100 protein-coding genes, 5 tRNA genes and 5 pseudogenes (1 of these 110 running past the window's edge) are annotated in these 114,221 nt (G+C 71.0%); 62 read left to right on the top strand and 48 right to left on the bottom strand.

Annotated elements, in window-relative coordinates:
• Positions 1-171 precede the first annotated feature (171 nt).
• The 4 genes from ACFV9O_RS00005 to ACFV9O_RS00020 all read left to right on the top strand — a co-directional run bounded on the left by ACFV9O_RS00005 (position 172) and on the right by ACFV9O_RS00020 (position 4,365).
• A complete protein-coding gene (locus ACFV9O_RS00005; protein ID WP_385410491.1) occupies positions 172-789 on the top strand; it encodes a hypothetical protein in 618 nt (205 codons plus the stop codon).
• A gap of 291 nt (positions 790-1,080) precedes the next feature.
• Positions 1,081-1,293: a DUF4287 domain-containing protein gene (locus tag ACFV9O_RS00010; RefSeq protein ID WP_385410493.1), complete on the top strand. Its 213-nt coding sequence runs from the start codon at positions 1,081-1,083 to the stop codon at positions 1,291-1,293.
• 118 nt (positions 1,294-1,411) lie between these two features.
• Entirely contained in the window at positions 1,412-3,439 is a 2,028-nt protein-coding gene (locus ACFV9O_RS00015; protein ID WP_385410495.1) for a fibronectin type III domain-containing protein, read from the top strand.
• A 227-nt stretch (positions 3,440-3,666) separates the two neighbouring features.
• On the top strand, positions 3,667-4,365 hold the full coding sequence (locus ACFV9O_RS00020) for a L,D-transpeptidase (RefSeq protein ID WP_385410497.1): 699 nt from the start codon (positions 3,667-3,669) through the stop codon (positions 4,363-4,365).
• Between the two features lie 22 nt (positions 4,366-4,387).
• Here ACFV9O_RS00020 and ACFV9O_RS00025 read toward each other — a convergent pair whose 3' ends face one another.
• The 4 genes and pseudogenes from ACFV9O_RS00025 to ACFV9O_RS00040 form a co-directional block, all read right to left on the bottom strand.
• Positions 4,388-5,359 (bottom strand): NAD(P)-dependent alcohol dehydrogenase, encoded by a 972-nt coding sequence (locus ACFV9O_RS00025; RefSeq protein WP_385410499.1) that lies wholly within the window; start codon positions 5,357-5,359, stop codon positions 4,388-4,390.
• Positions 5,356-5,661: a helix-turn-helix transcriptional regulator gene (locus tag ACFV9O_RS00030; protein WP_385410501.1), complete on the bottom strand. Its 306-nt coding sequence runs from the start codon at positions 5,659-5,661 to the stop codon at positions 5,356-5,358. The genes ACFV9O_RS00025 and ACFV9O_RS00030 overlap by 4 nt, the downstream gene beginning before the upstream one ends.
• Positions 5,655-6,083, bottom strand: a complete 429-nt coding sequence (locus ACFV9O_RS00035; RefSeq protein ID WP_385411081.1) for a hypothetical protein — start codon at positions 6,081-6,083, stop codon at positions 5,655-5,657. Before ACFV9O_RS00035 ends, ACFV9O_RS00030 begins: the two co-directional genes overlap by 7 nt.
• A 105-nt stretch (positions 6,084-6,188) precedes the next feature.
• Positions 6,189-6,524: pseudogene (locus ACFV9O_RS00040) on the bottom strand (ABC transporter); the annotation flags it as partial.
• 573 nt (positions 6,525-7,097) lie between these two features.
• On the opposite strand from ACFV9O_RS00040, the gene ACFV9O_RS00045 reads away from it, so the two are divergent.
• Positions 7,098-7,829 (top strand): CAP domain-containing protein, encoded by a 732-nt coding sequence (locus tag ACFV9O_RS00045; protein WP_385410502.1) that lies wholly within the window; start codon positions 7,098-7,100, stop codon positions 7,827-7,829.
• 118 nt (positions 7,830-7,947) lie between these two features.
• Here ACFV9O_RS00045 and ACFV9O_RS00050 read toward each other — a convergent pair whose 3' ends face one another.
• The gene (locus tag ACFV9O_RS00050; RefSeq protein ID WP_385411083.1) at positions 7,948-9,906 is read right to left on the bottom strand and encodes a nitrate- and nitrite sensing domain-containing protein; all 1,959 of its coding nucleotides are present in this window, start codon (positions 9,904-9,906) and stop codon (positions 7,948-7,950) included.
• Between the two features lie 737 nt (positions 9,907-10,643).
• Here ACFV9O_RS00050 and ACFV9O_RS00055 point away from each other — a divergent pair.
• A complete protein-coding gene (locus ACFV9O_RS00055; RefSeq protein WP_385410504.1) occupies positions 10,644-11,519 on the top strand; it encodes a nitroreductase/quinone reductase family protein in 876 nt (291 codons plus the stop codon).
• Between the two features lie 3 nt (positions 11,520-11,522).
• Here ACFV9O_RS00055 and ACFV9O_RS00060 read toward each other — a convergent pair whose 3' ends face one another.
• Positions 11,523-11,906 carry an ArsR/SmtB family transcription factor gene (locus tag ACFV9O_RS00060; protein WP_385410506.1) on the bottom strand — a complete coding sequence of 128 codons (384 nt, stop codon included), beginning with the start codon at positions 11,904-11,906 and terminating at the stop codon, positions 11,523-11,525.
• A 120-nt stretch (positions 11,907-12,026) separates the two neighbouring features.
• On the opposite strand from ACFV9O_RS00060, the gene ACFV9O_RS00065 reads away from it, so the two are divergent.
• The 10 genes and pseudogenes from ACFV9O_RS00065 to ACFV9O_RS00110 all read left to right on the top strand — a co-directional run bounded on the left by ACFV9O_RS00065 (position 12,027) and on the right by ACFV9O_RS00110 (position 21,905).
• Positions 12,027-13,004, top strand: coding sequence for a zinc-binding alcohol dehydrogenase family protein (locus ACFV9O_RS00065; protein WP_385411084.1), 978 nt, complete (start codon positions 12,027-12,029; stop codon positions 13,002-13,004).
• A complete protein-coding gene (locus ACFV9O_RS00070) occupies positions 13,001-13,948 on the top strand; it encodes a 2-dehydropantoate 2-reductase (RefSeq protein WP_385410507.1) in 948 nt (315 codons plus the stop codon). Before ACFV9O_RS00065 ends, ACFV9O_RS00070 begins: the two co-directional genes overlap by 4 nt.
• A 135-nt stretch (positions 13,949-14,083) precedes the next feature.
• Positions 14,084-14,503, top strand: coding sequence for a YciI family protein (locus ACFV9O_RS00075; RefSeq protein WP_385410508.1), 420 nt, complete (start codon positions 14,084-14,086; stop codon positions 14,501-14,503).
• Positions 14,500-15,735 (top strand): RNA polymerase sigma factor, encoded by a 1,236-nt coding sequence (locus ACFV9O_RS00080; protein ID WP_385410509.1) that lies wholly within the window; start codon positions 14,500-14,502, stop codon positions 15,733-15,735. Before ACFV9O_RS00075 ends, ACFV9O_RS00080 begins: the two co-directional genes overlap by 4 nt.
• 121 nt (positions 15,736-15,856) lie before the next feature.
• Positions 15,857-17,110, top strand: coding sequence for a YncE family protein (locus ACFV9O_RS00085; protein ID WP_385410510.1), 1,254 nt, complete (start codon positions 15,857-15,859; stop codon positions 17,108-17,110).
• Positions 17,067-17,771 (top strand): annotated as a pseudogene (locus tag ACFV9O_RS00090) (SDR family NAD(P)-dependent oxidoreductase); the annotation flags it as partial. The gene ACFV9O_RS00085 and the pseudogene ACFV9O_RS00090, both read left to right, overlap by 44 nt.
• A gap of 231 nt (positions 17,772-18,002) precedes the next feature.
• Entirely contained in the window at positions 18,003-18,584 is a 582-nt protein-coding gene (locus tag ACFV9O_RS00095; protein ID WP_385411086.1) for an HhH-GPD-type base excision DNA repair protein, read from the top strand.
• Between the two features lie 136 nt (positions 18,585-18,720).
• Positions 18,721-20,280: a M28 family metallopeptidase gene (locus ACFV9O_RS00100; RefSeq protein WP_385410512.1), complete on the top strand. Its 1,560-nt coding sequence runs from the start codon at positions 18,721-18,723 to the stop codon at positions 20,278-20,280.
• Positions 20,281-20,791: 511 nt separating this feature from the next.
• Complete coding sequence (locus tag ACFV9O_RS00105) at positions 20,792-21,088, top strand: type II toxin-antitoxin system VapB family antitoxin (protein ID WP_003999914.1); 297 nt, start codon at positions 20,792-20,794, stop codon at positions 21,086-21,088.
• Between the two features lie 196 nt (positions 21,089-21,284).
• A complete protein-coding gene (locus tag ACFV9O_RS00110) occupies positions 21,285-21,905 on the top strand; it encodes a LytR C-terminal domain-containing protein (RefSeq protein ID WP_385410514.1) in 621 nt (206 codons plus the stop codon).
• Positions 21,906-22,042: 137 nt separating this feature from the next.
• Here ACFV9O_RS00110 and upp read toward each other — a convergent pair whose 3' ends face one another.
• On the bottom strand, positions 22,043-22,678 hold the full coding sequence (gene upp, locus ACFV9O_RS00115) for a uracil phosphoribosyltransferase (RefSeq protein WP_385410516.1): 636 nt from the start codon (positions 22,676-22,678) through the stop codon (positions 22,043-22,045).
• A gap of 99 nt (positions 22,679-22,777) precedes the next feature.
• Between upp and ACFV9O_RS00120 the strand changes: the two genes are divergently transcribed.
• The 4 genes from ACFV9O_RS00120 (at position 22,778) to ACFV9O_RS00135 (ending at position 24,315) form a co-directional block, all read left to right on the top strand.
• Positions 22,778-23,005 (top strand): hypothetical protein, encoded by a 228-nt coding sequence (locus ACFV9O_RS00120; RefSeq protein WP_385411088.1) that lies wholly within the window; start codon positions 22,778-22,780, stop codon positions 23,003-23,005.
• A 158-nt stretch (positions 23,006-23,163) separates the two neighbouring features.
• Entirely contained in the window at positions 23,164-23,706 is a 543-nt protein-coding gene (locus tag ACFV9O_RS00125; RefSeq protein WP_385410518.1) for a hypothetical protein, read from the top strand.
• A 47-nt stretch (positions 23,707-23,753) separates the two neighbouring features.
• A complete protein-coding gene (gene tadA, locus ACFV9O_RS00130; RefSeq protein WP_385410520.1) occupies positions 23,754-24,182 on the top strand; it encodes a tRNA adenosine(34) deaminase TadA in 429 nt (142 codons plus the stop codon).
• A gap of 48 nt (positions 24,183-24,230) precedes the next feature.
• Positions 24,231-24,315, top strand: a tRNA-Ser gene (locus ACFV9O_RS00135).
• A gap of 55 nt (positions 24,316-24,370) precedes the next feature.
• On the opposite strand, the gene ACFV9O_RS00140 is transcribed toward ACFV9O_RS00135, so the two are convergent.
• Positions 24,371-24,973: a dihydrofolate reductase family protein gene (locus ACFV9O_RS00140; protein WP_385410521.1), complete on the bottom strand. Its 603-nt coding sequence runs from the start codon at positions 24,971-24,973 to the stop codon at positions 24,371-24,373.
• A gap of 493 nt (positions 24,974-25,466) precedes the next feature.
• On the opposite strand from ACFV9O_RS00140, the gene ACFV9O_RS00145 reads away from it, so the two are divergent.
• From ACFV9O_RS00145 to ACFV9O_RS00165, 5 genes are all read left to right on the top strand, one after another.
• Positions 25,467-25,631 carry a hypothetical protein gene (locus ACFV9O_RS00145; RefSeq protein WP_385410523.1) on the top strand — a complete coding sequence of 55 codons (165 nt, stop codon included), beginning with the start codon at positions 25,467-25,469 and terminating at the stop codon, positions 25,629-25,631.
• A 22-nt stretch (positions 25,632-25,653) separates the two neighbouring features.
• The gene (locus tag ACFV9O_RS00150; protein WP_385410524.1) at positions 25,654-25,947 is read left to right on the top strand and encodes a Dabb family protein; all 294 of its coding nucleotides are present in this window, start codon (positions 25,654-25,656) and stop codon (positions 25,945-25,947) included.
• Positions 25,948-26,147: 200 nt separating this feature from the next.
• Complete coding sequence (locus ACFV9O_RS00155) at positions 26,148-26,981, top strand: RNA polymerase sigma factor SigF (protein WP_385410526.1); 834 nt, start codon at positions 26,148-26,150, stop codon at positions 26,979-26,981.
• A 234-nt stretch (positions 26,982-27,215) separates the two neighbouring features.
• The gene (locus ACFV9O_RS00160) at positions 27,216-28,112 is read left to right on the top strand and encodes an RNA polymerase sigma factor SigF (RefSeq protein ID WP_385410527.1); all 897 of its coding nucleotides are present in this window, start codon (positions 27,216-27,218) and stop codon (positions 28,110-28,112) included.
• 152 nt (positions 28,113-28,264) lie between these two features.
• Positions 28,265-29,029, top strand: a complete 765-nt coding sequence (locus tag ACFV9O_RS00165) for a hypothetical protein (RefSeq protein WP_385410529.1) — start codon at positions 28,265-28,267, stop codon at positions 29,027-29,029.
• Positions 29,030-29,087: 58 nt separating this feature from the next.
• Here ACFV9O_RS00165 and ACFV9O_RS00170 read toward each other — a convergent pair whose 3' ends face one another.
• Positions 29,088-29,306, bottom strand: a complete 219-nt coding sequence (locus tag ACFV9O_RS00170) for a hypothetical protein (protein WP_385410531.1) — start codon at positions 29,304-29,306, stop codon at positions 29,088-29,090.
• 202 nt (positions 29,307-29,508) lie between these two features.
• Between ACFV9O_RS00170 and ACFV9O_RS00175 the strand changes: the two genes are divergently transcribed.
• From ACFV9O_RS00175 to ACFV9O_RS00190, 4 genes and pseudogenes are all read left to right on the top strand, one after another.
• The gene (locus tag ACFV9O_RS00175; RefSeq protein WP_385410533.1) at positions 29,509-29,958 is read left to right on the top strand and encodes a MarR family winged helix-turn-helix transcriptional regulator; all 450 of its coding nucleotides are present in this window, start codon (positions 29,509-29,511) and stop codon (positions 29,956-29,958) included.
• Positions 29,959-29,973: 15 nt separating this feature from the next.
• Positions 29,974-32,391: pseudogene (locus ACFV9O_RS00180) on the top strand (MFS transporter); the annotation flags it as partial.
• Positions 32,392-32,407: 16 nt separating this feature from the next.
• The gene (locus ACFV9O_RS00185; RefSeq protein WP_385410535.1) at positions 32,408-33,220 is read left to right on the top strand and encodes a YceI family protein; all 813 of its coding nucleotides are present in this window, start codon (positions 32,408-32,410) and stop codon (positions 33,218-33,220) included.
• 9 nt (positions 33,221-33,229) lie between these two features.
• Positions 33,230-33,700 (top strand): PPOX class F420-dependent oxidoreductase, encoded by a 471-nt coding sequence (locus ACFV9O_RS00190; RefSeq protein ID WP_385410537.1) that lies wholly within the window; start codon positions 33,230-33,232, stop codon positions 33,698-33,700.
• Positions 33,701-33,746: 46 nt separating this feature from the next.
• Here ACFV9O_RS00190 and ACFV9O_RS00195 read toward each other — a convergent pair whose 3' ends face one another.
• The 10 genes and pseudogenes from ACFV9O_RS00195 to ACFV9O_RS00240 all read right to left on the bottom strand — a co-directional run bounded on the left by ACFV9O_RS00195 (position 33,747) and on the right by ACFV9O_RS00240 (position 43,584).
• Positions 33,747-34,514 (bottom strand): TetR/AcrR family transcriptional regulator, encoded by a 768-nt coding sequence (locus ACFV9O_RS00195; RefSeq protein ID WP_385410538.1) that lies wholly within the window; start codon positions 34,512-34,514, stop codon positions 33,747-33,749.
• 46 nt (positions 34,515-34,560) lie between these two features.
• Positions 34,561-34,855 (bottom strand): annotated as a pseudogene (locus ACFV9O_RS00200) (MFS transporter); the annotation flags it as partial.
• Between the two features lie 70 nt (positions 34,856-34,925).
• Positions 34,926-37,316, bottom strand: coding sequence for an ArnT family glycosyltransferase (locus ACFV9O_RS00205; protein ID WP_385410541.1), 2,391 nt, complete (start codon positions 37,314-37,316; stop codon positions 34,926-34,928).
• Positions 37,313-38,764 carry a glycosyltransferase gene (locus tag ACFV9O_RS00210; protein WP_385410542.1) on the bottom strand — a complete coding sequence of 484 codons (1,452 nt, stop codon included), beginning with the start codon at positions 38,762-38,764 and terminating at the stop codon, positions 37,313-37,315. The genes ACFV9O_RS00205 and ACFV9O_RS00210 overlap by 4 nt, the downstream gene beginning before the upstream one ends.
• A 25-nt stretch (positions 38,765-38,789) precedes the next feature.
• A complete protein-coding gene (locus tag ACFV9O_RS00215) occupies positions 38,790-40,313 on the bottom strand; it encodes a sensor histidine kinase (RefSeq protein ID WP_385410544.1) in 1,524 nt (507 codons plus the stop codon).
• Between the two features lie 3 nt (positions 40,314-40,316).
• On the bottom strand, positions 40,317-41,060 hold the full coding sequence (locus ACFV9O_RS00220) for a response regulator transcription factor (protein WP_385410546.1): 744 nt from the start codon (positions 41,058-41,060) through the stop codon (positions 40,317-40,319).
• A gap of 93 nt (positions 41,061-41,153) precedes the next feature.
• Entirely contained in the window at positions 41,154-42,062 is a 909-nt protein-coding gene (locus tag ACFV9O_RS00225) for an amidohydrolase family protein (protein ID WP_385410547.1), read from the bottom strand.
• A complete protein-coding gene (locus ACFV9O_RS00230) occupies positions 42,019-42,354 on the bottom strand; it encodes an antibiotic biosynthesis monooxygenase family protein (protein WP_385410549.1) in 336 nt (111 codons plus the stop codon). Before ACFV9O_RS00230 ends, ACFV9O_RS00225 begins: the two co-directional genes overlap by 44 nt.
• An 87-nt stretch (positions 42,355-42,441) precedes the next feature.
• Complete coding sequence (locus ACFV9O_RS00235; protein ID WP_385410551.1) at positions 42,442-43,311, bottom strand: DUF2797 domain-containing protein; 870 nt, start codon at positions 43,309-43,311, stop codon at positions 42,442-42,444.
• A 12-nt stretch (positions 43,312-43,323) separates the two neighbouring features.
• Positions 43,324-43,584, bottom strand: a complete 261-nt coding sequence (locus tag ACFV9O_RS00240) for a GntR family transcriptional regulator (RefSeq protein ID WP_385410552.1) — start codon at positions 43,582-43,584, stop codon at positions 43,324-43,326.
• A 159-nt stretch (positions 43,585-43,743) separates the two neighbouring features.
• On the opposite strand from ACFV9O_RS00240, the gene ACFV9O_RS00245 reads away from it, so the two are divergent.
• From ACFV9O_RS00245 to ACFV9O_RS00260, 4 genes are all read left to right on the top strand, one after another.
• Positions 43,744-43,971, top strand: a complete 228-nt coding sequence (locus ACFV9O_RS00245; protein ID WP_385410554.1) for a hypothetical protein — start codon at positions 43,744-43,746, stop codon at positions 43,969-43,971.
• A complete protein-coding gene (locus ACFV9O_RS00250) occupies positions 43,968-44,264 on the top strand; it encodes a hypothetical protein (RefSeq protein WP_385410556.1) in 297 nt (98 codons plus the stop codon). Before ACFV9O_RS00245 ends, ACFV9O_RS00250 begins: the two co-directional genes overlap by 4 nt.
• 163 nt (positions 44,265-44,427) lie before the next feature.
• Positions 44,428-44,811 (top strand): PadR family transcriptional regulator, encoded by a 384-nt coding sequence (locus ACFV9O_RS00255; RefSeq protein ID WP_385410557.1) that lies wholly within the window; start codon positions 44,428-44,430, stop codon positions 44,809-44,811.
• Complete coding sequence (locus ACFV9O_RS00260) at positions 44,808-46,181, top strand: permease prefix domain 1-containing protein (protein WP_385410559.1); 1,374 nt, start codon at positions 44,808-44,810, stop codon at positions 46,179-46,181. Before ACFV9O_RS00255 ends, ACFV9O_RS00260 begins: the two co-directional genes overlap by 4 nt.
• Positions 46,182-46,542: 361 nt before the next feature.
• Here the strand turns inward: ACFV9O_RS00260 and ACFV9O_RS00265 are convergent, their stop codons facing one another.
• The 3 genes from ACFV9O_RS00265 to ACFV9O_RS00275 form a co-directional block, all read right to left on the bottom strand.
• Entirely contained in the window at positions 46,543-47,484 is a 942-nt protein-coding gene (locus ACFV9O_RS00265; protein ID WP_385410561.1) for a DPP IV N-terminal domain-containing protein, read from the bottom strand.
• Positions 47,485-49,058: 1,574 nt separating this feature from the next.
• Positions 49,059-49,131, bottom strand: a tRNA-Arg gene (locus tag ACFV9O_RS00270).
• A 252-nt stretch (positions 49,132-49,383) separates the two neighbouring features.
• A tRNA-Ser gene (locus ACFV9O_RS00275) sits at positions 49,384-49,474 on the bottom strand.
• Positions 49,475-49,745: 271 nt separating this feature from the next.
• On the opposite strand from ACFV9O_RS00275, the gene ACFV9O_RS00280 reads away from it, so the two are divergent.
• Both ACFV9O_RS00280 and ACFV9O_RS00285 read left to right on the top strand, forming a co-directional pair.
• A complete protein-coding gene (locus ACFV9O_RS00280; protein ID WP_385410563.1) occupies positions 49,746-50,210 on the top strand; it encodes an SSI family serine proteinase inhibitor in 465 nt (154 codons plus the stop codon).
• 331 nt (positions 50,211-50,541) lie between these two features.
• Entirely contained in the window at positions 50,542-54,618 is a 4,077-nt protein-coding gene (locus ACFV9O_RS00285; protein WP_385410565.1) for a PAS domain-containing protein, read from the top strand.
• Positions 54,619-54,749: 131 nt separating this feature from the next.
• Here the strand turns inward: ACFV9O_RS00285 and ACFV9O_RS00290 are convergent, their stop codons facing one another.
• The 8 genes from ACFV9O_RS00290 to ACFV9O_RS00325 all read right to left on the bottom strand — a co-directional run bounded on the left by ACFV9O_RS00290 (position 54,750) and on the right by ACFV9O_RS00325 (position 62,857).
• Positions 54,750-56,402 (bottom strand): long-chain fatty acid--CoA ligase, encoded by a 1,653-nt coding sequence (locus tag ACFV9O_RS00290; protein ID WP_385410567.1) that lies wholly within the window; start codon positions 56,400-56,402, stop codon positions 54,750-54,752.
• A gap of 246 nt (positions 56,403-56,648) precedes the next feature.
• Positions 56,649-57,203 carry a SigE family RNA polymerase sigma factor gene (locus ACFV9O_RS00295; protein ID WP_385410569.1) on the bottom strand — a complete coding sequence of 185 codons (555 nt, stop codon included), beginning with the start codon at positions 57,201-57,203 and terminating at the stop codon, positions 56,649-56,651.
• Positions 57,204-57,404: 201 nt separating this feature from the next.
• A complete protein-coding gene (locus ACFV9O_RS00300) occupies positions 57,405-58,571 on the bottom strand; it encodes a lipid-transfer protein (protein WP_385410570.1) in 1,167 nt (388 codons plus the stop codon).
• The gene (locus ACFV9O_RS00305; RefSeq protein ID WP_385410572.1) at positions 58,568-58,978 is read right to left on the bottom strand and encodes a MaoC family dehydratase; all 411 of its coding nucleotides are present in this window, start codon (positions 58,976-58,978) and stop codon (positions 58,568-58,570) included. Before ACFV9O_RS00305 ends, ACFV9O_RS00300 begins: the two co-directional genes overlap by 4 nt.
• Positions 58,975-60,039: an acyl-CoA dehydrogenase family protein gene (locus ACFV9O_RS00310; RefSeq protein WP_385410574.1), complete on the bottom strand. Its 1,065-nt coding sequence runs from the start codon at positions 60,037-60,039 to the stop codon at positions 58,975-58,977. The genes ACFV9O_RS00305 and ACFV9O_RS00310 overlap by 4 nt, the downstream gene beginning before the upstream one ends.
• Before the next feature lies 1 nt (position 60,040).
• Positions 60,041-61,054 (bottom strand): bifunctional MaoC family dehydratase N-terminal/OB-fold nucleic acid binding domain-containing protein, encoded by a 1,014-nt coding sequence (locus ACFV9O_RS00315; RefSeq protein WP_385411090.1) that lies wholly within the window; start codon positions 61,052-61,054, stop codon positions 60,041-60,043.
• 104 nt (positions 61,055-61,158) lie between these two features.
• Positions 61,159-62,334, bottom strand: a complete 1,176-nt coding sequence (locus ACFV9O_RS00320) for an acyl-CoA dehydrogenase family protein (RefSeq protein WP_385410576.1) — start codon at positions 62,332-62,334, stop codon at positions 61,159-61,161.
• A gap of 211 nt (positions 62,335-62,545) precedes the next feature.
• Entirely contained in the window at positions 62,546-62,857 is a 312-nt protein-coding gene (locus ACFV9O_RS00325) for a hypothetical protein (RefSeq protein ID WP_385410578.1), read from the bottom strand.
• A gap of 355 nt (positions 62,858-63,212) precedes the next feature.
• Between ACFV9O_RS00325 and ACFV9O_RS00330 the strand changes: the two genes are divergently transcribed.
• Positions 63,213-64,109 (top strand): bifunctional DNA primase/polymerase, encoded by an 897-nt coding sequence (locus ACFV9O_RS00330; protein WP_385410580.1) that lies wholly within the window; start codon positions 63,213-63,215, stop codon positions 64,107-64,109.
• A gap of 329 nt (positions 64,110-64,438) precedes the next feature.
• Positions 64,439-65,737: an LAETG motif-containing sortase-dependent surface protein gene (locus ACFV9O_RS00335; RefSeq protein ID WP_385410582.1), complete on the top strand. Its 1,299-nt coding sequence runs from the start codon at positions 64,439-64,441 to the stop codon at positions 65,735-65,737.
• Positions 65,738-65,957: 220 nt separating this feature from the next.
• Here ACFV9O_RS00335 and ACFV9O_RS00340 read toward each other — a convergent pair whose 3' ends face one another.
• The 4 genes from ACFV9O_RS00340 to ACFV9O_RS00355 form a co-directional block, all read right to left on the bottom strand.
• The gene (locus tag ACFV9O_RS00340; protein ID WP_385410583.1) at positions 65,958-67,055 is read right to left on the bottom strand and encodes a CU044_5270 family protein; all 1,098 of its coding nucleotides are present in this window, start codon (positions 67,053-67,055) and stop codon (positions 65,958-65,960) included.
• The gene (locus ACFV9O_RS00345) at positions 67,052-67,750 is read right to left on the bottom strand and encodes an RNA polymerase sigma factor (RefSeq protein ID WP_385411091.1); all 699 of its coding nucleotides are present in this window, start codon (positions 67,748-67,750) and stop codon (positions 67,052-67,054) included. The genes ACFV9O_RS00340 and ACFV9O_RS00345 overlap by 4 nt, the downstream gene beginning before the upstream one ends.
• Before the next feature lie 232 nt (positions 67,751-67,982).
• A tRNA-Ser gene (locus ACFV9O_RS00350) sits at positions 67,983-68,069 on the bottom strand.
• 60 nt (positions 68,070-68,129) lie between these two features.
• A complete protein-coding gene (locus ACFV9O_RS00355; RefSeq protein ID WP_385410585.1) occupies positions 68,130-69,605 on the bottom strand; it encodes a S1C family serine protease in 1,476 nt (491 codons plus the stop codon).
• A gap of 179 nt (positions 69,606-69,784) precedes the next feature.
• On the opposite strand from ACFV9O_RS00355, the gene ACFV9O_RS00360 reads away from it, so the two are divergent.
• The 3 genes from ACFV9O_RS00360 to ACFV9O_RS00370 all read left to right on the top strand — a co-directional run bounded on the left by ACFV9O_RS00360 (position 69,785) and on the right by ACFV9O_RS00370 (position 72,520).
• Positions 69,785-70,576 (top strand): glycerophosphodiester phosphodiesterase, encoded by a 792-nt coding sequence (locus ACFV9O_RS00360; RefSeq protein ID WP_385410587.1) that lies wholly within the window; start codon positions 69,785-69,787, stop codon positions 70,574-70,576.
• 92 nt (positions 70,577-70,668) lie between these two features.
• Positions 70,669-71,301, top strand: coding sequence for an ATP-binding protein (locus ACFV9O_RS00365; protein WP_385410588.1), 633 nt, complete (start codon positions 70,669-70,671; stop codon positions 71,299-71,301).
• A 250-nt stretch (positions 71,302-71,551) separates the two neighbouring features.
• Positions 71,552-72,520: a DUF5926 family protein gene (locus ACFV9O_RS00370; protein WP_385410590.1), complete on the top strand. Its 969-nt coding sequence runs from the start codon at positions 71,552-71,554 to the stop codon at positions 72,518-72,520.
• Between the two features lie 466 nt (positions 72,521-72,986).
• Here ACFV9O_RS00370 and ACFV9O_RS00375 read toward each other — a convergent pair whose 3' ends face one another.
• Both ACFV9O_RS00375 and ACFV9O_RS00380 read right to left on the bottom strand, forming a co-directional pair.
• Positions 72,987-73,538 (bottom strand): hypothetical protein, encoded by a 552-nt coding sequence (locus ACFV9O_RS00375; RefSeq protein ID WP_385410592.1) that lies wholly within the window; start codon positions 73,536-73,538, stop codon positions 72,987-72,989.
• A gap of 247 nt (positions 73,539-73,785) precedes the next feature.
• On the bottom strand, positions 73,786-74,493 hold the full coding sequence (locus tag ACFV9O_RS00380; RefSeq protein WP_385410593.1) for a bifunctional DNA primase/polymerase: 708 nt from the start codon (positions 74,491-74,493) through the stop codon (positions 73,786-73,788).
• A gap of 617 nt (positions 74,494-75,110) precedes the next feature.
• Here ACFV9O_RS00380 and ACFV9O_RS00385 point away from each other — a divergent pair.
• Positions 75,111-76,631: a PP2C family protein-serine/threonine phosphatase gene (locus ACFV9O_RS00385; protein ID WP_385410595.1), complete on the top strand. Its 1,521-nt coding sequence runs from the start codon at positions 75,111-75,113 to the stop codon at positions 76,629-76,631.
• Positions 76,632-76,767: 136 nt separating this feature from the next.
• Positions 76,768-78,237 (top strand): aminopeptidase P family protein, encoded by a 1,470-nt coding sequence (locus ACFV9O_RS00390; protein ID WP_385410598.1) that lies wholly within the window; start codon positions 76,768-76,770, stop codon positions 78,235-78,237.
• 55 nt (positions 78,238-78,292) lie between these two features.
• On the opposite strand, the gene ACFV9O_RS00395 is transcribed toward ACFV9O_RS00390, so the two are convergent.
• Complete coding sequence (locus ACFV9O_RS00395) at positions 78,293-78,760, bottom strand: ATP-binding protein (protein WP_385410600.1); 468 nt, start codon at positions 78,758-78,760, stop codon at positions 78,293-78,295.
• A gap of 247 nt (positions 78,761-79,007) precedes the next feature.
• On the opposite strand from ACFV9O_RS00395, the gene ACFV9O_RS00400 reads away from it, so the two are divergent.
• The 9 genes from ACFV9O_RS00400 to ACFV9O_RS00440 all read left to right on the top strand — a co-directional run bounded on the left by ACFV9O_RS00400 (position 79,008) and on the right by ACFV9O_RS00440 (position 88,849).
• Positions 79,008-79,832 (top strand): hypothetical protein, encoded by an 825-nt coding sequence (locus tag ACFV9O_RS00400; RefSeq protein WP_385410602.1) that lies wholly within the window; start codon positions 79,008-79,010, stop codon positions 79,830-79,832.
• A gap of 94 nt (positions 79,833-79,926) precedes the next feature.
• Positions 79,927-80,676, top strand: a complete 750-nt coding sequence (locus ACFV9O_RS00405) for a YcnI family protein (protein ID WP_385410603.1) — start codon at positions 79,927-79,929, stop codon at positions 80,674-80,676.
• 79 nt (positions 80,677-80,755) lie between these two features.
• A complete protein-coding gene (locus tag ACFV9O_RS00410) occupies positions 80,756-81,418 on the top strand; it encodes an SCO family protein (protein ID WP_385410604.1) in 663 nt (220 codons plus the stop codon).
• Positions 81,415-81,864: a copper chaperone PCu(A)C gene (locus ACFV9O_RS00415; protein ID WP_385410606.1), complete on the top strand. Its 450-nt coding sequence runs from the start codon at positions 81,415-81,417 to the stop codon at positions 81,862-81,864. Before ACFV9O_RS00410 ends, ACFV9O_RS00415 begins: the two co-directional genes overlap by 4 nt.
• 26 nt (positions 81,865-81,890) lie before the next feature.
• On the top strand, positions 81,891-83,831 hold the full coding sequence (locus ACFV9O_RS00420) for a copper resistance CopC/CopD family protein (RefSeq protein WP_385410608.1): 1,941 nt from the start codon (positions 81,891-81,893) through the stop codon (positions 83,829-83,831).
• An 8-nt stretch (positions 83,832-83,839) separates the two neighbouring features.
• Positions 83,840-85,138 carry an iron uptake transporter deferrochelatase/peroxidase subunit gene (gene efeB, locus ACFV9O_RS00425; protein ID WP_385410610.1) on the top strand — a complete coding sequence of 433 codons (1,299 nt, stop codon included), beginning with the start codon at positions 83,840-83,842 and terminating at the stop codon, positions 85,136-85,138.
• Between the two features lie 115 nt (positions 85,139-85,253).
• Positions 85,254-86,189: a prephenate dehydratase gene (gene pheA, locus ACFV9O_RS00430; protein ID WP_385410612.1), complete on the top strand. Its 936-nt coding sequence runs from the start codon at positions 85,254-85,256 to the stop codon at positions 86,187-86,189.
• A gap of 573 nt (positions 86,190-86,762) precedes the next feature.
• Positions 86,763-88,040, top strand: coding sequence for a serine--tRNA ligase (gene serS / locus ACFV9O_RS00435; RefSeq protein ID WP_385410614.1), 1,278 nt, complete (start codon positions 86,763-86,765; stop codon positions 88,038-88,040).
• On the top strand, positions 88,037-88,849 hold the full coding sequence (locus ACFV9O_RS00440; protein ID WP_385410616.1) for an HAD family hydrolase: 813 nt from the start codon (positions 88,037-88,039) through the stop codon (positions 88,847-88,849). The genes serS and ACFV9O_RS00440 overlap by 4 nt, the downstream gene beginning before the upstream one ends.
• A gap of 122 nt (positions 88,850-88,971) precedes the next feature.
• Here ACFV9O_RS00440 and ACFV9O_RS00445 read toward each other — a convergent pair.
• The 5 genes from ACFV9O_RS00445 to ACFV9O_RS00465 all read right to left on the bottom strand — a co-directional run bounded on the left by ACFV9O_RS00445 (position 88,972) and on the right by ACFV9O_RS00465 (position 93,050).
• Positions 88,972-89,056, bottom strand: a tRNA-Ser gene (locus ACFV9O_RS00445).
• A gap of 425 nt (positions 89,057-89,481) precedes the next feature.
• Complete coding sequence (locus tag ACFV9O_RS00450; protein ID WP_385410617.1) at positions 89,482-90,201, bottom strand: ABC transporter permease subunit; 720 nt, start codon at positions 90,199-90,201, stop codon at positions 89,482-89,484.
• Between the two features lie 14 nt (positions 90,202-90,215).
• Positions 90,216-91,127: an ABC transporter ATP-binding protein gene (locus tag ACFV9O_RS00455; RefSeq protein WP_385410619.1), complete on the bottom strand. Its 912-nt coding sequence runs from the start codon at positions 91,125-91,127 to the stop codon at positions 90,216-90,218.
• A gap of 49 nt (positions 91,128-91,176) precedes the next feature.
• Complete coding sequence (locus ACFV9O_RS00460) at positions 91,177-92,088, bottom strand: ABC transporter permease (protein ID WP_385410620.1); 912 nt, start codon at positions 92,086-92,088, stop codon at positions 91,177-91,179.
• A complete protein-coding gene (locus ACFV9O_RS00465) occupies positions 92,085-93,050 on the bottom strand; it encodes an ABC transporter ATP-binding protein (RefSeq protein ID WP_385411092.1) in 966 nt (321 codons plus the stop codon). Before ACFV9O_RS00465 ends, ACFV9O_RS00460 begins: the two co-directional genes overlap by 4 nt.
• Before the next feature lie 275 nt (positions 93,051-93,325).
• Here ACFV9O_RS00465 and ACFV9O_RS00470 point away from each other — a divergent pair, with 275 nt between their 5' ends.
• The 7 genes and pseudogenes from ACFV9O_RS00470 to ACFV9O_RS00500 all read left to right on the top strand — a co-directional run bounded on the left by ACFV9O_RS00470 (position 93,326) and on the right by ACFV9O_RS00500 (position 99,889).
• Entirely contained in the window at positions 93,326-94,180 is an 855-nt protein-coding gene (locus ACFV9O_RS00470) for a M24 family metallopeptidase (protein WP_385410621.1), read from the top strand.
• An 11-nt stretch (positions 94,181-94,191) separates the two neighbouring features.
• On the top strand, positions 94,192-95,952 hold the full coding sequence (locus tag ACFV9O_RS00475; RefSeq protein WP_385411093.1) for an SDR family oxidoreductase: 1,761 nt from the start codon (positions 94,192-94,194) through the stop codon (positions 95,950-95,952).
• An 83-nt stretch (positions 95,953-96,035) separates the two neighbouring features.
• Positions 96,036-96,188: pseudogene (locus ACFV9O_RS00480) on the top strand (metal-dependent hydrolase); the annotation flags it as partial.
• A 9-nt stretch (positions 96,189-96,197) separates the two neighbouring features.
• Positions 96,198-97,136 (top strand): MerR family transcriptional regulator, encoded by a 939-nt coding sequence (locus ACFV9O_RS00485; RefSeq protein ID WP_385410623.1) that lies wholly within the window; start codon positions 96,198-96,200, stop codon positions 97,134-97,136.
• Between the two features lie 176 nt (positions 97,137-97,312).
• Positions 97,313-97,882, top strand: a complete 570-nt coding sequence (locus ACFV9O_RS00490; protein ID WP_385411095.1) for an RNA 2'-phosphotransferase — start codon at positions 97,313-97,315, stop codon at positions 97,880-97,882.
• Positions 97,883-97,983: 101 nt separating this feature from the next.
• Entirely contained in the window at positions 97,984-98,931 is a 948-nt protein-coding gene (locus ACFV9O_RS00495) for an LLM class flavin-dependent oxidoreductase (protein WP_385410625.1), read from the top strand.
• A 103-nt stretch (positions 98,932-99,034) separates the two neighbouring features.
• Complete coding sequence (locus ACFV9O_RS00500) at positions 99,035-99,889, top strand: Cof-type HAD-IIB family hydrolase (protein WP_385410626.1); 855 nt, start codon at positions 99,035-99,037, stop codon at positions 99,887-99,889.
• 85 nt (positions 99,890-99,974) lie between these two features.
• Here the strand turns inward: ACFV9O_RS00500 and ACFV9O_RS00505 are convergent, their stop codons facing one another.
• From ACFV9O_RS00505 to ACFV9O_RS00525, 5 genes are all read right to left on the bottom strand, one after another.
• Positions 99,975-101,018 carry a M23 family metallopeptidase gene (locus tag ACFV9O_RS00505; protein ID WP_385410627.1) on the bottom strand — a complete coding sequence of 348 codons (1,044 nt, stop codon included), beginning with the start codon at positions 101,016-101,018 and terminating at the stop codon, positions 99,975-99,977.
• Between the two features lie 94 nt (positions 101,019-101,112).
• Positions 101,113-103,002 (bottom strand): GAF domain-containing protein, encoded by a 1,890-nt coding sequence (locus ACFV9O_RS00510; protein WP_385410629.1) that lies wholly within the window; start codon positions 103,000-103,002, stop codon positions 101,113-101,115.
• 20 nt (positions 103,003-103,022) lie between these two features.
• On the bottom strand, positions 103,023-106,610 hold the full coding sequence (gene cydD / locus ACFV9O_RS00515) for a thiol reductant ABC exporter subunit CydD (protein WP_385410631.1): 3,588 nt from the start codon (positions 106,608-106,610) through the stop codon (positions 103,023-103,025).
• Between the two features lie 105 nt (positions 106,611-106,715).
• Positions 106,716-107,717 (bottom strand): cytochrome d ubiquinol oxidase subunit II, encoded by a 1,002-nt coding sequence (cydB, locus tag ACFV9O_RS00520; protein WP_385410632.1) that lies wholly within the window; start codon positions 107,715-107,717, stop codon positions 106,716-106,718.
• A 23-nt stretch (positions 107,718-107,740) separates the two neighbouring features.
• Complete coding sequence (locus ACFV9O_RS00525) at positions 107,741-109,246, bottom strand: cytochrome ubiquinol oxidase subunit I (RefSeq protein WP_385410634.1); 1,506 nt, start codon at positions 109,244-109,246, stop codon at positions 107,741-107,743.
• A 235-nt stretch (positions 109,247-109,481) separates the two neighbouring features.
• Here ACFV9O_RS00525 and ACFV9O_RS00530 point away from each other — a divergent pair, with 235 nt between their 5' ends.
• Positions 109,482-109,862, top strand: coding sequence for a cyclophilin-like fold protein (locus tag ACFV9O_RS00530; protein ID WP_385410635.1), 381 nt, complete (start codon positions 109,482-109,484; stop codon positions 109,860-109,862).
• A gap of 77 nt (positions 109,863-109,939) precedes the next feature.
• Here the strand turns inward: ACFV9O_RS00530 and hisC are convergent, their stop codons facing one another.
• Positions 109,940-111,025 carry a histidinol-phosphate transaminase gene (hisC, locus tag ACFV9O_RS00535; protein ID WP_385410636.1) on the bottom strand — a complete coding sequence of 362 codons (1,086 nt, stop codon included), beginning with the start codon at positions 111,023-111,025 and terminating at the stop codon, positions 109,940-109,942.
• Positions 111,026-111,398: 373 nt separating this feature from the next.
• Between hisC and ACFV9O_RS00540 the strand changes: the two genes are divergently transcribed.
• The 3 genes from ACFV9O_RS00540 to ACFV9O_RS00550 form a co-directional block, all read left to right on the top strand.
• Positions 111,399-112,511, top strand: a complete 1,113-nt coding sequence (locus ACFV9O_RS00540; RefSeq protein WP_385410638.1) for a LacI family DNA-binding transcriptional regulator — start codon at positions 111,399-111,401, stop codon at positions 112,509-112,511.
• 158 nt (positions 112,512-112,669) lie between these two features.
• Positions 112,670-113,776 (top strand): metallophosphoesterase, encoded by a 1,107-nt coding sequence (locus tag ACFV9O_RS00545; RefSeq protein WP_385411097.1) that lies wholly within the window; start codon positions 112,670-112,672, stop codon positions 113,774-113,776.
• Between the two features lie 147 nt (positions 113,777-113,923).
• Positions 113,924-114,221: the start of a hypothetical protein gene (locus tag ACFV9O_RS00550; RefSeq protein WP_385410640.1), read on the top strand. Its footprint extends 533 nt past the window's final position; 298 of the gene's 831 nt are visible here — the first part of the coding sequence; its start codon is at positions 113,924-113,926; its stop codon lies beyond the right edge, outside the window.

Genomic DNA, 114,221 nt, shown 5'->3' on the forward strand with positions numbered 1-114,221 from the left:
GAAACAGGGCAAGAACCTGCTCGACGTGGTTACCCAGCTCTTCGACGGCCGAGGAGCCTGGATCCCCATTCCAGCCTGACCACCAAACCAGTCACCCCCGGCCTTCGTCACTCCGGCGCCGCACCGGTCGGCAGTGGCGCGTCCGAAGACGCGCAGGCGGAGGCATCGGGCATGGGATCGGCCGGCGGCCTCGAAGGCGCCGCCTCCACCGGACAGGGCCGGGCGGCTCGGCGCCGGCAGCTGGCGCGTTGGAAGAAGAACCGGCGTCGGGCCCTGGCCGCAACGGCCGTTGCCCTCGTCGGTGGCGGCCTGACCGTTGCCGCGCTGCCGAACGGCAGGCCTTCCACCAGCCACACCCACGCGGCTCCGCCGCCGGAGCCGGTGACCGCCGCCACGCCCGGGACTGCGACCACCGGCTCGCCGTCGGAGCAACCGGACACCCCGGTCACGCGGCATCCCGGCAGTCGCCCGCCCGCGACGACCGGCCGCCGGCAGAACACCACCGCCGCCATACCCCCCGCCGCGACGACGGGCCGGCCGCCGGAAACCGCCGCTGCGGTCCGGCCCTCCGCGTCGCTGAGCGCCGGGCCGCGCACCGCACCCGCGTCGGCCGAGGGGACACACGTCGGCGACGCCGAGGCCCCGGCCACGGCCCCGGAGACGACCGCGCCGGCCGCTGCCGAACACCCCGGCGCAGGTTCATCGATCGTGAACATCCTGCCGACAGCGCCGGTGGAGGCGCCGACGTCACCGACGCAGGTGTGCCTGATCGGTGTGTGCATCGGCTGATTCGCCATCCGTGGGGCAGGCAGGCGCCCTCAGCTGCCGCGATCGCGACGACCTTGCCACCGGGGACGAGCGTGGTGTGGTCCGACGTCGGTTCGGAGCCGCCCAGCGTCTCGGACGCAGCGCACCTGGCCGTGCGCCTCTCGGCCGGATGTGACCCAGGACACTTCACCGAACCGATCACTCTGCTCTTCTCCGTCGGTCCTCCAAGCAACAACGCCGTGGCACCCCGGCGCCACGGCGAACGAAGCGACACTCCGGGATCACTCGGCACCGACGTATGGGACTGCGGACATGACGGAAACCGTGAAGGGCCCGGCCGGCTACTTCCCTTCGATCGAGAAGAAGTACGGCCGCCCGGTCGCGGAGTGGAAGGACCTCATCCGCTCCTCGCCGCTGACCAGGCACATGGAACTCGTCTCCTGGCTCAAAACCGAGCACGGACTCGGCCACGGCCACGCCAACGCCCTTGTCGCGCACACCCTCGCGGAGGGCAAGGGCAAGTGAGCGTCGCTCGCGGCGCCGGGCGGTAAAGGCACACCGGAACGCCCGCGCCGGCCGCCGAGAAGTGGTTTTCGCGGCCCACCGGGCATATGCCATGCTGCCCTCCTCTGGGGAGGGGATCATGAACACATTGACGAGGAGTCGCCGCACACGGCGCCACCGTGCCACCGGCAGAGCCATCGGGACGGCCCTCGCGGGGGCCGTCGCGTGCCTCGCGCTGCCCGCATCCGGTGCGGAGGCCGCGACCACCTGCGCCGCCGGCGTCTGGAAGGCGTCGTACTACGCGAACACCACATTCGCCGGCACTCCGAAACTGACCGCGTGCGACTCCGCGATCAGCGAGAGCTACGGCACCGGGGACCCCGCGGGCGTCACGCTGCCGCGCGACAACTTCGGGGTCCGCTGGACGACGACCCGCGACTTCGGTTCCGGCGGGCCCTTCACCTTCAGCGTGGCCGTCCAGGACGCCGTCCGCGTCTACCTCGACGGCACCCGCAAGATCGATCTGTGGTCCAACGTCTCGTCGACCCGCAGCAAGACGGTCTACGTCACCGTTCCCAAGGGCACCCACACCATCCGCGTCGACTTCGCCGCCTTCACCGGCAGCGCGAACGTCAAGTTCAGCTACGCGCCCAGGACCTCGGCCACCGTCGACAAGACCGCCCCGCTCGCTCCGACCGGCGCGAAGGTCGCGTACGACAAGGCCACCAGCAAGGCCACGTTCACCTGGTCGAGGAACAAGGAGATGGATCTCGCCGGGTACAAGGTGTACCTGCGCAGGCCGGGCACCAGCACCCAGGTGGTGCGGACGACCGCCACTTCCTACACGACGACGCTGCCCGCCACGGGTGCGGTCCACCGCTTCGGCGTCGACGCCGTGGACATCGCGGGGAACACCTCGTCCTCCGGCATCGATCTGCCCGTCACGACCGTCGACCGGACGGCTCCGCAGGCGCCCACGGGCCTGACGGCGGCCGACAGCCAGTGGGACGTGACCCTGGGCTGGAAGGCGAGCGAGGCGGGCTCCGCCTTCAAGGTGTACCGGGCCGACTCGGCCACCGGGCCGTACTCCCTCGCCGGTACGACGAAGGCGACGACGCTGGCCCTCACCGACGTCCCCTACAGCACGGCGCGCTACTACAAGGTGACCGCCACCGACGCGGCGGGCAACACATCGGCGGCGTCCACCGTGCTGTCCTACACCCGGCCCACGGCCGTTCCCGGGCTCTACCACGCCGAGAACAACGAGGCGGACACCGGTATCCGCCTGCTCTGGGAGGCGCGTCTGAACGCCGGGACGACGGGATTCCGCGTCTACCGTTCCGAGCCCGGCTCGGCCGACCCCTCCTGGCACGCCGTCACGTGCGAGGACTTCGGGGAGGGCGGCTCCACCCCGTACGTGCAGGTCCACTACTGCACCGACCGCACGGCGGTCGCCAGGACCGCGTACCAGTACGCGGTGACGTCGGTCGACGCCCAGGGCCGGGAGTCGGAGCGGTCCGCTCCTTATGCGATCACGCGCGTGGACCGGACGCCCCCGCCCGCCGTCACCGGGGTGACGGCCAAGGCCACGCCCTACGGCGTGGTGCTGGACTGGGATCCCAGCACGGCCCCCGACATCGCGAAGTTCGTCATCCGCAGGGAGCCGGTGGAGAAGCTTCCCTGCTGGTGCAATCTGGCCGAGGTCGACGCCGGCACCACGCACTACGTGGACAGGGAGCTGCCGGACGGCGAGACCCTGACCTACTCCGTGGATGCCGTGGACACCTCGGGGAACTCCCTCTACACGCTGTACCTGAACCCGGAGGCCATGACGTTCGCCGAGGTGACGGAGCTGGACCTGACCCCCTCCGTCGACACCCCGGCGGGCGCTCCGCTCGACCTCACCGCCACGGCCGCTGATTCGGGCCAGGCGGTGGAGCTGGGCTGGGACGCGGTCGGGGAGGCGACCGGATACCGCGTCCACCGCTGGAACGGCGACGCCGGGACGTACGAGCCGCTGACGGCGGAGCCGGTCACCGGTCTCTCCTACACGGACACCACGGCCGCCACCGGTACGACCCACTTCTACTGGGTGACCGCCGTCCTCGCCGACGGGACCGAGTCGGCGCCGGGCGACGCCTGGGCGATCCTGCAGCCCGGAAGCTGACGACGCCACCGGCCACCGGGCCGGGCGAAGAGGCCGGACCGTTTCGACGGTCCGGCCTTCGTCGTCACCGTGGACGGCCGGTGGACGACCCCCGCCGCGGCAGGTGACCGCGGCCGTTACGGAACTGTCCCCTTCCCGCGTGCAACTACTGCGTCCCCTCCGCCGTCTACCAGGCGGAACTCGCACCACACTCGCCGCAGGCGCACGGACATGAGGAGTCGACAGCAGTGGGGGACACACGCAGACGAGGGGTCGTCGCACTCGGGATCGCCGCGCTGATGGCGCCGCTCACTCTCGTCATGGGGAGCACGACCGCGCAGGCGGCGACCTCGTGCACGACGCAGACGGGGCCGTACCAGAAGCAGGTCGAGCGGTTCCTCGGGCTCCCGGTGGACGGGAAGCAGTCGGCCACGGACTGCAAGGCGATCCAGGCATTCCAGACGAAGCACTCGATCACCCCGAACGCCGGGCTGGCGGGGCCGATCACCTGGGGCGTCATGGATCTGATGACCAAGCAGAAGGCCGTCGGGTCGAACCCGAACAAGTCCGGCAAGTGCCCGACGAACAAGGGCCGTATCGCCTGCGTCGACCTCACCCTCCAGCTGAGCTGGATCCAGGACGGCACGAAGCTGGTGTACGGACCGGTCCCGGTGCGGACCGGACGTGACGGGCACGAGACCCGCACCGGGCTGAAGAAGATCTACTGGCGGCACATCGACCACGTGTCCAGCCTGTACAACGTGCCGATGCCGTACAGCCAGTTCTTCGACGGCGGCCAGGCCTTCCACTCGGTGGGCATCAGTGTGTGGGCACCGCCCGGGTCGCACGGGTGCGTGAACATGACCAAGGGCGCCGCCTCCACGTACTGGAACCTGCTGCGCAACGGCGACGACGTCTTCGTCTACGGCCGCAAGCCGGGCACCTGAGACACCGGACGCGTCGCCCGCCTCACACCGTGATGACCACCTTGCCGCGTGCGTTGCCCCCCTGGAGATACCGGATCGCCTCGGGGGCCTCGCTCAGCGGGTACGTCGCGTCGACGACCGGCGCGACCTTGCCGGCCTCGATGAGTTCCCGCAGGGTCTGAAGGTCCTCGTGGCGCTCCACCGAGACCAGCCCGCGCAGCTTGTGGCGCACGAACGGTGACAGCATCACCGCCCGCAGGACGCGATCCGTGCCGCCGAACCACCGTCCGCCGCCCTCGCCTCCGACGATGACCAGGGTTCCCCTCGGGGCGAGGGCACGCCGGAGCCGGGACAGCGGGCGGTTGCCTGCGGTGTCGACGACGAGGTCGTAGTGGCGCGTCCCGTCGGTGACGTCCTCCCGGGTGTAGTCGATGACGTCGTCCGCGCCGATCGAGCGGACCAGGTCCGTCTTCGTCGTACTGCAGACGCCGGTGACCTCCGCTCCGAACGCCTTGGCCAGCTGCACCGCGAAGGTGCCCACCCCGCCCGCGGCGCCGATGATCAGGACCTTCTGCCCCGGCTGCACCCGTCCCACGTCGCGCAGGGCCTGGAGCGCGGTGAGCGCGGACATCGGAACGGCCGCCGCCTGTTCGAGGGTGAGGTTCGCGGGCTTCGGTACGAACCTGTCCTCCGGGGCGCTCGCGTACTCGGCGAAGGAGCCCTCGCAGATGCCGAACACCTCGTCGCCGGGCCGGAACCGGGTGACCCCGGCGCCGACGGCCTCGACACGTCCGGCGACCTCCCTGCCCCGGACGCGGACCTTGGGAGCGCGCAACCCGTAGCCCATGAGGCGGAGGAGATACGGCAGGCCGGTCATGAGGTGCCAGACGCCCGCGTCGACGGCGGCTGCGTGCACCCGTACGAGCACGTCGCCCTCGCCGGCCGACGGCTTGTCGATGTCCCTGAGCTCCAGCACGTCGGACGAGCCGTAAGTGTCGTGCACGATGGCCTTCATGGTGCCTCTCCTTCGCTGCGTCCGCTTCCTTCGGCTTCTTCGGCCCCTTGGGCCTCTTCGGTCCCCTCGGCCCCTTGGCGTCCTTCGCCGTCCGGGTACTGGAACACCTCCTCGAGCGGGACTCTGAACACGTGGGCGATCTGGAAGGCCATCTCGAGCGAGGGCGAGTAGCGGCCCTTCTCGATGGCGATGACGGTCTGGCGGGTCACGCCGATCCGGTCCGCCAGCTCCGCCTGGGTCATCTCTCCGTGCGTGAAGCGGAGCGACCGGATCGTGTTCGTGACGCGGGTCGGCTTCACCACGGCTGGAAGCCCCACCTGTAGGCGGAGATCTTCGCCACCGAACCGAGGACAGCCGACAGGACGAAGGCCAGATAGATCGCGTTGGCGATCCAGAAGTGGTCCAGCTCGGCCATCGACATGGCGAGGGCCGCCACTCCCCCGATGACGACGAACGACTGGCCCGTGTACTCGCCGAACCGGGTGATCTCCCTGTCGCGCTGGTCCTTCCTGTGGGTGTCCTTGGGCGAGGCGATCGCGACCACGACCTCGACCGCGATCGCCGCCGCGACCGCGGCGCCGACGGTCCACAGCAGCGTCGGTACGTACGACACCTCGGCGAGCGGGGTGTGCTCAGCCCGGCCGAGAACGATGGCGAGGTAGGCCGTGTACGCCACGACCGCGACCACCCCCATGATCCATGCGCGTTTCTCTTCGAAGGTCACGTCAACTCTCCCCCTGTAAAACAAACTTGACACCGAGAAGGTAAAGCTATGCGCACATGAAGTCAAGAATTCTGTACATTGCCGAGCCATGACCGAGGTCCTGCTCCTGGCTGCCCGGGCGGCTGCTTCGAACGCGACCCCGTCGCCGAACCGCAGACGGACGTGACCGCCGGGGACGAGACGCTTGAGCTCGTCCCGGGGTGCCCTGGGCGACGAGCCCGCCCTGGCTGAGGACCGCGATCCGGTCTGCGAGCCGGTCGGCCTCCTCGGGGTACTGCATGGCGAGGAAGACCGTGACGCCGCCATCCACCAGGTCGCGGAGATCTCCTACATGTTGCGGCGGCTGCACAGGTCGAGCCCGGTGGCGGGCTCGTCGAGGAAGATCACGCTCGGGGCGCCGACCAGGATCATCGCGATGTCGAGCCGGCGGCGCATACCGCCTGGGGTTCGGCGGCCGGAACGCGCCCGGCGCCGCTCAGCCGGCCGCTGTCTGCGGTGATCACCGTGCTTCAGGGACCACGAGGCCCTGAAACCGGGCCACCGGCTCGCGCTCCGCACCGGCCGGAGCGGGCCGGCGGGCGGCACCTTCTTCGCGTACCGAAACCGATGGTTCCGTGACATCCGTCACTTCGATTTCCGGAACTAAGACGACCGAATAGTAGCGATCACCCCAGCCGACATAGTGAGATTTGTCCGTCTTGACGTAGACATATCTCGCACGGGATCCGAGGGTGTTCGATGCCCCCTGCAACGCCGCTCGTTCCTTTTGCAAACAGGGACTTCTGACGGAGCGACAGATGGTTCCGGAGTTCCGCAAGCCGGTCCAGCACGCCTGTGCGCTCTTTTCAAGGGCCGTAGGTCACTACGAAGCCGGATAGTACGAGCGCTCGTTGCCCTGCGCTCCGCGTGCTTCTAACAATGGCGGCCCGCAAGGCGTCCCCGCAGCTCAGGTGCAGTGTCTGGACAGAGCTGGCCGCACCGGGGACGCTCCGCGATCACCAAGTGAGGTCATGCATGAGGAAGCACCGCAGGAAGACGCACTACCGGAAGATAGCCATCGCGGCCGTCGCCCTGGGCGCGGTGGGTGTGCCCTCCGTCGCCATGGCCTGTGTGGATTCGCAGGAGAACCAGGACGGGAAGTCCTGGGGACAGTGGCAGAACGCGGCCGCCGATCAGCGGTGGTCGCACGACGGCGGGGACTGGAAGCAGAAGCACGGCGGCTGGGACTGGAGGCAGAAGCAGAGCGGGGCGGAGCAGTCCGCGCCGGCCTCGAAGACCCCCACCGCGCCCCCGAGCACCTCGAAGCCCACCGCTCCGAGCACCGCCAAGCCGGCCCCGGCCGCCTCCACCACCCCCGCCGCGCCCGCGTCCGGCGCCGTGGCCCGCGTCGTGCAGCTCGTCAACAGCGAGCGCAGCAAGGCCGGATGCTCGCCGGTGACCGTCAACGCGACGCTGACGAAGGCCGCTCAGGCCCACAGCGCGGACATGGCGGCCCACAAGAACATGTCCCACACGGGGTCCGACGGATCGAACCCGGGCGACCGGATCACGCGTGCCGGTTACAACTGGAGCACCTACGGCGAGAACGTCGCGTACGGCTACTCCACCCCCGAGAGCGTCATGCAGGCCTGGATGACCAGCCCCGGCCACAAGCGCAACATCCTCAACTGTGAGTTCAAGGAGATCGGCGTCGGCCTCGCGCAGCCGAACGACTACTGGACGCAGGACTTCGGCACGGCCCGATAACGGTCCCGTCAACGGACCCGTTCTGCACCTGCCGAAAGCCCCGACCGGGATCCCGGTCGGGGCTTTCGTCATTCTCCCGGTCGGCCGGCCCCGGACGGCCGGGCCCGGTCGCCCCGGTTCAGCCTGCCGCCGCCGACTGCGTCTCCGGTACATCCACGAGAGTGGCCGGCAAGGCCACGTACGCCGTGACTCCGGCGGTGCTCCCGCCCGGCCCTCCCGTGGGGCGCAGATCGACCTGGGCGCCGAGCTGGGCCGCGAGAGTGCCGACGACGTAGTGGCCGAGGTAGCGGGTCGGGGCGACCAGGAAGGACTCCAGGCCCGCGAGCCGGGCGTTGGAGCGGGCCAGTTCCTCGGCGGTCATGCCGGAACCGCGATCGACGACTGCGAGGCAGTACTCACCGCCGTCGCGCCAGCCATAGATCTCGACCGGGCGCGAGGGAGGCGAGAAGACCAGCGCGTTCTCTATGAGCTCGGCGAGCAGATGGGAGAGCTCGGCGACGACCCGGCCGCGGATCCGACCCGCCTGTACGTCGACCACGACGACGCGCTGGTATTCCTCGACCTCGGCGATCGCCGACTGCACCACCTCGGCCGCCGTCACCAGTCCCGCCCAGGTGCGCGGGGGCAGCTCCTCCCCCGCGAGCACGAGCAGCGACTCGGCATTGCGACGCATCCGGGTGGCCAGGTGATCGAGTTGGAAGAGCTCGCCGAGTGCGTCCGGATCGACCTCCTGACTCTCCAGCGCGGTGATCAGGCCGAGTTGGCGCGACAGCAGTGCCTGATTGCGGCGGCCGAGGCTGGCGAGCGATTCGGAGCTGTTGCGGCGCAGCACAGCCTGCTCGGTCGCGAGGGCGATGGCCGTGTGCTCGACGTTGTGCAGGGCGGTGGCGAGCCGGACGAGCTCCAGGGCGCTGCCGGGCACCTGGCGGGGCGGCACAGAGACGAGTTCTTCGCCCGCCTCGGCCTCCTGGATACGGGCGACAGCTGCGGGCAGCCCAGTGCGGGCGACCGCGTCGGCCTCTTCGGCGATCTCGACCAGGGGCCGGGTGATCGAGCGGGCGGACAGCACGACGAGTGCGGCGGCGACCGTGAGGATCAGGACCCCAAGTCCGATGAAGCCGCCCAGCTCGCTGGTGGCCTCGTCGCCAATCCGGTCCGCGCGCGTTCGGACGTCGGCACCGATCTCCCGCTGGACGCCGTGGAGCCGGTCGACGAGTGAGGTCATCGATGACCACCAGCGGCCGGGGTCCACCGTGAGGCGGCTGCCGTCGGCTCCGCCTTCGGCCTGCTTCTCGTAGCCGAGTGCGCGTCGGGCGTCGCCGGTGGCGAAGGCGGCGTCGAGCGCGGACTGCTGGTCGGGGGTGGCGAGTTCGGCGAAGTGACGCAGGAAGGCCAGCCGATCCGCCCGTACCTCGGTGAAGTCGAGGAACTCGGTCCCCTTGAAGCGTCCCGCCGCGAAGACCCCGTTGAGGAAGCCACGCTCGAGTGCCACCGCCTCCGTGGCCCTGGCGAGAGTCTGCAGGGCCCCCATCGCCTCGGCGAGAGCGCCGTCGCCGCCGGCCGGTTCCACCGCCACGGCGCCGATCAGTCCGTCGATCGCCTTGGTGTACGCGGCCAGCGTCGCGGCGCGCTCGGCAGTGCCGCTGTCGACCTGGCTGCGCACGGAAACCAGCTCCGAGACCGGGTCGAGCGCGCTTAGTAAGGTCTCGGCGGTGTCCCCGCCCGCGCCATCCGACTCGAGCAGGGAGCCGAACGCGGTGCGGACGGTGTCGGTGCGTGTGCGCTGGGCGTCGACGTCCTCGCGGTACTTCCTGGCACCGCCCAGCAGCCCATTGGTGAGGCCGCGCTCGCGCTGCAGCTCTCGCACCAGGCCCTGGGCCCCGAGCGCGAGCTCGACCCGATCGGCGCTCTCACGTGCCACGGACCAGTCGGCTGCCCGGTCGGCGACACCGAGGCCGGTCACGACCAGCAGGAGACAGGTGGGTACGGCGAGCACGACGGCCATACGGCCGCGGATCGTACTCCAGCCGGGCAGGGTGAACAGTCGCGGCAGAACGCGCCGCCGGGTGCGCTTCATCACGTCCGACGACGATAGGAACCCGCATGCCCGGCGCGGTTTCCCGGCGGTTAGAGGCTGGTTGCTCCCGATTCACAGGAACCCGTTCCGCGCCGAGCACCGCACGCCACTTTCCCGTAACGCAGCGCTGGGCATGTCGCCGGCTGCCGGTGCGGCCGAGTCATGTCACACGTGCAAGGCGGGTTCCCCCACAGATTGTGCCGGGAACCCGGGCACTGCCGGAAGCCTGGCCGACCGCGCGCGCGGCGATCTCGCCCCACTGTGCCGCGAGGTGACGCCACCGGTCTGCGGCGGAACGGGCCTCCCCGGGCAGCGTCGCCCACCATCCAGCCGCGGCCCGTGCCGCCTGGGCCACGGCACCTACGCCATGCAGCAGTAGGGCCGGACCCGGTACGTCTCCGGACCCGGCCTGATGGAGCAGTGGCGGACCGCCGAGAATCGCCGTCACCTCCTGGGCACCGCCCGGACTGGACGGGCCGTCGGCGATGACGAGTTGGCTCATCGTCGCTGCGACTTGGTCGTTGAACACACCTCCGGTTCCGGGCTCGAATACGCCGTTGCCCGGGGGCGATTGTCGCTCTACGGTTGACGCCGTGACTGCCGGGTCGGCCTTGGGCCAAGAGCGAGTGGGGTACCCGGCCCTGGCGTGAGCGCGGGGCGGGCGAGAGGCCCGCCTTCTTCTTTCTTCTCCGTTGCCGTTCGGCGTTTTCGTTCGACCCCCGAGAAGAAAGCAGCGCATGCCCCACGACTTCAATCAGCAGATCATCGACGAGTTCCGTGCCAACGGCGGACGTGTCGGCGGCCCCTTCGAGGGCGGCCGGCTGCTCCTGATCACCACCACCGGGGCGCGATCCGGCGCCCGCCACACCACGCCCGTGGGCTATCTGCCCGACGGCGGCGAGCGCGTCCTGGTCATCGCATCGGCCGGTGGCGCGCCGAGGCATCCCGACTGGTTCCACAACCTGGTCGCCCACCCACGCGTCACCGTCGAGGCCGGAGTCTTCACGTACGAGGCCGAGGCCGTCGTCCTGGAAGGCGCCGAGCGCGATCGCGCCTTCGCCCGAGCGGTCGAGGCCGATCCCGGGTGGGCCGACTACCAGGCGAGGACGGAGCGGACGATCCCCGTGGTCGCCCTCCAGGAGATCCCCGGTCCGCCGAACATCGCCGCGGCGTCGTTCGGGGCGGCCGTCAAGGCCGTGCACGACGGGTTCCGGCGCGAGCTGGCGCTGATCCGCGAGGAAATCGCCGCGTGGCAGTCGGCGTCGCAGTCGGACTCCGAGCGGGGATCCGGCGTCGGCATCGGGGCCCAGCTCCGCGTGAACTGCCTGACCGTCTGCGCCGGAGTGCACAACCACCACACCGGCGAGGACGCCGGGATGTTCCCGCTCCTCGCGCAGCGCCGTCCGGAGCTCGCCCCGGTCCTGGACCGGCTGCGGGACGAGCACGTGCGGATCGCCGAGCTCGTCGAGGACCTGCGGAAGGTCGTGACGGCCGAAGGGACCGACGCGGCACAGGTCCGCGCCGAGGTGGAGCGGCTCACGGACGAGCTGGAGAGCCACCTCCGCTATGAGGAGGAGCAGCTGATCCCGGTGCTCGACCCGCAGGCGCCCTGAGTTTCAGCCGCCGTCGGGAGCGCCGGGTCCGGCCTCCCGGCGGCGGTCCTCGTCCGGGCGCAGGACCAGGGCCAGCAGCCCGGGGAAGCGCGCGTCGAACTCCTCGCGGCGCAGGCGGTTGACGCGCTTGGGTCCCACATCGCGCTGTTCGACCAGGCCGGCCGCGCGCAGGACCGAGAAGTGGTGGCTGAGGGCGGCCTTGCCGACCGGTACGTCGAAGCTGCCGCAGGCGCGCGTCCAGTCGGCGGAGCCCGCGAGCTCGCGCACGAGCTGGATGCGCACGGGGTCGGCGAGCGCGGAGAGGGCGACCAGGACGGGGACCTCGTCGGGGTGCGTGTGCACAGGAGCGGCGCGGTGCCCGCCGCTCGCCGCCGTCCCGTCGGTCATGGCCTGTCCTCCCCGTTCCCTTGCCGAGTGTTCGATGAGGATCATACACTCCGAGTGTTCGACTCCCATTGAACACCTGGCCAACTTGGACTTGGACACCTTGGAAGGGTGTGTGCTCCTGTGCGTGCGGTCGAGATCCATGAGTACGGCGGTCCCGAGGTGCTGAAGGTCGTACGGACCGCCGCACCCGATCCGGGACCCGGTCAGGTCACCGTCGACGTGGCCTACGCGGGCGTGAACTTCGCGGACCTCAAGGCGCGGGCCGAGGGCTACCGGGTGGCCGCCCTGCCCTACGTACCCGGCCTGGAGGTCTCGGGCCGGATCCGCGCCGTCGGCGCCGGCGTGACGGACCTGCGCCCGGGGCAGGAGGTCGCCGCGCTCACCGCCGCGGGCGGGTACGCCGAGGTCGTGGCCGTATCGGCCGCCACCGTGTTCGCGCTGCCCGAAGGGGTGGACCCGCGCACCGGCGCGACGCTCCCCACCGTGCTGCCGACCGCGCACGCCCTGCTGCACGAGGTGGGAAGGCTGCGCGCCGGCGAGACCGTGCTGGTCCACGGCGCGGCGGGCGGCGTCGGCACGGTGGCCGGACAGCTGGCGCGGGCGGCGGGCGCGAAGGCCGTGTACGGCGTGGTGTCGTCGGCCGCGAAGGCCGGGCACGCCCTGGAGCACGGCTACGACGAGGTGTTCGTCGGCGACTCGTTCCCGGAGGAGGTCCGCCGCGCCACCGGTGGCCGCGGCGTCGATCTGCTGCTCGACCCGGTGGGCGGTGACACCCTCCGCCGCGGTCTCGACGCACTCGCCGTCTTCGGGCGCATCGTGTCGTACGGCAACGCGAGCGGGGCCGAGCCCTGGCAGGTGGGCCCCGCCGAGCTCTACGGATCCGGCCGTGCGGTCGCGGGCTTCTCCATCCTCTCGCTCGCGCAGACGGCCCCCGAGGCGCTGCGTGCGCTGGCCGAACGCGCCTTCCGTACCGCCACGGACGGAGTCGTGGCGCTGCCGGTCACCGCGGAGTTCCCGCTGGAGGACGCGGCCGGGGCGCACGCGCTGATGGGCGGGCGGACCTCGACGGGCAAGCTGCTGCTGAAGGTGGCCCCATGAGCGCGACGAATCCCCTGAAGATCACCGTGATCGGTACCGGCGGTGTCGGCGGCTACTTCGGCGGCCGTCTCGCGCTCGCCGGCCACGACGTCGCCTTCGTCGCCCGCGGCCCCCACCTCGAAGCTCTCCGGCGCGACGGGCTCACCGTGGAGAGCGTGGCGGGCGACTTCACCGTGTCACCGGCCCGGGCGACGGACGACACCGCGGAGATCGGCGAGGTGGACTACGTACTTCTGTGCGTGAAGACGTGGCAACTGCCGTCCGCCGTCGACGCACTGCCTCCGCTCCTGGGCACCGGCACCGCCGTCGTGACGCTCCAGAACGGGGTCGAGGCGCCCGCCGAGGTCGCCGAGGCCATCGGCCGGGACGCGGTCCTGCCGGGCACGGCGAAGATCATCGCCCAGCTCGACGGTCCCGGACGGGTACGCCATGCCGGCGGACCGGGTTTGCTGTCCTTCGCGGAGTGGGACAACCGGCCGACGGACCGGGTCGCGCGGCTTCGGGCCGCACTCGACGCGACGGACGGGGTGACGGCCGTGGTGTCCGATGACATCTGGGCCGAGCTCTGGGCCAAGTTCCTGTTCGTGGTGCCGCCCGGCGGGCTCGGCGCCGTGACGGACGTGCCGTTCGGGGTCCTGCGCACCCGGCCGGGGACGCGGCAGCTGCTCGTGGCGGCGATGACCGAGATCCGGCAGGTGGCGCTGGCGACGGACGTCAAACTGCCGGACGATGCCGTGGCGACGGCGATGGCGTTCCTCGACCAGCAGCCCGCCACCGGCACGACGTCGCTGCACCGCGACCTCGTGGCCGGCCTCCCCTCCGAGCTGGAGGCCCTGACCGGCGCGGTGGTGCGCATCGGTGGGCGGACGGGGACGCCTACGCCGGTCAACAGCGTCCTGTACGAGGTGCTGCGCCTGCGGGAGGAGGCGTCGCAGGGCACCTGACGCGAGCATCGCGAAGGCCGCATCGCGAAGGCCGCAAAAAATCTCGCGTGCCATGTCGAGAAACCGTCGTCCGCTCCGACGTCCCCTGTGAGAGTTGCCCACAAGGGGCGGCACCCCACCCGAGGGAGCGGAACCATGAAGTATCTGGTGATGGTCCAGGGCTCGCAGGCCGACTACGACGCGATGAGCGGCAAGGCCTCCGAGCACAGCCCGGCCTGGAGCGAGAAGGACCTGCAGGCGATGTTCTCCTTCATGGAGGCCGTCAACAACGATCTCGCCGAGACCGGTGAGCTCGTGGACGGGCAGGGCCTGGTCGAGCCCGCGCAGACCCGCTTCGTGAGCGCGGGCGAGGACGGCCGGCCGGTCATCTCGGACGGCCCGTACGGCGAGACGAAGGAGCTGCTCTGCGGGTACTGGGTGCTGGACTGCGAGAGCCTCGACCGGGTCACCGAGATCGCGGCCCGTATCGCCCAGTGCCCGATGCCCGAGGGCGCGCCCGACTACCCGGTGGTCATCCGTCCGATCCAGGACGCCGGGGGCGACCTCTGCCGGTGAAGCGCCCGATCGAGGTCGAGGTCGAGGACCTGCTGCGTCTGCACGCGCCGCAGGTCCTCGGCGCGCTCGTACGCCGGTACGGCCACTTCGGCCCGGCCGAGGACGCCGTACAGGAGGCGCTGCTCGCCGCCGCGCAGCAGTGGCCCGACGCAGGCGTGCCGGACAATCCGCGCGGCTGGCTGATCAAGGTGGCCTCCCGCCGCCTCACCGACCAGCTGCGCAGCGACGAGGCGCGGCGCCGCCGCGAGGAGACGGCCGCACAGCTCGCGCCCCGGGACGCGTTCGTCGCCCCGCCGCCCGGTGAGGGCAGGGCGCCGTCCGAGGACGACACCCTCTCGCTGCTGTTCCTCTGCTGCCATCCCGAACTGACGCCCCCCGCGCAGATCGCGCTCACGCTGCGGGCCGTCGGCGGTCTGACGACCGCGGAGATCGCCCGCGCGCTGCTGCTGCCCGAGGCGACGACGGCCCAGCGGATCAGCCGGGCCAAGGCGAGGATCAAGGACGTGCCCTTCCGCCCGCCGGGCCCCGAGGACCGCGACCGGCGGCTGGCGGCGGTGCTCCAGGTCCTCTACCTGATCTTCAACGAGGGCTACACGGCCACCTCCGGCGCCGCCCTGCACCGCGCCGACCTGGCCCACGAGGCGATCCGGCTGACCCGTGCCGTGCGCAGGCTGCTTCCCCAGGAGGGCGCGGTCACCGGGCTGCTCGCCCTCATGCTCCTCACCGAGGCGCGGAGCGCGGCCCGCACCGGCCCGCACGGCGAGCTGATCCCCCTCGACGAGCAGGACCGCACGCTGTGGAACCGCGACGCGATCGCCGAGGGCACGGCCCTGGTGGAGGAGGCCCTCTCCGAAGGGCCCGCGGGCGCCTACCAGTTGCAGGCGGCGATCGCCGCGCTCCACGACGAGGCGGCGCGGGCCGAGGACACCGACTGGCCGCAGATCCTCGCCCTGTACGACGTGCTCGTTAGCCGGGCACCCTCGCCGATGGCCGAGCTGGGGCGGGCGGTGGCCGTGGCCATGGTGGAGGGGCCGGAGGCGGGGCTGACCGAAGTGGCGAAGCTGGAGGACCGGTTGGCGGGGCACCACCGGCTCGATGCCGTACGGGCCCATCTGCTGGAGCGGGCCGGGGACCGGGAGGGGGCGCGGGCGGCGTACCAGCGGGCGGCCCAGCGCACGCTCAGCATCCCGGAGAGCCGCTATCTCCGGCTGCGGGCGGCCCGGCTGAGCTGAGTCCGGACCGAGTCCGGTGCGGACTCTGGTCTTTCATCTGACCCGCCAGTACCTTACCGCGGAGTAAGTTCCTGTCTCCCTCCTGCCCCACGCCCCTGCCCCACACCCTCAGGAGCGCACCGTGAAGACAGCACTGACCCCTGCCCTCACCGCCCTCGCCGCAGCACTCGCCCTCACCGCGACGTCCGCGCCCCCGGCGGCCGCGGCCACGTCCCCCGACGGCCTCCGCGAGGTGCTGTTCGTCGGCAACAACTGGGAAGGCACCGCCGACGTACTCGAGTCGTCCGGAGCCCTCGCGAAGGTCGGCCGGATCAATGTCGTCCCCGACAAGGACGAACGGCTGCTGGAGATCCACCTCAACCCCGTGAAGCTCGCCTACTTCCTCGGGATACGGATGACGGTGGGCGAGGGCCACGACCAGTTCGTGGACGACATGTACTCGACGCCCGACGGGGCGGCCGTCGTCGTCTCCCGGCCCAGCTTCGCCGACGTCGTCTCGATCGACGTCGCGACCAACAAGGTCAACTGGCGCTTCCCCGTGTCCGGCTTCCGCTCCGACCACATGGCCGTGTCCCCGGACGGCAAGCGCGTCGCCGTGTCCGCGTCCACGTCCAACACCGTCCATGTCCTCGACATCGCCACCGGCCGCGAGACCGGCTCGTTCACGACCGGCGACAAGCCGCACGAGAACGTCTTCACGGCCGACGGCAGGTACATCTGGAACATGGCCATCGGCGAGGTCAACACCGCACTCGACGATCCGTTCTTCGACTGGACCAAGGGCGACCGGAAGATCACGGTCGTGGATGCGCAGACCTACGAGACGGTGAAGGTCATCGACATGCGGCAGCGGCTGGACGCGTTCGGCCGCAAGGACCTGTCCGACGCGGTCCGGCCGGTGGCGTTCACTCCCGACGAGTCGAAGCTCTACTTCCAGGTCTCCTTCTTCAACGGCTTCCTCGAGTACGACGTCGCCACCGACAGGATCACCCGCCAGAAGACCCTCCCGAAGAACCCGGCCACCAGTGAGGACCGTACGACCTGGGTCAACGACTCGCGCCACCACGGCATGTCGATCAGCCCGAAGGGCGACAAGCTCTGCATCGCCGGGACGATGGACGACTACGCGACGGTCGTCGACCGGGCGAGCCTCCAGGAGGGGCCGCTCGTCGCGGCGTCGAAGCCGTACTGGGCGACCGTGAGCGGGGACGGGAAGTCCTGCGTCATCTCCGAGAGCGGCGCCGACGCGGTCACGGCGATCGACTTCGCGACCGGCCGGAAGGTGGCGAGCGTGCCGGTGGGCGACCATCCGCAGCGGGTACGGCTCGGCCATGTGGCGGCGGACTGGACGGGTCCTTCCACCACGGGGGAATAGCCATGGCGTGAACACGGACCCTTACCGCCTGGACGGGAAGGCGGTACTCCTCACCGGCGCCACCCGGGGCATGGGGCACGCACTCGCCCTCGCCCTCGCCGCGGCCGGCGCGACCACACTGCTGCACGGGCGGGACGCCGCACGGCTCGCCGCCGCCGCCGACGAGGTGAGGGGCGCCGCTCCCGGCAGCGCTGTCCGTACCTATCGGGCCGATCTCGCGGACCTGGACCAGGTCCGCGAGCCGGCCCGGCGGGTGCGGGAAGCCGAGCCGGGGCTCGATGTGCTCGTCAACAACGCGGGACTCGGCGGCGGCCCCCACACCTCACGGCGCGAGGTGAGCCGCCAGGGCCACGAACTGCGGCTGGCCGTGAACCTCCTCGCGCCGTACGTCCTGACCCGCGAGCTCGTCACCCTGCCGGCCGCGTCCGCGCCGGCCCGTGTCGTCAACGTCGCGTCGCAGGGGCAGGCGCCCGTCGACTTCGACGACGTCATGCTGGAGCACGGCTACGAGGGCATCCACGCCTACTGCCGCAGCAAGCTCGCGCTGATCATGTCCACGATGAGCCTCGCGGAGGAGCTCGCGGGAAGCGGGATCACCGTCAACGCCCTCCACCCGGCCGCCCTGATGGACACCCGGATGGTGCACGACATCGGCCGTGCCCCGCAGGCCACGCTCGACGACGGCGTACGGCCGACGATGCGGCTGATCGGGGACCCTGCGCTGGAGCGGGTGACGGGCAGATACTTCGACCGATTCACCGAGGCCCGGGCCGACGAGCAGGCGTACGACGCGACGGCGCGGGCCTCACGCACGCCTGACGGGCACCCGGCAGGCGCTGACGAGACCCGGACGGGACGTGCGTGGCGACGGCGCCGGAGTCATCATCGGGACATGAGCCCCTCGATTCATCTCGCCCAGCAGCCCGAAGCCGACGAACTCCTCGGCCGCAGCCCGCTCGCCGCCCTGATCGGCATGCTGCTCGACCAGCAGGTCCCCATGGAGTGGGCCTTCTCCGGCCCGTACACGATCGCCCAGCGCCTCGGCAGCGACGACCTGGACGCGCACGAGATCGCCGCCCGCGACCCGGAGGCCTTCGCCGCGCTGCTCTCCGAGAAGCCGGCGGTGCACCGCTATCCGGGATCCATGGCGAAGCGGATCCAGCAGCTGTGCCAGTACCTCGTGGACGAGTACGACGGTGACGCGACGGCCCTGTGGCGGGACGCGAAGACGGGCAAGGAGCTGCTCGCCCGGCTGAACGCGCTGCCCGGGTTCGGCAAGCAGAAGTCGCAGATCTTCCTGGCCCTGCTGGGCAAGCAGTTCGGCGTCACGCCGGAGGGCTGGCGCGAGGCGGCGGGGGCCTACGGCGAGGAGGGCTCCTACCGTTCGGCGGCGGACATCACGGGCCCCGAGTCGCTGGCCAAGGTCCGCTCGCACAAGCAGGAGATGAAGCGGGCGGCAAAGACGGCCAAATGACCTACGTCTACGCCCTAAGACGTACAACATGCTGTCAATGCGGCTAAATATCACGTGAGTTGCGGCACACCTGTTCACAGAACCCTCAGAGATCGCTAACTTCCCCTCAACCTCGTTCGCACCGGGAAGGACCTCTGTGAACGCAACCCATCGCAGAGCCGCGGCCACCCTGGCCGCAGCCGCACTCGCGACCCCGCTCCTGCTGGCATCAGCCTCTCCCGCAACCGCCCACGACCCTGCCGAGGCAGCGGCGCAGGAAGCGGCCAAGCTCTCCAAGCGGCTGGTACGCGAGTCGTCCGCCGAGGACGCCTACAAGCACCTGAAGAAGTTCCAGCAGATAGCCGACAGCGCGGGAGGCAACCGCGCCGCCGGCACGCTGGGCCACGACGCGTCCGCCGCGTACGTGTACCAGCTGCTGAAGAAGGCCGGGTACAACGTCTCGTACCAGGACTTCGAGTTCATCTACACCGAGACCAAGGCCGAGAAGCTGTCCGTGGTCTCGCCCGCACCGCGCGATGTCGCGATATCGGCGATGACGTACACCAAGTCGACGCCCGTGGGCGGCGTGAAGGCGGATCTGGTCGCCGCGCCCGTCGACGCCGACGGCACCAACGGCTGCGAGCCCGGTGACTTCGCCGCCGGCGCCTTCACCGGCAAGATCGCCCTGATCAAGCGCGGCGGCTGCACCTTCGCCCTCAAGCAGCAGAACGCGGCGGCCGCGGGCGCGATCGGCGCGGTGGTCTACAACAACACCGAGGGCGTGCTCTCCGGCACGCTCGGCGCCCCGGAGGCCGGGAAGATCCCGACCGGTGGCATCACGCTCGCCGAGGGCGAGAAGCTCGCCGCGGACCTCGCGCAGGGGCCGGTGAGCATCAACTTCGAGATCCGCCAGCTCCAGGAGAAGCGCACCACCCGCAACGTCATCGCGGAGACCAAGCACGGCAACGCCGCCAACACGGTGATGCTGGGTTCCCACCTCGACTCCGTGGTGGCGGGCCCCGGCATCAACGACAACGGCTCCGGCTCCGCCGGTCTGCTCGAAGTCGCCCTGGAGCTCGCCGAGTCCCACAAGCGGCCCGCCAACAAGGTGCGCTTCGCCTGGTGGGGCGCGGAGGAGAACGGTCTGCTCGGCTCGAAACACTACGTCGCGAACCTCAGCGAGCTGGGCAAGAAGGAGATCAAGCTCTACCTCAACTTCGACATGATCGCGTCGCCGAACTACGGCCTGTTCGTGTACGACGGCGACAACTCGGACGGCGTCGGCTCGCCGGCGGGCCCGGCGGGCTCCGCGCAGCTCGAGCGCGACATCAACGAGTTCATGGACAAGCTGGGCAAGCCGCACGAGGGCACGGACTTCACCGGCCGCTCCGACTACGGCCCGTTCATCGAGGTGGGCATCCCGTCCGGCGGCACCTTCACCGGCGCGGAGGGCATCAAGACCGCTGCGCAGGCCGCGAAGTTCGGCGGCACGGCCGGGGTCGCGTACGACGCGTGCTACCACGCCAAGTGCGACGACATCAAGAACATCGACATGACGGCGTTCGACGTCAACATCGACGTCATCGCCAACGCGGTCGGCACCTACACCCAGGACCTGAGCTCGCTCCGCAAGCCGGTCGTCACCGTCCCCACGGACGGCGACGCGGGCAGCGGGGGCGGCCTCCACGACGGCCACGACCACGAGGTCACGGAGTAACGGGGCTCCGCCCCGGACCCGGTACCGCCTCCGGACGGGCCGTGAAGCGCACCGGTACCGCCCGGTGGGGCGGGTGTCCGTCCTCGATCGCCGGACGGGCTCACGACGAGCCCGTCCGGCACCACGCCCCCGACCCGTCCCCCTATGCCCTGCGGGCGTGGGGACCTTCACCTCGAACGCCGGTAGGACCTCTTCCGAGGCCCCACCGGCGTTTCCCGTACCCCGGGCACCGGCGCACCCCTCGCGCCCACCGGGGACAGCTCGGCGGTACCGGGCCCACAGCAGGGGGCCCGGTCACCCGCCGGCCCCGAGATGGCGTAACCGGCCGCGATAGCTCCGGCCTCGGCGGGAAGCGCCCCGTCCGGGCGGGGGCGGCGGGCGTCGGGGCGGCCGGGAACGGCTCGGGCTCGCTCATGACAGGGCCCCTATTCCGGGTTTGCGCGGTTTTGGCCAGCATCGCACCGGCGCCGCCTGGCTGCGCCGACGGCCGCTTGCCCGGTAGGCTTTCCGTGTGATCTTCAAGCGCATCGGCAACGGGCGGCCGTATCCCGACCACGGCCGGGAAAGCACCCGGCAGTGGGCGGATGTCGCGCCGCGCCCGGTCCGCCTCGATCAGCTCGTGACCACCAAGGGTCAGCTGGATCTCGAGACCCTGCTCGCCGAGGACTCCACGTTCTACGGCGACCTCTTCGCCCACGTCGTGAAGTGGCAGGGCGATCTGTACCTCGAGGACGGACTGCACCGCGCCGTGCGCGCGGCGCTCCAGCAGCGCCAGGTGCTGCACGCCCGCGTGCTGGAGCTGGACTGACCGCCGGTCGCCCCGCCGAGCCGACCTGACGCCCACCGACCTGACGCAGGCCGATCCGACCTGACGGCCGGCCGATCTCCCCGGGTCTGCCTCCGCAGCGTTTTCCGACCCGCACGGGCGGAGTTTCCGACCCAGACGGGCGCAGGGCGATGATCGTTTAGTAGGCAGAGCCGCGCGACCGCACTACGCTGCGCCCATGAGCATGCTCACTCCCCCAGGCATGGGCGGAAAGTACCGCATTACGGGCAACGCCTATCCGCGTATGCGCCGCCCCCGACGCCGCCGCAGGATCGTGCTCGCAGTCGTCGCCGCAGTGGCCGCCCTCGGCCTCGGCGGCTGGGGAACGCTGCAGCTCATCGACGTGTTCACGGGCGGCGGGAAGAAGATTACGGCGAAGGCCGGCCAGGCGGCCTGCAAGCCCCGGGCCGCGGCCTCCACCGCGCCCCTCCCGCCGAAACCGGCCCAGATCACGGTGAACGTCTACAACGCGACCCCGCGCGGCGGACTCGCCAAGGCCACCGCCGACGAACTGCGCAAACGCGGGTTCACCATCGGCAAGGTGGGCAATGCCCCGGTGGAGTACGACAAGAAGGTCCCCGGCACCGCCATACTGCTGGGCGCGGCCGCCGCGAACGAAGGACCGTTTCGGGTGCTCGCCACCCAACTGGCCGGGACCCAGCTCAGGACGGACGCCCGCAGGACCGCGGACGTCGATCTGATCCTGGGCACCGCCTTCAAGTCGCTCACCGCCAAACCGGCGTCGGACAAGGCGCTGGCAACCCTGGCCACCCCGCCGAAGCCGGCCACGACGTGCTGACACCCGGACCGTCCCGGCAGCGCTGAGCGGCTGCTCGCCGAGCAGCCGCCCCTTCGCGCGGCCCAGCCGCTCCGCCCAGCCCTGCCGCCCACGCCCCTCGCGGGAGGAGGGTGGCAGGGCGGCCGGCTGCGCCGGAACTACTCGGCCGCGCCGTACATCCGGTCGCCCGCGTCGCCCAGGCCCGGGACGATGTAGCCCTGCTCGTTTAGCCGCTCGTCGACCGAGGCCGTGACGACCGTCACCGGCGTGCCCGCCAGCTCGCGCTCCATGACCTCGACGCCCTCCGGCGCCGCCAGCAGCACGACCGCGGTCACATCGTCCGCACCGCGCTTGATCAGCTCCTGGATCGCCGCCACCAGCGTGCCTCCGGTGGCCAGCATCGGGTCCAGGACGTACACCTGGCGGCCGGAGAGGTCCTCGGGCATGCGGGTCGCGTACGTCGACGCCTCGAGGGTCTCCTCGTTGCGGATCATCCCGAGGAAGCCCACCTCGGCGGTCGGCAGCAGCCGCACCATGCCGTCGAGCATGCCGAGTCCGGCCCGCAGGATCGGCACCACCAGCGGGCGGGGGCGGGAGAGCTTGACGCCCGTGGTCCGCGACACCGGGGTCTTGATGTCGATCTGCTCGGTGCGGACGTCCCGGGTGGCCTCGTACGCGAGCAGGGTCACCAGCTCGTCGGCGAGCCGCCGGAAGGTCGGGGAGTCGGTGCGCTCGTCGCGCAGGGTGGTGAGCTTGTGCGCCACCAGGGGGTGGTCGACGACGTGGATCCGCATGGGCTCCACAGTAGCCGGGAGCGGCCACCCCCTGGCATCAACGGCCACTTCGGAGGGAAGGTGGGACGTACCCCTTCCAGCACCGAGGTGGTGTGGCCGATGCCGGACCGGGAACAGCAGGACCCGCGGGATCCGCCGGACCCGCGGGCACGGACGGAACAGGAGCGGGAACGCGAGCAGGAGACAGACGCCGACCGACGCCGGCGGCGCGCCCAGTTCCTGCGCGAGCTGAACGAGGCGAAGGCGCTGCGTGAGCGCGTCCAGCCACGGCGGGCACGCGCGGCCAGGATGCGCCAGGCCATGCGGATGCGCACCTTCCGCTGGTGAGTCCCGAGCGCGCGCCTGTGCGGGCTCTTGATTGAACGCGTGCACGACGCAACGCCGGAAGACCTCTCGCGAAGCCGTTGTTTCTGTCACGATTCCGAAAGGGCGGGGCACCAAGCGCACCGCCGGTCGTCACAACTCTGATCAGTGGGAGAGTCACGGTGTACTTCGCCGCACTGCTCGCGCGCACCGAAGACGGGTGGGAAGCGAGCGACACAGAGCTCGACGATGTGGAGACCCTGTCGGATCTGACCGACTTGGCCCGCGAGGCCTCGGTGGACGAGGACACGGTGCTCGTCTTCATCGAGCAGGAGGACGCGTGGTTCGGCGTCGTCCGCGTGGAGGGCGAGGAGGACCCTCGTATCTATGTCTCGGACGCGGCCGCGGCCGCCCGTTCCTCGTACGGGGAAATCCTCACCAGGGAACTACTGGGCGGGGACCAGGACGACGACGACGCCGACCTGGACTCGCTCGACCTCGACGGCACGGAGGACGGCGAGCCCGCCGTCGCGGACGACGAGGAGGAGGAAGAGGAGGAGACGTCGGTCTCGGCGGAGTTCGTCCCGGCCGGGCCGGCCGGCGACCGCGAGATTCTCGCGGATCTGGGCATGTCCGAGAAGGAGCTGCTGGCCCTGGACTCGGACGCGCTCGGCGAGATCGCCGACTCGCTGGGCGCCGCCGAGGTGCTGGAGACCGTCCGCTAGTGACCGAAGCGGCCGTGGACCCCGTACGTGCTCCGTGGGAGGCGCCCATGCGTCTCGCCCTCAAGGAGGCGGCGCGGGCGGCGCAGGCCGGTGACGTGCCGGTCGGCGCCGTCGTCCTGGACCCGGACGGGGCGGTCCTCGCCACGGGCCACAACGAACGCGAGCTGACCGGCGATCCGACCGCGCACGCCGAGGTGCTCGCGCTCCGGAGGGCCGCGGCCGCGCGCGGGGAGTGGCGGCTCACGGGCTGCACGCTCGTCGTGACGCTGGAACCGTGCACGATGTGCGCGGGCGCGCTGGTGCTGGCCCGGGTGGACCGGGTGGTCTACGGCGCGCGGGACGAGAAGGCGGGCGCGGCCGGCTCGCTCTGGGATCTCGTACGGGACCGGCGGCTCAACCACCGCCCGGAAGTGATCCTCGGCGTGCTGGAGGCGGAGTGCTCGGAGCAGCTGTCGGCGTTCTTCCGGGACCGCTGATCGATATCGATTTCAGAGCACGGCCCACCTTGGGCTAAGCTCTCTCCCGGTAGCGTGTCCGAGCGGCCGAAGGAGCTCGCCTCGAAAGCGAGTGTGGCGCAAGTCACCGAGGGTTCAAATCCCTCCGCTACCGCTCTTGCACGAAGGGGCGGACCCGGATCGGGTCCGCCCCTTCGTGCTGTTCCGGCTCAGTTCCCGTCGCCCCTCGGCGACCGGTAGGTGCACACCAGCACGCCCGTGCCGCTGGTGACCGTGGAGACCAGTTCGAGCGCGCGCAGCGCACCGTCGCCCGGGAAGATCGTTTTCCCGCCGCCGAGGATCACCGGCATGATCATGAGCTGGAGCTCGTCGACCAGGCCCTCGTGCAGGAGGGTGCGCACGAGCGTGGGGCTCCCCATGACCAACAGGTCGCCGCCGTCGGTCTCGTACAGCTCCCGGATGCGGGCGACGGCCTTGTCGCCGGGGATGCGCGTGGTGTTGTCCCACGTCAGTTCGGAGTCGCCCAGCGTCTCGGACACGACGTACTTCGGGATGGCGTTCATCCGGTCGGCGAACGGGTCGCCGGCCCGCTCGGGCCACGCCCCGGCCATCGTCTGCCAGGTGCGGCGCCCGAACAGCAGCGCATCGGCCTTGCCCAGCGCATCGTCGAAGACCCCACCCACCATCTCCGGGTCGAAGAACGGGTGCGTCCAGCCGCCGTGGGCGAAGCCGCCTTCGGTGTCCTCGTCGGGTCCGCCCGGCGCCTGCACGACACCGTCCAGGCTCATGAACTCAGTGATGACGATGCGCATGGGACTCGCTCCTCTTCCTCGCTCGGGGCTTACGGCATGGGAGACCGTCGAACCGCTCCGGACTCATCGTTGCCCCTGGAACCCCGTCCGTCCCGGGAAAGGCGGGAACGGGCACGGAAGGGCCCCGGTGCTCGGCACCGGGGCCCTTCCGCGTTGCAGTTGCCGTTCGCCCGCCTCTGCCCGCCTCCGGAGGAGAGAGGAGGAAAGAGGAGGACGGGGGAGCGGCATCGGGGGGACAAGCCGCTCCCCCGACGGGAACCGATCCGCCGGACCCGGGCCGTACTCGGGGGAAGCTCACGGCCCGGGACCCCGCAGTGGGGGCCGGTTCCTCACCCTTCGGATTCCTGCCGGATCCTCCGGGTTCACCTCCCATCCTGCGCCCGTGGGCACCCTTGCCGGGCCGGGCAAAGGGCCCGGATCTCCGGGTCCTTGGTCCATAAAGACTCAGTTAGACTCACGCGACTTGGCAGGGGCCGCAGGGGAGGCAGGACCGATGGTGCAAACGAAGAAGATCGCTCTCTTCATAGTCGTCGTCTTCGTCCTGTACACGATCATCAACTCCCCGGAACGCGCGGCCGACCTGGTCCAGGTAGGCTTCGAAGGGATTTCGAGCGCCGCTCAAGGCGTCGGAGAGTTCATGACGGAGCTCGTCAACTAGCTCGACACGAGGAGCGTCCCCCTTGATCCGCCATCTGGTCCTGCTCAAGCTCAACGAGGGCGTCAGGCGCGACGAGCCCCGCGTCGTCGCCGGCGCGAAGGCCTTCCAGGAGCTCGGCGGGGTCATCCCCGAGCTGGAGTTCTGGGAGTGCGGCTGGAACATCACCGACCGGCCGATCGCCTACGACTTCGCGATCAATTCGGCGGTCGCGGACGCGGACGCCCTGAAGCGCTACATCGAGCACCCGGCCCACCAGGCGGCCGCCGGACAGTGGCGCGAGTTCGCCACGTGGGTGATCGCCGACTACGAGTTCTGAGGCGCCCTCCGACCCCGGCTGCCCGTGCCCCCCACCGCAACGGTGGGGGGCATTTGTTATGTATGCCCCAACTTGCCCTCAACACGGAGTTATACGGTGCTTGCACACAGTGGACATGTCTTGTGATGCTATGACCGCTTTTGATGGATGAGTTGACCGAGATCGATCCGCTGTTCGAACCGTGAAGGGGTGGCGTGACCGTGCCGGCCAGTACAGCGCCTCAAGTGCCGCCCCAGAACGAGAGCGAGGTCCCGACCGCCCGGCCCCAGAGCCGGGGCGCGGACACCAGGGCGCTCACCCAGGTGCTGTTCGCCCAGCTCAAGGACCTGGAGCAGGGCAGCCCCGAGCACACGCGCGTGCGCGCGGCGCTGATCGAGGCCAATCTGCCGCTCGTGCGGTACGCCGCCGCCCGCTTCCGCAGCCGCAACGAGCCGATGGAGGACGTGGTCCAGGTCGGCACGATCGGCCTGATCAACGCGATCGACCGGTTCGACCCGGACCGCGGGGTCCAGTTCCCCACCTTCGCGATGCCGACCGTCGTCGGCGAGATCAAGCGGTACTTCCGCGACAACGTACGGACCGTGCACGTGCCGCGCCGGCTGCACGAGCTGTGGGTGCAGGTCAACGGCGCGACCGAGGACCTGACCACGGCGCACGGCCGCTCCCCGACGACCGCGGAGATCGCCGAGCGGCTGAAGATCTCCGAGGACGAGGTCCTCGCCTGCATCGAGGCCGGGCGCTCGTACCACGCGACCTCACTGGAGGCCGCACAGGAGGGAGACGGGCTGCCCGGACTGCTGGACCGGCTCGGTTACGAGGACCCGGCGCTGGCCGGTGTCGAGCACCGCGATCTCGTCCGCCATCTGCTCGTACAACTGCCCGAACGGGAGCAACGGATCCTGCTGCTCCGGTACTACAGCAATCTGACGCAGTCGCAGATCAGCGCGGAGCTGGGAGTGTCCCAGATGCATGTGTCAAGGCTCCTCGCCCGGAGCTTCGCACGATTGAGATCCGCAAACAGGATCGAGGCGTAACCGAAACGGGTAGACCCCTTTCGGCTCAATTCGCGGAGCGCAAAAGCCGCAGACCCCCTTTTTCCTGCGCTGATCTGACGCTCCGTTGTCGACATGTCACTACAGCGTGTTGCCGACATGTGACATTCTGCGGGAACCGCGTTTGCCGCGGCCCCGCCTCCGGTATTCAGGTGGAGGCTGCGTTCCTCCGATGGTCGCGGCCCACGCGACCGTCCGCGACCTCCAGGGGGTGGCATGTCCGCAGAACAGGGCAGCTCTAAGGTGCTCACGCGTGAGTTGAGCGCTCCCTCGCCCGACGTGCTTCCGGCGCCGGTGCCGCTTCCGGCCCCGGCTGCTCCGGAAGCCCCGGAAGCGTCGGCGGCCCCGGAAGCCATCGACACCCGCACACTCTCCCGCTCCCTCTTCCTGCGGCTGGCCGCTCTGGACCAGGACAGCCCGGAGCGTACGTACGTACGCGACACCCTCATCGAGCTCAATCTGCCGCTCGTGCGGTACGCGGCGGCCCGCTTCCGCAGCCGCAACGAGCCGATGGAGGACATCGTCCAGGTCGGCACGATCGGCCTGATCAAGGCGATCGACCGGTTCGACTGCGAACGGGGCGTGGAATTCCCCACGTTCGCGATGCCCACCGTCGTGGGCGAGATCAAGCGTTTCTTCCGCGACACGAGCTGGTCGGTGCGGGTGCCGCGCCGGCTCCAGGAGCTGCGGCTCGCCCTGACGAAGGCGAGCGACGAGCTGGCCCAGAAGCTCGACCGGTCCCCGACCGTCCCCGAACTCGCCGCGGTCCTCGGCGTGTCCGAGGAGGACGTGGTCGACGGTCTCGCCGTCGGCAACGCGTACACGGCCTCGTCCCTCGACTCCCCGTCCCCCGAGGACGACGGCGGCGAGGGCTCCCTGGCGGACCGCCTGGGCTACGAGGACAGCGCGCTGGAGGGCGTCGAGTACCGCGAGTCGCTCAAGCCGCTGCTGGCCAAACTCCCGCCGCGCGAGCGCCAGATCATCATGCTGCGCTTCTTCGCGAACATGACGCAGTCGCAGATCGGCGAGGAGGTCGGCATCTCCCAGATGCACGTCTCACGTCTGCTGACGCGCACGCTGGCCCAGCTCCGCGAGGGCCTCATCGCCGACTGATCCCGGACCGGTCCCGGAGTGATCCCGGACCGGTCCCGTATGTCCGTCCCCGAGCGCGGGAGGAGCTGGAACCCGGCCCCTCCGGCGCTCGCGGAGTGACGCATCCCCGCCGACGGGTTCCTCATTGACGACGCGTCAGACAAACTGGCGCAATGCGACGGCGACAGGTCGGATACGGGCTTGCGGGGGTCGCACTCTGCCTCGGTGGGGTGCTCGCCGCTTGCGGAGGTGGCGGGGACGGCGACGGCTATGTGGCCGTCGGAGCCGCGGGCGCCGGGCCCGAGGAGGGGCCGGCGGATGCGGTGGCGCCGTCGGGCAAGGTCGAACTGTTCCCCCTGGACGGTACGACGCCGCCCGCGGGGGCGCCCTCTGCCGGCGGCCCGTCGGGCGGTGGCACGAGCGGAGACACGGGAACGGGGGCGGGTGCCGGCACGGGCACGGGCACCGGCGCGGGCACGGCCCCAGGCGCGGGCTCTTCCGCGGCACCGGGGCACACCGAGCCGCCCTCCCGCCCGTCCACGGGCCCGGGCGGCACACCGGCACCGACCGCCCCCGGAACGGACTCGCCCGGTACCCCGTCACCCGGCACCACACCGCCCGCGACGCCGCCCGGGCCCGCCGTGCTGAGCATCGTGGACCTCGTGCGGGACACCACGGACACACGGTGGTGCGAGAAGGTGACGCTGGAGTTCCGGAACACCGGGGGCTCACCGGTGCCGTCGGGCAGCGTCACGTTCGAGACGCACATCATCGGCGCGCTGGGCATCGACTGGGCGACCGTCGAGTCGGCCCAGCCGCTGCCCGCGCCGATCTCCGCGGGCGCGACGAAGACGCGGACGTACACCGTGTGCGTCGACTCCTGGCGCGTGCCGCTCGGCATGCACATCGAGACGCAGGACGCGCGCGCCGAGTACTGAGGTGCGGTACCAGGGGTGTCTTGCCCAGTACTGAAGGGGCGGTACTGAAGGAGCGGTACTAGCCGAGCGCGAGCCAGGCGACCGCGCCGAGGATCGCGATCACGGCGACGACGCCGACGATCAGCCCGACCCGCGGACCGGCCGACGGCGGGGTCGACGCCGCGCGGCCGCCGTGCTGCGGCGCGCCCTCGTCGACGAAGGCGCGGAACATCTGGGTGTTGCCCGCGGGGTCGTAGTTGCCCTCGGGACCCTGGGAGGCTTGGGGGTTGTGTGCCATGGGGCAGGACCCTAGCGAACCCGGGTGACCCGCCCAACCCCCGGCCCGTCGCCATCGCGACTTACCCCCAACTTGTCCGCAGCATGACCTCGCACATGCAAATCCTTTTGCGTTCCTTTACTCCCCCAAGGCCCGTTTTCGTTTGCCTTCAGCAACCAACCTTTCTATGGTTGCCCTAAGCAACAAGATTTGGGGGGTGCCCATGGCCGACCGGAGTCAGTACCAGGAGCTGGCCCGGCAGATCAGCGCGATGGGCGCCGTCAAACGGGTCACCACACGTCTGCTGCCCACCGAATGCCCTGGCGGATCCGCCGCTGTGCTGTCGCTCCTCGGCCGGTACGGAGAGATGCGGATGAGCCGGCTGGCCGAGCTGCTCGCCGTCGACATGTCCGTCACCAGCCGGCACGTGGCCCATGTCGCGGACCGCGGCTGGATCGAGCGCGCGCCCGATCCGGACGACCGGCGCTCCCGCATCCTGCGGCTCACCCCCGCAGGCGAGGAGATGGTCGACGAGCTCGGGCGGCGCGTCACGGACATGTTTGCCCATCACCTCAGCGACTGGTCCGACGAGGACGTCGGACAGCTGAACGCGTTGCTGGCCCGCCTCCGCACCTCCGTCGGAGACTGCCGGGCCGCCCACACCTCCACGTAACAGACAAGGAAGTCCATGGCTACGACCACACCGACCGGTGTGCGGGGCGGCCACGCCAAGACCCGTGACGACGGTGGCGCCCCGATGACCCACCGACAGATCATGGAGGCGCTGTCCGGGCTGCTGCTCGGCATGTTCGTCGCCCTTCTGTCGTCGACGATCGTTTCCAACGCCCTGCCGGAGATCATCACCGACCTCGGCGGCGGCCAGTCCGCCTACACCTGGGTGGTCACGGCGGCCCTGCTGTCGATGACCGCGACCACCCCGCTCTGGGGCAAGCTCGCCGACCTCTTCTCCAAGAAGCTGCTCGTCCAGATAGCCCTGGTCATCTATGTGGCGGGCTCGGTCGTCGCCGGCCTCTCCCAGAGCACCGGCATGCTCATCGCCTGCCGCGTCGTCCAGGGCATCGGCGTCGGCGGTCTCACCGCCCTCGCGCAGGTCATCATGGCCGCGATGATCTCGCCGCGGGAGCGCGGCCGGTACAGCGGCTACCTCGGGGCGACCTTCGCCGTCGCGACGGTCGGCGGCCCACTGCTCGGCGGCGTCATCACCGACACCGAATGGCTGGGCTGGCGCTGGTGCTTCTACGTCGGCGTACCGTTCGCGCTCATCGCGCTCCTCGTGCTCCAGAAGACCCTGAAGCTCCCGGTCGTGAAGCGGCAGGTGAAGGTCGACTGGGCCGGCGCGTTCTTCATCAGCGCCGCCGTCTCGTTGCTGCTGCTGTGGGTGACCTTCGCGGGCGACAAGTACGACTGGGTGTCGTGGCAGACGTACGCCATGACCGGCGGCGCGGTCGCCCTCGGCGTGATCTTCCTGATCGTCGAGTCCCGGGCGAGCGAGCCGATCATCCCGCTGCGGCTCTTCCGCAACCGCACCATCACGCTCGCCTCACTGGCCTCGCTCTTCGTCGGTGTCGCGATGTTCGCCGGCACGGTCTTCTTCAGCCAGTACTTCCAGCTGGCGCGCGGCGAGTCGCCGACGATGTCGGGCGTCATGACCATCCCGATGATCGCGGGCCTCTTCGTCTCCTCGACGGTCAGCGGCCTGGTCATCACCAAGACCGGCAGGTGGAAGGCGTGGCTGGTCAGCGGCGGTGTGCTGGTGACGGGTGGCCTCGGGCTGCTGGGCATGATCCGGTACGACACCGAGTACTGGCGCATCGCGGTCTTCATGGCCGTCATGGGTCTCGGCCTCGGCATGATGATGCAGAACCTGGTACTGGCCACCCAGAATCAGGTCGCCCCGCAGGACCTCGGCGCGGCCTCGTCGGTCGTGACCTTCTTCCGGTCCCTGGGCGGTGCGATCGGCGTCTCGGCGCTCGGTGCCGTCCTCGCCAACCGCGTCACCCGTTACGTCGAGGACGGTTTCGCCGAACTCGGTCCGCGGGGTGCGGCGCTGGGCCACGGCGGCACGGGCGGCGGAGGCATCCCCGACCTGGACACGCTGCCGGCGCCGGTCCGCACGGTCATCGAGAGCGCGTACGGCCACGGTGTGGCGGACGTCTTCCTGTGGGCGGCGCCGTTCGCACTGCTCGCCTTCCTGGTGACGCTGTTCATCAAGGAGGTCGCGCTCAAGAGCAGTTCCACGGCCGTGCCCGAGGCGACGTCCGGCGAGCCCTCGGCCGTCGAGACCGCCACGGTCGCCGCGACCGCCGAGACCGCCGTTCTTGTCGGCACCCCGGTGCGCGGCGTCGTACGCGGCGCGGAAGGCGCCCCCGTCGGGCGGGCCGCGGTCACCCTGATCTCGCTGGGTGGCCGCCAGTTGGGCCGGTCCGTGGCCCAGGAGGACGGCTCGTACGCGCTGGACGCGCCGGGCGCCGGTTCGTACGTCCTGATCGCCTCCGCCGACGGCTTCCAGCCGCAGGCGTGCACCGTGGTCGTCGGGGACGGGCCCCTGGCGTACGACATCGCGCTCGCCGGTACGAGCGGGCTGGCGGGTGTCGTGATCGCCGCCGACGACCGTGCCCCGGTGGAGGGCGCCATGGTCATCGTCACCGATGTCCGCGGCGACGTCCTGGCCACCGGCAAGTCCACGGCGGACGGCGGCTTCGCCTTCGCCGAGCTGGTCCCGGGCGCGGTGACCGTCGCCGTGAACGCGGCGGGCTTCCGGCCGCTGGCCCTCTCCGTGGAGATCGGCGGCCAGGGCGTGACCCGGATCGAGGCGGCCCTGCGGGCCGGCGCGGTGGTCCAGGGCACGGTACGGGCCGGCTCCGCACGCAGGCCGCTGGCCGACGCGCGGGTGACGCTCGTCGACGCCGCCGGGAACGTCGTCGCCACCGCCACGACCGGCGAGGACGGGGCGTACGCCTTCGCCGACCTGGACACGGGCGCGTACACGGTCATCGCGACCGGCTACCCGCCGGTGGCGGAAGCGCTCACCGTGGCCGGGCACGGAATCGACGGCCACGACATCGAACTCGCCCACCCCGGCGACACACGCAAGGAGAGACATGGGGCTTCGCGCACAGGTAAGGACCCGGGACGGCTGGGCGGTCCAGCACGCGGTCGTGACCCTGACCGACACCGTGGGCGCTCAGGTGCTGCGGGCGGACGCGGACCCGGACGGGGCCGTACGCACGGACGCGGCGCTGCCGCCCGGCCCGTACACGGCGATCGTGACGGCCGTCGGCTACGCCCCGTACGCCTCCACCGCACTCGTCACCGCGAGCGGCCGGGCCGACATCGGCACCGTCGTGCTCGCCCGCGCGGGCGGTGCCGAACTCCCGCCGCCCGGCGTCTGGTCGCTGGACCCGGCGCACTCGTCCGTCGGCGCGGTCGCCCGGCATCTGGGCATTTCCAGCGTGCACGGCCGGTTCACGGACTTCGCCGGCCGGATCGAGATCGCGGAGGACGTGTCCCGGTCGCGCGTCGAGGCCGTGATCGACGCCGGCTCGATCGACACGGGCAACGGCCTGCGGGACAAGCACCTCACGTCTCCGGACTTCCTGGACGCCGAGCGCTTCCCGCGGATCACGTACCGCAGCCACGCCCTGACGGCGGCCGGCCCGGACCGCTGGACGGTACACGGCCGGCTCTCCCTGCACGGCGTCGAGCGCGAGATGGATCTGTCCCTCTCGTACCTCGGCACGGGCCCCGACCCGTGGGGCGGGGTACGGGCGGCCTTCCAGGCCACCGCGGAACTGCACCGAGAGGACTTCGCGATGACGTACAACCAGGTGGTGGAGGCGGGGATCGCGGCCATCGGCACGACACTCAAGGTGGAGCTCGCCATCCAGGCCGTCCAGGGCGAGACCCTGCCCTAGGGTGCGGACATGGCACCCAACATCGCGAGCAACACCCCGGTGGACCTGGAGCAGTTGCTGGACTTCGTCCGCCCCCGCCACCGCGCCGTCCTCCTCACCCGCCGCGCCGACGGCTCCCCGCAGGGCTCCCCGCTCACCTGCGGCGTCGACGACTCGGGCCGGATCGTCGTCTCGACCTACCCCGAGCGGGCGAAGACGCGCAACGCGAAGCGCGACGAGCGGGTCAGCGTCATCGTGCTGAGCGACGACTGGAACGGGCCGTGGGTGCAGATCGACGGCACGGCGGAGGTCATCGACGCGCCCGAGTCGGTGGAGCCGCTCGTGGAGTACTACCGCAACATCGCGGGAGAGCATCCGGACTGGGCGGAGTACCGCGAGGCGATGGTCAAGCAGGGCAAGTCGATCATCCGCATCACCCCGGTGCGGTGGGGCCCGGTGGCGACGGGCGGCTTTCCAGCGAGGCCGGCCCCGGAGGCGTGACCGGGCCCCGGATGCCTGACCTCTCCCCGCCGCAGGCGCGTCGCCCCTACGCCCGGGCCACCATCGTTTCGATGCCGGCGATCACCAGCTCCAGCGCGTACTCGAAGTCACGGTCGAGCATCTCCTCGACCGTGTCCCCGCCCCGCGCCTCCATGACCTTCTCCGCGTCCTGGAGCATCTCCGCGAGTTCCGGCATGCTCCGGGTCGCGCCCATGGCCTCCGCGTAGAACTCGTCCAGCGTCATCCCCGCGTCGGCGCAGCGCTTCTTGAAGTGGCCCTCGACCGTGCCGAGGCCGTAGACGAACTGGAAGACCGCGGCCATGCCGGCCGCCTGCCAGTTCAGCGGCAGTCCCGTGTTGCCGATGAGCCCCTGCACGGTGCGCGAGAAGGCCAGCGAATGCGGGCCGATGTTCAGGTACGTACCGATGAGCGAGGACACCCAGGGGTGCGTGACCAGCAACTTCCGGTACGCGACGGCGACTTCGCGGAGCTGGTCGCGCCAGTCCGCGCCCTCCTGCGCCGGGTCGGGCAGCCGCATCTCGCTGTGGACGGAGTCGAGGGCCAGTTCCAGCAGGTCGTCCTTGGTGTCGACGTACCAGTAGACCGACATCGCCGTGACGCCCATCTCCGCGGCGAGCCGGCGCATCGAGAACTTCGCCAGCCCCTCCGCGTCGAGCAGCCGTACCGTCATCGCGGTGATCTTGTCCCGGTCGAGTCCTGAAGGCTGGTCGGCCTTACGGTCCCGGGGGGCCTTGCCCTCCAGCCATACGCTCGTCACCGCCCGGCGCTTCGTGCGGTCGGCTGCCGACACCATGGCGTACCCTCCTCGCTCCCGCCGGGCGGTCCGCCCAGTTCAGATGCTATTCCGCCGCTCCGTCGGAGTCTGCCCGCCCGGCCCGGCGCAGCAGCACCGCGGCCGGCACCCCGCCCGCCGGCACCGTCACCGCGCCGACGAGCCGGCTCGTCTGCGGGCTGGAGGCGAAGGCAGTCGGCGATGCGCGCCCGCTCCTGCGGGTTCTCGGCCGCAGCGAGCGCCGCCGGGAGCGAGGCCGCCGAGACGGCGACGAGGGAGGCGAAGCGGGAGTTCAGTACGGCTCCGAGGACGGCGACGCCGAGGCCGTTGCCGAACTCGGCCGGCGTGCCGTTGACGCCCGCCGACTCTTTGTACGGTGTACGGGGCTCGGCCTCGTACACCGTACAAGGGTTTCTCATACGCTGTATAACGCTATTTCCGGGCGGTCAGGTCGTAGAGGGTGGTGCCGCCCACCGTGACCTGCGTGAAGTTCTCCTCGACCCAGGTGGAGATCTCGCTGTTTCCGCCGGGGCCGCCGCCCTGGCCGCCGCTCGCGACGAAGTAGTGGATCCTCCCGGCGGCCACGTACTGCTTGAACCGGGCCAGGGTCGGGGACGGGTCGCTGCCGTTGAAGCCGCCGATCGCCATGACCGGCTTCTCGGTGGCGAGCTGGTAACTGGCGGCGTTCTGGGAGCCGATGGCGGCGGCGACCCAGGTGTAGTCCGCGGCGTTCTGCTCCAGCTTGGCAGCGACGGCGGAGCTGACGTTCGCGCCGTTGAGGAGGCCGCCCATGCCGCCGCCTGCGCCCGGTCCGCCTGCGCCTTCACCCTGGGCCTGGCCGGGCATCTGGCCTTGAGCCGGGAGCTGCCCCTGGCCCGTCTGTCCCTGACCCGTCTGCCCCTGGCCCGCGCCCGGCAGTTGGCCCTGGCCGCCCGTCGGGGGCGTGCCCTGGCCGCCCGCGCCCTGACCGCCCTGCCCACCGGCCATCCCCGGCGGCATCATCCGCGCGCCGTCACCCCCACGCCCACCCGGAGCGCCTCCGCCGGGACCGCCGCCGCCGGGGCCACCCCGCATGCTCGCCGGGCCCGCCGTCACGATCGAGCCCTGATGCCCGGTGTCCACCGTGGAGAGGGTGTACGCGACCGGCCCGGCAAGCGCCGCCGCCAGCCCGAGACCCGCCGCCCCGAGGGCGAACCGCCGCCCGAGCCGCCCCGCGAACAGCAGTCCGGCCGCCGCCACGAGGCCGCCGGCCGCCACCGCCGTGCCCAGCCAGGACACGAAGTCCTCGGTACGGCCGAGCAGGACGTACGCCCAGACCGCCGACACCGCCACGGTCGCCGCCAGCGCCGCGCGGGCGGCGAGCTGCGCCCGCTCCTCCCACAGCACCGTCGCCCCCATGCCGACGAGGGCGGCGATGTACGGGGCGAGCGCGACCGTGTAGTACTCGTGGAAGATCCCCGCCATGAAGCTGAACACCGCGAGGGTGCTCAGCAGCGAGCCGCCCCACACCAGGAACGCCGCCCGGGCCGTGTCCGCCCTCTTGCCGCGCCAGGTGACGACGATGCCCGCGACCAGCAGGATCAGCGCGGCGGGCAGCAGCCAGGAGATCTGGCCGCCGATGCTGTCGTTGAACATCCGTCCGATGCCGGTCTCGCCCCAGCCGCCGCCCTGCCGGCCGCCGCCGTCGCCGCCGCCTCCGACGCTCCCCGTCTCGTTGCCGTTGATCCGGCCGAGGCCGTTGTAGCCGAAGGTGAGCTCCAGGAAGCTGTTGGTCTGCGAGCCGCCGATGTACGGGCGCGAGGACGCCGGCCACAGTTCGACAACGGCCACCCACCAGCCCGCCGACACGATCAGCGCAACCCCCGCGAGGGCGAGTTGGCCGAGCCGTCGGCGTACGGTCGTCGGCGCGCACACCGCGTACACCAGCGCCAGCGGCGGCAGGATCAGGAACGCCTGCAGGGTCTTCGTCAGAAACGCGAACCCGACGGCGACGCCCGCCCACACCAGCCACTTCGTCCGGGCGCCTTCGAGCGCGCGGAGCACGCAGTAGACCGTCACGGTCATCAGCAGCGCGAGCAGCGCGTCCGGGTTGTTGAACCGGAACATCAGCGCGGCGACCGGCGTGAGCGCCAGCACCACCCCGGCGATCAGCCCGGCGGCCGCACTGAACCGCCCGCGCACGGCCGCGTACACGACGCCGACCGTCGCCACGCCCATCAGCACCTCGGGCACGAGGATCTGCCAGGACCCGAGCCCGAACAGCCGCACGGACAAGGCCATCGGCCAGAGAGCGGCGGGCGGCTTGTCGACCGTGATGGAGTTCCCCGCGTCGGACGACCCGAAGAAGAACGCCTTCCAGCTCTCGCTGCCCGCCTGAACGGCCGCCGAGTAGAAGGAGTTGGCGTACCCGGACGCGCTGAGGTTGTACAGGTACAGCACCCCGGTGAGCAGCAGCAGCGCGAGCAGGGCGGGTCGCACCCATGCGGGGTCCTCGGCCCTTCCCCGCCACAGCCGGCCGATCCGCCCGCGGGGCGGAGCGGCGTGCGCGGCGGCGGACGACGGCGGGATCGCGCCGGGCACCGGATCCACGGCCTCGCCCGCGGCCGGCGCGGCGGGTGCCGGGCCCCTGGGCACATCCTGCGCGAGTCGCGCCGTGGTGCCGCCCACGGCCGCCGCAGGCGCCGGGCCCGGGGCCGTCCCGTGCGCACTCGGTGCGGCGCTGCCCGCGGGCCACCCGGCCGTGGAGCCGGCCGTCGGCCATGGCGGCGGAGCCGTCGCGGCGACGGGCAGCCCGTCGTGGTTGTCGTGAGGCGTCGTGGTCATCGTCGCGTCCTCGTCGTCGTGGCCGTCATGTTCGCTGCGGCCGTCGTGTTCGTCGGGTTCGTGTCGTCGCCGGAAGGCGCACCGCGCAGTTGCACGGTCGCGTCGCCGCTCCAAGGGCCGGAGACGCCTGAGCGGCCGGACGAGCCATGTCCGTCCGCGCAGGGGACGGCGGGTCCGCCCGCCGTGAGGGCGTCACCGCGCCGGTCCGGGAAGACCCAGGCGCGGAAGAGGAGGAAGCGCAGGACCGTCGCCGAGAGGTTGGCGACGATCAGGACCGCCAGCTCCGTCCCGTGCGAAGGGCTGCCGCCGACCGTGTCCAGGGCGGCCAGCGAGCCGCTGGTCAGCGCGAGGCCGATGGCGAACACGACGAGCCCCTGGGCCTGGTGGCGTACGGCACGCTCCGGGCCCCGTACCCCGAAGGTGAGCCGCCGGTTCGCCGCCGTGTTGGAGACGGCGGACACGAGCAGCGCCGCGGCGTTCGCCGCCTGCGGCCCCACCCCGGCCCGGAAGACGGAGTACAGCAGCAGATAGAAGAGCGTGGACAGCGCCCCGACCACGCAGAAGCCGACCAACTGCCGTGCCAGCCCGCCCGGTACGCCGCTGAGCTGCCGGTCCCTCGGGTCGTCGCCGAACGGCCGCGCGAGCCGGTCCAGCGGCAGCGCCCCCACCGCCAGCGCCCGCCCGACCCGCCACACGCCCTTGAGATCGTCGACCGCCGTGCTCACGATGTGCACCGTGGAATCGGGGTCGTCGACCCAGTCCACCGGCACCTCGTGGATCCGCAGCCCCGCCCGCTCCGCGAGCACGAGCAGCTCGGTGTCGAAGAACCAGCCGGTGTCCTCGACCATCGGCAGCAGCCGCTCGGCCACATCACGCCGTATCGCCTTGAACCCGCACTGCGCGTCCGAGAAGCGCGCCGCCAGCGAGCCGCGCAGGATCAGGTTGTAGGCCCGCGAGACGAACTCCCGCTTCGGGCCGCGCACCACGCGCGACGACCTGGCCAGCCGCGAGCCGATCGCCAGGTCCGAGTGCCCGGAGATCAGCGGTGCGACCAGCGGCAGCAGGGCGTTGAGGTCGGTGGACAGATCCACGTCCATGTACGCGAGCACGGGTGCGTCGGACGCGCCCCAGACGGTCCGCAGGGCTCGCCCGCGGCCCTTCTGCTCCAGCCGGTACGCCCGCACCTCCGGGAACACCGCCGCCAGCGCAGCCGCCACCTGCGGCGTCCGGTCGGTGCTCGCGTTGTCGGCGACGGTGATCCGGAAGCCGTACGGGAAGGTCCGCGCCAGATGGCCGTGGAGCCGCCGTACGCACGGCTCCAGGTCCTTCTCCTCGTTGTAGACGGGAATCACCACGTCGAGTACGGGCGTGCCCGCCGCTCCGACGGGCAGATGCTCCCGTGCCGGCAAGGTGCCGGGTGCGGTGTCGGTGTCGGTGTCGGTTCGCATGCCCCGACTCTCGCCAGGGCCGCTGTCACGGCCTTGTGGTGAGCCTGTGCGCCCTCTGTGAGTCGCGTGCCTCGAGAGGCAGGCGTACGGAGAAGACCGTGCGCCCCGGCACGCTCTCCACGCCCACCGACCCACCGTGCGCGGCGACGACGGCATGCACGATCGCCAGGCCGAGGCCCGTGGAGCCGGCCGCGCGCGAGCGCGACGCGTCACCGCGGGCGAAGCGTTCGAAGACGTGCGGCAGCAGCCCGGGCGGGATGCCGGGCCCGTCGTCCTGGACCTCGACGGCGACCGAGGACCCCCGGCCCAGCGGGCGGACCCGTGCGGTCACCGTCGTCCCGGGCGGGGTGTGCGTGCGCGCGTTGGCCAGCAGATTGACCAGCACCTGGTGGAGGCGGGCCCCGTCCCCCCGTACCGTCACCGGCTCGTCCGGCAGCTCCAGGCGCCAGACATGGTCCTGCCCGGCCGCGCGGGCGTCGCTCACCGCGTCCACCACCAGCATCGAGAGATCGGTGCTCCCGTACGAGAGCGGGCGTCCCGCATCGAGCCGCGCCAGCAGCAGCAGGTCCTCCACGAGGCCGGTCATCCTGGTCGCCTCCGCCTCGATGCGCCCGAGGGCGTGGCGGGTGTCGGGTCCGGTCTCCTCGCGGCCGCGCCCGCGGCGCGTCAGCTCGGCGTACCCGCGGATCGAGGCGAGCGGCGTCCGCAGTTCATGGCTGGCGTCGGCGACGAACTGCCGTACCCGCGTCTCGCTCTCCTGTCGCGCGTGCAGCGCGGAGTGGACGTGGTCGAGCATCCGGTTGAGCGCCGCACCGACCTGCCCGACCTCGGTGCGCGGATCCGCCTCCGCGTCCGGGACCCGCTCGTGCAGCGCCACCTCGCCGCTGTGCAGCGGGAGTTCGGAGACCCGGGTCGCGGTCGCGGCGACCCGGCGCAGCGGCCGCAGCGCGACCCCGACGAGCGTCCCGCCCGCCAGTCCGGCGGCGACGAGACCGGCGCCGGTCACACAGACCTCGACGACGACGAGGGTGCCGATGGTGCTGTGCACCTCGGCGAGCGGTACGCCGACCAGGAAGGTGCCCTTCCCGCCGTCCGCGTACGCGACGCGGTAGGCGCCGAGTCCCGGCAGCTCCACCGTGTGCGGGTCCTCGTCGCGCGGGACGCCCGCCAGCGCCTCCTTCTCCGCCCGCGACAGCGCGTGGTCCGTGACCTCGGGGCCCAGACCGTCCGTGTCCTGCTGCGTGGAGACGGCACCGTCGCCGAGCGTGCCGTCGGCCGCGACCTCCACGCCGACCGTGCCGAGGGGCGCCCCGCCCCCGGTGACGAACCGCAACTGCTCCTCGGGCGGCGGCGGGCCTGCGGCGAGGGCGGCGTCCGGCGGGGGCCCTGCCGCCCGCCGGGCCAGGGCGGTCAGCTGCTCGTCCTTCTGCCCGTACAGATAGCTGCGCAGGGCGAGCGTCGTCACCGTACCGATGACCGCCGCGACGACCGCGATCAGTGCGACCGCGGACACCACCAGCCGGGTCCGCAGCGACCACCTTCTGCCCATGCGCTAGTCACCCGGCTTGATCAGATACCCCGCACCGCGCCTGGTGTGGATCATCGGAGAGCGGCCGGCGTCGATCTTCCGGCGCAGATAGGAGATGTAGAGCTCGACGACGTTGGCCTGGCCGCCGAAGTCGTACGACCACACGCGGTCGAGGATCTGCGCCTTGCTGAGCACGCGCCGCGGATTGCGCATCAGATAGCGCAGCAGCTCGAACTCGGTCGCGGTGAGATGGATCGACTCGCCGCCCCTGGTCACCTCGTGGCTGTCCTCGTCGAGCGTCAGGTCCCCGACGGCGAGCACGGACTCGCTGCGTACGGCGGCGGCCGCCCCCGAGCGCCTGATCAGCCCGCGCAGCCGCGCCACGACCTCCTCCAGGCTGAACGGCTTGGTGACGTAGTCGTCGCCGCCGGCCGTCAGCCCCGCGATCCGGTCCTCGACGGCGTCCTTCGCGGTGAGGAACAGCACGGGCACGTCGGGGAGTTCGCGCCGCAGCCTGCTGAGGACCGCCAGCCCGTCCATATCGGGCAGCATCATGTCCAGGATGACGGCGTCGGGCCTGAAGGCGCGCGCCGAGCGCACGGCGCCCGCGCCGTCGCCGGCGCTGCGCACCTCCCACCCCTCGTAGCGCAGCGCCATGGAGAGCAGCTCGGCGAGGGACGCCTCGTCGTCCACGACGAGCACGCGGACGGGGCCGCCGTCCGGCCTGCGCAGTTCGGTACGGCCTTGCGGAGAGGTGGTCGTCGTCATGGTGTCCCACCCTGGGACGGCGCGGTGAGAGCGACCTTTCCCCCACCTGTGAATTTCCTGAGAACCGCCTCAGGGCCCCATGGGGAAGACGCCTCAGGGCCTCACGGAGAAGAGCCGGGCTCCGTTCTCGTAGCAGACCGCTCGCAGCCAGTCGTCCCCCAGCTCCAACCGCTCCAGCGCCTCCAGCTGATGCAGGTACGGATACGGGATGTTGGGGAAGTCCGTCCCGAGCAGCACCCGGTCCCCGAGCTCCGCAAGGCGTCCCCGCTCGCTCGCCGGAAACGGGCTGAACCGCTCGCTGAAGTCCGTGAACGCCATGGTGGTGTCCAGCCGCACCTCGCCGTACCGCTCGGCGAGCTTCAGGAAGTCCGTGCACTCGGGCATCCCCATGTGCGCCACGATCAGCGGCAGCCTCGGATGCCGCACGAGGAGCCGGCCGATCGGCTCGGGCCCGGTGTACTTCCCGGGCGCCGGGCCCGACCCGCAGTGCATCACCACCGGGATCCCCGCCTCGGCCAGCAGCCCCCACACCGGGTCGAGCAGCGCGTCGTTCGCGTCGTACGCCCCCACCTGGAGGTGCGACTTGAAGACGCGCGCGCCGGCCTCGACGGCCCGGCGTACGTACCGCTCGACCCCCTCCTCCGGGTAGAGCGTCGCCGTGTGCAGACAGTCGGGGGTGCGGGAGGCGAAGTCGGCGGACCAGGCGTTGAGCCACTCGGCCATGCCCGCTTTGTGCGGATAGAGCATCGACGTGAAGGCTCGCACCCCGAACTCCCGGAGCAGGGCGACCCGCCGCGCCTCCTCCTCCCGGTACGTGATGGGCCACTCCATACCGGTCAGCGGCCCCACGGCGTCGAAGTACGCCCAGACCTTGTCGAGCACCCTCTCGGGCATGAAGTGCGTGTGGACGTCGACGAGTCCGGGCAGCCCGAGCCGCTCCCAGAACGCCCTGACGTCGTCAGCCTCGGTCAAAGCCGTAGCTCCGCTCGACCCGGCCGACATGGACGCTGTACCGCTCGTACCAGTCGGCGCGTCCGCGCCGCTGTGCGTCCTGGTGCTCCAGGTTGCGCCGCCAGGCGGCGATGGCCTCCTCGTCGCGGAAATAGCCGACGGTGATGCCGATCCCGCCGGGCGTACGCGCCGACTCGTACCCGAGAAAGCCGGGCACCTGCTCGACCAGCTCCTGCATACGGGCGGCGGTCTCGCCGTAGCCGCTCGGATCCTCCCGCATCAAGGAGGTGAACACGACGGTGAAATAGGGCGGTTCCAGCCCCGCCACGAGGTGATCGCTCATGATGAACACCCTCCGACGTGCGGTGATGCGGTGTCCAGGCTCCCGGTCGAAAGGGGTCCAAGTCTTGACCATCGGCGGGCGGAGCGGTCAGAAGAGCCCGTCCTGCACGCCACGCGGAAGGTCCTCGACAGGTACGGTCACGGCGGCCTGCGGATCGGCTCCGACGAGCTCCCAGCCGGACAGCAGGCGCGTGTCCACGACGATCACCCGCCCGTCATGGGCGTGCAGATGCAGATCGGGCCCGGCGGCGGCGATCAGCCGGCCCGCGACGGTGCCGCCGTCGACCAGCTCCCGCACCACGCCCGAGACCGCCGGGAGCCCTTCGAGCCCGAACACACCGGCGTGGTCGACCGCCTCGAACCCGACCCGCTCCAGCGCCTCGGGCCAGCCCTCCAGCGCGACGGCCCGCGCGTACAGCTCGGTGATCTCCCCGGCCCGCTCGGCCGCCCCGGCCGGCAGCACGGCACGCACCGCCCGCTTCTGCGCGTACGCAATCCGGTCCGGCACCCCGAGCGCGGCCCGCAGCAGCTCCTCCGTGCGCCGCGCCGACATCAGCGGCCCGCGTCCCAGCCAGGTGAACACCACGGCACCCTGCTCCAGCAGCCGCGCCGGGCCCCGCTCCTCGGCGGTGATCCCCACCTTCACCATCCCGGGCCCGAACCAGGCCAGATACACCCGGTACGGCCGCGGGTCGTCGGCGACGGTGTCGGCGGCCACCGAGTGCGCCCGGTCCAGCCGCGCGCACTCGGGACAAAGCCCGCCGGTGCTCCGCCCGGGTAGGACGGCACCGACCGGGCACACGTTGCCCCGCGCCCCGGCACACCGTCGCTGCCCGACGGCACGGAAGGCGATCTCCTGACCGTACACAAGCGGACTGACCCGCGAGGAGGACCCGGACGCCCACCGCAGCCCAGGCGGTGTGGTCGCCCAGGTCAGGCCCTTGCACTGCCAAGGCATGGGCGGGTTGCCTTACGCGTCCGCGTCGCCGGCGGGCTTCCCGGGCTGCTCAGCGACGAAGGAGCCGAGGCCTGGCTCCGTATAGGTCAGGCCCTCCTCCCGGAGCGCTCGGAGCACCTTGTGCGCTGTCGCGTTGGCGATTCCGAACTCCTCGGTGAGCTGCACGACAGAGGGGACACGCGTACGCGGCGGGTAACTGCCGTCCGCGATGCGGCCGCGGACGACTTCGGCCACCTGGCGCCAGCGCGGAATGTCGGGAACAAATTCGATCACCGCTCCAGCATGCGCATGCTTAGAACTCCACGCGATTCATAGAATGCCTAGCATGCCTGTATTGCCATGGGTATCGTGAGGCGCAGTGAACCCCGGCGACGGAGTGCAGCCGTCCCGGGGCACGGCCATCAGCCAATCCATCTACAAGGAGCTGACGACATGACCGACCTTATCCGTCGCCTCTTCGTCTTACTGGGCCTCCCACTTAAGCCGTACGACGCACCGCACCCCGCCACCCGAGGGCAGGCCACCCCGCCCACCCTCCCCGCGCACTGCAGCCCGTACGGGATCGTCCCCGCGGCACTGCTGGACGCGGAGGCGGGCGTGCTGGTCCGCCCGTATCTCGGGGCGGGTTCATGCTGGGCGCACGGCGTGGAGGCGGCATGACGCAGCCGCGTCCGGAACACGCGTCGACGCACGAGGCACGCCTGCTGCCCTGGTCCGGCCCCGAGGGCAAGCCCTGCTTCCTGATCACGGACGACCACGGCGGCCCCGTGTCCCGCCTCGCCGACGCCACGGAATCCATCCACCTCGGCATGGGCGCGGACCTTCTGACCCACGCCCGCCGTCTGCTCCCCGAGACACCCACGGGCGAACTGCGCTACCTGGCCGAGCGGTTGGCCGATGCGCTGGACGCCGTACTCCGGGTGGCGGAGAGCCGCGGCCGACGGCTGCGCTGACGAGGATGCGGACGAGGGCCCGCCCCGGCGCGGCGGGCGCCTCTCCGTCCTCAAGACGGGACCGCAGGCCGGGACCGTCCTGGAGGCGCCGGATTCCTTGTGGCCCGCATTACCTAAAGCTACTATGCATTGCAGTCCTAGGTATGGGACGCAGGGAGGTCTCGTGAAGGTCACCAAGGATCTCGTTGCCGCTTCGGCGACACCGATGGTGCTGGGCATCCTGGCCGACGGGGAGAGCTACGGCTACGCCATCCTCCGAAGGATCAACGAACTGTCCGGCGGAGAGCTGGACTGGACCGAGGGGCTGCTCTACCCGTTGCTGCACCGGCTGGAGCGCCTCGGACATGTGGAGTCGAGCTGGCAGTCGGTCACCGGGGAGCGGCGGCGCAAGTACTACCGCATCACCGACAGCGGCCTGGCCGAGCTTGCCGAGCAACGCCGCCAGTGGGACACGGTCGTGGACGCGCTCAAGAAGGTCTGGCTCGGCCCCGGCGATCTGAAGACATTGACAGCGCTGAGAGCGATCCCGCTGGAGGGCCGGGCATGACAGCAGCAGACGGTCAGGACGAGTTGGAGGCCCAGTTCGCTCAGTGGCGTCACTATGTGCAGCGCCGCCCGGAGCTACGGCAGTCCGACGCCGAAGAGCTCGAAGACCATCTCCGGGGTTCCGTCGATGAGCTCATCGGCGTCGGACTGCGCGCCGACGAGGCGTTCCTGGTCGCGGTCAAACGCATGGGCGGCCTGGACGACTTGTCCCGCGAGTTCGCCCGGGAGCACTCGGAACGGCTGTGGAAGCAGCTGGTACTGACCAGCGAGATCGACAGTCCGGCGGCGGACACCCGGTCGCGGCGTGACCTGCTCGCGGTGGTCATCTGTGCGGCGGGCGCGGCGGCATCCATCAAGGTTCCGGCGCTGTTCGGAATGGACCTCGAAGAAGATGCCGCGCTCTATGCGCGCAACCTCAGCCTGTTCGCACTGCCCTGGCTGGCGGCCTTCCTGGCCTGGCGCCGTCAGGCCGGACAGGCGCTGATCGGGGTGATGCTGGCGCTGTTCGCGCTCGGCGCCGTGGCGGCCAACGTCTATCCGCTCACGGATGAATCCCAGTCGCTGGTCCTCACCGGCATCCATCTCCCCATCGCCCTGTGGTTCGCGGTCGGTCTGGCCTATGTGGCCGACGACGTGCGGTCGTCACGCCGGCGCATGGACTTCATCCGCTTCACCGGCGAATGGTTCGTCTACCTCTCCCTCATCGCCTCCGGTGGCGGTGTGCTGATCTCGTTCGTCTTCGGGATCTTCGAGGCCATCGGGATCGTTCCGGAGGAGTTCATCGTGCGCTGGCTCCTACCCTGCGGTGGCATGGCCGCGGTGGTGGTGGCCGGGTGGCTCGTCGAGGCCAAGCAGAGTGTCGTCGAGAACATGGCCCCGGTGCTCGCGCGGCTGTTCACCCCACTGTTCACCGCGGTGCTGCTGGCCTTCCTCGTCGCCTTCGGCTGGACCAGCGCCGGCATCGACGTCGAGCGGGAAGCGCTGATCCTCTTCGACGTGCTGCTGGTCGTGGTGCTGGGGCTGCTGCTCTACTCGCTCTCGGCCCGCGATCCGCTGGCCCCGCCCGGTCTGTTCGACAAACTGCAGCTCGCCCTCGTGGTCAGCGCGCTCATCGTCGACGTGCTGGTCCTGCTGGAAATCACCGGGCGCATCACCGAGTACGGCACCACGCCGAACAAGGCGGCGGCGCTCGGCGAGAACATCATCCTGCTGGTCAACCTCGCCTGGTCGGCGTGGCTGCTGCTGGGTTTCGTCCGCCGGCGCACACCGTTCGCGACGCTCGAGCGCTGGCAGACCGGCTATCTCCCGGTCTACGCCGTGTGGGCGTGGATCGTGGTCCTGGCTTTTCCCCCGTTGTTCAGCTACCTCTGACCGACCGGTCTCTCGGGGCCGCCGGAGCGCCGGCCGGGCGTCCGGGTGGGCGGCCGCACCGACCCTCCGATCACACCCACCGCAGATGAACGGCCCCTGACCAGGCAACTCGGTCAGGGGCCGTTCCCATGAGCGTTGCCCGTCAGCGACCACTGTTCCCCACTGTTTCCCGACCGAACGGGCACGGGGAGGCCAGGCCACGGCTGCTTCTGATCCGTAGCTCTGCGTGGATCGATCGCCGGCGGTCATACCGGTCGCGCTATGGGCCTAGGAGGACGCCACCGGACGTGATCGGCCTTGGGCCGCCGACCACGGGACGGCCGGCCGCGGGCACCACCCGGGCCCGCGGCGGGTGTTCCGGCTACCTGTTCAGCCAGTCGGTGGGGGTCACAGCCTGGCCCGTGAGGACCTGGAGATTCTTTCCGTCGGCGGCGTCGACGACGTAGGTGCTGTGGGTGTAGTCGAAGTCGTCCATGGCGGAGAAGGCGATCCGGGTGCCGTCGGGCGAGAAGACGGGGCCCTGGATGCTGCTGAGGGGGGTCGTCCAGTTGCTCTGCAGCTCGGTGACGGCTCCGGTCGCCACGTGGACGGCGCTCAGGCCGTTCTCGGTGAGATAGACGATGCGCTGCCCGTCGGGGGACCAGTCGACGGGCGTGGACAGCGCGTGGCGAGCGGTGCTGATCTGGTGCACCTGCCGGGTGGTGATGTCCATGACCCAGACGTCTTTGCCGTACTCCCAGCCGTCGGCCGTCTCGTACGTGGTGGCCCTCACGAAGGCGATGCTCTGGCCGTCGGGCGAGAAGGTGCCTGCGCCGCCGTTTGTCGTGAGCACCTCCTGTCCGGTGCCGTCGCTCTTGATCCACTCCATACCGCGCGGGCTGTCGTAGACGATCCGCTTGCCGTCTGGGGACCAGTCGGGGTGCCCGACGTACGGGGCCTCATTGGTTTCGGGCGCGATACCCCGGACCAGAACGTGCTGGTCACTGCCGTCGCCGTCGGCGATCACCAGGTTCCGGGCGTACATACAGCCTTCGGTCTGGGGAATGCAGGTGTCGTCGCGCTGGATGTACGCCACGGTGGAGCCCTTCGGAGAGAGGACGCCGTCCTGGGCGTTCTGCGCGAAGGTCCGGATGACGTCGCCGCTCACTGGGTCGAGCGAGACCAGAGCGGGGGAGCCGGAGGAATAGCCAGTGGCGGTGATCCGGCCGGCCGCCGTCCCCTGCTCCGCCGCGGCGGTCCCTGCTGTCGCCAGACCAGCAGTGACGACGATCCCTACGGCCAGCACGGCGCGTTTGATGAGCACTTGAGCCCTCCTAGGGCAACCGGCGTTTCCGGCCCCCGGTACAAGAGCGCAACCGGATCAAGAAACATCACGGGGGGGGGCGTCAGGCACGTCGGCTCCTGGACCACCGTGTCAGCTTGGGAAACTGCGGTGATCAAGGGCCGGTGCTGCGGCTGAGCCGGGCGAGCGGCCGGTTCGTGGCTTCGGAGCGTGCCGCCGGCGGTACCGCAATTCCAGGCTGTTCCCCGCTCGTTCTGGCACGGAAGTGGTGCACGGACCTCTTCGTCCCGAAGCAACTCGGGTGGGCCCTCGACCTTGGGCCGGTCCGCCGCTCACCTGCTGCGATGGTCCGCAGACGTGCGCGCTTGTTCGCCGCTGTCTGTCGGCGTCGTCACGCAGTTAGGCACTCACCAATGGGTGTCACCGGCGGAGCATCTGCGGATACGGGCAAGGCTCCAATGCATCGCCGGGCCGATCCGACCAAGTCCACCAGACGTGCCGATCGGCGCACCCCAGCAACGTGCGGCAGACCGGGCCGGTGGCGCGGCGAGGGAACCTGCTCCGGGTTGCCGACGTCTACTTGGCGCGAAGGTTGTCGACTTGCCTGGGCAGGTGCTCAGAGGGGGACACGCATGAGCTGGACCGGGCGATTCGCGGGCGGGCATGGGCGGCACCGGCTGAGCCACCCACGGCCACCGCATCGAAGTGCAGAAGACCCCGAGGAGTGTCCCCGGGGTCTTCGCCGTGCGGCTGGCCTACTCCGATGAGGCCGCGACAGTCAACGCGTAGTCCACACCGGTCGAGAAGTCACCTGACTGTCCGCGGATCTTCAGTGAGTGCTTCCCGGGAGCCAGGGAGGGCAACTGGACCCACAAGCCGCACCCTGTAGCTGTGAAGCGCTCTTCCTCCCCGGTGACTGCGTTGCCCTGAGCGCTTTGCACCGTGATCGAGTCGCCTTGGTAGGTCTCCGGCTCGACTGCCTTGCCGTCCAGGACCACGGTCCCCTGCGCGCTGCTCATGAAGGCCGCACAGTCCGAACGGTCTCCGAAGAGATTCACGAGAGGGAAGGCGATCGGCCGACCGCCGGGGACCTCGCACGCGCGCTCGACCTGACTACCGAAGGTGCCGGCCAGGAACCACACGTCTTGCGGTTGGTTACGCTCGCACGCACTTCCGTCCTGGTCGGCGACAGGGTTGGTCTCCTCGGGCTCCGACGCTGCCCATGTCCACCATCGGCCCTGTAGTTCCGCAGCAGAGAGGCGCGCGTTCGCCGTCGCCGATGAGGTGAGGGGAGAAGGCCTCGCCGATGCCCGTCCTACCGCGTCCTCCGAGCCTGCAGTTGCCTGTGTACCGCACCCCGCCAATGCGGCCAGCACAACGGCGGTCAGCCCCGCCGACACCGTTCCGGCTCTGAACCTCATACGAGCCCCTCCCCACCGGGCGCGCCGCCTTGTCTCCACAGCCGGCGCGGCATGAGCGGACACCCTATCCACGGGGCGGGACCGGGTTGCCGGTGTACCCCGTTGCATTACTTCGTTGCTGTACGGCACGACAAAGCCCCCTGCGGGATGATCCCGAGGGGGCTTTGATCTGTGTGCACTCGGCAGGATTCGAACCTGCAACCTTCTGATCCGTAGTCAGATGCTCTATCCGTTAAGCTACGAGTGCTTGGCGTTTCGGGCTTTTCTGCCCGGTCGGCGTTGCGGGAACAACATTACATGACCTGCGCCGTCAGGTGAAATCCATTAGCCAGACCCTCTCTGACCTGCACAAATGCCCGTACGGCGGTACGGGCGGGCGCAGTCAGGGCGAGTGGGCCGGCTTCGGGAACACTCTCTGCGGGCGACCGCCGGGCCCCTGCGGACAACCTCCGGGAACGACCGAAGCCCCGGCCGTCGGGCCGGGGCTTCGGTGTTGGGGCGGAGGCGGAGGGATTTGAACCCTCGATGGGCTTTAAGACCCAAACCGCATTAGCAGTGCGGCGCCATAGACCGGACTAGGCGACGCCTCCAGCACACCCGCGCGGGCGCGGGTGGTGCGTGCAGATGATGACACAGCCGGGTGGGGTGTCACCAATCGCTCTCCACGGTACTAGGCGCGCGGGCCCCGGGGCAAAGAGCCGCCCGGGCGCGGCCGGGGACGATCGCCGGCGACCCGGGACGGGCGGCGGCGTCCGCGCACCCCGGGCGGCTCAGTCCGGGTTGCGCAACGAGCGGGCGCGCGGAGCGTTAGAGATGCCGGAGCGGATGCCGCTCCCGATCCTTCACTCTCCAGGAGTACCCATGCTGCGCCGCTTCGCCTTCACCGCCGTCGCGACCGCCACGGCATCAGTCGCCGCGCTCGTCGTCGCCGCCCCGGCCTCGTCCGCGTCCGTGCTCGGGCCGCTCCCGCTGCCGCTGCTGCAGCCGGAGGAGCCGCAGGACCGGCTCACGTTGATCACCGCGGACACCGGCAACCCGATGGCGGACGGCACGTACGAACTGACCTGCGGCCCGGTCGGCGGCACGCACCCCGAGGCCGAGGCCGCCTGCGACCGGCTGGAGGAGCTGCGGCAGGAGGGGGAGGACCCGTTCGCGTCCGTCTCCCGGGACGCGATGTGCACGCAGATGTACGGCGGCCCCGCGACGGCCCACGTCACCGGCACCTGGCGGGGGCGGACCGTCGACGCCACCTTCGACCGCAGCAACGGCTGCGAGATCGCGCGATGGCAGACCCTGGAGCCGGTCCTGCCGACCGCCCGGGTCTGAAGCCCGGTCCTGACGCGTACCCGAGCACCCGAGCACCCGCGTGCCCGCGTGCCCGCGCACCTGCGTACCGAGCCACCGAGCCACCGAGTACGGAGGCACCGAGCACCACGGTCTGGGCGCCGGTCGCGCGCCGCAGCGCCCAGGTCACCGGCCCTGTCAGGGGGCACGGGACTACTCCGTGTACACAGAACCTTGGTGAGAGCTCCCCCTCATCCGCCGCCGCACCCCTGTCTCCTGCCTTTAGACTCCCTCCAGTGACAGGCCGCGGCCCGAGGGGCAAGATGGGGCCGGCCGTCCGCAAGATGCTGTATGTCAGGGAGGAAGCGTCGTCGTGAGCAGCAGGCCATCCCGAGGCGCTGCTCGCCTCGCAGCCATACTCGACGCCCTTCCGGACGGGCTCGTGCTCGTCAACGCCAACGGCACGGTGGTCAACGCCAACACCATCGCCCTGGAGCTGTTCGAGACACCGGGTACGGCCCTGGTGGGGCGAGGGCTGCTCGATCTGCTCCCGTCCTTCGACTCGAAGCTGATCCCGGGCTCGATGCGGCGGCCCGAGGCCGCCGACGAGCGCGGCCGGACGAAGCCGACCCGCATGATCGCCCGGCGCACGGATGGCGGGGAGTTCCCCGTCGAGGTCACGAGCGCGAACCTGGAGGACGGCCGCGAGGCCTACGCCTCGTACGGCGGCGGCAGTGGCAGCAGCAGCTACACCGGCGACGAGCTCCTCATGCTCGTCGTACGCGATCTCTCCGGCACCGTCGACACCGAAGCCGAACTCGCCCGCTCCCAGCGGCAGACCGAGATGATCCTGCGGGCGGCCGCCGAGGGCGTCGTCGGTACGGACACCGAGGGCCGGGTCGTGCTCGTGAACCCGGCCGCCGCCCAGATACTCGGCTTCCGTGCCAGCGATCTCGGCGGCAAGGAGCTGCACCCGCTGATCCTGCACTCGCGACCGGACGGCGAGCCGTTCCCGTACGACGACTCGCCGCTCGCCGACACCCTCAGGTCCGGGCGCAAGCACCGGGTGCGCGGGCAGGTGCTGTACGCGAAGAACGGCAAGAAGGTGCCGGTCGACCTGACGACCGCGCCGGTACGGGACGGCGAGCAGCTCGTCGGCGCGGTGATGACGTTCACCGACCGGCGGCCCTACGAGGAGCTGAAGGAGCGGCACGCCACGGAGCTCGCGGAGCGCGAGGAGCGGCACGCGGCCGAGCTGGCGGAGCTGACCGAGAAGCACACGGCGGAGGTCGCCGACAGGTCCGAGCGGCATGCAGCGGAGTCCGAGCAGCATGCGGCGGAGATCAAGGAGCGGGACGAGCGGGAGGCCTCGCTGGCCGCCCGGCTCGACCAGCTGACCGCGGTCCTCGGTGAGGCGCTGCGCGGGCCGCTGGAGGAGCTGCGGGGCGAGCTCGGCAAGCTGGCGGCCGACCCGGCCGGTCAGCTGTGGCCCGAGGCCAACCAGATCCTGCACCACCTGGCCGCCGGCTACGCCCGGATGACCACGCTCGTCGACAACGTGCTCGGCTTCCAGCGGCTCGACGCGGGCGCGGAGACCCTGCACCGGGCGAAGGTGCTGCTCGACGGGGTCGTGGCGGCCGGCGTCGACGGTGCGGTCGAACTGATCGGCCCGGGGCGTGCGCAGTTCGCCGTCCACGCGCCGCCCATCGAGGCCGAGGTGGACGCGGCCCGGCTGGCGACGGCCCTGGCCCATCTGGTCGCGGACGTGGCCGGCGTCGACTCGACCGGCAAGACCCGGGTCGTGGCGGGCGCGGCCGGCGGGTACGTCGACTCGACGATCGTGGTCGCGGCGGCGCAGCGCGGGGACGTCGTACGCATCGAGGTACGCGGTCCGTATCCGGGGGGCGACCCGGTGCACGAGCCGATCGTCCGCGGGATCGTGACCGCGCACGGCGGCGTGCTGCAGACGCACGAGGTGCCGGGGATGAGCGGCAGCGCGTACGTGCTGGAGGTGCCGCTGGGAGAGGGCGCAGGGATGGTGACGCCCCCGGCAGCCGAGGCCCCCGCCGCCGAATCGTCGGAGGCTGCGCCGGTGCTGCCTGCCCAGGCGACGGGCGGCGGCGGGCGACGACGCGCGCGGCGGGCTTCCACGGACGCGTTCCTGGAGAGCCCCGTGTCCGGGAACGGCACGGGTGGTGACGCGCCCAGTACGGGCGGTGGCACCGGTCGGCGGCGCGGACGGCCCAGCCCGGCCGAGGTGGGCGCATCCGCCGCACCGTCATCTGCGTCCGCACCCGTTGCCGCACCTGCATCCGCGCCGGCGGCCGAAGGCGCCGTGGTCACCGCCGCGGAAGGCGCGGCCGGTGCCGGACGACCGGCGCTCGGGGACACGGTTCCGCCACAGGGAGTGGGCCCGGAGGCGGCGGCCGCCCCGCAGCCCACGGGCCGTCGTGCCCGCCGTGCCGCGGCGGCCGTGCCCGCCCTGTCGTCGGGGGCGCCGGAGCTGTCGGCTCCCGTAAGCGCGGCCGTGCCCGCAGCCCAAGGGACGGAGGCGGCGTCCCCCGCAGTCTGGCCGGCTGCCGGGCAGGGTGGCGCTGCACCCGGCTGGCCCGTGCCCGGGCAGGGCGACCCTCAGCCACACGGCGCTGCCGCCACGGCACAGTCGGACCCTCAGGGCACCGGCGCCTTGGCGCTCGAGCCCGCCGGAGCCGGAGCCGGTGCTGTGGCGCAGCCCGGTGGGCGGCGCGCGCGACGGGCCCTCGCCGGGGCCCAGGAGCGGGCTGTGGGCGATGAGGCGGAGGAGGTGCGTGCCGCGTTCGCGCTGCCGCCCGCCGACGCCGATCGCGTCGCCGCGCCCGCGGCGGCCGCTCAGGGCGACGAGGGCCGCCACGATTCCGTGCACACCGAGCCGGGCGCCGATCACACCCCGCCGCAGCCGCATCCCGTGTCGACCGGACGTCGCCGGGCACGTCCGGAGGCGGCGACGCCGCCGGGGCCGGAGTGGGCCGAGAGCGGGACCTCCGGGCAGGGTCTGGCGGCGCTCGCCGACGCCCCCGCGCCCGGGCGGACCGAAGGCGGCGACACCGGCTCCGTACCGCTGCCGCCCGCTGCCCCCACGGTGGCTCCGGCCACCGCCACGGGAATCGCGGCCACGCCGCCGCGCGCCGCGCAGCCCCTGCCCGCGGAGGCGCAGCTGCCCGCGGACGCCTCGCAGGGCCGGTCGTTCAGCGTGCGCACGCTCGGCCAGGGCGTGCCGTTCGCCCAGCAGGCCGGGCTGGCCCAGCACCCCCTGGCGTCCGCGCAGGCCAAACAGCCGAGGCCGCTCCAGCAGTCCGCGCCGGCCCAGCAGCACGCGCAGCCCCAGCAGCCCGCATCGCCCGCCGCGAACCAGACGCTCGGGCAGAACCAGTCGCTCGGGCAGAACCAGTCGCTCGGTCAGAACCAGACCCTCGCCCCGGGGCGCCGGCGCAAGCTGGCCGCCCCGCCCGAGGGCGACAGCCGTGGCGAGCGCGCCCTCCCGGAAACGGCCGCACGGCCGCACCCGCAGCCGGCGCAGTCGCAGCCCGCTCAGCCCCAGCAGCGGCTCGCCGCCGTTCCCACCGAAGGCCGGTCGTACGCGATAGGAGCACCCGACGAGGGCGCCGAAGGGCCCGAGCCCCTCGACGGCCCCGGCGGTGCCGTCGAGGTGGCGAACCAGCCGGCGCCCCTCCCCATCGACGATGAACTGCCCCCGGAGCCGCTGGACAACCCGCGCAGGCTGCTCGTCTGGCCCGCGCCGGACGTCGCCACGCAGCAGGCGCTGAGCGACCGCGGCTACCGGCCCGTGATCGTGCACTCGCGCGAGGAGGTGGACGCGCAGATCGCCGCCTTCCCCGCGGCGCTGTTCGTCGACCCCCTGACCGGACCGATCACGCGTACCGCGCTCCAGTCGCTCCGCCAGGCGGCGGTCGCGGCCGAGGTGCCGGTACTGCTCGCGGCCGGCCTGGGGCAGGCGACGCGCGAGGCTGCGTACGGGGCCGACCCCGCTGTACTCCTCAAGGCGCTGGCGCCGCGCGACAGCGAGCAGCACCCGTCCCGTGTGCTGCTGATCGAGGAGCACGACGACATCGCGACCGCGCTGACGGCGACGCTGGAGCGGCGTGGAATGCAGGTCGCGCGGGCGGGGGCCGACGCGGACGCGGTCTCGCTGGCCCAGCAGATGCGGCCGAACCTGGTGGTGATGGACCTGATGCAGGTACGTCGCCGGCGCGCCGGGATCATCGACTGGCTGCGGGCGAACGGCCAGTTGAACCGCACCCCGCTCGTCGTCTACACCTCGGCCGGCCTCGATCAGGCCGAACTGCCCAAGCTCTCCTCGGGCGAGACGGTCCTCTTCCTGGCGGAGCGCTCCACGAGCCCCGAAGTGCAGGGCCGGATCGTCGACCTGCTCGCGAAGATCGGTACGAACTAGCACCAACTCGTACGAGTCAGGACGAACTTGGGGCCCGGTGCGCATCCTGCGCGCCGGGCCCCAAGCCGTTCCCCTGCCTACTGCGTGTCTGCTGTCTGCGTGTCTGTCCGGCCGCCTGCCCGGCTACCTGGCTACCGCAGTTCCGTGACGTCCAGTTGGCCGTCCGCGTACTGCCTGCGGATCACCTTCTTGTCGAACTTCCCGACGCTCGTCTTCGGCACCGCCGGGATGATCGCCCAGCGCTCCGGCAGCTGCCACTTCGCGATCTTCTCGGCGAGGAAGTCCTTCAGCGACGCGTAGTCCGCGGTCGCGCCGTCCTTGAGGACGACCGTGGCCAGCGGGCGCTCTCCCCACTTCGCGTCCGGGACGGCGACGACCGCCGCCTCCGCGACGTCGGGGTGCGCCATCAGCGCGTTCTCCAGCTCGACGGAGGAGATCCACTCGCCGCCGGACTTGATGACGTCCTTGGCACGGTCGGTGAGGGTGAGGAAGCCCTCGGAGCTGATGACGCCGACGTCACCTGTCTTGAGCCAGCCGTCGTCGCTGAACTTGTCCTCCGGCCTGAGGTCGCCGCCCGCCGCACCGCCGTAGTACGCCCCCGCGATCCACGGTCCGCGCACCTCCAGCTCACCGGCCGACTCGCCGTCCCACGGCAGGAACTCGCCGCCGGGGCCGCGCAGCCGGGCCTCGACGCCGGCCGGGAAGCGGCCCTGGGTGAGGCGGTATCCGAGCTCCGCCTCCGTGCCGACGGTGTGGGCCGGCGGGCGGGCGATCGTGCCGAGCGGGGAGGTCTCGGTCATGCCCCAGGCGTGGCAGACGCGCATGCCCAGGCTGTCGAACGCCTCCATCAGGGACGGCGGGCAGGCGGAGCCGCCGATGGTGACCTGGGTGAGGGAGCTGACGTCGCGCGGCTTCGCCGACAGCTCGGCGAGCAGGCCCTGCCAGATCGTGGGGACGGCTGCCGCGTGGGTCGGGCGCTCGGTCTCGATCATCTCGGCGAGCGGTGCGGGCTGAAGGAAGCGATCCGGCATGAGCATGTTCACGCCGGTCATCAGGGTGGCGTGGGGGAGTCCCCAGGCGTTGACGTGGAACTGCGGGACCACGACGAGGCTGGTGTCCGCGTCCGTGAGGCCCATCGACTGCGACATGTTGACCTGCATGGAGTGCAGGTAGACGGAACGGTGGGAGTAGACGACGCCCTTGGGGTCACCGGTGGTCCCGGAGGTGTAGCACATGGCCGCGGCCGCGCGCTCGTCCAGCTCCGGCCAGTCGTAGCTGGTGGGCTTCCCGGCGAGCAGCTCCTCGTACTCGTGGACCTGCGCCTGCGCCCCGGCCAGCACCGAGCGGTCGCCCGGGCCGGAGACCACGATGTGCTCGACCGTCGGCAGCTGCGGGAGCAGCGGGGCGAGCAGCGGCAGGAGGGAGCCGTTGACGATGACGACGCGGTCGGCGGCGTGATTGGCGATGAAGACCAACTGGTCGGCGGGGAGCCGCAGATTGAGGGTGTGCAGAACCGCGCCCATGCACGGGATCGCGAAGTACGCCTCGACGTGCTCGGCGTTGTTCCACATCAGCGTCGCGACGCGCTGGTCGCCGTCGACCCCGAGGTCGTCGTGCAGGGCGTGCGCCAGCTGGGCGGCGCGCTCGCCGACCTCGCGATAGCTGCGGCGCTGCGGCTGACTCTCACCGGTCCATGTCGTGACCTGTGAAGTGCCGTGAATCGTCATCCCGTGCTTCAGGATGCGGGTCACGGTCAGTGGTACGTCCTGCATGGTGCTCAGCACGGCGTCCTCCCGGTGGGCGCGCGGCAGTAAGGGTGTGCAGATTCTGCGCACATACCATGCGGTATGTCACTACCCCCGGGTACGAAAACGAGGACGAAAACTCTGTGCCGGTGCCACCTGCCTGGCGGCGGACAGGCAGGGACAGGGCGGCGGACAAGCGCGTTGGGGCGCGGAGGGGCGCGGACAGGCGGCGCTCGGACGGGGGCCAGGGGTGCGGCCGGCGCGTGGCCGGCCCGCGGCACTCGGTCAGCGGACCGGCGCGAGCTCCGGGTCCTCGCGGAGCTTCCCGAGCGCCCGCGAGACCGCGCTCTTGACCGTACCGACGGAGACCCCGAGCACCTCGGCGGTCTGGGCCTCGCTGAGGTCCTCGTAGTACCGCAGCACGACCATGGCCCGCTGCCGGTCCGGGAGCTTCATGACGGCACGCCACATCGCGTCGTGCAGCACCTGCTGCTCGGCCGGGTCCGGCGACGGCAGCCCGGACGGCTCGGGCAGCTCCTCGCACGCGAACTCGTCCACCTTCCGCTTCCGCCACTGCGACGTCCGCGTGTTGAGCAGCGCGCGGCGGACATAGCCGTCCAGCGCCCGGTGGTCCTCGATGCGCTCCCAGGCGACATACGTCTTGGTGAGCGCGGTCTGCAGCAGATCCTCGGCGTCGCACGGGTTGGCCGTGAGGGACCGGGCGGTACGCAGCAGCACGGGCCCCCGCGCCCGTACGTACGACGAGAACGACGGGTACGACGGGTAGGAGGGCTTCGGCGATGCGGCCCTGGAAGCGGTCGCGCAGACTGGCGTGGTCATGCCTCCACGCTAGGAGCGGCCCCCGCCCCGCGGGATCGGCCCCAGGTCCCGAAACGGGGTCCGCCTCAGGTTGTAGGGGTGGTGAAATCCCCATCTCCTGAAGGTGGAGGGCAGCGGACCCGTGCGTAGGGGTCGCGACACCCACTACTGCGGGTACCCCGTCCTGCCGGACTGCTCGCACCCGCTCCGAGCAGGGCGCTCTCAGCCGTCCGCCGCCAGGACGAGCCCGGAGGTCGGGACCCCCGTGCCGGCCGTGACCAGGGTCGTCGCCGCGCCGGGTATCTGGTTCACCGAGGTCCCGCGCAGCTGCCGGACCGCCTCGGCGACGCCGTTCATCCCGTGCAGATACGCCTCTCCCAGCTGGCCTCCATGGGTGTTGAGGGGCAGGGCGTCCGCGGCCACGAAGTCGGCGGCCTCACCCGGCTTGCAGAAACCGAACTCCTCCAGCTGCATCAGCACGAACGGCGTGAAGTGGTCGTAGAGGATGCCCACATCGATGTCGCCGGGGCCGAGCCCGGAGGTACGCCAGAGCTGGCGGGCGACGACCCCCATCTCGGGCAGCCCGGTGAGCTCGTCCCGGTAGTAGCTCGTCATCTGCTCCTGTGCCCGGCCCGCGCCCTGCGCCACCGCGACGATCACCGCGGGTGGCTGCGGCAGATCCCTGGCGCGCTCGACCGATGTCACCACGATCGCCTGGCCGCCGTCCGTCTCCTGACAGCAGTCCAGGAGCCGCAGCGGCTCGACGATCCACCGCGAGGCGGCGTGGTCCGCGAGGGTGATCGGCTTCCCGTGGAAGTACGCCGCGGGGTTCCGGGCTGCATGGCGGCGGTCGACCACGGCGACATGGCCGAACGCCTCCGGGGTCAGTCCGTACGTGTGCAGATAGCGCTGGGCGGTCATGGCCACCCAGGAGGCGGGCGTGAGCAGTCCGAACGGAATGTTCCACCCGAGCGCCGCGCCCTCGGCCGACGGCTCCCGCTGCTGCACCCCGGAGCCGAACCTCCGGCCCGACCGCTCGTTGAACGCCCGGTAGCAGACGACGACTTCGGCGACGCCCGTGGCGACGGCGAGGGCCGCCTGCTGGACGGTGGCGCACGCCGCGCCGCCGCCGTAGTGGATCCGGGAGAAGAACGACAGCTCCCCCATGCCGGTCGCCTGGGCGACCGTGATCTCGGGGCTGGTGTCCATGGTGAAGGTGACCAGGCCGTCGACGTCGGCGGGGGAGAGCCCTGCGTCGTCGAGGGCCGCCCGGACCGCTTCGACGGCCAGTGTGAGCTCGCTGCGCCCGGAGTCCTTGGAGAACTCGGTCGCCCCGATACCGACGACCGCCGCCCGCCCACCGAGCGAGTCGGCCCTGCGCACGCTCATGATCCTGCCTCCGCTCCGGCCGCCCGCCCGGGAACCGTCACGGTCACCGTGCCCGTGACGTGGTGCCCGATGCCGTTCGCCCCGAGGACCCGCACCTGGGCCGTGTCCCTGTCCACCTCGGTGACCGTGCCGGTCAACGTCATCGTGTCCCCCGGGTAGTTGGGCGCGCCGAGCCGTATCGCGACCTTGCGGAGCACGGCAGTCGGTCCGAAGTGGTCCGTGATGAACCGCCCCACCAGGCCGTTCGTGGTGAGGATGTTCATGAAGATGTCCGGGGAGCCCTTCTTCCGCGCGAGCTCCGCGTCGTGGTGCACGTCCTGGTAGTCCCGGGAGGCGATGGCTCCCGCGACGATCAGAGTGCGGGTGATGGGGATGGTGAGCGGGGGCAGCTCGTCACCGGCCTTCATGACACAGGTCCCTCCTCCGTCTCGGTGAACGCGATCACGTCGCCCAGTTCTGCCAGGACTTCACTGCCGCAGCCCAGATACGCGTCGAGCTGGCGGCCCCACAGGAAATGCCGGTGGACCGGATGATCGAGGTCGGCGCCGAGGCCACCGTGCAGATGCTGACCGGTGTGGACGACCCGCTTGCCCGCCTCGGACGCCCACCAGCCGGCGGTCAGCGCGTGCGTGGCGCACGGCAGCCCCTCGTCGTACCGCCACGCCGCCTCGTACGCCGTGACCCTTATCGCCTCCGTGTCCATGTACGCATCGGCCGCGCGGAGTTGGACGGCCTGCTTGGTGGAGAGGGGACGGCCGAACTGCTCCCGTACCGACGTGTACGCGACGGCCCGGGCGAGCGAGCCCGCGCACACACCCGCCTGGAGTCCGGCGAAGGCGACCCGTGCGGCGGCGAGCACGTCCTCGTACGCCCCGTCGCCGCCCTCGTACGCGCTGTCGCCGCCGATCCGCTCGCCGCGCGCGCCGTCCAGCACCAGCCGGCCCGCTGCCCAGGGGGCCGTGGTCTCCACCGGTGGCGTCTCCGCGTCCGCGGCACGTATCAGCCACAGGCCCCGGTCGGCGTCCGGCACCAGGACATGGGTGGCGTCCCTCAGCCACGGTACCCATGTGACGATCCCGGTCAGGTGCCCGTCCCCGTCGGCCCGTATCGCGCCGCGGCCCGGGAACGCCGCGGTCGCCACGGCGGTCCCGTCCCGGAGGGAGGGCAGGAGCCGGTCCCGCTGCTCGTCCGTGCCGTGCCGGTCCACCGCGAGCAGCCCGTACACACAACTCGCGGCGAACGGCACCTGGGCGGTCGTACGGCCCTGCTCCTCCAGCATGAGCACCAGGCCGAGCAGCCCGACGTCCTCCACAGCCGCGGGCAGCCCGGCCGCGCACAGCGCCTTCCACAGCTCGGCGTCCGTCCCGGTCCCGGCGGCGGCCAGCCGCTCGTGCGTGGACAGGTCCCCGAAGATCCTTGCGGCCAGGTCGCGGGCCGCGGCCTGCTCGTCCGTGGGCGTGAAGTCCATGTCAGCCCACGCCCTCTGCCGGCTGTGCCGACTCTGCCGACGCCTCCGGATCGCTCGGATCCCTCGGATCACCGGGATCCCTCGGGTCCCCCTGCTCTGCCTGCTCTGCCGACACTTCGAGCACTTCGAGCACTTCGAGGGCCCGGAACACCGGCAGCTCCAGGTCCTCGTCCACCCGCAGGAACTCCAGCCGCACCGGCATCCCGATCCGCACCTTGTCGTACGGCACCCCAACCACGTTGCTGACCATCCGCACGCCCTCGGCCAGCTCGATCAGCCCCACCGCGAAGGGGGGATCGAAAGCGGGGAACGGAGGGTGGTGCATCACCACGTACGAGTAGACGGTCCCGTCACCGCCGGCCTCGACCGTGTCCCACTCGGCCGAGCCGCACGCCCCGCACCCCGGCAGCCAGGGGAAGCGCAGCGTCCCGCACCCTCCGCACCGCTGGATCAGCAGCTTGTGCCCGGCCACGCCGTCCCAGAATCCGGCGTTGTCCCGGTTGATCACCGGACGGGGCCGCCGCGGCCCGGCTTTCCCGGGAGAGGCGGCCGGTGCGTACTTGAGGATGCGGAAGCGGTGCGTGCCCGCGAGCTCGCCGTCCGCGCGGATGTCCATCCTGGTCGTGACGAAATGTCCCGTCCCCAGCTTGGTCCTCTTGCGCGGCGACACCGACTCGATCACCGAGTCGTAGGTGATCCGGTCGCCCGGCCGCAGCGGTCGCAGATACTCCTGCTCGCAGTCGGTCGCCACCACCGAGGTGAATCCGGCGCCGTCGAGCAGCGCGGACAGCTCGTCGTACGCGCCCGAACGGTCCGAGTGCCCGGACAGCCCGCCCATCGTCCATGCCTGGAGCATCGTCGGCGGAGCGATCGCGTCCGCCCCCTGGTACGCCGGGTTCGTGTCCCCCATCGCCTCGCACCAGTGCCTGATCATCGGCTCGTTGACGAGGTCCTTGCCGGTGCCCGCGTTGGCCGCGACCCGCCGCCCCTCGTACGTCCTCAGCAGCCCGTACAGCTCGTCCGCGCCCGTCTCCCCGGCGCCTGTCTCCCGCGCTGTGCCCGTCTCCCGCGCAGTCGTCTTCCCCGCGGTCACCGTCCCCGCGGTCACCTCCTTCGCGCTCACCGCTTCCCCCTCCTCATACCGAGCCGCATCGTCGCGACGATCTCCCGCTGCACCTCGCTCACCCCGCCCCCGAAGGTGTTGATCTGCGCCGCCCTGTTCATCCGCTCCAGCTCCCCGTCGCCGAAGCCGCCCGGCGAACCGGCCCTCACCAGCCCCGCTTCCCCCGTGATCTCCTGGCACATTCGATACACCTCAACGGCCGATTCGGTTCCCATGAACTTCACGCCGCTCGCATCGCCGGGGGCGGGCCCGCCCGCCCCCACATCTCCCACCAAACGCCAGTTGAGCAGGCGCGTTGCCGCGAGCCGGGCATGCACTTCGGCGATCCTGGACCGGACCCACGGCTCGTCAATCGGGCGGGCACCCGTCACCGGATCGGGGGTACGGGCATGCTCCAGCGCCGCGGCCGCGAAGTCCTCTGCCTGCATGCCGATCGCCGCGAGCGCGACCCGTTCATGGTTGAGCTGGTTGGTGATCAGCCCCCAGCCGCCGTTCTCCTCACCGACCAGATTCGCGGCTGGGACGCGGATCGCGTCGTAGTACGTCGCCGTCGTGGTCAGCCCGCCGACCGTCTCGATCGGCGTCCACGAGAAGCCGGGCGCATCGGTCGGGACCAGGATGATCGAGATGCCCTGGTGCTTGGGCGCCTCGGGGTCGGTGCGGCAGGCGAGCCAGATCCAGTCCGCGTTCTGCGCGTTCGAGGTGAAGATCTTCTGCCCGTCGATCAGCCATGAGCCGTCCGGTCCGCCGTCGTCGCGCACCGCCTTCGTCCGCAGCGACGCGAGATCGGTCCCGGCCCCGGGCTCGCTGTAGCCGATGGCGAAGACGACGTCCCCGCGCAGGATCCGCGGCAGGAAGAAGGACTTCTGCTCCTCGGTGCCGTACTTCATCAGGGTCGGGCCGACGGTGTTCAGCGTGACCATGGACACGGGCGCGCCCGCGCGGTACGCCTCGTCGAAGAAGACGAACTGCTCGTCGGCGCCGCGCCCTTGGCCGCCGTACTCGACCGGCCAGCCGAGGCCGAGCATGCCGTCGGCACCGATCCGGCACAGCAGCCGGCGCTGCTCCGCCATGTCGTCGGCGGCCGGGCGCCCGTCCGGCATCACGTCGCGGAAGTACGAACGGAGTTCGGCGCGCAGCCGCTGCTGGCGCTCTGTCGGGGCGAGGTGCACGGCGGGGGCCTCCCGGGCGCAGGATGGGTTTCTGACTGTCCGTCAGTTAACAAGTGCCTGTCAAGGTCACGAGCGCGGCCCGGTCGCCGCACCACCCGGGAACGGCCTGCGCCGCCGCACCACACAGAGAGCGGCCTGCGCGCCGATGCCGTAGCACCGCCGCGCAGGCCGCTGTTCACCCCTCAGCCAGGACCCCCCATCGGGCCGCGACCTACCAGAGCTCGAAGAAGTTCACCGTGACGGTCTCGTTCGACTGGTCGATCGCCGTGAAGGCCGAGCCGTTCACGCTCGCCGTGTTGTTCTGGTTGGACGCGCCGGCGCCGGTGGCGACCTGCTGGGTGGTCGTCGAGTTGCCGTAGTTGTCGTTACCCACACCGCTGCCGCTGATCGTGGCCACGGACGCGTTCGATCCGTCGCCCGCGAAGGCACCGTTGTCGGCCTGTGCGACGCCCGAGAAGAGTGCGACGGCGAGGGGCAGCGCGGCGACAGCGGCGAGGGCACGGGCGGTACGGATGCTTGCCATGTCAATTCCTCCAGGAACCGTAGGTGCACCTGAGCGCACCGGAAGTGCAGAAGTACGGCTGAAACCCAGGCAGTTGGCCGACCGCCTCGGTCGTACGTGTTCACGACGTCGCGCTTCCAGAGTTGCCCACCGAATCCCCGGCGAACCACTGCGGACGCCTCGATTCCACCTCAAGCGTGAGGACATGTCGATAAACCCCCTTCACGCCATCAATCACCCAGCTCAGACCCATACGGACCCCCGAAACCCGCTGCCGGCAAGGGGAAAACCGTTCCGGCACATTTTCAGCCAATCCTCCGCAAGACCCCTCCCTCCCCCCCTTCCCTTATTCGAACACTCGTACGAACATAGAGGCATGGCCACCACCGACCGGCACAGCGCCACCCTGGCCCTCGCCCACGCGCTCTCCGCCGCCGAGCGCGGGCTCCCCGTGATCCCCCTGTCCCCCACGAAGCTCCCCGCGCTGCCCTCGCCCCACCGCCGCGACCCGCAGCCGGTCCTCTGCCGCGGCGAGTGCGGGCTCCCCGGGCACGGTGTGTACGACGCCACGACGGACCCCGCCGGCGTGCGGGCACTGTTCGCCGCCGCGCCCTGGGCCACGGGGTACGGCATTGCCTGCGGTCGGCCGCCACACCACCTGATCGGCATCGACCTCGACACCAAGAACGCGGCGACGGGCGGCACCGACTCCGTCGCCGCCCTGCAGCAGCTGGCGCTGCAGCATCTGTTCACCGTCCCGGAGACGGTCACTGTGCTCACGCCCAGCGGCGGCCGCCACCTGTGGCTGACCGGCCCGCCCGACGTCGTGGTGCCGAACTCGGCCAGCCGTCTCGCGCCCGGAATCGACGTCCGGGGCAGCGGCGGCTATCTCGTCGGCCCCGGCTCGGTCTCGGCTCACGGCGCGTACCGGCTCGCGCCCGGCACCGCGGACCTGCCGCCCGCGCCGTGCCCCCGCGCACTGCTCCGCCTGATCGCGCCCCCCGCGCGCCCCCAGCCCCACGACCCCACGCCGTCATACGCGGCCGACCAGGTACCCCGGGGCGAAGGACTGATCCAGTTCGTGCGCGCCGCTCACGAGGGCCAGCGGAACACCCGGCTGTTCTGGGCGGCCTGCCGCGCGTACGAGAACGGCATCGGGGACGCGCTCGCCGACGCCCTCACCGAGGCGGCGGTCCGCGCCGGGCTCACCGAGCGGGAGGCCCGCGCCACGATCGCCTCGGCGGCACGGCTGAACGCGGGGCGGCGCGAGTAGCCGGTGACGTGAGGCGGCGCGACCAGCGGCACCCCGCCCGCCGCCCCGCCGCCCGCGGCACCCCGACGTAAACAGCCCATGCCAAGCGCACCTACGCGAAATGACATGGATCACAAAAGAGGCCCGGGGAGGGAAAGCAACTACCCCTTTATGCGGCATTTGCTCGCCCTGCGAGCGCGCCGTACCGAACCCCTCATCTCCCTAACTTGCTTCCTACGACGGCATTTGCGGTCATACGATCACCGAACAGCGGCCCTGCGTGGGTGCTACCGCAGCGGCTGCCCCAACACTTTCGAACCCCGCCTTTCGGACCCCAAAAAAGGACTCCGTTGAAGATTCGCCGCACTCTGGCCACTGCCGTCGTCGCCGCCGTGACCACCCCCGCCGTCCTGCTCTCCGTCACCCCGGCGCTCGCTGCCGCCCAGCCGGCCGCCGCGTCGCAGGCGCAGCTGCGGGCCGCGCAGGACAAGCCCTCCATCGAGGAGCTCGAGAAGGCCGCCGAGGCGGCGCAGAAGGCGTACGACGACGCCGTCGCCGCGGAGAAGGTCGCGCGGGCCACCCTCGATGCCGCCCTCTCCGATGACGCGCCCCTCACCGTCGCCGCCGAGGTCGCCGAGCAGGAGGCCGCCGCCGCGGCCGTCGCCAAGGAGAACGCCGACAAGGCGGTCGCCGACGCCAAGGCCGCGCTCGCCGCGCTGCCCGAGACCGCCACGGCTGAGGAGAAGGCGGCCGCGGAGAAGGCCGTCACCGACGCCGAGACCGCGGCCGAGGCCGCCGAGGCCGCCAAGGCCGCCGCCGACGAGAAGGCGGCGACGGCGCGCCAGGTCGCCGAGGACGCGCGGGTCGAGGCCGCCAAGGCGTATTCCGTGGTCAAGCAGGCCCTGAAGGACGCCCTCGAGGCGAAGGAGGCCGCCGACAAGGCGCTCGCCGACGCCAAGGAGGAAGCGGAGGAGGGTGAGGAGGACTGCGTCTTCGAGAGCAAGCTCACCACCGTCGTCAGCGGCCTGCCGTCCAAGATCGTCGCGGGCTCGACGACCGACTTCTCGCTGCGCGTGACCAACGGCACCGACAAGACGCTCGACGAGGTCTTCCCGTTCGTCTACTTCCACGCGACGGACAAGAGCGGCTACAACGTCATCGACGACGCCTTCCACCTCCAGTGGTCGACGGCCGCCTCCCCGGCCTGGAAGAACGTCGAGGAGGACGGCGGCTACGCCGGCTCCGTCAGCCCGCTGAAGGCCGGCGCCCACGCCGACGTGAAGCTGCGCCTGAAGGTCGACGCCAAGGCCCCGGCCGGTGACGGCCTCGCCTTCGTCGCCGGTGACTACATCAACGACGACGAGTCCTGCGGCGGCAACGACTTCACCGAGTACGCCTTCGAGCTGCTCGCCGCCGGCAGCGACGCCGGCAAGGTCGACGACGCCAAGCCCGGCAAGACCACGCCGCAGACCCCGGACAACAAGCCGCAGGGCGTCACGTCCACCACCCCGGTGAACTCCGGCTCCCTCGCCAACACCGGCTCCTCCTCGGCCCTCCCGCAGCTCGCTGCCGCGGCCGGCGCGGCCGTGGCCCTCGGCGCCGGCGCGGTCTTCGTCGTCCGCCGCCGCAAGGCCGGTTCCGCCGCCTGACGCACCCTCACGCAGGCGCGTTGTCGTACGTCCAGGAGAGGCGCCCCCGACCACGGGGGCGCCTCTCTCTGCCTTCTTCTCCGACTTCTCCGAGGTGCTTGCGCACACGAACCCGTGCTTATGGTTCCGCCATGCCAGTCCCCGACCTCATCCCGATCGCCTACGAGCCCGGCCATCGGACCAAGGCCATCGCCGGTACGGCGGAGGGTGTGCGGAAGCGTCAGCCGGCCTGCGACGGGGTCTGCTTGATGCCGTCGACGACGGCTCGGTTGATGATGGCGCTGGTGAACTTCACCGTGCCGGGCTTGATCAGGGCATCCGGTCCACTGAGCCGCTTCACCTGAACACTGCGCTCGCCCAGGAAGACGTAGGTCTTCTTGTCGAAGATCCATTCCTCGCGCGCGCCGCTGGTCTCGTCCAGCCGGGCCACCGCGACACCGTGCCGGCCGACCGCGTCCACCGCGTCATCGACGACCACGACACCGGGGATCTTCGCGGCGGCCTTGAACAGCGCCGAGTAGAGCTCCGCCGGCGGGTAGCTCTCGCCGAGCAGGTCCCCGATGGTGGTGAATGCCTCCTGGTCGGGGGAGTTGCCGTGGCCCTTGGTCTCCTTGTAGATCTTGGCCAGCAGTTCGTCGGGGTCGGTGGTGAGCTTGGCCAGGTAGTCGTACGACGGAGCGTTCAGGTGCGCCGTTGGGGTGTTGCCTTGCTCGTCGGGGAGGCTCAGGGTCTCGCCCTCCGGACTGTCGTTGACTGCGGGGTCGATCAGCCAGCCCTTGGCGCCGTCCGGGGACTCCCACACCTGCCGGCGGTGCAGCTCGTGACTGGCCAGGGTGGTCTTGTCGTCGACAGTCTTGAGGAAGGTGTCGGCCGTCTTGGACTCGATGTAGACGTACTGGCCGGGCATGACGGCCGGGCGGGACCCGTCGGCCGCCGCCAGCGAGATCTGGTCGAGCAGCTGGGGCACGCCCTCGGTGGTCGCGGCACCGATCTGTGTGGTCAGGGCCGGTCCGGTGGCGACACCGCCGTCCCTGACTCCGCCACCGCCGGACGACATGATCCCGGCAACGACCGCCCCTGCCAGGGCCACCGCCATTGCGGGCAGCGCGATCGCCGGACGTGGCAGCCGGAAACGCCGCGCCTTCGCGGGGTCTGCCGTCGCCGTGCGCTCTTCCTGCTGCATGTCGTGAATCTGGGCCATCAGACGCTCCTTGTGGAACTGGTGACGGCCCGTCGGCAGGTCTCGCGCCGTCCGGGACAGGAGCTGTGCGCTCTCATCCCACTCGGCCGGGTTCTGCCGGGACGTGTTCGCGTTCATCGGTTTCCTTCCTGCGCGGGCCGGATCGCGTTTGCGTGATCGCCTCTTATCTGTCGACCGGGGCAGCCGCCTTCCCGTTTCCTGGCCACTCTCTTGCGCGCCATGTCGGTTGCGGGGCAGGACGGTTCGGTTGCGGGGCGGGCTGTTTCGGCAATGGGGCGCGCCAATTCGGCCTCGGCCAGCGCACGCAGCTTCCTGCGGGCCCGGGAAAGCCGGGAGGCGACCGTGCCGACCGGAATCCCGAGCGCTTCCGCCGCGGCCTCGTAGTCCAGGCCCTCCCCCAGGCAGAGCGCGATGACCTCGCGCTCCGGTCTGCGCAGCGCGGCGAGCGCGGTGAGGGCCGTCGCGAGTCGCCGCCGGTCGTCGAGCCGGTCGGCCACCTCGTCGGCGTGGTCGGGAACCGACAGCTCGGCCGCCGCTGCGGCGTTGGCCGCCGCCCGGTACCGCCGGTTGCTCCGGTACTGGTTGCGCGCGGTGTTGGTGGCGATGCCCAGCAGCCAGGGCCGCAGGGAGCCGCCCTCGGGGTCGACCTTGTCGCGCAGCCGCCATGCCTCCATGAATGTCGCGGCCATCACGTCCTCGGCCGTCGACCAGTCGGCGGTCAGACGGAAGGCATGGTTGTAGACCGCGCGGGCATAGCTGTCGAAAAGCTCCGCGAACGCGCTCGAATCCCCGGCCCGTACCCGGGTACGCATATGAGTGCTCACGCCAATGAGCTGTCCGGCACCCCACACCGCCTTCCCGTGACCTGCGCCACACTCGGCCTCCATGCCCGTTCCAACACCGACGGGCCCCGCCGCGAACTGTGGGACAAGGCCTGATCAACACAGGGACACAGGCGAGAATCGATCGTGAGACAGTTCGCATACGAGAGGGGTGCCCGGAAGCTCCGGACACCCCTTCTCACCAGGCCGCATGTGCCATGCGCGGTGGGTGTGGGATTTGAACCCACGGTGACGTCGCCGCCACGACGGTTTTCAAGACCGTTCCCTTAGGCCGCTCGGGCAACCCACCTCGCGCCGCCGGCCCGGAACGGACGATCACGGGTCACGTGCGCGTGCACAGCCTAGCCCGTCAGCTGTCGCCCTTGCGCTGGCCCAGGGTGAGCTCGACCGTGGACTCCTTGCCGTCGCGTTCGTAGGTCAGGGTGACCTTGTCGCCGGGCTTGTGGTTCCAGATCTCGCTGATCAGGGTCGGGCCGCTGTCGATGGGCTTGCCGTTGAACTTGGTGATGACGTCGCCCGCCTTGAGGCCGGCCTTGGCGGCGGGGCCGTCGGGGGTGACCGCCGGGGTGCCGCCGGTGCCCTGGGTGGCGATGGTGGCGCCGGTGGCCTCGTCCGACATGTTCACGGTGGCGCCGATCACCGGGTAGACCGGCTCGCCGGTCTTGATGAGCTGTTCGGCCACGTTCTTGGCCTGGTTGATCGGGATGGCGAAGCCGAGGCCGATCGAGCCGGCCTGGGCCTGGCCCTGGCTGCTCCCCGCGGACTGGATCGCGGAGTTGATGCCGATCACCGCGCCGCTGGCATCGAGCAGCGGGCCGCCGGAGTTGCCGGGGTTGATCGAGGCGTCGGTCTGCAGGGCGCTCATGTACGAGTTCTTGCCGCTGGAGCCGTCACCCGAGGCGACCGGACGGCTCTTGGCGCTGATGATGCCCGTGGTGACCGTGTTGGAGAGGCCGAAGGGCGCGCCGATCGCGATCGTCGCGTCGCCGACGGCCACCCGGTCGGAGTCGCCCAGCGGCAGCGGATTCAGTCCGGCGGGAGCGTTCTTCAGCTTCAGCACGGCGACGTCGTAGCCCTGGGCACGGCCGACGACCTCGGCGTCGTACGTCGTGCCGTTCGGGAAGATCACGGAGAGCGTGCCGCCGTCGGCCGCGGACTCCACCACGTGGTTGTTGGTGAGGATGTGGCCTTCCTTGTCGTACACGAAACCGGTGCCCGTGCCGCCCTCGCCCTCGGCGGCGCCGGACTTCGCCTCGATGGTGGCGACGCTCGGCAGCGCCTTGTGCGCGACCGCGGCGACCGTGCCCGGCTCGCGCTTGAAGTCGGCCGGGGCTTCGCCGGCGGAGACGGTCGTCGAGATGCCGCCGTCGTCGGCGCGCTCGGCCGCCCAGTAGCCGATGCCGCCGCCGACGCCTCCCGCGACGAGCGCGGCGGCGACCACGGCGGCCAGGAGACCGCCGGAACGCTTGCGCGGGGCGGCCGGAGAGCCGGCCGGGGGCACGGGGGCTCCCCAGGGGGATGCGGGCGACGGGGGCGGCGGCCAGCCGCCCGCGGCGTGCTGCGTCACGCTCGGGGAGGACGCCGGCACCGGCGGTACCTGCTGCGTCGGCGCGTCCGCACCGGCACCGGCAGGCTCGTGCGCGGCGTGTGCGGCATGCGCCTCGCGGGCGGCCTGCTCGTGGATGGCCTGCGCCTCGTGGGCAGCCTGCGCGGCCTGCGCCGGCGCGGCTTCGGGAGCGGCCGCCGGCACAGGAGGGTGCACGGGAGGTACGGACGGGGCGGCCTGACCCGCAGTGCCCTCGTGGCCCTCGTTCTCGGTGCTCACAGCTTTCTCTCCTCGATTCCGCGAATCCGCGATTCCGCTGCCGGTACGCGGTGCTCAGCTTTTCCCACTGGCTGTCAGGCCACTGTAAGCAGGACCTGTGCGTATCCGCGCCCCCCTTTATTACGGACATTACGGTCACATGATCGACGGCCCCGTTCCGACGATGACACCATGACGCGGTGACACCACTCCCGATCCAGGTCGTCGCTCACCGAGGCGCCTCGGAGGACGCTCCCGAACACACGCTGGCCGCCTATGTGAAGGCCATCGAGGACGGGGCCGACGCCCTCGAATGCGATGTCCGGCTCACCGCCGACGGCCATCTCGTCTGCGTCCACGACCGCCGCGTCGACCGCACCTCCAACGGCCGCGGCGCCGTCTCCGCCCTGGAGCTCTCGAAACTCGCCGCGCTCGACTTCGGCTCGTGGAAGGACCGCGAGGAGAGCCCGGACTGGCGCGATCGCGAGTTCACGTCCGTACTGACCCTGGAACGGCTCCTGGAACTGGTCGCCGACGCCGGGCGGCCGGTCGACCTGGCCATCGAGACCAAGCACCCCACCCGCTGGGCGGGCCAGGTCGAGGAGCGGCTCCTCCACCTGCTGAAGCGCTTCGGCCTCGACGCACCCACGACGCCCGCCGGGTCGTCCGTGCGCGTCATGAGCTTCTCCGCGCGCTCGCTGCAGCGGATCGCGGCCGCGGCGCCGACCATCCCGACCGTGTATCTGATGCAGTTCCTGCCACTCCGCATGCGCGACGGGCGGCTGCCGGCGGGCTCGGGCATCGCGGGACCGGGGATCCGGCTCGTACGCAATCACCCCGTGTACATCGAGCGCCTGCACGCGGCGGGCCACCGCGTGCACGTATGGACCGTGAACGAGCCGGAGGACGTCGACCTGTGCGTCGCTCTCGGCGTCGAGGCGATCATCACCAACCGCCCGAAGCAGGTTCTGGCCCAACTGGGCCGCGGTTAGCCCCCCCAGCGCCGCGCCCGGAGTCGGGAGTCCGGGCCAGGATCACTACAGGGAGTGCACCGGCGCGTTCGGACCGTGTTCGATCGTTACGAGTGCGTCACCACACACGGATTGGCCGGTTTCCGGTCCAGTCCATTGGGGCATCCACACCGTGGCGTGGGGCAAAGGAGGTCTCGGGGGTGGCGTTGGTGGTGGCACAGGAGGTGCCCACGTCGTCGAGCATGGCCGTACCCCATGGCCCTGCGGGCGTGGGTGAGGCAAGGCACCGGATGCGTGAGCAGCTGCGACGCAGCGGGTTGTCCGAATCGGTCGTCGACGATGCCGTTCTGATCCTTTCCGAACTGCTCAGCAATGCCTGCCGGCACGGCAGGCCACTGGGGCGTGCGGAGATCGGGGACGGCGACATCCGCGCCGCGTGGCGCATCGACAAGGCCGGGAGACTGACCGTCGAGGTGACGGACGGAGGTGGTCCGACCCGACCGGTTCCGGCCACGCCCTCGGTCACCGCACACGGCGGCCGCGGGCTCAACATCATCAGTGCGCTCGCCCAGGACTGGGGTGTACGGGACAGCGCGACCGGCGAGGTCACGGTGTGGGTACTCGTCACCGAAGGGCATCGTCGCGACGATTTCGCTACGCGCGTCACTGGCTCCGGTCCCGGTACCGGGTTCGAATTCGTGGACGCCTATGAGGACGCGTACGAGGAAACGTACGACGACGCCTAGGACGACGCCGAGGACGACGCGCACCGCTTCACGCACCGCGACACGCATGGCCGCGCCCCGCAACGACGCTCCCGCGACATCCACAACGTGCTCAACGGCGCGCACCGCGACGCGCACGGCCGTGCCCACCGCGACGCGCACGACGACACCCTCAGACACGTCGCGGCCGGCATACGCGCCGTAACGGCTAGGCTCGCGCCCGAGACACAGGCACCACACAGCACCGCAGTCCTCGGGAGAGAGCCACACCATGGCCAAGAAGCGCCCCCAGACGAAGGCCGTCAAGCCGCAGACCGCCGACGGGGAGATCCCTGTCGTCGGTGCCCGCGAGCCCTGCCCGTGCGGTTCGGGTCGTCGCTACAAGGCCTGCCACGGCCGGGCCGCCGCGCACGCCGTGACCGAGCGGGTCCAGCGCCCCTTCGAAGGGCTGCCCAACGAGTGCGACTGGGTCGCCCTGCGCGAGCTGGTCCCCGCCGCGACGGTCGAACTGAAGTTGAAGGACGGCCTCCCCGACGACGTTCCGTCGGTGACGCTCGCGACCGTCCTCCCCATGGCATGGCCCGCGCTCCGCCGCGACAGCGGCGCCGTGCTGCTCGCGCTGCAGAACGACACGACCTCAGGCGACCTGAGCCGCGACATCGCCGACACGCTGCGCCGCGCGCTCGTCGCCAAGCCCGGAAGCCCGGTCGCCGCCGCGCGCGTGCCCGCGGACGGCCCGCGGCTGCAGGATCTGCTCGACCTCACCGCGCCGTTCGAGCCGGTCATCCACTCGGGCTTCGAGTTCTGGATCCCGGACTCCGCGGAGAACGCGAGCCCGGAGGTCGCCGCATCGCTGGAGCGCGCCAACGCCGCCGCGATCCCGACCGTCAAGCTGACCGGCGTGGACGCGGCGTACTGGTGCGAGACCCCGGAGAAGAACCACCTGCGCTGGGTCATGCCGCACCCCGAGGAGGAGCTCCTCGACGCGCTCGCCCGGCTGCATGCCGCCGGGACGTCGAGCCTCGTCGAAGGCACCCGGCTGGTCGGCTCGTTCCGGGCGCACGGGCTCATGGTCCCGGTCTGGGACCTGCCCCGCACCATGGGCGCGGAGGAGTGCGAGAAGCCGGCCGCGGAGTTCGCCGAGCGGCTGGCGGCGGCGCTCGCCACCGACGCCCCGCTCACCGCGGACGAGCGCAGGGCGCGCGGCGGTCTCACCAACCGCCAGGTGACCCTCAGCTGACGGACCACAGGCGAACCGTCGGCCGGCGGTCCGAAGACGACCCTCGGCCGACGGTCCGGACATGACCCCGGCCGACGGTCCGGACGTGACCCTCGGCCGGCCGTCCACAGCCCCCTCCGGCCGACCATCCGCATGCCCCCCTCGGCAGACCGCCCGAGATGACCCTCGGCCGACGTCCCGCGGCGACCCTCGGCCGACCGCCCCGAGATGACCCTCGGCCGACCGTTCCGCGGTGACACTCAGCTGACGGTCCGGACGGTCACAGTGACGATTTCTGTCACGCGATCGGTGATCCCGGTCACAAGTGCCACACGGACCGGTAATTCCCTGTCCGAATACCCCAGATCGAATTTGCGAACAGCAGATCTCTTGTTACCGTTCTGGAAGCCCGGTCGCTGGTGCATCCCCCGTCGCCAGCGACCGGGCGTTGCTATTTCCGTATTACGACACGCCGCGCAATCGGCCCTCAACCGCCCGTAGCGGAAGGGGAGTTGCTCCCCGAACGCAGCAACAGCGGCCCTTCTCCGAGATCTCCGGACCCCGCGAACTCCGCCACCGCCACATACGCGTCCGCTTCACCTTGCGCCTTCTCACGCGGTGTTTCGCAGGCCCCGGGCTCATCGTCCGCTTCGACATCGCAACGGGTCTGTACGGTCCTGCCGCCGGGCGCCATGAGGCTCAGCACGGAGCTCAGGCGCTCGCCCGTCGCGTTGCGGTAGTACGTGCGCGCCCACGCGTCCCGGCCCTCGGTCAGGACGCACGTCTGGGCCTCGACACCGTCGGGGGAGGTGAGTTCCGGGCCGCAGCGTTCGCTGGTCCGCTCCTGACCTGGCGAGGCGGCCGCATCGATTTCAGCCAGAATTCCGGGCCGGACCGCCCTCTTGTCATTCTCCGGTGCGGACCTCTCCGAGGCCCTCTCTTCAGGTCCTGGCGCACGGGCCGGTCCCGCGGAGGCGGAGATGGGCAGCACAGCGGCACAGACGACCGCGAGCGCGAGTCCGGTCATGCGGATGTTCATGGGCGGCCCACCTGCCGGCGCGGGGACGTGTGCGTGTCCGGTCACGCGTGCGGCGTGACACGTGCGGCGCATTCGGTGGGCCGAAGATATCGACGGGACGAGGGCGCCCGGGGCCCCGCGCGCCCAATTCCCGTACAACTGGGCTCGGCTCACACTCGTACGAGTGAGCCGAGCCCGTTCGGTACGCGGACCGAGCCCCTTCGGTACGCGGGCCAGGCCCGTCCGGTACGCGGACCGAGCCCGGGGCTCAGTACGTGAGCCGGGTGCCGTCCCCGGCCTCCGGCGGGGTGAATCCCTCTGCCGGCGCGCTCACGCTCGCCTCGACGAGCGCGTCGACAACGGCCTCCACGTCCGGCAGCCAGGGGGACGCCGACCCGGGCAGCGGTGCACGCTCCCAGCGGACCTGTCCCGTACCGGCCTCCGACGGGGGCAGCACCAGATAGCCGCCCTCGCCGTGGAAGCGGAGCGAACTCGGCACCCAGTCCTTGGCGTACAGCAGCTCGCCCAGCTGCTCCATCGAGTACGGAGCCACCAGCAGCGACCAGCGGGTCGGGGTCGCCACGACCGGGCCGAGCCGCATACCCATGCGGTCGAGTGCGGCGAGCGCCCGCGCCCCCGCCACCGCCGGCAGGCTCACGGCGCACGGCGCACGGCCTCCCGTGGCCAGCACGATCGGAGCCGTGGGGCGGTTGGTCCACCACCAGCGCACCATGCGCTCGTCGGTGGTCGCCGCGAGGATTCCGGGATCGAAGGGGTGCGCGCCGGGGACGACGCACTCGGGGTCGGGACAGGCGCAGCCGCGGCCGCGGTCACCGCGCGCGGCCGGACCGAGCCCCACACCGGGAAGAACGGGCCAGTGCCATGCCGTGGCGCAGGTGAGCGCCGCATCGAGCTGGGCAGGCGTCCCCTTGTGCCGGAACCGGAGCCTGCGTCGCCTTCCGGGGATCTCGCGCATGAGCGCTCGTTCCTTTCCGTTGAACGCCGAGGGCCACATCACACCATGTGTGCATCACTTCACTGTGCGTACTGCTGACGTGCCACTTCGCGGTTCGTGCGCTGCGCGCTCCGCGCGCTTCGTGCATCACTGCAGGCGTTACTGCGTGCATCGTGCAGGTCGGCACATCACCGCCCCTTGCCATGGGTGTGCCATGGGCATGGGCGCCCCCTGATCAGCTGCGGCGGCGAGCACCGCGGGGGGCCGAACGACCGTGGGCTGTGTCCATTAAACGCATGGCGAGGGGTGGCGCATGCATGGCGCTTTGCTGTCCCGCTGAACTGGTCCCACTGGTCCCGCCACTCGGGATGGGGCGCGGCGGCCTCGGCGGTTAAGACGCCCGGGCTCCCCGCCAGGTTCCGGAGCTGTCCCAACTGCCCCTGGCCATCACCGTTTACGTACCCATCACGTTCGGGATGACGCTCCTCCTGGGACTTCGGACTTTGGATCTTCGCCCCGGGAGGTACCCCCTCTCGAACTCCCTCAGTCGACCGCAAATAGATGCCATGGGGGGCATTTTTTGGCCAAGTTAGCAGCCCTCCGAACACCCCACGGACACCAGCAATTCCGCTAGGACAATGCTGGACATCCCCTCACGTGTGCGTGTAGATGTGGATGCATTGATAGCTGCGCAGAATGACATGGGGGTTTGCGATGCTATTGGCCGAAACGCACCAGTCGGAAAGTCGGCTGCCATGAGCGCCCCTCACCTGCCGAAAGTGGCCGGAATCGATTCAACGGTTCCCGCTTCCGCGCACACTGCCGCGGCCCTCGCCGCCCCCACCCCTGCACCGGCCCCGACGACCGCCCCCGGCGCGCTGATCCAGGACCGGCTGGCCGGCTGGGTCTCCGACCTCACGACCCTCCACGAACTCACCGAGCGCCTGGCCAGAACGAGCACGCGCGACGACGCACTCCATGAACTCCTGCGCGCGGGCGCCGCCCTGGTCGGCGCCCGCCGTGGCATGGTCGTCCTCGAACCGCCCGAGGGCCGCGGGCCCGCCACCACCGTCGGCCTCGGCCTCGCCCACGCCGACCTCGGCCACATCGAGACCGTCCCGCGCAGCGCCACCCCCTACGGCCGGATCCTCGACGGAGCCCCCACCGGCGTCCCCGGCGCGGTGGCCCAGGCCGATCTGTTCCGCGACGAGGGCCTCGACCCGCGCCTCCGCGAGGTCGCCGTCCGCCTCGGCTACGCGGCCAGCTACGCCCTGCCGCTCGCCACCGCCGAGGCCGGAAGGCTCGGCGTCGCCGTCTGGTTCTACGACGAGCCCGCCGAACCGGTCGAGCGCCAGCGCCATCTCGTCGGCCTCTACGGGCGGTACGCCACGGAGCATCTGGCCCGCCTCCTCGAGCTCGACCGGGCGCGTGCGCGGATGGCGACCATCGCCGAGGAGCTGCTGCCCAGCCGGCTGCCCCGGGTCCCCGGGGTCCGCCTCGCCGCCCGCCATCTCGGCGGACCGCGCGGCGGCGGCGAGTGGTACGACGCGCTGCCGCTGCCCGAAGGCGCGCTGGGGCTCGCCGTCGGCTCGGTCTCCGGGTCGGGGCCGAGCGCCCTGGCCGCGATGGGGCGGCTCCGGGCGAGCCTGCGGGCATACGCGGTGATGGAGGGCGAGGACCCCGTCGCCGTACTGTCCGATCTGGAGCTGCTGCTGCGGCTGACGGAGCCGGCCCGTTCGGCGACCGCGCTGTTCGCGTACTGCGAGCCGGCGCTGAGGAAGGTCGTGCTGGCCGGAGCCGGGCACACCCCGCCGCTGATCACCGGGGACCGGCGGACCGAGTTCGTCGAGACCTCGCTGTCGGCGCCGCTGGGGATGCTGGCGTGCTGGGAGGCGCCGAGCGTGGAGTTCTCGCCCGGGCCCGGAGAAACGGTGCTGCTCTACACCGACGGGCTGCTGCGGCGCACCGGCGATCCCATGGACCGGGCGTTCGCGCGGCTGCACACGGCGGCGGCGAGCGTCCCGAAGGGCGCGCGCGACGACCCGGCGGCGATCGTCGACCACGTGCTGCGGACCGTACTGCCCGAGGGACTCGGCAGCGGTGCCGACGGCGACGAGGACGACGAGGACGTGGTGATGCTGGCGGCCTGGTTCGAGTAATCCGCGCCACATCCGCGCCTCATTCGCGCCTCATTCGTGCGTGAGATGCGCCATGGGTCCAAGGACCCTGGGCCCCCTGCCGTACGACCGTACGATGGGTGAGGGTTCAGTGTCGTACCAACAAGGAGGCGGACCCGTGGCCGAAGAGCTCAACACGGAGACCCCGGAGACCCCGGAGACCGAAGAGCAGCCGATCAAGCAGCGCAAGAACGGGCTGTACCCGGGAGTGTCCGACGAGCTCGCGGAGAACATGAAGTCGGGCTGGGCCGACACCGAGCTGCACGGCCTGGAGCCGATCGCGCAGGCCGCGCACACCGCGCGCCGCCGCGCCGCACTCTCCGCCCGCTTCCCGGGCGAGCGTCTCGTCGTCCCCGCGGGCAGGCTCAAGACCCGCTCCAACGACACCGAGTACGCCTTCCGCGCCTCCACCGAGTACGCGTACCTCACCGGTGACCAGACCCAGGACGGCGTCCTGGTGCTGGAGCCGAAGGGCGACGGCCACGAGGCGACGGTCTATCTGCTGCCCCGCTCGAACCGTGAGAACGGGGAGTTCTGGCTGGACGGCCAGGGTGAGCTGTGGGTCGGCCGCCGGCACTCGCTCACCGAGGCGGAGCAGCTGCTCGGCCTCCCGGCGAAGGACGTCCGCGAGCTGCCGGAGCAGCTGCGCGAGGCGACCGGCCCGGTCCGTGACGTCCGCGGCCACGACGCCGGCATCGATGCGGCCCTGACCGACAAGGTCACCGCCGAGCGCGACGAGGAGCTGCGCGTCTTCCTCTCCGAGGCCCGCCTCGTGAAGGACGAGTTCGAGATCGCCGAGCTGCAGAAGGCCTGCGACTCCACCGCCCGCGGCTTCGAGGACGTCGTACGGGTCCTCGACAAGGCCGAGGCCACCAGCGAGCGCTACATCGAGGGCACGTTCTTCCTGCGCGCCCGCGTCGAGGGCAACGACATCGGCTACGGCTCGATCTGCGCGGCCGGACCGCACGCCACCACCCTGCACTGGGTGCGCAACGACGGCGAGGTGCGCCCCGGCGAGCTGCTGCTGCTCGACGCCGGCGTCGAGACCACCGAGCTCTACACGGCGGACGTCACCCGCACGCTGCCGATCAACGGTCGCTTCAGCGAGGTGCAGCGCAAGATCTACGACGCGGTGTACGAGGCCCAGGAGGCCGGAATCGCCGCGGTGAAGCCGGGCGCCGCGTACCGCGACTTCCACGACGCGGCCCAGCGCGTCCTCGCCACCAAGCTGGTCGAGTGGGGCCTGCTCGGGGACCTGGACGTGGAGAAGGTGCTGGAGCTCGGCCTGCAGCGCCGCTGGACCCTGCACGGCACCGGCCACATGCTCGGCATGGATGTGCACGACTGTGCGGCCGCCCGGACCGAGGCGTACGTGGACGCGATCCTGGAGCCGGGCATGTGCCTGACCGTCGAGCCGGGGCTGTACTTCCAGGCCGACGACCTGACCGTGCCCGCCGATTACCGCGGCATCGGCGTCCGGATCGAGGACGACATCCTCGTCACGGAGGACGGGAACCGTAACCTCTCGGCGTCGCTTCCGCGGCAGGCCGACGAGGTCGAGGCCTGGATGGCGCAGCTCAAGGGCTGAGCGCGTAAGGCCTCCGTACGGCCTGTCCGTACCGGCAAGAGAGAGGGCGTCCGGCTCAGGGGACTCTGAGCAGGGCGCCCTCCCGCCATTTCAGGATCTTGTCGAAGCTCACCACCGCGCCGTGGCCCGGCCGGTTCCGGAAGTGGACGTGGTCGGCGAGCTGCTCGATCAGACAGAGTCCGCGGCCGTGCTCCGCGGAGAGGGACGGGGCGGGTGCGGCGACAGGGGCGAGGGGGGCGGCGGCGCACTGGTCGGGGAAGCCGGGACCGGAATCCGCCACTTCGATACAGCACTTCTCGCCGTCCAGATACGCCGTCACGCGGTACGCCTCCGACGGGCCGTCGGGCCCCGCGGCCCCGCCGTGCTCAACGGCATTGGCACACGCCTCGCTCAGCGCGACCGAGAGGTCGTAGGAGATGTCGGGATCGACGCCCGCGGTCTCCATCGTGCCGAGGAGAAGGCGACGGGCGAGCGGAACGCTCGCAGCCTCGCGCCGCAAATGGAGTGACCACCAGATGCTCATGCTCCAGCCTCCTGGCTGCGGCTCGACATACCGTTACGTATTGCCGCAAGGCCTCGTTCGTAAGCGCGTGGTTGACGTAAGAAGCGTCATTGACCCTCGTTCGGCGGACGCGCGTACGGCGTAAACGGGTGTATGTCCGTGGATAGCGGGGCGAGCACGCCCGGGCCCGCGCTCGAAGCCGCCGCAAACGTGAGCTTCCGGACCTGCCGCTCGGCGGCCACGGGCACAGTGCGATGATGTCCCGGCCATGTCTGCCCACCCGTCGGTCGAGCCCTCGATCGCACACGCCGGAGCCGGTCTGCGGCTGCTGAGGGCCGCGGTGTTCGCCGCGGTCTGCGTCGTGCTGTCCGCGCTGGGGCACGTGCTGGCCAGGTGCGCGACCGTCCCCTGGTGGACGCTCCTGGCGGGCTTCGTGATCGTCTTCGCGGTGACCTCGCCACTGGCCGGGCGCGAGCGGGCGATGCCCGTCATCGCCACCGCCCTGGCGGGCGGACAGCTCGCCCTGCACACCCTGTTCGGCCTCGCTCAGCGAGAGCTCGTGGTGGCGCCGACCGCCGACGACGCACTGATCAGGACCGCGGCGAAACTCCTCTGCGGCGCCGGGGGCACTTCGCTGAGCGCCGCCGACGCCCACCGGATCATCACCCGCGCCGGGATCGACCCCGCGGGCCTCGGGCACGCCACGGGAACCGCCCACGCGGGTCACCAGCACGCGGCGGGTGCCTCGGTGGAGGCCGCCGGGCTGCTGCCGGACGTTCCGATGCTGCTCGGCCATCTGCTGGCCGCGGTCGTGACCGGCTGGCTGCTGCGGCGCGGCGAGGTCGCGCTGTTCCGGCTGGCACGGCTGTCGGCCAACGGCGCCACCGAGATCGCGGAGGCCGCGTTCGTAGGGTCCCTGCGCGCCGCTCTCGTTCTCGTACGGGCCCTGCTCGCCGGACTGCCCGGGGCGCCCGGCACCGCTCCGCGCGCCGTCCGTACGCCCCTCGACACACCCCCGCCCCCGGTGGCCGGGGCACTCCAGCACACGGTGATCAGGCGCGGCCCTCCGGCCGCATACGCACTCGCAGCCTGACGCGGCCCACTCGACGGGAGTGGTGCCGCAGCGTCCGTGCGCATCCGCGCCGCGGGCCGCTCACCCTTCCTTCTCACGTGGAGTGTTCTCTGCCATGAACAACGTCTCTCGCCTCGCCGTCGCCGGTGCCGTCGCCGCCTCGTCCGTACTGCTCCTCTCCGGTACGGCCTTCGCGCACGTCAGCGTGCAGCCGCAGGGCGAGGCCGCCAAGGGCGGCTACGCCACGGTGAACTTCAAGGTCCCCAACGAGCGCGACAACGCCTCGACCGTGAAGCTCGAGGTCACCGTCCCCGCCGACCACCCGCTCTCCTCCGTGATGCCCCAGCCCGTCCCGGGCTGGAAGGCCGAGGTCACCAGGACCAAGCTGGCCAAGCCGCTCACGGTGCACGGCAAGCAGATCACCGAGGCCGTCTCGAAGATCACCTGGACCGCGGACGGCGGCAAGATCGAGCCCGGTCAGTTCCAGCAGTTCCCGGTCTCGCTCGGGCAGCTCCCCGAGGACACCGACCAGCTCGTCTTCAAGGCCCTCCAGACGTACGACAACAAGGAGGTCGTGCGCTGGATCGAGGAGTCGAAGGAGGGCGCCGCGGAGCCCGAGCACCCCGCGCCCGTGCTCCCGCTGTCCGCGGCGACCGGTGACCACCACGGCGGCGGCGCCACCAAGGCCGACGACAAGTCCGACGAGAGCGCGTCCGGGCACCACGACGCGGACGCGAAGACCGAAGCCGCCGCCCACTCCGACGCCGGCGACACCACCGCCCGTGTCCTCGCCGTGGTGGGCATCGTCATCGGTGCCGCGGGTGTCGCGTTCGGCGTGCTGGCCGGCCGGCGCCGCTCGGCCTGACGACGGACGCCGGTGCGCCGCCACGTCGACGCACCGGCACTCCAGCACTTCCACACACCACAACTGGGACATTTCCTTCATGCGTAAGAAGACTCTGACAGCCACCGCCCTCGCGGTGGCGGCCGCGCTGACGCTCTCCGCCTGCGGCACCGAAGGCGGAGAGACATCGGCGGAAGGCGCCATCGCCGACGTCTCCGCCCAGCCGAACGACAAGGCGGCGACCGTCCTCGACCGCCCCTTCGAGAAGCCCGATCTGGTCCTGACGGACACCAAGGGCCAGAAGTTCGACTTCCGCGAGCGGACCAAGGGCAGGCCGACGCTGATCTACTTCGGCTACACGCACTGCCCGGACGTCTGCCCGCTGACGATGAGCAACCTCGCCATCGCCAAGAAGAAGCTCCCCAAGGCCGACCAGGACAAGCTCCAGGTCGTCTTCGTCACCACCGACCCCGAACGGGACACCTCCGCCGAGCTCGCCAAGTGGCTGCCCGCCGCCGGCGACCCCACCTTCGTCGGTCTGACCGGAGACTTCCCGACCATCCAGGCAGGCGCGCGCCAGCTCGGCATCGGCATCGATCCGCCGAAGAAGGAGAAGGACGGCTCCGTCGTCTCCATGCACGGCGCGCAGGTGATCGCCTTCTCCCCCACGACCGACCGGGGCTACGTCCTGTACGGGGAGGACACCACCGCGGACGACTACGCCAAGGACCTGCCGAAGATCATCAAGGGGGAGAACCCGTGAACCGCCGCATCGCCCTCGCCGCCGTCACGGCCCTCACCACGGGACTGACGCTGGCGGGCTGCTCGTCCTCCGGCTCCGCGCCCGAGCTGAAGGTCAGCGGGGCGTTCATGCCGCAGCCCGTGGGCGACATGGCGGGCGGCTTCCTCACCGTCACGAACAGCGGGGGCACGGCGGACAAGCTCACCTCGGTCACCAGCAGCCTCTCGGACGACGTCCAGATCCATGAGACGAAGAACCAGAAGATGCAGCAGGTGAAGTCCTTCGACATACCCGCCAACGGTGAGCTGAAGCTCGAACGCGGTGGCAGCCACCTCATGTTCACGGCCATCAAGAAGCAGCCGGAGCAGGGCGAAACGGTCGACATCGAGCTGCACTTCGAGAAGGCGGACCCGATCAAGGTCGAGCTTCCCGTGGAGGCGCAGACCCACAACCCGAAGCAGCACTGAGCTACTTGAGGGACTGACGACACATCATGATCACCACCGCCCCGCGCTTCGGAACCGCGACTCTCCTGCGGCTGCTGCTCATCACCGCGGCGCTGCTCGGCTCCGTGCTCTCCGGCACGGCGAGCGCGCACGCCGCGCTGACCGGAAGCAACCCGAAGGACGGGGCGGTGCTGGCCACCGCCCCCAAGGACGTCACGCTCACCTTCTCCGAGCAGGTCGCCCTGGGGAACGACTCGATCCGGGTCCTCGACCCCAGCAGCAAGCGGGTCGACACCGGTGAGCTGCAGAACCTGTCCAGCGGGAGCATCGTCAAGTACGGCGTCACGCTGCACGCGGGCCTGCCCGACGGTACGTACACCGTCGCCTGGCAGGCCGTCTCGGCCGACAGCCATCCGATCGCCGGCGCCTTCACCTTCTCCATCGGGGCACCCTCGCAGACCGCGGTGGAGCTGCCGAAGCAGGAGGCGGGCGGCGGACTCGTCGGCACGCTGTACGACATCGCGCGGTACGCGGCGTACGCCGGGTTCATCGTGCTCGCCGGCGGCGCCGCGTTCGTCCTCGCCTGCTGGCCGCGCGGTGCGGCCGAGCGGCCGCTGCAGCGGCTGGTCGTGCAGGGCTGGGTGACGCTCACGGCGGCGACCCTGGCGATGCTGCTGCTCCGCAACCCGTACACCGGGTCCGGGGAGCTGGCCGACGCCTTCGACCTCGGCGGGCTGAAGGCCGTGCTGGAGACCAAGACCGGGGCGGCGCTGGTGTCACGACTGCTGCTGCTCGGGGCGGCGGCGCTGTTCGTGGCGGTGCTCTTCGGGGCGTACGCGCGACGGGGCGACGCCGGGGCCGCCGAGGAGAGCGCGCAGGAGAAGAAGGAGCGGGGGGACCTCACCTTCGGTCTCGCGGTCGGCGGAACGGTCGTGGCGGCCGGGATCGCCGGCACATGGGCGCTCTCCGAACATGCCTCGACCGGTCTCCAGCCGGGCATCGCGATGCCCGTGGACGTGCTGCACCTACTGGCCGTCGCCGGCTGGCTCGGCGGCCTGGTGGCCGTGCTGGTGGCGCTGTACCGGACGCCTTCCCTCGACCGTACGGCGGTGCTCCGCTTCTCGCGGACAGCCTTCGCGTCGGTCGTCGTGCTCACCCTGACCGGGCTCTACCAGTCCTGGCGCCAGGTCGGCTCCTGGTCGGCGCTGACCGGCACCTCGTACGGCCAACTGCTGCTGGTCAAGGTGGGCTTGGTGGCCGTGCTCGTCGGGGTCGCGTGGATCTCGCGGCGGTGGACGGCCCAACTGGCGGAGGGTACGGCCCCCGTTACGGAAACCGGCACGGAAACCGAGGCGGAAGCCGAGCAGGAGCAGGAGCCGGAGACCGTACCGGACCAGGAGACCGCCGACCGCGAGCGCGCCACCCAACTCGCCCGCCAGAAAACGGCGTTGGCGACCGCCCGGCGGAAGCGGATCAGGGACGCCGATCCTGCCCGTACCGGACTGCGCCGCTCGGTGCTCGCGGAGGCCGGCATCGCGGTCGCCCTCCTCGCCGTGACGACCGTACTGACGTCGACCGAGCCGGGACGTACGAAGGAGGAAGCCGCGCGGGCAGGGGGCACGCAGGCGTCCGCCTCCGTACCGGACCGTCCCGTCGACATCACCCTGCCGTTCGACACCGGCGGCAAGGACGGCAAGGGCACCGTACGGATGAACATCGACCCGGCCCGCTCCGGCGCCAACGACCTGCACGTGTGGGTGAACCGACCCAACGGACGCCCCCTGGACATCCCCGAGGTGAAGGTCGCCTTCACCCTCACCGCCGAGAAGATCGGCCCGCTCCCCGTCGTCCCCGACCGCATCGCGAGCGGCCACTGGAGCGCGAGCAACCTCCAGATCCCGCTGCCGGGCGAGTGGAACATCAAGATCACCGTACGGACGTCCGACATCGATCAGACGACCGTCGACAAGAACGTGAAGATCGGCTGACGAACCGCATGAGTGACATCGGCAAGAACGACGACGGCAAGAGCGGCATCGAGATCTCGCGGCGGCGGCTGCTCGGCACCGTGGGAGCCGCGGGAGCGACCGGGCTGGCGCTGGGCGCGGCCGGCGGCGCGGGCGTGCTCGCGGCCACCGCCGACGAACCGGCGACCGCGCTGACCACCGTCGGCTCCGCAGCGGAGTCCTTCCACGGCGACCACCAGGCCGGCATCACCACGCCGATGCAGTCCTGCGGCCATCTGATCGCCTTCGACCTGACCGCGGGCACGGGCGCCGGCGCGGACGGTGCGGCGGGCCGCAGGGCGGCGATCGCGCTGATGCGCCGCTGGTCGGCCACGGCATCCCGGCTGATGGCCGGCGAGCCGGCCGGTGACGGCGACACAGGCGTCGCCCTCGACGCAGGCCCCTCGCTGCTGACGATCACCTTCGGCTTCGGCCGCACCTTCTTCGACCGTACGGGCCTGGCCGCACGGCGCCCCGTCGAACTGGACCCGCTGCCCCCCTTCTCCTCCGACCAGCTGGACCCGCGACGCTCCGACGGCGACCTGTGGGTGCAGATCGGGGCGAACGATGCGCTGGTCGCCTTCCACGCCCTGCGCGCGATCCAGAAGGACGCGGGCGAGGCGGCGCGGGTGCGCTGGCAGATGAACGGCTTCAACCGTTCGCCGGGCGCGACCGCGCAGCCGATGACGGCACGCAATCTGATGGGCCAGATCGACGGCACCCGGAACCCGAAGCCGTCCGAACCGGACTTCGACCGGCGGATCTTCGTCCAGCCGGACACCGCAGCGGCGACGGAGCACCCGTGGCTGGCCGGAGGCTCGTACGCCGTCGTGCGCAGGATCCGCATGCTCCTCGACGACTGGGAGCAGCTGTCCCTGAAGCAGCAGGAGCGGGTGATCGGCCGGCGCAAGTCCGACGGTGCCCCCCTGACGGGCGGCAGCGAGACGACCGACCTCGATCTCGACAGAACCGGCCCCGACGGCAAGCTGATCATTCCCGACAATGCGCATGCCCGGATCTCGGCACCGGAGCAGAACGGGGGCGCGGCGATGCTGCGGCGCCCGTACTCCTTCCACGACGGAATCGCCGCCGACGGCACGCCGGACGCGGGGCTGCTCTTCATCTGCTGGCAGGCGGACCCGCTGAAGGGCTTCGTGCCGGTGCAGCGCAAGCTCGACCGCGGCGATGCGCTGTCCCCGTTCATCCGCCACGAGGCGAGCGGGCTCTTCGCCGTGCCCGGCGGCCCGGAGAAGGGCGAGTACGTGGGGCAGAGGCTGCTGGAATCGTAAGAGGTCCGGGCGCACCGGCTCTGTCCGGCCGATCAGCCCGGCAAGATCGGCCGGACAGGGCCTAGGGTGGCTGGTATCCGCCAGCAATTGCCGCGAGCGCCAGCAGGGATGCCGTATGTCTGCCACCCGATACACGTACCTCGGCCCCGAGGGCACCTTCACCGAGGCCGCCCTGCGTACGCTCCCGGAGGCCGCGACACGGGAACTGGTCCCGATGGTGTCCGTTCCGGCCGCGCTCGACGCCGTACGGAACGGGGAGGCCGCGGCCGCGCTCGTACCGATCGAGAACTCGGTCGAGGGCGGCGTCACCGCGACCCTCGACGAGCTGGCGTCCGGCGAGCCCCTGATGATCTACCGCGAGGTGCTGCTGCCGATCGCCTTCGCGCTGCTGGTACGGCCCGGCACCAAGCTGTCGGACGTGAAGACGGTGACCGGTCATCCCGTCGCCCAGCCGCAGGTGCGGAACTGGCTGCGCGCCCATCTGCCCGACGCCGTGTGGGAGTCGGCGGCGTCGAACGCCGACGGCGCGCGGCTGGTGCAGGAGGGCCGCTTCGACGCCGCCTTCGCGGGTGAGTTCGCGGCGGCGACGTACGGCCTCGAACCGCTGGTCACCGAGATCCACGACGCGGAGAACGCGGAGACGCGTTTCGTACTCGTGGGCCGGCCGGCCCGCCCCGCGGCACCGACCGGCGCGGACAAGACGTCGGTCGTCATCTGGCAGCGCGACGACCACCCGGGCGCGCTGCTGGAGCTGCTCCAGGAGTTCGCGGTGCGCGGCGTGAACCTGATGCTGCTGCAGTCGCGGCCGACGGGTGCGGGCATCGGGAACTACTGCTTCGCGATCGACGCCGAGGGCCATATCGCGGACCGGCGGGTCGGCGAGGCGCTGATGGGGCTGAAGCGCATCTGCCCGGAGGTGCGCTTCCTGGGGTCCTATCCGCAGGCGGGGGTCGCGGCGGAGAATATGCGCGCGCTGCGGGCGGGGACGTCGGACGCGGAATTCGTGGATGCGGCGGAGTGGCTGGCCCGCTGTCAGGACGGCCGGGCGTAACCCTGCGTTTCCTTTCGCCCGTTCTGTCCGCGCGATCTTCCCATTTTTCGTTACCCACAGAAGTTATCCACAGGCCTGCTTCTCGACCTGGGGACAAGTCGACAACGTCGATCCGCATCGTCGACAAATCGCCCCAGTCGCCCCACATACGTCCACAGCCCGCCCGGGCGCCCGTGTCAGCCCAATTCCTTTGATCAACTCTTTGGAGCGAGGAATTCCCACTCGAATGAGTGCGTGAACGAGGTTTGGAAGAGGAATCTTCCGCTCCTCATGCGGCATCCGGAATGATCTCTTCCGTAATCCACAGACCGCCGGGACGCCCTGTGGATAACTCTGTGGAGCCGCGCCCTCCTGTGGACAACGGACCGCCGACCCTTCACTCCGCACGAGAAAACAAGGGGGCGGGTCAAGCAAGAAGTGAGAGTTGCCCTATTTCGGCGAACAGCATCCCGTTCATTGACCGATGTCGCTCACGATTTACCGCCACTTTCCCTAATTCCGACAATTCGGGCAAAGTGACACGCAAGCAATATCAACTGGGGAGGCGGGAGTCCGCACCGGTAGCCTGGTGGGGTGATTGACCTTCGCCTGCTCCGTGAGGACCCCGACCGTGTTCGCGCCTCCCAGCGCGCCCGTGGAGAGGACGTCGCGCTCGTCGACGCCCTGCTCTCCGCCGATGAGCGGCGCAGGTCGTCCGGCGTCCGCTTCGACGAACTCCGCTCCGAGCAGAAGTCGCTCGGCAAGCTCATCCCCAAGGCGTCCCCGGACGAGCGCGCCGAGCTGCTGAAGAAGGCCGAGCAGTTGAAGGCCGACGTCAAGGCCGCCGAGGCCGAGCAGAACGAGGCGGACGAGGAGACCCGGCGGCTCCTGCTCCAGCTGGGCAACCTGGTGCACCCCGACGTCCCGGTCGGCGGCGAGGAGGACTTCGTCGTCCTGGAGACGCACGGCACGATCCGCGACTTCGGTGCCGAGGGCTTCGAGCCCAAGGACCACCTGGAGCTCGGTGAGGCGCTGGGCGCCATCGACGTCGAGCGTGGCGCCAAGGTGTCGGGCTCGCGCTTCTACTACCTGACGGGCGTCGGCGCGCTGCTCGAGCTCGCCCTGGTCAACGCGGCGATCGCGCAGGCGACGGAGGCCGGCTTCATCCCGATGCTGACCCCGGCGCTGGTCCGCCCGCGCGCCATGGAGGGCACGGGCTTCCTCGGCCAGGCCGCGGAGAACGTGTACCACCTGGAGAAGGACGACTTCTATCTCGTCGGCACGTCCGAGGTCCCGCTCGCGGCGTACCACATGGACGAGATCATCGACGCCGACAAGCTGCCGCTGCGGTACGCCGGCTTCTCGCCGTGCTTCCGCCGCGAGGCCGGTACGTACGGCAAGGACACGCGCGGCATCTTCCGCGTCCACCAGTTCGACAAGGTCGAGATGTTCTCGTACGTCGACCCGGACGACGCCGAGAACGAGCACAAGCGGCTCCTGGACTGGGAGAAGCAGTGGCTCACCGCCCTGGAGCTGCCGTTCCAGGTGATCGACGTGGCGTCCGGCGACCTGGGCGCCTCGGCCTCGCGGAAGTTCGACTGCGAGGCGTGGATCCCGACCCAGGGCAAGTACCGCGAGCTGACGTCGGCGTCGAACTGCGACGGCTTCCAGGCACGCCGGCTGTCGGTGCGGGTGCGGGACGGAAAGCAGGTCAAGCCGCTCGCGACGCTCAACGGCACGCTGTGCGCCGTACCGCGCACGATCGTGGCCATCCTGGAGAACCACCAGCTGGCGGACGGTTCGGTGCGGGTGCCCGAGGTGCTGCGTCCGTACCTGGGCGGCCGTGAGGTCCTGGAGCCGGTCTCCAAGTGAGCCCGGCGCTGTTTCCGTACCGCCTGATCGCCACGGACCTCGACGGGACGCTGCTGCGCTCCGACGAGACGATCTCGCAGCGCACGCGCGACGCGCTCGCCGCCGCCACGGCGGCGGGCGCAGCGCACATCATCGTCACCGGGCGCGGCGTCGCGTGGACCCGGCACATCCTGGACGACCTGGGCTACCAGGGTCTGGCGGTCTGCGGGCAGGGCGCGCAGGTCTACCACGCGGGTGAGCACAGGCTCCTGACCTCGGTGACCCTGGACCGGCAGCTGGCCGGGCTGGCGCTCGCCAAGCTGGAGGCGGAGGTCGGCCCGCTGGCCCTCGCGGCGAGCCGCGACGGTCTCGACGGCGAGGTCATCGCGGGGCCGGGCTACCGGGTGCAGGAAGGCCCGCTCCCGGTGGTGCCCTTCACCGACCCGGCCGAGCTGCTGTCCGCCCCGCTCAACAAGGTCTACGTCCAGCATCCGTCCCTCGACGACGACGCCCTCACGCGCATCGCGCGCGAGACGGTGGGCGGTCTGGTGGACGTGGTGATGGCCGGCCCGGGGATCGTCGAGATCCTGCCGCTGGGCCTCAGCAAGGCCACCGGCCTCTCGCTGGCGGCCCGCCGCCTCGGCGTGAAGTCCACGCAGACGATCGCGTTCGGCGACATGCCCAACGACATCCCCATGTTCGCGTGGTCCGCCCATGGCGTGGCCATGGCCAACGCCCATGAGGACCTGAAGGCCGTGGCCCATGAGATCACGGCGTCGAACGAGCACGACGGCATTGCGGTGGTGCTCGAGGAGCTGCTGGGCCGCTGACCGTTGTGGGCAGTCGTTCCGCTGGGGCGGAACGGTGGGCTCAACCGCCTTTGCCGGGTGCCGTTACGGGCCCGTTGCCACCCCGGCGGAATCCGGAACCCGGAACCGCCGGAGGCGAAACGCGGAGGATGCGCGGATCGAACGCGCGCGGGGTTGACCCCGACCACGGCTTAGCAAGCCGGTGCCTTACCTCTCGGCCAATCCTCCGGGAGGGCGGCCCGCGCGGATGCGCGCTCGAAGCGGCCGCCCGGGCAGCTGTCTGCAGGCGGCTCTACGGAGTCCGATGATTACTCCGAAGCCTGCCGCGCGCTGCCCTGCTGGGAGCTCGACGGACTCGAACTCTCGGTCATCGCCGCGCCCCTCCCCGGTCTCGAAACGTCGTCGCACATGTGCGCGACTCTGCTTCAACTACTGTGCCCGCCCGGGACGTTCCGCGCCACTGAATTTCGGCCGTCGGCGCCGGGGGCTCGGACTCGCGCCGGCGGGCGGCGAGCACACGGGGCCCGGGCGGACGGCTCGGCGGCCTCCGCGGCACGTACGAAGTCCTCGTCGAGAACGACGGCGGGCCGGGCCGGGGACACCCCGAACCCGGCCCGTGGCCGACCGAGGGGCCTGAGCCCCCGGGAGCAGCCCTACTCCTCCCCGGCCAGCTTCAGCGTCCGCAGCTTCTGCCCCGCGTACGCCGTGGCCAGCAACGTCACGCCCACCAGCAGCGCCACGGCGAGCGGCAGCCCCACGTCCGAGGCGATCATCCCCTCGCCGCTGATCTTCTCGGCGAGCGCCAGCGACCACTGCTGCACGCTGAGCGTCCGCGCGCCCGGCACCAGGCTGCCGAAGAGCGTCTCCCACACGAGCGCGTAGACCAGCCCGATGACGACCGCATGCCGGCTGACCGTGCCGAGCAGCAGGAACAGCGCGCTGTACGCGATGGACGCGACCAGCGCCGCGACCGTGTACGCCGTGGCGATCTGCTGGCCGTTCCCGTTCAGGATCAGCCCCGCCACCAGCGTGGGGATCGCGGCGAAGGCCATCGTCACGGCGATCGCCACGATGAGCTTGGTGACGATGATGGTCGGCCGCTTCACGGGCTTGGCGAGCAGATAGACGATGGAACCGTCGTCGATCTCCGGCCCGATCGCGCCCGTACCTGCGATGACGCCGATCAGCGGCACCATCGTCGCGATGGCGAAACCGCCCAGCACATTGGCGGCGATCTGGTCGTCCACCCCGTTGAACGCGCGCACCGTGGCAGCGATGAGCAGCAGCAGCCCGGGAAGGATGAAGAGCACCGCCGCCCGGCGCCGGCCGAGGAGGGCCCGGTAGGTGAGCCTCGCGACTGTTGGGTTGTACATGTCGATGGCTCCTTTCAGGCCGCTACGAGGTACGAGAAGACCGACTCGAGGGACTCGTCCGAGGGCGAGACCGTCAGCAGCCGGATCGAGTGCTCACGGGCGACCTTCGGCAGCAGTTCCGTGAACCGCCCGAAGTCGACCGCCTGGATCCGCAACGCGCCTTCCTGCAGGTCCACTTCGATGCCGGACGTCGACGGGTCGGCGATCAGCGCCGCGGCCAGCGCCCGGTCGTCGCTGGAGCGGACGAGATACCGGTGCGGCCGGTCCGTCATCAGCCTGCGGATCCTGCGGAAGTCGCCGCTCGCCGCGTGCCGTCCCGCCACGATCACCTCGATGTGCGAGGCGAGTTGCTCGACCTCCTCCAGGATGTGGGACGAGAACAGGACCGTACGGCCCTCGGCACCCATCCGCCGCAGCAGCTCCATGAGCTGCATCCGCTGGCGCGGGTCCATGCCGTTGAAGGGCTCGTCGAGAAGCAGCACGCTCGGCTCGTGCACGAGCGCGGACGCCATCTTGACGCGCTGGCGCATTCCCTTGCTGTACGTCGCGATCTTGCGGTCCTGCGCGTACTCCATCTCCACCGTGGCCAGCGCGCGCTGGGCCGCCTTGGCGGCCAGACCGTGCAGTTCGGCGTTGGCGACGACGAATTCCCGCCCCGTCAGGAAGTCGTACATGGCCTCGCGCTCGGGGACGACGCCGATCTGCCGGTAGACCGCCTCGTTGCGCCAGATCGCCTGTCCGTCGAGCGTCACGCTGCCCGTGGAGGGGGCGAGAAAGCCACCCATCATGTTGATGAGTGTGGACTTGCCGGCCCCGTTGGGACCGAGGAGTCCGGTGACACCTGGGCCGATGGTCATGGTCACGTCGTTGACGGCGACCACGTTCCCGAACCAGCGCGAGGTGTGGTCGATGTGAATAGTGCTCATGGGCGCAGCCCATTCCTTTGAGGGGTGGTGGTGGGCGACGGGTGGGCTGTCACAGCCCGACCTTTCGGTAGCGGCGCATCAGCACGGCGTACGAGCCGAGGATGAGCGCGAGGACGACCAGCGCATAGACCGTGCCGGAGGCGGCGTCCGGCCCCTGTCCTCCGGGGAAGGAGGAGGTCGCGCCCAGGAAGGCGGTCTGCACACCGTCGATGAGCGTGATGGGCGAGAAGAGCCCCAGCCACTCCACCACGCCGCCGGATCCGGTCTCGTGCGCGATGGCCTGGACCGTGGACACCGCCCCGTAGGTGATGGTCAGGGTGGCGATGACGGCGGCGACACCGAAGCCGCGGCGCGGGGTGAGCGCCGCCATGACGAGGCCGAGGCCGCCGAAGAGCAGCGAGAGGAGAGCCACGGAGACCAGCCCCTGGGCGAATCCCTTGCTCTGGTCGGAGAAGTCCATCTTCGCCAGCAGTGAGCCGATGTAGAGGATCAGCAGCGGGGCACCGGTGAGGACGAACAGCGCCGAGGCCATCGCGCCGTACTTGGCGAGGACGTAGTCGACGCGCTCGATGGGCCGCGAGAAGTACAGCGGCACGGTCTTGAAGCGCAGGTCCCGGGAGACCGACTGCGGGGCCTGGGCGGCCAGGAAGAGGCCGATGACCGCCTGCGTGACGATCGCGTAGCGCGTGTAGTCGAGCGGCAGGTCCTTCATCTTGGTGGCGACCGCGACGGCGACCATGATCGCCGCGGGCAGGCACATCACCGCGAAGAGGATCATCGGCAGCACCTTGGACTTGGCGCTGCGGCCCAGTCCGTACGCGCCCCTCAGGGACTGCGAGTAGAGGGAGCGGCGGGCGTAGGCACGGCCGAGCCGGGCGCCCTCGTAGTTCCGGTATCCGATGTTGTGGATACGGGTCGTCTCGGAGCGGGCTGTCTCGGTGCGGGTTGTCTCGGTGCTCATGGCGCCGGCACCTCCATGGGCTGGGCCGCTGCCTCCGGGCGGAAGACCTCCGCGATGTGGTGGCGGCGCTGTTCCATCCGTACGAGTCCGAGGCCGAGGGCGGCGACTGTGTCGCGGACGGTGTCGTACGTCTCCTCGCCGGTCGCCTCCAGCAGGAGGATGTGGCCGGCTCCCGGCAGCCCCTCCTCGACGCCCTCGTGCAGCGTGATGCCGGCGGCGGCAAGGGCCTTGCGGAGTGCCGCCGTGCCGTCGGGGTGGGCGTCGGAGTCGGTGACCTCGACCGCGAGGGTGGTCGTGATCTGGGTGAAGTCGCTGGTGGAGCTGGAGCGCAGCAGCGTGCCGCCGTCCACGACCACCACGTGGTCGCAGGTGCGCTCGAGCTCACCGAGGAGATGGGACGTGACCAGGACCGAGATGCCGAAGTCGGTGTACACACGGCGGATCAGGCCGAGCATCTCGTCGCGGCCGACCGGGTCGAGGCCGTTGGTCGGCTCGTCGAGGAGGACCAGCTGCGGGTCGTGGACCAGCGCCTGCGCGAGCTTGACGCGCTGCTTCATGCCCGTCGAGTAGCCGCCGATGGGGCGGTACCGCTCCTCGTAGAGGCCGACGTGGCGCAGCGTGTCGGCGGTGCGCTCGCGCGCCGCCGTCGGCGGGAGTCCGGACATGCGCGCCATGTGGACGACGAACTCGGTGGCCGAGACGTCGGGCGGCAGGCAGTCGTGCTCGGGCATGTAGCCGACGCGCTCACGGATGGCGGCGCCGGCGGTGGCGACGTCCAGGCCGAGCACCTCGGCCCGGCCTTCCGTGGCGGGGGACAGACCCAGCAGGATCTTGATCAGTGTGGACTTGCCGGCTCCGTTGGCGCCCACGAGGCCGGTCACGCCGGGCCCGATGTCCAGGGAGAGCCGGTCAAGCGCGGTCACCCGGGGGAACCGCTTGCTCAGGCTTTCGGTCACGATCACAGTCACGCTTCGAAGGTAGTGGCGCGGACCACAAGCGGCGTCAACCCTGGCGGCTGGTTCCGCATCCGACTCCAGGCGTACGGACCCGTAGGGGGGCCACGCGGAAGGAGGACCCGGCGGGGACTCGGCAGGGGGTCGGCAGGGACGCGGCAGGGACGCGGCGGCAGTTGTCCACAGGTCTGTGCACGGCCCTTGACGCAGCCGCCGAGCATTGTCACATTCATCAGTGTCAAGTTACGGGCACGTACCGCACATGAAGAGGGACGGACGGTGGCATGGCCGGCAAGACCTCAGCAGTGAGAACGGGGCGCGAGGCGGAACTGCAGGGGTTCCGCCAGGTGCAGCGCCTGGCGTACGAGTGCGCGGAGGCGGTCGCGGCGCAGCTCAAGCCCGGCGTGACCGAGCGCGAGGCGGCGCGGATGCAGCGGGAGTGGCTGCGTGAGCGCGGCGTGCGCGACTGGTTCCACCTTCCCTTCGCCTGGTTCGGGGACCGCACGGCGTTCGTCGACTTCCGGATACCGCTGCAGTTCTTCCCGACCAACCGGAGGCTGGAGGCGGGGATGCCCTTCATCCTCGACATGGCGCCGGTGTACAAGGGCTTCACGGCCGACATCGGCTATTCGGGCTGCCTGGGACTCCATCCCGTGCACGACAAGCTGCTCGCCGACCTCCGGGCGCACCGCGAGCTGATCCTGCGCGAGGTGCGGGAGCGCCGCTCGCTGCGCGAGATCTACGAGGACGTGGACCGGCTGATGGTGCGGCAGGGCTACGCCAACCGGCATCGGGCGTATCCGTTCGGGGTCATCGCCCACAAGGTCGACCGGGTCCGGGAGCGCCAGTGGTCGCCGACCCTGTTCGGCTTCGGCACCCAGTCGCTGAAGGGGCTTGCGAGCGACGCGCTGCACGGCCACCGGGACGGCTGGTCGCCGCTGTGGTCGCCGTACAGGTTCTCCGACCATCCTCCGCAGCCGGGACTGTGGGCGGTCGAGCCGCACCTCGGCTTCCGGGGGACGGGCGCGAAGTTCGAGGAGATCCTGGTGGTCACGGACTCGAAGGATCCGGAGCAGAGCGCGTTCTGGCTGGATGACGATCTGCCGCATGTGCGGCGCTGGGCCGAGGAGGACTCTTGAGCGACGTGAGCATGGGGATCGAGGGCGCGCGCGAGCGATGGGTGCGTACGGGCGGGATCAAGCTGTGCGTCGCGGAGCTCGGTGACGAGACACAGCCGACGGTGCTGCTGGTGCACGGCTATCCCGACAGCAAGGAGGTGTGGTCCGAGGTCGCGACCCGGCTGGCCGAGCGCTTCCATGTCGTGCTGTACGACGTCCGGGGGCACGGCCGCTCGACTGCGCCGGTGCCGCTGCGCGGCGGGTTCACCCTGGAGAAGCTGACGGACGACTTCCTGGCGGTCGCCGACGCGGTCAGCCCGGACCGGCCCGTGCATCTGGTCGGGCACGACTGGGGGTCCGTGCAGTCCTGGGAGTTCGTCACGGTGAAGCGGACCGAGGGCCGGATCGCCTCGTTCACCTCGATGTCCGGGCCGTCGCTCGACCACTTCGGGCACTGGATCAAGCAGCGCGTGACCCGGCCCACCCCGCGCCGCGTCGGCCAGCTGCTCGGCCAGGGCGCCAAGTCCTGGTACGTGTACATGCTGCATACGCCCGTGCTGCCGGAGCTGGCCTGGCGCGGCCCGCTCGGCAAGCAGTGGCCGAAGATCCTCCAGCGGGTCGAGAAGGTGCCCGGCGGCGACTACCCGACCGCGTCGCTGCCGTCCGACGCGGCGCACGGCGCCTGGCTCTACCGCGACAATGTGCGCGCCCGGCTGCGCCGCCCGCGCTCCGACGCGTACGCCCACGCACCGGTCCAGCTGATCACCCCTACCGGCGATGCCTTCCTGTCCGAGCGGCTCTACGACGACCTGGGCCAGTGGGTGCCCCAGCTGGTGCGCCGCACGCTGCCCGCCAAGCACTGGGTGCCGCGCACCCGCCCGGACCAACTGGCGGTGTGGATCACGGAGTTCGTGACGGCGACCGAGGACGGCCGGCCGGCTCCGGCGAGTGCGGCCCCCGGCCGGTACGCGGACCGGTTCGGCGGGCAGCTGGTGCTGGTGACGGGTGCGGCCAGCGGTATCGGGCGGGCCACGGCCTTCGCCTTCGCGGAGGCGGGCGCGCGGGTCGTCGCCGTGGACCTGAACGCGGAGGGGGCGGCCAGGACCGCGGAGATGGCCCGGCTGATCGGCGCGCCCGCGGCCTGGGGCGAGGCGGTGGACGTGTCCGACGAGGAGGCGATGGAGAAGCTCGCCGAGAAGGTCGCCGCCGAGTACGGCGTCGTGGACGTGCTGGTCAACAATGCGGGGATCGGTCTGTCCGGCTCGTTCCTCGACACCACGAGCGAGGACTGGCGCAAGGTCCTCGACGTCAATCTGTGGGGGGTCATCCACGGCTGCCGGATCTTCGGCAGGCAGATGGCCCGGCGCGGCCAGGGCGGCCACATCGTCAACACCGCGTCGGCCGCCGCGTACCAGCCCTCCAAGGCCCTGCCGGCCTACTCGACGTCGAAGGCCGCGGTGCTGATGCTCAGCGAATGCCTGCGGGCGGAGCTGGCCGAGCAGGGCATCGGGGTCTCGGCGATCTGCCCGGGCCTCGTGCACACGAACATCACGGCGACCGCGCGCTTCGCGGGTGTCTCCGCCGAGGAGGAGAAGCGCCGGCAGAAGAAGTCGTCCCGGCTGTACGGACTGCGCAACTACCCGCCGGAGAAGGTCGCCGACGCGGTCCTGCGGGCGGTCGTGAAGAACCAGGCGGTGGTGCCCGTGACCCCGGAGGCCCGCGGCGCCCACCTCATGTCCCGGTTCACCCCCAGGGCCCTGCGCGTGATAGCCCGATGGGAGCCGCCGCTGTGAGCGACCACCATGTGATCGCGCCGCGAAGGGTGTCTTTCGACGTCCTGGGGGGCTGGGTGCTGCACGCCGAGGCGCTGGACCGGCGGGAGACAGGCGCCGCAATACCCCGATACTTCCGGCGGTCGTACCATCCCTCGCAGGAAGGGTCGCCGCGCAGGGCGGTCGAGTCTCTCGCCGCATCGCCCGCGGCCCGTGCGGCGGCGGGTGCGGTGGGGCGCGCCGCCATGGGGCAGTAGGGAGTGATCGTGTCCGGGGAGCCGGCAGCCGAGTACCGGATCGAGGACCTGGCCCATCACAGTGGCGCCACGGTCCGGACGATCCGTGCCTACCAGGACCGCGGACTGCTGCCCAAGCCGGAGCGGCGCGGCCGGGCCAATGTGTACGGGGACACCCATCTGGCCCGGTTGCGGCAGATCGCCGACCTCCTCGACCGGGGGTACACCTTGGCGTCCATCAAGGAACTGCTGGAGGCCTGGGACGCGGGGCGCGGGCTCGGCGGGGTACTCGGTCTGGTCGCCGAGGTGCAGGGTCCCTGGACCGACGAGGAAGCGGCCCGGATCACCCGCGCCGAGCTGGACGAGACCTTCGGGGGGAAGCCGGACGAGGAGGCCATCGCCGAGGCGGTGGAGCTCGGCGTGCTGGAGCGCATCCCGGGCCGGGCCGACGAGTTCCTGGTGCCGAGTCCCCAAGAGCTCTCGGTGGCCGCCGAGTTGTACGCGGCCGGCGTGCCACTCCTGGCAATCTCCGGCCATCTGCGGGAACTTCGCGGGCAGGTCGAGCACATAGCGTCCCGTTTCCTGGAGTTCACCACCGAGCACGTCTTCGCCCGTTATCTCGGACATCAGCCGCCGACGGACGCGGACGCGGCGGAGGCCGCATCGATGGTGCGGCGGCTGCGGCCGCTCGCCCAGCAGACGGTCGACGCCGAACTCGCGCGAGCCATGCGACTGTTCGCGACCAGGCACCTGCAACACCACCTGGGCGCGGAACCGCTGGAGCGCGACGACGAGCCGCGGTCGGTGGCGCTGCCGGTAGCGACGATCCGGGCTGTGCATCAGCTCGTTGGGCCGGAGAACGCGGAGGCGTTCATCACCGCAGCGACCGAACGGGAACTGCATGCACGGACATTGGACGCACTCACGACAAGCGCTGGAGAAAGGGGCGAAGTTGATCAAATGCACTGAATCACACAGTCGTTGTCCACAGGGGCGTCAATTCCCCTTGTGGATAACGGACTTGGTTGTGGATCAAACATGTGGAGCACTTTCGTCCGGATGAAAATCGCGTGGCGCCGAACCGACGCCACCGGCACTCTGACGGCATGGACAGAACAGACGTGAACGAAGTCGGCGAAGCTGACATGAGTGGCGTGGACGGCATGGACGAGAAGCGCGAGAAGCGCACCGTGAAGGTGTCGAAGTACCTCTCGAAGCATCTGAGACATCAGCCCGAGCGCATCGGCATCACCCTGGACGCAAACGGCTGGGTCGCGATCGACGAGCTGATGCGGGCCGCGGCCGCGCACGGCTTCCCCTTCACCCGGGCCGAGCTGGACCATGTCGTCGCCGTCAACGACAAGCGGCGCTTCACGATCGACGGCACCCGGATCCGTGCCAACCAGGGCCACACCGTCGAGGTCGACCTCGACCTGCCGGTCGCCGAGCCGCCCGCGTACCTCTACCACGGCACGGTCGCCCGCAGCCTGGACGCCATCCGCGCGGAGGGCCTGCGCCCCATGGCCCGCCACCACGTCCATCTCTCGCCCGACCGTGAGACCGCGACCCGTGTGGGCGCCCGCCGGGGCCGCCCGGTCGTCCTCTCCGTGGATGCGGGCGCGATGCACCGCGCCGGCCACGTGTTCCATGTCAGCGCCAACGGGGTCTGGCTCACCGACGGGGTCCCTCCGGAGTTCCTGCGCTTCCCCGGCTGACCTGCGCCTGCCCCTCCCCGTTTCCTGGCAGACACGGGCTGACCTGTGGCTTCCCCGCATCGGAACAGGGGCACCGGCCGGTCCCCCGTACGCTGGAGGGCATGACGTCTCCTCTGCGCCTCAGCACCGTGATCCTTCCCGTGCACCGCTGGAACGAGGGGGGCCGGGCGCTCTGGCAGCGAGCCGAGGAGCTCGGATTCCACGCCGCGTACACGTACGACCACCTCGCCTGGCGGACCTTCCGCGACGGACCGTGGTTCGGTGCCGTCCCCACCCTGACCGCCGCCGCGGCGGCCACGGACCGGCTGCGCCTGGGCACCCTCGTGACCTCGCCGAACTTCCGGCACCCGGTCACCCTGGCCAAGGAACTGATCACCCTCGACGACATCTCCGGCGGCCGCATCACCCTCGGCATCGGCGCGGGCGGCAACGGCTTCGACGCGACGACCCTGCTGAAGAGCGGCGAGAAGCCCTGGACCCCGCGCGAGCGCGCGGACCGGTTCGGTGAGTTCGTACCCCTGCTGGACGCGCTGCTCCGCGAGCCGGCCGGGACGACGTACGAAGGCCGCTTCTACTCCGCGTCCGAGGCGCGGAACGTTCCCGGCTGCGTCCAGCGCCCGCGGCTGCCCTTCGCCGTCGCCGCCACCGGCCCCCGCGGACTGAAGCTCGCCGCCCAGTACGGGCAGGCGTGGGTGACGACGGGCGACCCGAAGCTGTACGAGGCGGGCACCCCGGAGCAGTCGGTCGAGGCCGTCGCGGGGCAGCTCACCAAGCTGGGCAAGGCCTGCGCCGAGGCCGGCCGGGACGCCGCCGAGCTCGACAAAATCCTGCTCACCGGCTTCACCCCGGACTTCAACCCGGCTCTCCCTGCGCCCCGGCCGGGCCGTCCGCTGGAGTCCCTCGACGCCTTCGTCGATTTCGCCGGCCGGCATGCGGAGCTCGGCTTCACCGAGATCGTCGTCCACTGGCCCGTCGCGGATTCCGTCTTCGCCGCTGACCAGGCGGTCTTCGAGCGGATCGCGACCGAGGCCCTGGCACAGCTGCGCTGAGCGGAAGGCCGGAGAGCCCCCGCGACTACTCCGCGTCAGGGGGCGTGCACTCAGATGTGCACCCTCCTGCACGCCCGTGCGCTTGATACGGGAGAATGCGTGGGTGACCTCAGCTAACGATCCTCTGCCGCTGCCCGCCACCGTCCGGCTGATCGCCACGGACCTCGACGGCACCCTGCTGCGCGACGACAAGTCCGTTTCGGACCGCACCGTCGCGGCGCTCGCCGCCGCGGAGGAGGCAGGGATCGAGGTCTTCTTCGTCACTGGCCGCCCGGCGCGCTGGATGGACGTCGTCAGCGCCCACGTCCACGGTCATGGCCTGGCGATCTGCGCCAACGGCGCGGCGGTCGTCGACCTCCACGCCGGCGGCAAGCTGATCCAGGCCCGCCCGCTGGAGCGGGAGACCGCGCTCGATGTGGTCAGGACGCTGCGCGACGCGGCGCCCGGCACGTCATTCGCGGTCGAGCTGAGCACGGGCATCCACTACGAGCCGGACTACCCGCCGTTCCATCTCGACCCGGGCGCCACTGTCGCCATGGCCGAGAAGCTGCTCCACGAGGGGGGCCCGGACTCCGACGCGCCCGTGCTCAAGCTGCTCGCCCACCACGCGTCGCTGACCCCGGACGGCTTCCTCGCACTCGCCCGTACGGCCGCGGGCGACCTGGCCTCGTTCACCCGCTCCAGCCCGACCGCGCTGCTGGAGATCAGCGGCCTCGGTGTGTCCAAGGCCTCCACGCTCGCGCTGTGCTGTGCGCAGCGCGGGATCTCGGCGGACGAGGTCGTGGCGTTCGGGGACATGCCCAACGACGTGGAGATGCTGAGCTGGGCCGGCACGTCCTATGCGATGGGCAACGCCCACCCGGACGTCATCACCGCCGCCTCCGGACGGACCGTCGCGAACAACGAGGACGGCGTCGCGGTGGTCATCGAGCAGATCCTGGCCGCGTGGCGCCCGTAGGGGACGGCGGGCGCAGGGCGGGGCGCGGCCGGACCGCAAGCTGCGGGGCCGGCCCGCGAGTGGCGGGGCCGGCCCGTCCGTCCTTCTACAGCCAGACTCCGCGCTCGCGCATCCAGGGCACCGGATCCACTCCTGACCCCAGATACGGCGTCAGCCGCACCTCGAAGTGCAGGTGCGGGCCCGTCGAGTTCCCGGTGGTGCCCGACTGTCCGACCCACTGACCGGTCTGCACCCAGTCCCCCTGGTCGACGGTGACCGCGGCGAGATGGGCGTACTGCGAGTACCAGCCGTTGGAGTGCTCGACGACGACCTGGATCCCGAAACCGCCGCCGCAGGACACGGAGACCACCCGCCCGGCACCGATCGAGCGCACCGGCGTACCGATCGGGACGGCGAAGTCCTGTCCGGTGTGCCGGCGTGCCCAGTGTTCACCCGCGCTGTCGAAACCGGCCGACAGCGTGTAGTTCTCCACGGGCGCCACCCAGTTCGGCCCGTCCGGCAGCGACGGCTCATCGAGCCGCACCGCACCGGCGCACTGACCGGCGGCAGCACTGCGGTTGGCCTCGCCCTGCAGGGTCCACTGCGCCGACTCGAGCTTGGTCTCGATGCCCTGCTTGAGCCACGCCAGCCGCTCGGTGCGTGCTTCGAGGTCGAGCCAGGCCGCGCGGGTCCGCTCCTCGGCCTGACTGGCTCGCCGCTCGGCCTCTCTGGCCTGGCCGAGCAGCCGGTTCACCGCCAGCTCCGCCTTCCACGCCAGCTCGAATCCGCGCATCATCACCGCGGGGTCGTCGGCGAGCAGCAGCCTTGCGGTGAGCGCGAGGTTGCCGCCGGCCCGGTACTGGGCGCGGGCCACCTCTCCGATCTTGTCGTGTATGTCCTCGAGTTCGCGACGCCGCTCGGCCAGCCGCCACTGGAGCCGCTCGGTGCGGGCCCGTTCGATCTCGGCGGCGTGCAGGCCGCGCTGATACGACTGCGTGGCCTTCGCCGCCTCCTCGAACAGCCGGGCCACTTCGGCACTTGCGGTGGGCCCGTCGTTGGCACTCGCCGGTGGCGTGCAAAGGGCCGGCAGCAGCAGGCACAGCAACGACACCATCAGAATCCGTTGCCAGGTGCGGTGTTGGTGACCCATTCTCGGATCGTCACATCCGATTTGCCCCATGTGCCACATATAGACGGTGTCGTACCGCCAACCGGCTCAGTCCCGGTCAGGCCCCTGGAGCCTGTCAGGCGTCCTGGGAATCGCGGCCCGCGGCGGCCACCGCGTGCGGCTCGAGCGGCGCTTCCCAGACCACCGTCGTACCGCCGCCGCCCTCCGCGATCCCCGGCTCGCACCAGCTCGATCCGCCGAGCGACTCCGCCCGCCGCTGGAGGTTGCGCAGCCCGCTGCGCCGCCCGCCCTCCGGAATCCCCACGCCGTCGTCCGCCACCGACAGCCGCACGCCGCCTACGCCCGCGCCTGCGCCTGCGCCTGCGCCTGCGCCTGCGCCACCTTCTGCGCCTCCGTCACCGTCACCCAGTTGTACCGTCGCGTCGACGACGACCTCGATACGCGTCGCCTCCGCATGCCGGAACGCGTTGGACAGCGCCTCCCGCAGCGCCGCGATCAGGTTCTTGCCCGTCAGCTCGCCCACCACCGAGTCGACCGGCCCGACGAAGCGATGCGAGGGCTTGAACCCCAGCGGCACGGCCGCCATGTTGATCTCCCTCAGGACGCGCGTACGCAGCCCGGACGGCGCCTCCGCCGGTCCCTGCTGCAGCGCGAAGATGGCCGTGCGGATCTCCTGGATGGTCACGTCCAGTTCGTCGACGGCCTTGCCGACACCCTCCTGCACGGCGGGCACGAGCGACTGCCGCTGCGCGCTCTCCAGCATCATCCCCGTGGCGAACAGCCGCTGGATCACGAGGTCGTGGAGGTCGCGGGCGATACGGTCGCGGTCCTCGTACACGGCGAGCCGCTCCCGGTCGCGCTGCGCCTCGGCCATCATCAGCGCCACCGCGGCCTGCGAGGCGAACTGCGTGGCCAGGGTGCGTTCGGACTCGGTGAACCGGCGCGCGCCACGCGCCCTCGGGGTCGCCAGCGCGCCGAGTACCCTGCCGCCGCTGTGCAGGGGCAGCAGCATGACCGGCCCGTAGTCGCTCACCAGCCGGGTGAGCATCCGCGGATCGGTGGCGGCGTCCGCGACGAACACCGCCTCACCCGCGAGCAGCGACGCGACGGCCGGGCTCTCCGGAGGCACGACCGTGCCGAGATGCAGGGAGGGCTGGGGCGAGGAGACGGCGACGATCTCCAGTCCGTCCTCCTCGGCGGGGAGCAGCACGATCCCGGCGGCCGAGTCGGCGAGCTTGCGCGCCTGCTCCGCGACGACGACGAGCGCGTCGTCCGCGTCACCACCGGCCAGCAGTGCGGTGGTGACGGCGACCGAGCCGTCGATCCAGCGCTCGCGCTGCCGCGCCGCCTCGTACAGCCGGGCGTTGCCGATCGCTATGCCCGCCTCGGTCGCGAGGACCCGCACCATGTGCACGTCGTAGTCGGTGAACTCGCCCCCACCACGCTTCTCCGCCAGATAGAGATTGCCGAAGATCTCGCCCTGGACCCGGATGGGCACCCCGAGGAACCTCCGCATGGGCGGATGGCCCGGCGGGAATCCGGCGGAGCGCGGGTCCTTCGTCAGATCGGCGTGCCGAATGGCCTCGGAATGGTGCATCAGTGCGCCGAGGAGCCCCTTGCGCCCGTCGGGCGGATGCCCGATCCGCCGTGCCACGGCCTCGGGGACGCCGTGGGTCACGAAGTCGGACAGGCCCCGCCCCTCCTCGTCGACGACGCCGATGGCGGCGTAGCGGGCGTCCCCGAGTTCCGCCGCGGTCGCACAGATCCGGTCGAGGGTGGAGCGCAGCTCCAGGCCGGTGCCGATGGAGCGCATCGCTTCGAGCAGCTGGGGGACGCGGGCGGTGAGTTCGGTGGACAGGCCCTGGAGGCTGCGGGTCGCCTGCGTGGCGGCCTCGATCCCGCCCGTGGGCTCCTCGGCACCCGCAGGAACCTCGGGGCCCAAAGGTTCCCCGGGACCCGCAGGGCCCTCGGGACCCGAGGCATCCCTCATCTCAGGGGCTGTCATGCCCTTGAGACTAATAAGACCTATTTGGCCTGGAAAGTCGGCTCTCGGAGGCGGCTGTCCAGCAGATCACCGGCGCGTTCCCTCTCCAGCATCCGGCGCAGCGGCCCCTCCGCCTCGGCCAGCTCCGCGTACGGGCCGCGCTGCACCGTCCGGCCGTCGTCCAGGACGAGCACCTCGTCCACCGCGTCGAGGCCGCGCAGCCGGTGGGTGATCAGCAGCGTCGTACGCCCCTGTGTCGCAGCCAGCAGATCGGCGGTCAGCGCGTCCGCCGTGGCCAGGTCGAGATGTTCGGCCGGTTCGTCGAGGAGCAGGACGGGGAAGTCGGCGAGGAGCGCGCGGGCGAGGGCGAGGCGCTGCCGCTGGCCGCCGGAGAGTTGGGCACCGTGCTCACCGACCAACGTGTCCAGGCCGTCGGGGAGGCCGTCTGCCCACTCCAGCAGCCGGGCACCGGCGAGCGCCGCGCGCAGCTCCTCCTCGGAGGCCTCGGGTCGGGCGAGTCTGACGTTCTCGCGGATGGTGCTGTCGAAGATGTGGGCGTCCTGGGCGCAGAGCCCGACGAACCGCCGGACCGTGTCCCCGTCCAGCGCGGCCGCATCCGTCCCGCCCAGGGTGTACGTGCCTTCCTGCACATCCAGGAAGCGCAGCAGCACCTGGGCGAGTGTGGTCTTGCCGGAGCCGGATGCGCCGACGACCGCGATCCGCCTGCCCTCGGTGAGGCTCAGGTCGAAGCCGGTGAGTGCGTCGCGCTCCTGACCCGCGTGGCGGGCCGTGAGCTCGCGGACCTCCAGCGGGAACGCGGACGCGGGTGCGGGTGCCGGCTCCAGGGGCTCGTGCACCGGCACCGGGGCGTCGAGCATCTCGAAGACCCGCTCGGCACTCCGCCTGACCCTCTGCCGGTACTGCACGGCGAGCGGAAGCCCGGTGACCGCCTCGAACGCGGCGAGCGGGGTCAGTACGACGACGGCGAGTTCGACGCCCTCGAGCCGGCCCGCGTGCACGGCCATCGCACCCGCGTACGCGGCGAACGCGACGGTGAGCCCACAGGCCATGGCGGAGAGACCACCGCCGAGGGCGGTGGCGGACGCGGCGCGCGAGGCGATTCCGGTGAGCGTGCGGTCGGCTTCCCGCACCGCGGCGATCCGGCCCTTCAGCGCCCCGGCGACGGTCAGCTCGGCCGTACCGCGGAGCAGATCGACGACCCGCGTCGCCAGCACACCGCGCGTCGGCGCGAGCCTGCGTTCGGCCCACCGCGCGCTGGCGCCGCTCACCATCGGCACGGCCACCCCGGCGACGAGCAGCCCGACGGCCAGCACGGCACCGGCCTCGGGCAGCAGCCACGCCGTGAACCCGACGGCCCCGGTCCCGACGACGACCGCCGCGCCCGCGGGCAGCAGCCACCGCAGCCAGTAGTCCTGCAGCGCGTCGACATCGGCGACGAGCCGCGACAGCAGATCGCCCCGCCGCGCCCTGCGCAGCCCGGCCGGCGCGATCCGCTCCAGCCGCCGGTACACCCCGACCCGCAGATCGGCGAGCATCGACAGCACGGCATCGTGCGACACCAGCCGCTCCGCGTACCGGAACACTGCGCGGCCGATCCCGAACGCCCGCGTCGCCGTCACCGCCACCATCAGATACAGCACCGGCGGCTGCTCCGACGCCCGCGAGATGAGCCATCCGGACACCGCCATGAGCCCGACAGCCGATCCCAGCGCCAGGCTCCCGAGCACCAGGCCGAGGACGAGCCGCCCCCGCAGCGCTCCGGCCATCCCCCGTACCCGGGCCAGCACCCCGGCCCGCCGACCTTGCGGCAGGATCCCGGCCCCCACGGCGCCCCCACCCTCAGGACGGCCGGCCATGGCCGGTTCCGCCACATCGCCGTCCCTCGAAGGCGCGGACGACGGCTGCGGGAGCCCGGAAGACCCGAGGGAACCCACCGCCGCGGCATCCACCGCGCCGGAGCGCTCCGGCCCCGGCGGCCGGAGCTCGACCACCCGGTCCGCAAGGCCCAGCAGCGCGGGCCGGTGGACGACGAGCAGCACCGTCCGCCCCGCCGACAGTCGCCGGAGCGCATCCGCGATCCCCGCCTCGGTCTCGCCGTCCAGCGCCGCCGTCGGCTCGTCGAGCAGCAGCAGCGGCCGGTCGGCGAGGAACGCCCGGGCCAGCGCCAGCCGTTGCCGCTGACCTGCCGACAGCCCCGCACCGTCCTCGCCCAGGACCGTGTCCGCACCCCGCGGCAGCTCGGCCACGAAGTCGTACGCCCCGGCGTCTCGCAGCGCCGCCATGACCCGGGCGTCATCCGCCTCCGGCCGCGCGAGCCGCACATTCTCGGCGACCGTTCCCGCGAAGAGGTACGGCCGCTGGGGCACCCATGCGATCGACTCCCGCCACCGCTCCAGGTCCAGGGTCGCGAGCTCCGCGCCGCCCACCCGCACCCGGCCCTCGTCCGGCGGGACGAATCCCATCACCACATCCAGCAGAGTCGACTTTCCGACTCCGCTGGGCCCCACCAGGGCCACCACCTCGCCCGGTTCCACCACCAGCGACGCCGAGTCCAACGACGGCTCGGCGCGGCCCGCACGACGGACCGTCACCCCGGAAAGCTCCAGCCGCACCGAGTCCGCCTCCCCCGCGGCCCCGCCGCGCACGGGGCTCTCCAGTACCGCGAAGATCTCCTCCGCCGCCGACAGGCCCTCCGCCGCCGCGTGATACTGCGCCCCCACCTGCCGGATCGGCAGATACGCCTCGGGCGCCAGGATCAGCACCACCAGCCCCGTATAGAGGTCGAGCTCACCGTGGACGAGCCGCATGCCGATGCCCACGGCCACCAGTGCCACCGACAGGGTGGACAGCAACTCCAGTGCGAACGACGACAGGAACGCGATCCGCAGCGTCTTCAGCGTCGCCCGCCGGTACTCGGAGGTGATTCTCCGGATCGACTCGGCCTGTGCCTTCGCCCGGCCGAACACCTTCAGCGTCGGCAGCCCCGCGACCACGTCCAGGAAGTGCCCGGACAGCCGTGACAGCAGCTTCCACTGACGGTTCATCCGGGCTTCCGTGGCCCAGCCGATCAGCACCATGAAGATCGGGATCAGCGGCAGGGTCACCACGATGACCGCCGCCGACACCCAGTCCTCGGTGACGATCCGTGCCAGCACCGCCACCGGAACCACCACCGCGAGCCCCAGCTGCGGCAGATAGCGCGCGAAGTAGTCGTCGAGCGCATCCACTCCGCGCGTGGCCAGCGCGACGAGCGACCCGGTGCGCTGCCCGCTCAGCCACCCCGGCCCGAGCTCCGCCGCCCGTTCCAGCAGCCGCATCCGCAGCTCACTCTTGACCGCCGCAGTCGCCCGGTGCGCCGCCAGCTCGGTCAGCCACGACACCAGCCCGCGCCCCACCGCGACCGCGGCCAGCAGCAGCAGCGGGGTCCACAGCCCGGCGACGTCCAGTCCTCGCTGGAACGCCCCCACCACCACCTCGGCGATGAGCATCGCCTGGGCCACGACCAGCGCCGCTCCGGCAAGGCCGAGGACAACCACGGCCGCCATGAAGAAGCGGGTGGCCCGGGCGTACCGGAGCAGACGCGGGTCGACAGGTTTCACGTGAAACATCCCCTACTTCATGGCGGCTACTGCATGGCGGCGGGTCGGCGGACACGATGAGCGAGCACGCAGAGCGGGTGCAGACAGCGGACACGTGGAGCGGATACGGACAGCTCAGTGCGAATCAGCGATGTGCTGCGTACCGATCCGCTTCCGGAACACCCAGTACGTCCACCCCTGGTACAGCACCACCACGGGCGTCGCGACCGCCGCACACCACGTCATGATCTTCAGCGTGTACGGGCTCGACGAGGCGTTGGTCACCGTCAGGCTCCACTCCTCATTGAGCGACGACGGCATGACGTTCGGGAAGAGGGTCAGGAAGAGCATCGCGACCGCGGCCGCGATCGTCACACCGGACAGCGCGAACGACCACCCCTCGCGTCCCAGCTGGTTCGCCACGATCGCCCCGACCAGCGCCATCACCGCGACGATCACCGCGACCAGGCTGATCCCGTCGCCCTTGTCCGCCTGGGTCCAGCCCAGGAAGACGAGCGCGAGCACGGCTGTGATCAGCCCCAGCGTCAGCGCCAGCTTTCGCGCCCGTTCCCGGATGTCCCCGACCGTCTTCAGGGCGGCGAACACCGTTCCATGGAAGGTGAACAGGAACAGCGTCACCAGTCCGCCGAGAATCGCGTACGGATTCAGCAGGTCGCCGAAGCTGCCGACGTACTCCATCTCCGCGTCGATCTTGACGCCGCGCACGATGTTCCCGAAGGCCACACCCCACAGCACCGCCGGCACCAGCGAGGTCCAGAAGATCGCCGTCTCCCAGTTGCGCTGCCAGCTCTCCTCCGGCCGCTTGGCGCGGTACTCGAAGGCGACTCCCCGCACGATCAGGCACACCAGGATGAGCAGCAGCGGCAGATAGAAGCCGGAGAAGAGCGTCGCGTACCACTCCGGGAACGCGGCGAACGTGGCACCGCCCGCCGAGAGAAGCCACACCTCGTTTCCGTCCCAGACGGGACCGATGGTGTTGATGAGGACGCGCTTCTCGACCCGGTCACGGGCGAGCAGCTTCGTCAGGATGCCGACCCCGAAGTCGAAGCCCTCGAGGAAGAAATAGCCGGTCCACAGAACGGCGATGAGTACGAACCAGACGTCGTGGAGTTCCATGCCTCAGCTCCCAGTCCTCGGTCTCAGTAGGAGAAGGCCATAGGCCGGTCGGCGTCACGGTCGTCGCCGCCGATCTTGGTCGGTGGGTTGAGGTCGGACTCGGTGAGCTCGGGAGGCCCGGCCTTGACGTACTTCACGAGGAGCTTGACCTCGATCACGGCGAGTACCGCGTAGAGCGCCGTGAAGACGATCATCGAGGTGAGCACTTCGCCCTGCGAGACACCGGGGGAGACCGCGTCACGGGTCTGGAGCACCCCGTACACGACCCAGGGCTGCCGTCCCATCTCGGTGAAGATCCAGCCCCAGGAGCTGGCGATCAGCGGGAAGCCCAGCGTCCAGATCGCGGTCAGCCAGTACAGCCTGGAGAGCTTCGGGCCGAGCGGCTTCCTGAAGAGCACCACATGCGGCACCTCGTCCTCACCGACCCGAAGCGCCGGCGGCAGCAGGAACTTCTTGCGTGTCAGCCAGAGTCCGGCCAGGCCGATGGCGAAGGACGTCATGCCGAAGCCGATCATCCAGCGGAATCCCCAGTACGCCACGGCGATGTTGGGCCGGTAGTCGCCGGGCCCGAACTTCTCCTGCAAGGCCTCGTTGGTGTCGTTGATCCCGGGCACGTGCGACGTGAAGTCGCTGTGGGCCAGGAAGGACAGCAGACCGGGTATCTCGATCGCGACCTTGTTGTGCCCCTTGTCCACGTCCCCGTAGGCGAAGACGGAGAACGGCGCCGGCTGCTCGCCCTCCCAGAGCGCCTCGGCCGCGGCCATCTTCATCGGCTGCTGCTCGTACATGACCTTGCCGAGGAAGTCACCACTGATCGCGGTCAGCAGACCCGCGACGACGACGGTGACCAGCCCCAGGCGCAGCGAGCTCTTCATCACCGGGACGTGCTTCTTGCGCACCAGGTGGAAGGCGGCGATGCCGACCATGAACGCGCCACCCACGAGGAAGGCCGCGGACAGGGTGTGGAAGACCTGGGTGAGCGTGGTGTTCTGGGTCAGCACGAGCCAGAAGTCGGTGAGCTCGGCCCGTCCGTTCTCCTTGTTGATCCGGTAGCCGACCGGGTGCTGCATCCAGGAGTTGGCCGCCAGGATGAAGTACGCGGAGAGGATGGTGCCGATGGAGACCATCCAGATGCAGGCGAGATGGATCTTCTTCGGCAGCTTGTCCCAGCCGAAGATCCACAGGCCGATGAAGGTGGACTCGAAGAAGAAGGCGATCAGCGCCTCGAAGGCGAGCGGGGCTCCGAACACATCGCCGACGAAGCGCGAGTAGTCGGACCAGTTCATGCCGAACTGGAACTCCTGCACGATGCCCGTGACCACGCCCATCGCGATGTTGATCAGGAAGAGCTTGCCCCAGAACTTGGTGGCCCTGAGGTACTTCTCCTTCTCCGTACGCACCCATGCCGTCTGCAGTCCGGCCGTCAGTGCGGCCAGTGAGATCGTCAGGGGCACGAAGAGGAAGTGGTAGACGGTGGTGATGCCGAACTGCCAGCGCGCCAGAGTCTCTGGCGCCAGAGCTAGGTCCACGTCGGCTCTCCTTACCTCGGCGTAGTCACGTCGGCGTACTACATCGACGCGCCCCGGAAGTTCGCCCGGTAGAACCACCCCATTCCGGGAGGTTCAGGGACGCGCTTGTGAACGCGTTCACATTCACAAGCATTATGGCCCATACGAAATCCGTACTGACGAGCGGGGGTCCCCTCCTGTGGTTACCCGCGGGTCAGCCTTCTCGACCCCTTCAACATATTGTTGAATCTGAGGAATGAGGATCCGAATCTCCTGGCCCGCCGGACAGCTCACGGCGACCCTCGAGGAAACCCCCACGAGCAAGGCGCTCGCGGGGGCTCTCCCACTCTCGTCCACCGCCCACACCTGGGGCGAAGAGGTCTACTTCGAGACCCCGGTCTCCCCCGCCCTCGAAGCGGACGCCCGGCAGGTGGTGGACCCGGGCACAGTCGCGTTCTGGACCGAGGGCGACGCGCTGGCACTGCCGTACGGACCGACGCCCATCTCGCGCGGCGACGAATCGCGCCTCGCCGGCCCGTGCAACATCCTGGGCCGCATCGACGGCGACCCGCGCGTGCTGGCGACCGTGCGGTCGGGCGACCCGATCCGCGTCGAGCACGTGAACGACCGGGACTGAGGCACACCCCGCGGGGGACGCAGTGCACCCCGCGGGGCGATTCCCGGGGTGCAGCCGCGCCCCGGGACGCGACCGGCCTACAGCTCCTTGTGGAACGCCTCCGCGGTCTGCAGGAACACGTCGTTCGCCTCGCACTCGCCGATCGTGACCCGCACGCCCTCGCCCGGGAACGGCCGCACCACGACCCCGGCCCGCTCGCACGCCACCGCGAAGTCGACCGTACGCTCGCCCAGCCGCAGCCAGACGAAGTTCGCCTGGGTCGGCGGCACGTTCCAGCCCTGCTTCACCAGCGCGTCGTACACCCGCGTCCGCTCGGCGACCAGCGAACCGACCCGCCCGAGCAGTTCGTCCTCGGCCTGCAGTGACGCGACCGCCGCGTCCTGGGCGAGCTGGCTGACGCCGAAAGGCACCGCCGTCTTGCGCAGCGCCGCGGCCACCGGCTCATGGGCGATCGCGAAGCCGACCCGCAGGCCGGCCAGACCGTAGGCCTTGGAGAAGGTCCGGAGCACGGCGACGTTCGGCCGATCCCGGTAGATCTCGATGCCGTCGGGTACGTCGGTGTCCCTGATGAACTCGCGGTACGCCTCGTCCAGCACCACCAGCACATCGGACGGCACCCGGTCGAGGAACCGTTCCAGCTCGGCACGGTGCACCACCGTTCCGGTGGGGTTGTTGGGGTTGCAGACGAAGATCAGCCGCGTCCGGTCCGTGACGGCGTCCGCCATCGCGTCCAGATCGTGCACATCGCCCGCTGTGAGCGGCACCTGGACCGGCTTCGCCCCGCTGATCTGCGTGATGATCGGGTACGCCTCGAAGGACCGCCACGCGTAGATGACCTCGTCGCCCGGGCCGGACGTGGCCTGGAGCAGCTGCTGGGCCACACCCACGGAGCCGGTACCGGTCGCCAGGTGCGAGACCGGCACACCGAAGCGGTCCGAGAGCTCGTTCATCAGCCCGGTGCAGGCCATGTCCGGGTAGCGGTTGAAGCCCGCCGCGGCGGCGACCGCGGTCTCCATCACGCCAGGCAGGGGCGGGTACGGGTTCTCGTTGGAGGAAAGCTTGAAGGCGGCAGGTCCCTCGCCGCCGGCCGCGGCGGGCTTACCCGGCTTGTAGGTGGGGATGCCGTCCAGCTCGGCGCGCAGCTTCGGGCTCGTCTCGCTCACCGCAGGTCCTCCTCGACCGTCGTACAGGCTCGTCATACGGGCTCACCAATACTCCTCACCTTATGAGGATTCACGTCGCCTGCGAATGGGCGGCGGCAGATCGCGGAAAAAGGGGGAGCGCTCCCCGTCCCGGCGCGCGCCGGTGGCTCACTCCGTGGCGCGCATCGCCCGTAGTGGTGAGTTGAGACCTCTTCGAGACCTCGGGCCCTTGGCAGGTCTATGCCGGTCGACAACCGTGAGACCAGCGCGACACCACCCAACGCCCTTTATTTCTAAGGCAATTGGGCATTGCACACCATGCAGAAACGTGCCTGTCAACGCCTGCATATGCGACCGGCCCAACCGCCCGACATCGCCCTACTATCGGCTCGCCATGACAGCAGCAGGGAAGCACCAGGTGAGCCGGACGGAAACATCCCGCCGGGGCAGCCGGCAAGGTCGGGCGGGCATCCGGGACGTGGCCGCCGCTGCCGGTGTCTCCATCACGACCGTCTCCGACGCCCTCAACGGAAAGGGCAGACTGCCCGACGCCACGCGCCGCCACGTCCGCGAGGTCGCGGACCGGCTGGGCTACCGCCCGTCGGCCGCGGCCCGCACGCTCCGTACGGGCAAGTCGGGACTCATCGGCCTGACCGTGACGACGTACGGGGATGAACCTTTCACCTTCACCGAGTTCGCGTACTTCGCCGAGATGGCGAGGGCCGCGACCTCCGCAGCGCTGGCCCGTGGGTACGCCCTCGTCATCCTGCCCGCGACCTCACGCCATGACGTCTGGTCGAACGTCGCCCTCGACGGCACCGTCGTCATCGACCCCTCCGACCACGACCCGGTCGTCACCGAGCTGGTCCGCCAGGGCCTGCCCGTCGTCTCCGACGGCCGCCCGGCCGGCACCCTCCCGGTCACCGCCTGGGTGGACAACGACCACGAAGCCGCCGTCCTCGATCTGCTCGACCATCTCGCCGCCGCAGGCGCCCGCCGGATCGGCCTGCTCACCGGCACCTCCACCGACACCTACACCCGGCTGTCGACCACCGCGTACCTCAACTGGTGCGAGCGAGTCGGCCAGGACCCGGTCTACGAGGCCTATCCCGCGCACGACCCGGGCGCGGGTGCCATCGCCGCCGACCGGCTGCTCGCCCGTCCCGACCGCCCCGACGCCGTCTACGGACTCTTCGACCCCAACGGCACGGACCTGCTCGCCGCGGCACGGCGGTACGGGCTGCGCGTCCCCGACGACCTGCTGCTGGTCTGCTGCAGCGAATCCACGGTGTACGCCAGCACCGACCCGCCCATCACCACCCTCTCGCTCAAGCCCCGGCGGATCGGCACCGCCGTCGTCCAACTGCTCATCGACGCGATCGAGGGCGTGGACGGAGGCGGACCGGTCGAGCAGGTGATACCGACGGAACTCATCGTCCGTACGTCCTCGCAGCGCCGCCCCCCGCGGACGACGGTGAGCCACCCGAGGTCACACGCTCAGGACTAGACCAGCCCAATTGGGGCGAAACAGCCAGTGAACCGGGGGTGTACCCGGATTCAGCACCCCTGGTGCGTCACACAGCACGAGCCGCATTCCTATGATGGGCGCACGACACCGCGGGCCTCCCCGACCAGGCCGGTCCGACGGTGCACGGCGGCGCGACGGTGGTGGAGGGGTCGATGACTCAGGGGGCCGGTCAGGGACCCGTGGTGCGGACGGCGACGTTGCGTGACTTCCGGGTGCCCCCGTACGCACAGGTCCCGGTGCAGTCGCAGGCGCCGTCGTACGAGCACGTCCTCGATCACCCCGGCAACGCCTTTCCGGACGACGAGCCGCCGGAGGGCTACACCCCCACCGAGCGCGACCTGCCGGTGATCAACCGTGGGGACACCGTCCAGGTGACCGTCGCGCCCGTGGAGACACAGGCCGCCGTCCCGGACGGCCTCGGCCCGCTCTACGTCGTCGGCGACGTCCACGGCTACCTCGACGAGCTCCTCGCCGCGCTCGCCGAGCAGGACCTGATCGACTCCGAGGGCCACTGGTCCGCGGGCAACACCAGGCTCTGGTTCCTCGGCGACTTCACCGACCGCGGCCCCGACGGCATCGGAGTCATCGACCTCGTCATGCGGCTCTCCGCCGAGGCTGCGGCCGCGGGCGGCTACTGCAAGGCCCTGATGGGCAATCACGAGCTGCTGCTCATCGGCGCGAAGCGCTTCGGCGACACGCCCGTCAACTCCGGCGCCGGCACCGCCACCTTCCAGGCGGCCTGGCTCCTCAACGGCGGCCAGAAGAACGACATGGACCGCCTCCAGGACGTCCACCTCCAGTGGATGGCCCGGCTGGACGCGGTGGTCGAGGAGGACGGGCATCTGCTGATGCACTCCGACACGACCGCCTACCTCGAGTACGGCACCACGATCGCGGACGTCAACGACAACGTCCACGAGATCCTGAACCGCAACGACGCCGACGAGTGCTGGGACCTCTTCCGCAAGTTCACCAAGCGCTTCGCCTTCCGTGACGACGACGGACCGCAGGCCGTGCGCGAGCTGCTCGCCGCCTACGGCGGCCGGCGCATCGTCCATGGCCACAGCCCGATTCCGTATCTGCTCGGCGAGGTCGGCACCGAGGACGCGGCGGACGGTGCGGAAGGCTCGCGTCCGGTGGTCGAGGGCCCGCACGTGTACGCGGACGGACTCGCCATCGCGATGGACGGCGGAGTGACCATGGCCGGAAAGCTGCTGGTGGTGCAGCTCCCCCTGCATGACTGAGCCATTCCGGGTAAGGCGATTTCCGGAAACCCCCTGTCACCCCGTGCCGTAACCGCTCTACCATCGGCTTATCCGTAGCAGGCTCTCCTCCGTTTCCGCCCAACTGCCCACCCACGCGGGCAATCCGGCCCTACGGAGCATCGGGGGATGCACATGAACAGCGCTCCGCACCTGCTGACCGAGGACCGCGCCGAATACGAGCGCATCCTCGACGACGCGCTGCGCAACGCACATGACCGACCGGATCTCGACGCCGTCGGGAAGCGGCTCAACGCCGAACAGCTGCGCACGATGGCGCTCAACGCGACCGCACTGATCACCAGCGCCGCGTCCGCGGAGTACGAGCACTTCGTGAAGGTCAGAGAGGAGCTGCGCTCGCCCTCCACGGCGTCGGTCCGGAACGCGGTGATCGACCCCGCGCTCGGTGAGGCGTCCGAAACGGGTG

This window comes from Streptomyces sp. NPDC059909 (genome assembly GCF_042730885.1).
Classification (GTDB): Bacteria; Actinomycetota; Actinomycetes; order Streptomycetales; family Streptomycetaceae; genus Streptomyces.

Coding starts and splice junctions, on each gene's coding strand:
- ACFV9O_RS00175 (WP_385410533.1), top strand. CDS start 29,509: ATGGCCGACCGGAGTCAGTACCAGGAGCTGGCCCGGCAGATCAGCGCG.
- ACFV9O_RS00510 (WP_385410629.1), bottom strand. CDS start 103,002: ATGACAGCCCCTGAGATGAGGGATGCCTCGGGTCCCGAGGGCCCTGCG.
- ACFV9O_RS00310 (WP_385410574.1), bottom strand. CDS start 60,039: ATGGACTTCACGCCCACGGACGAGCAGGCCGCGGCCCGCGACCTGGCC.
- ACFV9O_RS00330 (WP_385410580.1), top strand. CDS start 63,213: ATGGCCACCACCGACCGGCACAGCGCCACCCTGGCCCTCGCCCACGCG.
- ACFV9O_RS00120 (WP_385411088.1), top strand. CDS start 22,778: ATGCCGGACCGGGAACAGCAGGACCCGCGGGATCCGCCGGACCCGCGG.
- ACFV9O_RS00395 (WP_385410600.1), bottom strand. CDS start 78,760: ATGAGCATCTGGTGGTCACTCCATTTGCGGCGCGAGGCTGCGAGCGTT.
- ACFV9O_RS00195 (WP_385410538.1), bottom strand. CDS start 34,514: ATGGTGTCGGCAGCCGACCGCACGAAGCGCCGGGCGGTGACGAGCGTA.
- ACFV9O_RS00110 (WP_385410514.1), top strand. CDS start 21,285: ATGAGCATGCTCACTCCCCCAGGCATGGGCGGAAAGTACCGCATTACG.
- ACFV9O_RS00380 (WP_385410593.1), bottom strand. CDS start 74,493: ATGCGCGAGATCCCCGGAAGGCGACGCAGGCTCCGGTTCCGGCACAAG.
- ACFV9O_RS00185 (WP_385410535.1), top strand. CDS start 32,408: ATGGGGCTTCGCGCACAGGTAAGGACCCGGGACGGCTGGGCGGTCCAG.
- ACFV9O_RS00050 (WP_385411083.1), bottom strand. CDS start 9,906: ATGAAGCGCACCCGGCGGCGCGTTCTGCCGCGACTGTTCACCCTGCCC.
- ACFV9O_RS00260 (WP_385410559.1), top strand. CDS start 44,808: ATGACAGCAGCAGACGGTCAGGACGAGTTGGAGGCCCAGTTCGCTCAG.
- cydD (WP_385410631.1), bottom strand. CDS start 106,610: ATGTTTCACGTGAAACCTGTCGACCCGCGTCTGCTCCGGTACGCCCGG.
- ACFV9O_RS00460 (WP_385410620.1), bottom strand. CDS start 92,088: ATGAGCACCGAGACAACCCGCACCGAGACAGCCCGCTCCGAGACGACC.
- ACFV9O_RS00370 (WP_385410590.1), top strand. CDS start 71,552: ATGGCCAAGAAGCGCCCCCAGACGAAGGCCGTCAAGCCGCAGACCGCC.
- ACFV9O_RS00210 (WP_385410542.1), bottom strand. CDS start 38,764: ATGCGAACCGACACCGACACCGACACCGCACCCGGCACCTTGCCGGCA.
- ACFV9O_RS00070 (WP_385410507.1), top strand. CDS start 13,001: ATGAGCGCGACGAATCCCCTGAAGATCACCGTGATCGGTACCGGCGGT.
- ACFV9O_RS00015 (WP_385410495.1), top strand. CDS start 1,412: ATGAACACATTGACGAGGAGTCGCCGCACACGGCGCCACCGTGCCACC.
- pheA (WP_385410612.1), top strand. CDS start 85,254: ATGTCTGCCACCCGATACACGTACCTCGGCCCCGAGGGCACCTTCACC.
- ACFV9O_RS00470 (WP_385410621.1), top strand. CDS start 93,326: ATGGCCGGCAAGACCTCAGCAGTGAGAACGGGGCGCGAGGCGGAACTG.
- ACFV9O_RS00280 (WP_385410563.1), top strand. CDS start 49,746: ATGCTGCGCCGCTTCGCCTTCACCGCCGTCGCGACCGCCACGGCATCA.
- ACFV9O_RS00025 (WP_385410499.1), bottom strand. CDS start 5,359: ATGAAGGCCATCGTGCACGACACTTACGGCTCGTCCGACGTGCTGGAG.
- ACFV9O_RS00405 (WP_385410603.1), top strand. CDS start 79,927: ATGAACAACGTCTCTCGCCTCGCCGTCGCCGGTGCCGTCGCCGCCTCG.
- ACFV9O_RS00455 (WP_385410619.1), bottom strand. CDS start 91,127: ATGAGCACTATTCACATCGACCACACCTCGCGCTGGTTCGGGAACGTG.
- ACFV9O_RS00230 (WP_385410549.1), bottom strand. CDS start 42,354: ATGAGCGATCACCTCGTGGCGGGGCTGGAACCGCCCTATTTCACCGTC.
- ACFV9O_RS00060 (WP_385410506.1), bottom strand. CDS start 11,906: ATGACCGACGGGACGGCGGCGAGCGGCGGGCACCGCGCCGCTCCTGTG.
- ACFV9O_RS00165 (WP_385410529.1), top strand. CDS start 28,265: ATGCGACGGCGACAGGTCGGATACGGGCTTGCGGGGGTCGCACTCTGC.
- tadA (WP_385410520.1), top strand. CDS start 23,754: ATGCGTCTCGCCCTCAAGGAGGCGGCGCGGGCGGCGCAGGCCGGTGAC.
- ACFV9O_RS00010 (WP_385410493.1), top strand. CDS start 1,081: ATGACGGAAACCGTGAAGGGCCCGGCCGGCTACTTCCCTTCGATCGAG.
- ACFV9O_RS00505 (WP_385410627.1), bottom strand. CDS start 101,018: ATGGGTCACCAACACCGCACCTGGCAACGGATTCTGATGGTGTCGTTG.
- ACFV9O_RS00475 (WP_385411093.1), top strand. CDS start 94,192: ATGGGGATCGAGGGCGCGCGCGAGCGATGGGTGCGTACGGGCGGGATC.
- ACFV9O_RS00420 (WP_385410608.1), top strand. CDS start 81,891: ATGATCACCACCGCCCCGCGCTTCGGAACCGCGACTCTCCTGCGGCTG.
- ACFV9O_RS00055 (WP_385410504.1), top strand. CDS start 10,644: ATGCCCCACGACTTCAATCAGCAGATCATCGACGAGTTCCGTGCCAAC.
- ACFV9O_RS00160 (WP_385410527.1), top strand. CDS start 27,216: ATGTCCGCAGAACAGGGCAGCTCTAAGGTGCTCACGCGTGAGTTGAGC.
- ACFV9O_RS00540 (WP_385410638.1), top strand. CDS start 111,399: ATGACAGCAGCAGGGAAGCACCAGGTGAGCCGGACGGAAACATCCCGC.
- ACFV9O_RS00190 (WP_385410537.1), top strand. CDS start 33,230: ATGGCACCCAACATCGCGAGCAACACCCCGGTGGACCTGGAGCAGTTG.
- ACFV9O_RS00245 (WP_385410554.1), top strand. CDS start 43,744: ATGACCGACCTTATCCGTCGCCTCTTCGTCTTACTGGGCCTCCCACTT.
- ACFV9O_RS00530 (WP_385410635.1), top strand. CDS start 109,482: ATGAGGATCCGAATCTCCTGGCCCGCCGGACAGCTCACGGCGACCCTC.
- ACFV9O_RS00095 (WP_385411086.1), top strand. CDS start 18,003: ATGAGCCCCTCGATTCATCTCGCCCAGCAGCCCGAAGCCGACGAACTC.
- ACFV9O_RS00300 (WP_385410570.1), bottom strand. CDS start 58,571: ATGAGCGTGCGCAGGGCCGACTCGCTCGGTGGGCGGGCGGCGGTCGTC.
- ACFV9O_RS00170 (WP_385410531.1), bottom strand. CDS start 29,306: ATGGCACACAACCCCCAAGCCTCCCAGGGTCCCGAGGGCAACTACGAC.
- ACFV9O_RS00345 (WP_385411091.1), bottom strand. CDS start 67,750: ATGCGTACCCGGGTACGGGCCGGGGATTCGAGCGCGTTCGCGGAGCTT.
- ACFV9O_RS00410 (WP_385410604.1), top strand. CDS start 80,756: ATGCGTAAGAAGACTCTGACAGCCACCGCCCTCGCGGTGGCGGCCGCG.
- ACFV9O_RS00145 (WP_385410523.1), top strand. CDS start 25,467: ATGGTGCAAACGAAGAAGATCGCTCTCTTCATAGTCGTCGTCTTCGTC.
- ACFV9O_RS00450 (WP_385410617.1), bottom strand. CDS start 90,201: ATGTACAACCCAACAGTCGCGAGGCTCACCTACCGGGCCCTCCTCGGC.
- ACFV9O_RS00400 (WP_385410602.1), top strand. CDS start 79,008: ATGTCTGCCCACCCGTCGGTCGAGCCCTCGATCGCACACGCCGGAGCC.
- ACFV9O_RS00295 (WP_385410569.1), bottom strand. CDS start 57,203: ATGACCACGCCAGTCTGCGCGACCGCTTCCAGGGCCGCATCGCCGAAG.
- ACFV9O_RS00250 (WP_385410556.1), top strand. CDS start 43,968: ATGACGCAGCCGCGTCCGGAACACGCGTCGACGCACGAGGCACGCCTG.
- ACFV9O_RS00140 (WP_385410521.1), bottom strand. CDS start 24,973: ATGCGCATCGTCATCACTGAGTTCATGAGCCTGGACGGTGTCGTGCAG.
- ACFV9O_RS00205 (WP_385410541.1), bottom strand. CDS start 37,316: ATGACCACGACGCCTCACGACAACCACGACGGGCTGCCCGTCGCCGCG.
- ACFV9O_RS00215 (WP_385410544.1), bottom strand. CDS start 40,313: ATGGGCAGAAGGTGGTCGCTGCGGACCCGGCTGGTGGTGTCCGCGGTC.
- ACFV9O_RS00045 (WP_385410502.1), top strand. CDS start 7,098: ATGAGGAAGCACCGCAGGAAGACGCACTACCGGAAGATAGCCATCGCG.
- cydB (WP_385410632.1), bottom strand. CDS start 107,717: ATGGAACTCCACGACGTCTGGTTCGTACTCATCGCCGTTCTGTGGACC.
- ACFV9O_RS00340 (WP_385410583.1), bottom strand. CDS start 67,055: ATGAACGCGAACACGTCCCGGCAGAACCCGGCCGAGTGGGATGAGAGC.
- ACFV9O_RS00325 (WP_385410578.1), bottom strand. CDS start 62,857: ATGGCAAGCATCCGTACCGCCCGTGCCCTCGCCGCTGTCGCCGCGCTG.
- ACFV9O_RS00490 (WP_385411095.1), top strand. CDS start 97,313: ATGAGTGGCGTGGACGGCATGGACGAGAAGCGCGAGAAGCGCACCGTG.
- ACFV9O_RS00005 (WP_385410491.1), top strand. CDS start 172: ATGGGATCGGCCGGCGGCCTCGAAGGCGCCGCCTCCACCGGACAGGGC.
- ACFV9O_RS00225 (WP_385410547.1), bottom strand. CDS start 42,062: ATGTCGGCCGGGTCGAGCGGAGCTACGGCTTTGACCGAGGCTGACGAC.
- ACFV9O_RS00220 (WP_385410546.1), bottom strand. CDS start 41,060: ATGACGACGACCACCTCTCCGCAAGGCCGTACCGAACTGCGCAGGCCG.
- ACFV9O_RS00385 (WP_385410595.1), top strand. CDS start 75,111: ATGCTGGACATCCCCTCACGTGTGCGTGTAGATGTGGATGCATTGATA.
- ACFV9O_RS00495 (WP_385410625.1), top strand. CDS start 97,984: ATGACGTCTCCTCTGCGCCTCAGCACCGTGATCCTTCCCGTGCACCGC.
- ACFV9O_RS00305 (WP_385410572.1), bottom strand. CDS start 58,978: ATGAAGGCCGGTGACGAGCTGCCCCCGCTCACCATCCCCATCACCCGC.
- upp (WP_385410516.1), bottom strand. CDS start 22,678: ATGCGGATCCACGTCGTCGACCACCCCCTGGTGGCGCACAAGCTCACC.
- ACFV9O_RS00075 (WP_385410508.1), top strand. CDS start 14,084: ATGAAGTATCTGGTGATGGTCCAGGGCTCGCAGGCCGACTACGACGCG.
- efeB (WP_385410610.1), top strand. CDS start 83,840: ATGAGTGACATCGGCAAGAACGACGACGGCAAGAGCGGCATCGAGATC.
- ACFV9O_RS00235 (WP_385410551.1), bottom strand. CDS start 43,311: ATGCCTTGGCAGTGCAAGGGCCTGACCTGGGCGACCACACCGCCTGGG.
- ACFV9O_RS00375 (WP_385410592.1), bottom strand. CDS start 73,538: ATGAACATCCGCATGACCGGACTCGCGCTCGCGGTCGTCTGTGCCGCT.